This window comes from Streptomyces sp. NPDC048481 (assembly GCF_043200075.1).
Taxonomy (GTDB): domain Bacteria; phylum Actinomycetota; class Actinomycetes; order Streptomycetales; family Streptomycetaceae; genus Streptomyces.
This window is the reverse complement of sequence record NZ_JBICXC010000010.1, coordinates 170,048-283,772: the sequence shown is the minus strand read 5'-3', so window position 1 is coordinate 283,772 and position 113,725 is coordinate 170,048. Positions and strand designations below refer to the sequence as shown.

Sequence of the window (113,725 nt, the reverse complement as noted above, 5' to 3'; positions counted from 1 at the left end):
AGGCCAGGCCGAGCTCCCTGGCGACGGCGCGCAGCGAGAGCGCTGCGGCGCCGCTCTCGGCGAGCTGTCTGCGGGCGACCGCCTTGATCTCCGCGGTGAACTCGATCCGGGCGCGTTCCCGTGCGGTGCGGGGCTTGTCGGGGGCGGACATGCGTCCATCCTGACACGGAACGATGGAATCGAGAACACCGGACGCAAGCGAGAACACCGTTCTTGACAACGTCCCCGACGCTGCGTCAGTCTCTCGGCATCGACCGAAACGAGAACACTGTTCTCTGGCGCATCGGAGGAAACCGTGGGCAAGCACCTGATCGTCGGGATGGGCCCTGTCGGCTCGGCCGCCGCCCGGCACCTCGCCGCGCGGGGCGAGGAGGTCGTGCTGGTCAGCCGCTCCGGAGCCACACCCGCCACTGCCGGCCTGACCGGCCTGCCGGGCGTGCGGACCGTGCGCCTGGACGCAACCGACGCCGCCGCGCTCGGCGAACTGGCCACCGGCGCGGCCGTGCTCTACAACTGCGCCAACCCGGCCTACCACCGCTGGGCCACGGACTGGCCCCCGCTCGCGGCCGCCCTGCTGGCCGCCGCCGAACGCTCCGGCGCCGTCCTGGCCACGGTCGGCAACCTCTACGGCTACGGAACGGTCAGCGCCCCGATGACCGAGGACACCCCGCTCGACCCCAACTCCGTGAAGGGCCGGGTCCGGGCGCGGATGTGGGAGGACGCGCTCGCCCTGCACCGCGCCGGACGGGTCCGGGCCACCGAGATCCGCGGCTCCGACTACATCGGCCCCTACGCCGAGAGTCCGCTCGGGGCCCGGGTGGTGCCCCGCCTGCTGGCCGGCCGCGACGTTCAGGTGCTGCGCAGCGCCGACACCGCCCACACCTGGACCTACACCGAGGACGCCGCCCGGCTCCTGGTCACCGTCGGCGGCGAGGAACGGGCCTGGGGCCGGGCCTGGCACGTTCCCAGCAACCCGCCCCGCTCCCAGCGCGAGGCCGTCGCCGACCTCGCCGAGGCAGCGGGGGCCGAACCGGTCGGCGTCCGAGAGATCCCGGCGGTCGTGCTGGCGGCGCTGGGGCTCGTCAACCCGACCGTGCGGGCCCTGCGAGAGGTCTCCTACCAGTTCGAACGGCCCTTCGTGATGGACTCGGGTGCGGCGACCGCCGCCTTCGGCCTGGAGCCCACGCCCTGGACCGAGGTCCTCGGCGCCACCGCGGACTCCTACCGGACCCCGGCCGCCCGCCGTTGACCCGGCCGAAAGGCGCGTACGGCGTTCACGCGCCGCCGGCCAGGGCCCGCTCGACCTGGGCCGCGGGGAAGGGAGTGCGCTTGCTCCGTGAAAGCAGCCGGTGATGGAAGTCGTCCAGGACGAGCGCGTGCGGGGCGTGCCGGTCGATGAGGGCGGCGATGTCGGGCGCGATACCGGCGGGCCTGCGGCCGTCGAGCCAGTCGCGCAGGAAAGCCCCGTGCTCGGCGCCGCCACGAACGTCGTCCGGCAGGTGGTACCGCAGGAGGTGGCTCGGTGCGTAGGAGCGGTCGTACACGAGGTGATCGGCCAGGAATGCGCGTTCCTGCGCGGAGAGTTCGAAATCACGGCTCGACGCGAGTCCGAAGTCCGCGAAGTACACCCGCCGGCCGTCGGTGAGCAGATTGGCGAAGTGCGCGTCGAAGTGGACCAGTCCGCGCGAGCGCATGAACTCCGTCCCCCGCAGCAGCGCGTTCTCCACCCGGCGATAGGGCGACTCACATCCGGGCTCGGGCCGGAACGCACCCTTTCTGTCGCCGAGCCACTCGGCGAGCGTCTGCGGCACGTGCTCCAGGAAGAGCACCAGGCTGAAGGAGGACCTTCCGATGGCCTCCAGTCGACGGCGCACGGCCGACGAGCCCTCCCAGTGCGCGACGGCCCCCTCCACACCGCCGAGGCCGTCGACGAAGCCGGCAGGGGGGCCGTCGGGCAGCACCCGCCAGTGGTACAGCAGCGGGAAACCCGCGTACGCCTTCGTCAGCACCCACCCCGTTGTCATGATGTGCGTGGCCAGTTCACGCCAGGCGCCGAACCCCGCCGACCCCACCCCGTACTGGTAGAAGAGGGGAAGCCCGAACACGTTCGCGGTCGAGCGCACGTGTTCCGGCCGCAACTCGACGTCCGTCAGCGGGACCCGCTTGACGAAGACCCGCGTCCCCTCGACCTCCCACTCGGCCGACCTGCCCCCGATACCGGAGCCGAGAACCGGCGCGGCGGACACCGCGTCCGCGAGACGCCGGTCGCTCCACAGGGACAGCCGTGCTCCCACGCCCGCGTAAGCGGACACCCTCGCGGCATGGTCCGACTCGGTCATGTCCATCGACGGCTCCGTCCTGACAGCGGGACTGACTTCTGCTGATCATGTCAGGGCGTCGGGGGCGAGCCCCGAAGCCGTCGGCGAACGGCCCTTCGCCGGACGCTGTTTCGTCGGTGGCCGGCGGCTGTCCGCCGGCCGTGCGGGGCTCACCGTAGGATCCTTCCGGACTTGGGAGGTCATGCGACCGTAACCCTTGGGCTCTTCCACGGGCAGGCAGCACCCGTGGTGGTGGCTGTGACAAGGACTGCGCGGGCGACGGTCAAGCGGCCAGCGCCGCAAGCTCCGCGTCGGCGCGCTCGGTGACCAGGGCGAGGACGCGGCCGGCCGCGGCCAGATCCTCGGCCGGGATCGTGCCCCAGATGCGGTCCGAGACAGGGGCGGTCTCCGCTTGGACGGCAGCCAGCAGCTCGCGCCCCGCGTCAGTCGCGCGAAGGCGCGCACCGTCCTCGACGAGCAGCTGTCCGGCCAGGAGCTCGTCGACAGTGGCGCCGACAGCGCCAGGGTCGGCCTTGAGGGAGTCCCGGACCTGGGCGATGAACTCGTCCCGTGTCTGCGGGGTCTCGGCGGTGACTGCGGCACGCAGGGCGATCTGCTGCTGGAACGTCATGCCGTGGCGCGCCAGGACGTGTTCCAGGACCGCGCGAGCGGCGTAGTGGGCCAGGCCGAGGGCCCGCGCGTTGGCGACGGGTGCGGGGGCGGGCGCCGCCGCGGTGGCGGACGCTGACGTGGTGGAGGTCGTGGTGGAGGTCGTGGTGGAAGACGCTGTGGTCATGGTGTGCTCCCCTGAGGTGTCGGGTCGTCCGGTACGGAAGGGGCGAGGGGCGCTTCGAGCAGGGTCCTCAGCTCGTCGGTGAGCATGCGCGTCCGAGGGGCGTCGGGGCCGCCGAGTGGTTCCAGCAACCGCTGATGCAGTTCCTGGACCACCGCAATGGCCTCCCGTGTGACGTCCTGGCCCGTCTCGGTGAGGGCGAGCTGCATGGCCCGCGGGTCACGGGGATCTCGGGTGCGCTCGACCAGGCCGGCCGATTCCAGGGCGCGTGCGAGCTTCGACACGTACAGGGCCTCCAGGCCGGTGTGCTCGGCGAGCCGGCGCTGGCTGGGCCGCTCGCCGGCTCGCTGCATGCCGTGCAGTGACGCGACGAGCGAGTACTGGGCGTGGGTGAGGCCCAGGGGGGCCACGGCGCGATCGACCGCCACGCGCCACTTGTTGGCGAGCCGCCACACCAGGAAGCCGGGGGTGGGGCCCGGTGAGCCGTTGTCCATGCAGTTAGAGTACATGGCTACTATGTACATGGCTACTGTTTGGGCTGTGTGCTCCGCGCACGGCTGGGCGGATTCGTCTGGATCGGTCGGTCGTCGGTCCTGGTGTGCCGCTGACAGGATCTTCGTCGGAGAGTGGAACCCAAGTGGCTCTGTTGGGTGGGGAGTTGCCTGGCGCGACGCGGAGGGAGCGACGGGCCGGGACGGCGCGGCGGTTCACAGGGAGGGTGATTCAATGACCGCATGGTGAAGGACCGTACGCTCCTGGGACCGCTGGCATTGAGTGACGGCAGCTGGGGAGTCGGGGACGCCGCGAAACCGGATGCCCACTGGGTGGAGTTCCGCCCCGACGGGCTCTACCAGCACGAGCCGGGCTCCGAGGGACGGTCGGTCCCGTGGTCCAGGATCATGACCGGCGTCTGGATCACCTGGGGCGAACACTCCTGGAACATCAACAGCAGGGGCGCGTACACACCGAAGGGAACGGTCGCCACACGCGACGGCGGATGGATGCGCATGACGCTGCGTCAGCCGTACGAGGACTGCCTGCTGCGCTTCGACCAGCACACGCGCTCGTACCGGGCGGTGGACCCTCTCCGGCTGGAGTACCTGCTGCGGCAGCTCGTCGACGAGGAGAAGCCCCAACTCCTCGGCGACCCGGAATGGGTGGGCCGTGCCGTGGCGCACCTGGCCGGCGGAAGGAACCGCTGGGTCACCTCCCGAGCGCTGCGGCGGGCGGCGAGGGAGGCTCTGGCAGCGGCCGGCCCGAACTCCCCCTGACGCCACGGCCTCGCCCCTGCCCACCGACACCGGCCCGCGCGCCCGGGGCGCGGGCCCGCGGCGCGGGCCCCAGCCGCGTACTGATGGGCGCGCACGGTAGTGGAGCCCACCCAGACAACCCAGTTGAGCCCTCCTCGGCATCGGCCTGGGCTGTCAGGCGCTGCCGGACGCCCGCACCGCCAGTCGCCAGAGCGATGTGACCTCGGCCTTGCGTGCAGCGTGGAGGGGGTCGGTGGCGTCCCGGGAGCGAGGGTGCCGGGGCTTGACGTCGGCCTTGCCCACGATGCGGAGGCCCGACGCGTCGATGGCGGCGAGGAGCTGTCGACGTGTCCGGAGGCCGAGGTGTTCCGCCAGGTCGGACAGGATGAGCCAGCCTTCTCCGCCGGGCCGGAGGTGGGCGGACAGGCCGGTGAGGAAGGTGTGGAGCATGGCGCCGTCCGGATCGTAGACACCTTGCTCGACGGGGCTGGTCGGGCGGGCGGGAAGCCAGGGCGGGTTGCACACGATGAGGTCGGCGCGGCCTTCGGGGAACAGACCGGGGCCCGACACCTCGATGCGGTCGGCCAGTTCGAGTCGGTGGGCGTTCTCGCCGGCGCAGGCCAGGGCGCGCGGGTTGATGGCGGTGGCCACGACGCGGTCGATGCCACGGCGGGCCAGGAGGGCGGCGAGGACTCCGGTCCCGGTGCCCAGGTCGAATGCCGCACCGGTGGCGGGGCGGTGCCGGATGGCCGACGGCAGCGCGGTGTGCGCGACCAGGTCGACGTACTCGCCTCTGACCGGTGCGAAGACGCCGTAGTGAGGGTGGATGCGGGCGCCGAGCGCCGGCACGTCGATCCCTTTCGCGCGCCACTGCCGCGCACCCATCACGCCCAGCAGTTCTTTGAGGGATACCGTCGTAGGGCCTGTCGAGGGGCCGTAGGCGTCCAGGCATGCCTGACGGACGTCGGGAGCCCGGCGCAGCGCAAGGGTGTGGTCGTCGTCCAGCAGTACCAGGAGCCTGCCGAGTACGCGGGCGCGGTGGCGGATGCCGCGGCGGTGCAGGTGGAACGACTCGCTCGGGGAGGTGCCGAAGCCGGGTGTTCCGCGGTCGGCGCGGCGGTCGACGCGGCGGCCGATCGCCTGGAGCAGTTGTCGGGCGTTGTGAAAGTCGCCCCGCCAGAGCAGAGCCGTTCCTTCGCAGGTCAGACGGTAGGCGTCGTCGGCCTTCATCCGGTCGTCGGCGACGAGGGTTCGCCGGGGAGCGGGGGAGGCGTTCTCGGAATGCCAGGGGGCGGACCGGGGGGAGCTGTTTTCGGTCCAGCGGATGACGGACACGGCGTACTCCTCGTGGTCGAACGTACAGGGCACGAAGAGCACTTCGACGAGGAGCAGAGCGAACCCACGCCGGTCCGTCGGACGGGCGTGTGCGGGGGAGCAGAAAACCGCTACCGCTCTTGCGTCGAAGCGCCGGAGCGGACGTCCCATACGACCATGCCGAGCATCAGGGCCAGACCTTCCGGAGAGAGGAGGAAAGCCAGGCTCGCACAGGTTCCGTGCCTTCTCCAAACCCCCCGGTCGACCAGGAGGGCAGGGGACTTTTCGTCCAAGTCCCGGAGGGCGGGGTGTCGGTGGGGCGAGTGGCCGCGCTGAGGTCGCCTGGCGTCAGAGCTGTTGACGCCCTGGCCGGATTGCCCCCATCATCGGGGCCAACTCGGTGTCATCGCTGACATAAGTCAACGATGACACTCCCTGTCGTTCGCCGTGGAGTCGGTGCGGGCCTGGCAGGGCGTCACATCTCGTTCGCTTTTCGCGCCGGGGCAGCAGGCCCGCTGCGCGAACAGCCGCAGCACAGGAGGCGCTATGAGTTCTGGACGTGCATCCGGGCCTGCCCGGCTTGGCCGGCAGGCCCGGACACGGATGTTCGCGGCGGTGGCGACCCTCTGCGTTCTGTCCGCGGCTCCGCCGGCGCCTCGGGCCGCCGCTGCCGACGCTCCGCCGTACTCCGAAATCTACCGGCCCCAGTTCCACTTCACCCCGGAGAAGAACTGGATGAACGACCCGAACGGCCTGCTGTACTACAAGGGGGAGTATCACCTCTTCTACCAGTACAACCCCAACGGCAATGCGTGGGGCGACATGTCGTGGGGGCACGCCGTGAGCACGGACCTCGTGCACTGGAAGGAACTGCCGCTCGCCCTGTCGCACGACGACCGGGAGATGGTGTTCTCCGGCAGCGCGGTCGTGGACGCGGCCAACATCACCGGATTCGGCACGAAGAAGAACCCTCCGATGGTGGCGATCTACACCAGCGCCTACAAGGACGGCGGCGAACAGGCCCAGTCGCTCGCCTACAGCACCGACCGCGGCCGCACCTGGACCAAGTACCAGGGCAATCCCGTACTCGGCATCGGGTCCCGCGAATTCCGTGATCCCAAGGTCCAGTGGTACGCGCCGACCAAGAGCTGGCTGATGACGGTGTCGCTGTCCACCGAACACAAGGTGCGCTTCTACTCGTCCAGGAATCTCAAGGACTGGGAGCTGCTCAGCGAGTTCGGGCCGGCCGGTGCGACCGGCGGCGTGTGGGAATGCCCCGACCTGTTCCCCCTCGCCGTCGACGGCGATCCGGACCACGTCAAGTGGGTCCTCGTCGTCAACATCAACCCCGGTGGGATCGCCGGAGGTTCGGCGGCCCAGTACTTCATCGGCGACTTCGACGGCAAACGGTTCACGGCCGAGGACAAGGGCGTCTACACGCCGCCCGCCGGAACCGTCGTACAGGACTTCGAGGGCGCCGACTTCGGCACGTGGACGGCCACCGGCACGGCGTTCGGCGACGGGCCCGCGGCCGGGACGCTGGCCGGCCAGGGCGCCGTCGACGGGTTCGACGGCAAGGGCCTCGCCAACAGCTTCCACAGCGGTGACGGCGCCACCGGCACGCTCACCTCACCCGAGTTCACCGTCGACAGCCGCTATCTGAACTTCAAGATCGGAGGCGGACGGCACCCTCACGAGCCCGGGACCGTCCCGGAGCCGGGCCCGCTGCCCGCAGGCACGGTCCTCGCCGACTTCGAAGGCGGCAGCTATGGCGAGTGGACGACGACAGGCGAGGCCTTCGGCACCGCACCGGCCACCGGCACCCTCCCCGGCCAGCAGCAGCTTTCCGGCTGGCTGGGCGACGGCCTGGTCAACACCTTCCTGAACGGCGACTCCACCACCGGCACCCTCACCTCACCCGAATTCACCATCGACAAGAACCACATCAACTTCCTCATCGGCGGCGGCAACCACCCCGCGGACGCCGCCGACCCCACCGCTCTGGAACTCGTCGTCGACGGCCGGGTCGTGCGCAGCGCCACCGGAAGGGACACCGAGACACTCGCCCGGGCTTCCTGGGACGTCAGCGACCTCGCCGGCAAGAAGGCGCGGATCAGGATCGTCGACGACAACACCGGCGGCTGGGGACACCTCGACGTCGACCACATCATGCTCTCCGACACCGAGGTCCTGCCCGTCTCACAGGAGACGTCCGTCAACCTGCTCGTGGACGGCCGGACCGTCCGCAGCGCCACCGGCTCCGACAGCGAAACCCTCGACTGGGCCTCCTTCGACCTGCGCCCCTACGCCGGCAAGAAGGCGCGCATCCAGCTCGTCGACCGGAACACCGCAGGCTGGGGCCACATCCTCGCCGACCGGTTCACCGCCGCGGACGCGCCCGCCGAGTCCGTCCTTCAGCGCGCCGACTGGGCCGACTACGGCAAGGACTACTACGCGGCCGTGTCCTGGGAGAACGCCCCCGGCGGTAAGCGCCGCATGATCGGCTGGATGAACAACTGGGACTACGGCGGCGCCGTCCCGACCTCTCCCTGGCGCGGAGCGCAGAGCGTCCCACGCGAAATGGCCCTGCGCACCGTCGACGGCCGCATCCGGCTGACCAGCAAGCCGGTGAAGAGCCTGGAGTCCCTGCGCCAGGGGAGCCCGGCGACGGCGGGCGGCGTCACCGTCAAGAGCGCCACCAACCCCCTGATCGGCCCCGCGGCCCAGGGCAGGGCCCTCGACATCGAGGCGGCCTTCTCGCTCAAGGACGCCGAACGCTTCGGCCTGAAGGTGCGCACCGGCGCCGGGGGCGAGGAGACCGTCATCGGCTACGACACCACGACACAGGAGCTGTACGTCGACCGCACGCGCTCCGGAGCCGTGGACTTCAACAGTTCCTTTCCCGGCGTCCAGCGAGCACCACTGCGGGCTCAGAACGGCAAGGTGAAACTGCGGATCCTCGTCGACTGGTCGTCCGTGGAGGTCTTCGGCGGCAGCGGCGAGGCGGTCATCACGGACCAGATCTTCCCCGACCCCGCCGCCCACGGCGTGCAGGTCTTCGCCGAGAACGGCTCGGTGAAGCTGGACCAGGCCCGCGTCTGGCACCTCGCATCCTTCCGCGACTGAACCCTGCGCCGTGCCGCCGCGGGCCACGAAGGTCCCGCGCGGTGGACAAGGTGCCCTGCGGGCCCTCTCGTTCCAGCGACCGTAGGCCACGCGCCTCGTCCGCTCCCACGACCCATCGCGCAGCCCTAGACCATGGTCTGGAGGTGATCCGTCGGGGCGTAGTCGATCTTCCAGTCGGCATGGACGCCGGAGAATCCGTCTGCCGCGCCCCGTGCCCCGCTCTCCCCGACCCGTGCCCCACGAGCCGCGGTGCGGGCGCCCTCTTCGCCCGGGTCGGCGAGGCCGCCGCCGTGAGCAGGGCCTCCTCGGAATGTGGATGTGCTCCACACAGCCGAGCGGGCGACCGAGCCCGGTATGGGCAGCCGATCGCGGGGGACTCTTCCGCCATGAACGGCACGAACGGCAAGAACGGCAGCAACGGCAGCAACGGCAGCAACGGCATGGATCACGGCGGGCCCGATCGGGAGCACCGGCGGCCCGAAGGGGTCAGCGACGAGACGGTCGAAGCGCTGGGAGCCTTCTCCAAGGCCCTGGAAATGACCGAACGCGCGCGCGGGCATCTCTACGAGTTCCACCAGCTGACCGGAAGCGCGGATCTGGAACTCGACCGGGCCGCCGCCCTCTTGAGGAAGGCCGGTCACCCGGAATGGGCGGACCGCGTCGAGGGGGACATCATCGGACGGAACGTGATTCCGGGGCACTGGACCTTCCAGATCATCGAGGAGTACAACCGCACGTACTACGAGCCCTTCAAGGCGGCGGAACGCCAGGCGTTGGAGGAACTGGCGGACGGACGTGATCACCTCTACGAGGCGGAAATGAAGGAGGCCCGGCGCACGGCAGGGCATCCCGACCACACCGCTCGGTAGCGCCGACTCCCGTGGGAGTCGTCTGATCCTCCCGTGCCTTCCGGGGCGCGACTCCCGCTCACTCGGAGCCTCGCCCCGGCGTGGATCAGCCGTGCTCCGCCCCGGCGACCGGGCGTGCGGGCTCGGCCCGTCGCAGCCGCGGCAACCCGCGCGGTTCCTCGGCGGCCGGTTCAGAAGGACGCTCCAGGGCCTGCGCGCCGTGCTTCCGGGCCGCATGCCATGATCGTGAGGCGCCCACCACGGACGAGACGGCGACGACGGCAAAGCCCGCGGACGAGGAGACGACGACCGATGACTGATTCCGACGCGGGCGAGATCCTCGCCGACGTCCGACGGGGCGTCGGCCGCATCCTTGTGAACCGGCCCAAGGCGCTCAACGCCCTGACGACGGACATGGTCGTCGCCCTCGACCAGGTGCTCGCCGAGTGGGAACGCATCCCGCTGACGGCCGTGGTGCTCGCGAGCACCAGCGCCAAGGCGTTCTGCGCCGGCGGAGACATCCGCACGATCCGCGAACACAGTCTCAACGGGGATACCGAGGCCGCCGAGCGGTTCTTCGCGTCCGAGTACCGCCTCAACGCCCGGATCGCCGAATATCCCGTGCCGTTCGTGTCGCTCATCGACGGTTTGTGCATGGGCGGCGGACTCGGGCTGTCCGTCCACGGCAGCTTCCGCGTCGTCACCGAGCGGGCGGTGCTGGCGATGCCCGAGACCGGTATCGGATTCTTCCCGGACATCGGGGCCAGCTACTTTCTGCCGCGGCTGCCCGGTGCGATCGGCATGTACCTGGGACTCACCGGGAGCCGGCTCGACGCGGCCGACGCCCTCTACACGGGGCTCGGCACGCACTTCGTCCGCGCCGACGGGCTCGACGCGGTCGGGGATGCCTTGGCCGACGCACCCGGCGAACCGGCCGACGTGGTCCTGAACCGCCTCGCCGGCCGTTCCCCGGTGGGGGAGAGCGGGCTGGCCGCCGTACGCGGGGACCTGGACCGGACGTTCGGCGCGCCGACCCTCGGTGAGATCCATGAACGTCTGCGCCGCCTGGGCACCCCCTGGGCGACCACCGCCCTCGCCGCCCTCGAATCCGCCTCGCCGCAGAGCCTGGAGATCACGCACGCCCTGCTGGCCCGGGGCAGACAGCGCACGTTGCGCGAGTGCCTCGACGCCGAACTCGCCCTCACGCGGACGATCATCCGTACGCCGGACTTCCTTGAGGGCGTCCGTGCGGCCCTGGTCGACAAGGACCGCACTCCCGTCTGGCGACGTGCGTCGCTCGCCGGGCGGACGCAGTCGTCGTCCTGAGCGGCCTCGCGGCGCCTTTCCCGGCGAGCGCCACCGGCGCCAGGGCGCGCCCGGCGGTGCCTCGCCGCCAGCACGCTGCCCCCGGTGGAGGCCGGTGTCAGGTGAGGGCGGTGACCAGCAGGGTGAGGGCGCCGATGAGGACGGCGACGCGGACGTAGTGCCAGCGCTCCCAGCGGTTGAGCTGCTCTTTCCAGTCCGCGGGCCGGTTCTCGGGCGTCCACGTCTTGTTGCGGTTGTTGATCGGGACGAGCAGCAGTATCGACATCACCACGCTGAGGAGCAGCAACGCGGCGGCGCCCGCGACCAGGCCGGCGCCGTCGTGGTGCCGCCCGGCGATGGCCCAGACCGACGCGAGGGCGAGCGAGCCGATGTACCAGACGGGCATGACGGCGCCCAGCATCCGGCCGCCGTGAGCCTTGCCGAGCTGGCCGGCGTCCTCGGGGAGGGCGTTGAAGATCGGGGCCATGACGAAGGCGACGGCGAACTCCACCCCCACCATCACGCCGACGGCCACGGTGGTGAATACCTCAAGTGCGATGAGCATGACGGTCTCCCCTGATTCCTAGCGTCGCTAGCTGTTGAGCTGACGCTAGCTCTACTGCCGCTCCTTTGTCTAGCGGTGCTAGGATCGAATCATGTCGGTAAAGGAACGCAAGGAGCGCGAGCGGGCGGCCCGCGAAAGCCTGATCGTGGCCACGGCCCGTGAACTCGCGGAGCAGCAGGGCTGGGACGCGGTCACCACGCGACGGCTCGCCGAGCGCATCGAGTACAGCCAGCCCGTCCTCTACAGCCACTTCCGCGGCAAGCGCGAGATCATCGGCGCCGTCGCTCTCCAGGGCGCCGCCGAGCTCGCCGTCGCGCTGCGGGCCGCGACCTCCGCCGCGAACGGCCCCCGCGCCCGGGTCGCCGCCCTGGCGAGCGGCTACCTCGACTTCGCCGAGCGCAACCCGGCGGTCTACGACGCCCTGTTCCAGCTCGACGGAGGCCTGGCGTACGCCCAGGAGGACACCCCGGAACCGCTCAAGGACGCCTTCGCCGCCCTGCTGGAATGCCTCGGCGAGGTCGCCGGGGACGGAGTCCACCCAGGGGTGTTCACCGAGGTCTTCTGGGCGTCGCTGCACGGAATCGTGACCCTGACCCGGGCGGGACGTCTGCCGCCGGAGCTCGCCGCGCAGCGGGTCGACCTGCTCGTGGACCGCCTCGCCGTGCTCTGAAGCGCCGGCCCGGCGGGCACGCCGTCCGGCCGGGGTGCCGGCTCCGCGGGACGAGTGCGATTCAGGCCGCGCTCGGGTCCGGCTCCAGGCCGCTTCCCTAACGTGGGTGACCAGCGACGATCGCCCGCGTGACGCTCATGGCCGGGCGCGGCCTGCCCGTGGACCCGGGGGCACGCGGCCGGCCGGCCACGCCGTGAATGACCCGAGGAGTCCGATGTCCACCAGCGGTTACACGTACCTGTGTCGTTTCGAGGCACTGGAGGAGGGGGTCCCCCGGCGGTTCGAGGCGCACGGCGTGGCCGTCTCGTTGGTGCTGACCGGCGGCGAGGTCTTCGCGATCCACGACGTGTGCTCGCACGCGGCCGTCTCGCTGTCCGAGGGGGAGGTGGAGGGCTGCGCGATCGAGTGCTGGCTGCACGGTTCCCGCTTCGACCTGCGCAGCGGAAAGCCCCTGGACCCGCCGGCCACCCGGCCCGTCCCGGTGTATCCCGTACGAGTCGAGGACGGGTCCGTCTACGTCGACGTCTCCACACCCAACGACCGCTGACCGACGCCAAGACGGGCCGAGGGGAAGCGGCCGGGCGTCCCGGCCTTCCCGGACGTCCGCCGCATGACGGCCCTGTCCGCCCAGGCGTACATGCGAGCCGCTGCTCAGGCCCGTCCGCCCGCCGTCCTGCGCGCCGTCGCCGAGCGTTTCGCGGCCCGGTGACCGAACGGACCGCGGCGTGCCTTGCCCGCGGTCGCGGGCAAGGCACTGGTGTCGGCGAGGTGTGCCGTACCGGAACGCTCTGGGGCCGGTCCTGTGCTAGAAGGTCAGGTTCCAGGCGTCGATCTTGCCCGTGTCGGAGGCGGCGTTGTCGTTGACCCGCAGCTTCCAGGTGCCGTTCGCGACCTCCGAGGAGGCGTTCACGGTGTAGGTCTGGGCGATGTTGTCGGCGCTGCCGCCGGCGCGGTTGTGCAGCGTGTAGACGGTGCCGTCCGGCGCCACCAGGTCGACCTTCAGGTCACCGATGTAGGTGTGCTTGATGTCCACACCCACCTTGAGGGTGGCCGGGGCGTTGCCGGTCACGCCGGTGACGGTGATCGGGCTCTCCACGGTCGCGTTGTCGTTGACGGCGAAGTCCGTGAGGTTCTCGAAGTACTTGCCGGGCGGCGGGGTCGTCCCGACGGCCTTGAGGGCGTCGACCTGTCCTTCGCCGAAGAACGAGTTGTCGGCCGTCGTGCCCGTGCAGCGGTTGTCCGAGGGGCACGCGATGTCATTGGCCTGGGCGGCCAGTCTGGCGCGGATCTGCGCCGGGGTGACGCCCGGGTCGGCGCTGGCGATGAGCGCCGCCACGCCGACCACGTGCGGGGTGGCCATCGAGGTGCCGCTCTTGCTGCCGTAGCCGCCGCCGGGGACGGTGGAGTACACGTTGCTGCCCGGCGCCGCGACGTCGATGACGCCCTGGCCGTAGTTGGAGAACGAGGCCTTGGTGACGCCCGTGCCGTTGGCTGCGACCGTGACCACGCCCGGCAGCTCGGTCGGGATGTCGAGGCAGGCGTTGGTGATGGTACGGGTGACCGGCGTCGAGTCGTTCGGGCTCGCGGAGTCGGTCGTCTTGTGGGCGAGGTCGTAGTTCTCGTTGCCCGCGGCGGCGATCTGGAGGGAGCCCTTGCCCTCGGCGTACTCCTGGGCGCGCTTGACGCCTTCGATGATGGCGGCCTGGTCGACGTTGTCCGGGCAGTTGAACTGCCAAGGGTCCGTGTAATAACTGTTGTTGGTGACCTTGAAACCGTGGTCACCGGCCCAGACGAAGCCGCAGATCGTGTTCTCCGCGAAGAAGAAGGAGTTGCCCGGCTCGGCGACCCGGACCGCGGCGATCTTCACCCCCGGGGCCACGCCGACGACGCCCTTGCCGTTCTTTGCCGCGGCGATCGTGCCCGCCACGTGGGTGCCGTGCGTGTCGACGTCCCGCCAGGCTCCGGTACGGGTGTCGGGCTTGCCGTAGGCGCAGGAGACGGAGTCGGCGGCGTCGAAGTTGGGTGCCAGGTCCTGGTGCTGATCGTCCACACCGGTGTCCAGGATGCCGACCTTGACGGAGGCGGAGCCCGGGTTCACGGCCCAGGCCTGGTCGGCCTTGATCTGGCTCATGTCGGCCCGGACCGGTTCTCCGGCCGGGGTCGAGGCCTGGGCCGGGCTGGTCGGCAGCGCCGGGGAGTACGCGTCGGCCGGGACGTCCGAGGTGCGCGTCGCGCCGACCTGCTGCACGCCCGCGACGGTGCGCATGGTGGCGGCGAATCCGCTGGATGCCGAGTGGGCGACGATCACGCCGATGGCGTCGAAGTTCGAGAAGACGGTGCCGCCGTTGGCAGTGATCGCGGAGCGCACCGCGGCGTTGTCGCCGGGGGCGGTGATCACGAGGTAGGCACGCGTGCCGGCCACCCAGGCCGCACTCGCGGCAGCCGGCACGGCGGCCGGAGCGTGGGCCTTGGCGGCCGGCGCGGCGGAGGGGACGACGGGGAGCGTGCCCGCGAGGGCGCCGGGGGCGCCGAACGCGAGGGCGGCGCCGAGCGTGGCCGCCAGCAGCAGCGTGCGTCTGGAGCGGCTCGATATGTGGGGTATCAATGCGTCCTCCGGAGACGGCCCGGCCGTGCTTATGGCACTGGCCGGGCCGTACGAAACGAGTGGTGGACGCAAGATGTCAGACGCGTGCTCCTGTGCGGAAGTACCTTTTCGTGCCGGGACGTTGCAGGGGCATGGCTGAAAAGTGACCTACCCGAAAGGCCGTCCGGCGAGAGCGACCGCCGCACGGCGCGAAGGCCGGAGCGGACTTCGGCCGGTCTGCCCGACGACGGCGATCGCCGACGGAAGCGGCCCGCTGCGGCCGCCTACTTGAACCAGGTACCGGACGCCATGGTGGTACGAGCAGGTGCCCCGGGAGTGTCCACGCCATGCGGTCGCCGTCAGCAGGGTTGTCGTTACTCACTTTCGGGTGGTGCCTCTCGGGGCTACGGGGTGGCGTGGTGTGGCGTGGCTTCGGCCCTCGGCCGCTCCCACCAAGGGAAACCGAACCTGTTGCACCGTCAACTCCATGCCGCAAGACGTAGATGAGCGATGCAGGCGAGAGTCGCGGTTACGTGCGCGACAGGTAACCTCACGCGCGTTTCACTCCGTTTCTTCGCGCACATCGGCAGAGTGTGTGCGCGAACGACCCGGCGGCATCCATGTGCCGCACCGGGATCCCACGCGGCCGCGAAGGCCGGCTGCGGAGAATGCTCGCACCACGAGGGGGACCCTTGTCTGCTTCTGCTTCTGCTTCCGCTTCAGCCCTCACCCGTCGGCTCGCCGCCGCCGCGCTGGTGTCCGGCGTACTCGTCTCGGCGGCGGCGCTGCCGGCGACCGCGGCCGGCGACGTCCGTCCAGGGCGCCCGAAGGTGCAGATCTCAGCCGTCGTCCACGACTCACCCGGACGCGACGACCACTCCAACCGCTCGCTGAACAAGGAGCGGGTGCAACTGGTCAACCTCACCCGTCATGCGGTCAACCTCGACGGCTGGACCCTCGCCGGTGAGGACGGCACCACCTACACCTTCCACCACTACCGTCTGGCCGCCCGCACCACGGTCCGCGTCCACACCGGCAGGGGCCGCGACACCCGCGACGACCTCTACCAGAACCGCCGTGACTACGTGTGGGACAACGACTCCGGCACCGCCACCCTGCGCGACGGCCACGGCCGCCTCGTCGACGCCTCCTCCTGGGGCCACGCCCGCCATCGCCACGGACGCCACTGAGCCCCGCAACGCTTCGCGCGCCGGGCCCGCGGGTGAACCGGCGGAGCTGATCGACAGCAGACCGTCAGTGTGATGTGCGTCACAGTGGCGGGATCGAGAAGGGCTTCTTCTTCACGGTGGCGTCCCAACTCGTCGTCACTTTCCATTGGTTCGACGAGCCGGACGGGGGCTGGGCGGCGTCAGGCTTCGATTCGCCGAGATGGAGCGGCTCCACGGCCCGCATTTCGTGAACTGCCCGCATGCGGATCACATGCCGTGCGAGGCCCTGACGCACCTTTTCCGGCTCGCGATCACCACATGTTGAGAGCGCTCTTCCCTTTCGGTTCGCCGTATTGGCCGTGCATTTCCGTGCGCCATTCCTGCGAATTGAGCTCGGCGTTCCGAGGCCTGTTGCCCATGAGCGTCCTGGGGTTTCTGAGGCGACGTCAATGCGCGTTGTCTTCTTGTCAATTGGGCGCAACACTGGGCTTCACGCGGAGTCGATCGCCCAAACCTGGTTCACGGGGCGGGCGACGGCCGGGTGTGGAAAGGAGGTGGATTCACATGGGTATGAAGATGACAATGACCACCCGTTGCACGGTCGCCGTGAGCTGGCAGCACGTGCGAGTGGTCATCATCGTCGTCGTCATCGCGATCCTGAGTGTGCTGACTCGGGAACCCGGTGACCCGTCACTGCTCGACGCGCTTCTGCCGCGCGTCTGAGGGCTGTACTGGCCCTCTGAACCGGGGCGGTTGCCGGACACCGGCGACCGCCCTTCCTCATGCAGAGGTTAGCGCACTGGCGCGACCCCTTGAAGGGGAATGCGGCCCGTATCTGGTTCCGCGCCTTACAACTATCCGGTAGAACGCACATCACGGTGCCGGGAGGATTCGATTCGAACGTCCCGCGCGGTTATGAAGATCTCCTTCTCCTCTTTTCCCGCGATGTGAGCCCACCGGGGCCGGCTCAGAGTGAGAGGACGCGACGAAAGTCCGCCTCGTCGTACTCGCCCGCCGCCGTGACGCGAACCCCTTGCGCCTCCACCCATGCATGAAACCGGAACGGGTCGTCGGCGACGCCGATGCACCACACCGCACGCCTTCCGCGGAGGGCGAGCACGGCGAGAGTGGCCAGTGACTCCTCCAGGCACGCGGCCCGCCCCGGGTAGTACGCCGCCGCGGTGCGGACGGCGGCCAGGGCGGCCGCCGCCTCGTGCGGCGTGGCTTCCCGCCCGCACCGTCGTCGAACGCTCCGGTCCAGGACGCGGGCGAGAGCGCGGAACGGGATCCGGATGAGGAAAAGGGCGACCAGGAGCCCGGCCAGACCGGCGGCGGCCGCCGTCAGGCTGCGGCGTCCTCGTGCGGCGCGCTGTCCGAGCGGGGCGGCTGCCGTCATTCTCACCGCCGCCCTCGGTGAGCCCTGAGGTGAGGTCTCACCGAGCGCGGCGGACGTGCTCGGCGCCGACGGTCGCGATCGCGCTCCTGCGGGAAGGGGGTCCGGCCCGAACTGCGCTCTGTCCGCGGCGAGCAGACCACGGCCGATCAGGTCGTCCGCGAGTCGCCGGGCGTCCGCGCGGATCCGGTCGTGCTGCGGTGCGGGGTAGTGAGCCGTGAGTACGTCGACCCCGGAGTCGAAGTCCTCGCAACGACGCCATTCCCGCCACAGGGCGCGCGCCATGGGGTTCATCGCGAAGCAATGACCGGAACGCACGTCCAGAAGCACGCTTCCGCCGTGCGGCGCGACGCTCTCGTGCACATGACCGGGCACGTTCAGTCGGGTCACGTCGGCTCCTTTCCGCCGGCGCGCGACGCCAGCCACATGTCTTCGCCCAGCAGGCGGTTGAGCGCGGGGAAGGGGGCCGGGAGTCCGGCGACCGCACGGTCGAGGGAGGCGATGACCCGTGACGGCTCGATCACGCCCAGGTCGGCCAGCGGTGAAGCGGCGAGTCGCGCGCGGATGTCCTCCGCGGACAGGCGGGCGCCTCTGTAATTCTCGGCGGAGTACTCCCCCTTGGTTCTTCTGCGCAGCACGGCCCCGGGCACCAGGCCGGCCAATGCGGCCGCCAGCAGTGGCTTGACGGTGAAGGGGTCCGTCCTGTGCACCAGGGGCAGGCTCAGGCAGGCGCGGACGACGTCGCCGTCGAGAAAGGGCGCATGCGGCCAGATGCCCAGCGGGCGTGCTCTGTCGACGAGTTGGCGCTGCACCGCGGCCGAGTTGCGCACCTCTTGGAGGACGGCTCGGGAAGCCGGCGTCGTCGCGAGGGCCGGGTCGGGGTGGGCGGACCGGGCGCAGTCGCGTGCGAGTTCGGCCAGTCGGCGGCGCATGCGGGTGGTCAGCCAGGCCGCCTCCGGGCCGGGCGGGGGCCACCAGGCGACCGCGTCCAGCCAGTTCGCTTCGTGCCGCGCCGGTTGTTCCAGCTGGAGGGCCAGGTTGTCGAAGGCCTGCGGCTTCGACGTGCGGGCGAGGCGCAGCGCTCGTAAGACCGTGTGAGCAGGGGAGATCTTGCGCATGCGGGCCAGAGCGCGACCGTCACGCACGAGTCGGCGCAGGCCGTCGGCGGCCGGCAGGTCGGCGAGCCAGGAGGGCGGTGCCGTGAGGAGAGCGTCGCCGCCTTCACCGGTCAGGTGAATGGCGCGGCCGCCGTCAGCGATGTGGTCCAGGCGCAGACGCAGCCGTGCGCCGATCACCGCTGCCGGGTCGGGCTGGTCCGTCGGCCCTTCGGCGTCCATTGCGCCGTAGGGCAGTGACGTCCGGTTGCCGCGGGTCACGTGCAGCCGGATACCCGGCGTCGTCGCGGCGTGGGCGAGGGCGTGTTCGAGGTCGCCGGCCGGGGCTTCGGGATGGTGGTAGACGAAGGCGTCCAGTGGCTGGTGCGAGGCGCGTGCGGCGAGGACGGCCAGTGACGTCGAGTCCAGACCGCCGCTGAAGTCGGCGGTCAGACGGGTGGAACCGGTGGTGCGCAGTGAGACGGAGTCGGTCAGTGCCGACCTGAGCCGTTCGGCGGTCTCCGCGAATCCTTTGCCGCCGTGGCCGGAGTCCAGGCATGCGTAGGTGCCGCGGTGCAAGCTGCCCGAGGGGTCGATGCGCAGTGCCTGCCCGCCGCCGAGGTGCCGGACGCCGGCCAACGTGGTGTGGCCTTCGGTGAGTTCGGGAACCGTGGGGCACACGATGTGTGCGGCAAGGGTGGTCGGGTCGGCGGTGTCGGCGGTGCCCGCCAGGAGCGCCGCGGTCGTGGCACGTGTGGACAGCACCGTGCGGTTTCCGCGCTGCGCGTAGTAGAGGGGGAACTGTCCCGCCGGGTCGGTGTAGGCGGTGAGCCGTCCCTGGTCGTGCATGACGATGAGCAGGTACGCGCCGGGCCACCGCGTCAGCCGTTCCCAGTGGCCGTCCGCCGCTGAGCGCTCCAAATCCCGTCGCATGGTCGCCGCGTCGGCGAGGCACTGGCCCACGGCGACCAGGCGAGCGCGCGCGCACGCAGCGGTACGCAACTCGCGCGGGTGCCACGGCCCCCACGACCACAAGGGGCCTTCTGCGGGCCACACCCTGACTGCTCCCAGCGCTGCCGTGCCGGGCGGAGGCAGGGGGGAGCCGGTGGACGGGAACACGCCTGCGACGGCGGGGTCGCGTGGCAGGCGCGGGCCGGGGACGGGCTCTCGGCTCTCCGTCGCGGGGAGGGATGCATCGGACGTGAACATGACGGCAATCCGCGGTCGTGACGCGACTACCAGTAATACTGGGCGTTGGCGTCCGCATTGCCGTTGGGTGAACTGCCGAGCGTCACCTCGCGGATGTGACCGAGGTCGACGAGCACCGGGGATTCGTACTCCGCAGGCCGGCACGGTGACGCCACTTCACCGGTCCGCACCGCGTGCTCCGCGCTGACGGATTCCGCGCACGCCCGTGCGTGCCACGATGCAGCGACAGGTTTGTGGGTCATGGTGTCCGCCTAGGGTCAAGGGCGGGAAACGCCCCGGGAAAGACATGTGCGTGAGTGGCCTGAGTGATTCCACTGTTGGTGGGAGTGTAGCCATCCCCACGCCGCACCATGTGCCGAAATGGACGGCGAGGCCCCGGTCCGTGGCCTGCTGATTTACGCGGGATCCTCGTGCCGGCCGCAGGCTTGGAGAGCCTCGGAGGCGGACGGGAGATTGCGTCGGATTCCGTTCGACGGGCGGCTTTCGCTTATTCGAAGAGACGTTGCGTACCTCGGCGTGCTCTCGCGTCACATTGAAGTGCGCAATGGCGCTTTGGCGGGCTTTGAGCATCGCGCGCCGGGGTGCGCATGCCCGAAGGACGAGCGTTTCGCCCGCTCCGGAAGACGGCAGACAGCGGCGTACGGTTACGCCGACGGCGCCGGGCGTTGTGCCGGGGCGCTTCCCGCGTTCTCCTGGCCGCGCAGTCCCAGGACGAGGGCCCCTTGTGATTCGGCACGGGTGCCGAGTTCGCTCAGCGCGAGTGTGAAGGCGCCGCCGTCGGCGACGGCGCCGGGCAACGCGAAGCGGTGCAGGGACTCGTTGCAGCCGTCCAGCAGCAGCCGGCTCTCGGCGAGCTTCCCGCCGACGACGACGAGGTCGGGATTGAGCATGTTGCACAGCTGGGCGAGCGAATGGCCCAGGCGGCGGCCGGCGTCGTGGATCACCCGCATGCAGACCGCGTCCCGCTCGTCGGCCGCTTTGATGACCTGCTCCAGCGTCTCGGGGCCCGAGGCGCTGTTGCGGGTGTGTGCGGCACGGACCTGGGCGATCAGGGCGTCGGCTCCCATCACCGTCTCCAGGCAGCCTCTCCCGCCGCACTGGCACACCGTTCCGTCCGGATCCACCGTGAGATGGCCGATCTCCCCGGCCATGCCCCGGTGGCCGCGCAGCACGCTGTTGTGCACGATGATGCCGGCCCCGACCCCGGTCGACGCCTTCACGTAGACGACCGTCTCGGCGTTCTCCCGGGTGCCGTACGTCTGTTCCGCGAGTGCGCCGAGGTTGGCGTCGTTGTCGATGACGGCGCGCACGCCCAGCCAGGCGCCCAGGTCGCCGGCCGGGTCGTCGCCCGGCCGCCACGGAGGCAGGACCGGCGGGGTTAACGCGCCGGTGCGCGGATCGATCATTCGCGGTACGGCGATGCCGAGGGACAGCACGTCGGCCGGTTCCCGGCCCGTCCCCTCGATGGCTTCCTCGATCATCTCCTTGACCTCGGGCAACGCCCTGTGCCAGCCCTTGCTGACGCCTTGCGAGCTGACCCGGACGCTCACCTGGTCGAATTCCCTGTCGAGCCTGCGGGCGACCACCGTGGTGTGGTTGAACCCGACGTGCACGCCCACGCCGACGTCGTCGACCGGCACCAGGGAGACTTTTCCGCCGCGGCCTTTCCCTTCCTTCTTGGCATCGGGCACGAGCCCGGCGGTGGCCAGTTCGCGCACCGCGACCGACACGGTGGCCGGCGAAAGCATCGTGCGCCGCGCGATGTCGACCTGGGTGCCCGCCTTGATCGCGACAGCGAGCAGCACTTTTCTGCGGTTGGTGCTCCTCGTCGGGGTGACGGACTCCGGGAGTCGGCCTAAAAGATCACGCAGCTTCCCCACGGACGCCCCCCAGCCGATGTCGGCGCTTCAACTTCGCGGTTCCGAAGGGGAAATAATACCAGCGTGATCTTCGATTCGAACGCGGTCGTGCTTCGAACCACGCGCTGGCGAAGGGGGAAATGGGGTGTCCACTATACGAACTCGATCAATACCGGATCGCTGAATTGGCTGAAAATAGCGACGATACGTCAAGAGGAAACGCATTCATACAGCAAATGGTCGACGTCCGAATGGAGCCGAGCATGCCCGTGAGTCCGCCCGAGGGCGTCGCGAAGCAGCTGCGTCGCTGTGTGGAGGGGCGGCAGGGTCGCTGGACGTAGATCCGCCGGTCCGGTCTCACCGCACGTCGGCGGTATCCGGGCGTCAGGTCGGGACGGTGGGGGAGAGGGGAGGGGATGGGGGCGGCTCCGGACCGACGTGCGGGTTCGGCGTCACGGTGCGGGGTCGGCTTCACGCTGCCGCGGGTGAGTGACTTCTGGCCGCTCCCCTTGTCGCCCCAGGCCCGCGATCGCGGCCGCTGGAGGCGGCCGAGGCGGCGGACGCGGAATGTGACAGGCGTTCCAGGGGTCGCTCGTTCCAGGGGTCGCTCGGTCCCGAGGGTGGTCCCGCCCAGGGATGCGATACGGGGTGATTCGTGGTGTTCTTGCGGAATGAGTGTCACCCGGACAGGTGAATCCTCGGCCGACACCGCACCCGATCCCCGCCGCTGGTGGGGCCTGGTGATCATCGCCCTCGCTCAGCTCATGGTCGTCCTGGACGCGACGATCGTGAACATCGCGCTGCCCTCCGCGCAGGAGGACCTGGGCATCTCCGACGGCGACCGCCAGTGGGTGATCACCGCCTACACCCTGGCCTTCGGCGGGCTGCTGCTGCTCGGCGGGCGCATCGCCGACCTGGTGGGCCGCAAGCGCACCTTCGTGATCGGGCTGGTCGGCTTCGCGGCGGCCTCCGCGCTGGGCGGGGCGGCCACCGGATCGGGCATGCTGTTCGGCGCCCGCGCCCTCCAGGGCGTCTTCGCGGCCGTCCTCGCCCCCTCCGCGCTCAGCCTCCTGACCACGACGTTCACCGACCCCAGGGAACGCGGCAAGGCCTTCGGCATCTACGGCGCGCTCGCCGGCAGCGGGGCGGCGATCGGCTTCATCGTCGGCGGGCTGCTCACCGAGTACCTCGACTGGCGCTGGTGCCTGTACGTCAACGTGCCGATCGCCGTCATCGCCGTGGTCGGCGGCATCGTCCTGCTCCACGACCGCCCCGGTCACGCGGACGTCCGGCTCGACGTGCCCGGCGCGGTGCTGGGCTGCGGCGGCCTGGTCGCGATCGTCTACGGCTTCAGCGAGGCCGAGCCGCGCGGCTGGACCGACCCCCTGGTGCTGGGGCTCTTCGCGGGCGGGATCGTCCTGCTCACGGTGTTCGTGTGGTGGCAGACGAAGGCGCGGGTACCGCTGCTGCCCTTGCACATCATCAAGGACCGCAACCGCGCGGGCTGCTTCCTGACCATGGGCCTGGCCGTCATCGGGATGTTCGGCCTGTTCCTGTTCATGACCTACTACCTCCAGGTCATCCTCGGCTATTCCCCCGTGAAGACGGGCCTCGCCTTCCTCCCGCTCACCGTGGCGATCATCATCGGGTCCACCCAGATCTCCGCCCGGCTGATGAACCGCGTGGCGCCGCGCATGCTGATGGTCCCCGGCATGATCCTCGCCGCCGGCGGCATGGTCATCCTCACTCGCATGACCGTGCACTCCTCCTACAGCAGTGAGATCCTCCCCGCGCTGCTGCTGATGGGCCTCGGCATGGGTCTGACCTTCATGCCGGTCTTCGCCACGGCCACTTCGGGCGTCGCTCCGCAGGACGCGGGCGTCACCTCCGCCACCGTCAACACCTCACAGCAGGTGGGCGGGTCCATCGGCACAGCCCTGCTCAACACGATCGCCACCACCAGCAGCGCCGCCTACCTCTCGGCCCATCTGACCGGCCCCGCGCGCCGGGCGCAGGTCGCGGCCGAGGGCACCGTGCACGGCTACACCGTCGCCATCTGGTGGGCCGCCGGGATCATGCTGCTGGCCGGCCTGGTGGCGGGCCTGATGGTCACCACCGGCCCCCCGAGACGTGCCCCGGCAGAATCAGCGGTTCCGGAGTCGGTGGGCTGACGGAAGCCTCCGCGTCCACTGGCGGGATCCGGACGCCGTCGGCGAGATCAGAGGCCGCTTGGACGCATCGGTCGCCGAAACCGCCTCAGCCGGGGGCTCGGGCGCGCGGGACTTGGGGGCGTGGACGTGTCGGTGGGCTGCTGGACCGCCGCTTTCCGTTCCCCGAGATCAGAGTTCGGTCGTCCAGATCCCGACGGGATGGTCGCTCGGACGCAGCCACAACCGAGGCTGTGACTCGCGATATTTCCGGTCGGCCTGCTCCTCCCAGAGGAAACGCCCCTCGGCGTCCGGCCACGCGACCTGCAGCACAGGAAGCGGCGGCCGTCGGTAGAACCCGAGCGCCTGCCCGAAGAAAGTCCGGTACCAGCCGCTGGCAATGCCCCTGAGCACGACCGGATACCCACGGACGACGTCCGGATGGCTCTGGCCGTCGGTCAGCGCTTCCCCCGCGGCGCACTTCTCTCCGAGCGTGTTGAGTATGCGGTGCATGACGTCGACGTCCAGTCCGAACGTGGCGAGTTCGGGCCCGCCGTGCGTGTGCGCGAGGCCGACCGTGTAAGCGAACCCGGGACCGACCTCGTCTTCGGGAACCATCACGACGTGCCATCCGTGCCGCTGCACATGCTCGATGACTGTCAGGTCCATGCGGTCCGCTTCGTCGCGGTCGCCGTAGTCGTGGCAGAGGACACAGCGGCACCGGAACGGATCGTCAGTCATGTGCGGAGGTTACGAGGTGAGCGTTCACGTCGAGCGACCGGGCTCGGCGGACATCTGGAGGGACCCCAGCCGGCGAACGGCTGGGGTCCCTTTGTGTGGTGGTGCGTACCGGTCGGCCGGCGAAGCCGCCGTGCCGTGCCTCGTTCATCTGCGCGCCGAGGGGCGGCACCGGTACGCGATCACCCGCGAACCGGCAGGGTCAGCGCCGCAGGGTGAGGACGCCCGGCCGCCAGGGCAGCTGGTCGTAGGGGGTGTCGGGCGGCGTGTTGGGCGACTTGCCCTGGTAGAGGAGTTGCAGGTTGCAGGGGTCGATGGTCATGGTCTGGTCGGGGTTGTCGCGGACCAGGTCACCGTGGCTGATGTCATTGGTCCAGGTGGCGCCGCTGTTGGCCTTGCCCGCGAAGGGGTTGCTCTCGGTGGCGGCCTGCGGAGTCCATGAACCGCTCAGGCTGGAGGCCGTGAACGAGCGGAAGTAGCGCGCCTCGTTCGCCCCTCTCGCCTCGACGAGCATCAGGTACTGGTTCTGGCCCTTGACCTTGTAGACCTGAGGCGCCTCGAACAGGTTCTTCACCGTGTCGCTCATGACGGTCGTGTACGAGGAGCCGAAGTTGCCGGGGAAGTTCCCGATGGGCATGCTCGCCCGGTAGATCTTGCCGTTGTCGCCGGCGAAGAACAGGTACATGTTCTGACCGTCGGCGATCAGGGTCTGGTCGATCGGGGCGGCGCCGGAGATGCTGCCCGTGAAGAGCGGCTGCGGCGCGGACCAGCCGTTGGGGTTGGTGGGGTCGCTGGACGTGCGGTAGATGAAGGGCCAGGCACCCCACTGGTAGGCCAGCACCCAGACGTTCTTGGGCGCGAAGTAGAAGAGCGTGGGCGCCACCGTGGACTGACTCATGCCGGTCTGGCCCGCCGACGCCATGTCCGACCAGTTGGTGAAGGGCTTGAAAGCCATCGAACCGTACTTGGAGCCCGACACGTTCGACGCGTAGACCAGGTGCTTGCCGTTGTACGTCACGGTGGTGAAGTCCTTCAGCGCGGTCCACCCGTTCGCCGGCTGCGCCAGCGCGCCCGTCGAATTCCACCGGTAGGTCGAGGGGAGCGAGCACGAGCCGTCCGGCGGGGTCGTCCCGGACAGGCCGGTCCACTTCTGGTTGCTGGCACCGTTGCAGGTCCAGATCTCCACCGCCGTGCCGTTGGCCGTGCCGTGCCCCGTGACGTCCAGGCACAGCCCGGACTCCACTCCGACGATCGTGCCGTCGGAGTTCACCCGCCACTGCTGGTTGGCCCCGCCGCTGCAGGACCAGATCTGCACCCGGGTTCCGGCCGTGGTGGCGTGGCCGGGAACGTCCAGGCACTTGTTGCCGTACACGGTCAGCTGACTGCTGTCCGTCGCCGTCCACTGCTGGTTGGCCGCGCCGGAACAGTCGTAGATCTGCAGGCTCGCGCCGTCCGCCTGACTGGAGCCCGCCACGTCGAGGCACCGGCCGGAACCGACGCCGCGCAGGGCGCCGCTGGACGCCGCCTGGGCCGGGTTGGCGACCAGCGCGGCGGCCAGTGCGATCAGGACCGTGACCGCGGCGGCGAGCACCGCGGACAGACGCCTGCGGCTGGAACTTCGTCTGCGCATGGGGCGCATGGGGACCTCGTCATCCTTGAGTACGCGGTTCCGGCCGGCTCCGTCGGAAACCTTCCGGACTGTCGATGGGGTGCGCTGCACAGCGGTCGTGAGCGCCGTGCCGACCCGTGAGGGCTGCCCGGTGTCGCGGAGCAACCCCCGTGTGGTCCGCGGGCCGTTCGAGCTTTCGAGCTCGGATCGCCGTCCGGGCTTGCACGGGACGGCGCGCAGCGAAGCGTTCGCGACATCCCCCGAGCGAGCGGAATTCGAGGAATCGAACGGCTCAACGGCATGTCGTGCTCCGCCCGCGGAGGGCAAGGGCGTGGAGCGCGGCAACGCCTGTGTATTGATGGGGCCATGACATTTGCATCGGCGGCATGCTCCTTGAGGCTTCGGCCGTCTGCCTGTGCGTGACTCGGAGGTGCTCTGCTGTGCGAATGGTGCGGCTCTGCGCGTGCGAAATATCGAACAAGGATCGGATCGTCGATCAATCTGGATGATAGGGAACCGGTGGGCGGGGTCAATACCTCTCGCATGATTCGCGAACGACTTCGAAACATTCGTGGGATCTTATGGAAGAAATGCCGCGGATCGGCCGGTTGAACTACGTCCCCCGAGAGTGAGGCGACGTGAGGCGATGTGGGGCCAGGAGTGAGGCGGCGGAGGTCAGTTGGGGGGTTCGGGCGCCTCGGAAGCCCTGCGCCTCGTCCCCGTTTCCGGTCATGCCTCGCGGCGGGGGTCGGACGGCTGCCGTGTCCCCGCCGAGTGGTGGGTGCCGCCCCGCCGTGTGGCTGGGGCTGCCGCTCGCAGGGCCGTAGGGGCTCCACGTGGCCTTATGGTCGAGTCGGCATGGGCCGGACGTTGTGGACGAAGGTAAGGCGGAGCGCGTGATCCGGGTAGTGGTGGTCGACGACGAGGCACTGGTCCGGTCGGGCTTCGAACTGATTCTGGGCGCGTCCGAGGACATCGAGGTCGTCGCGACCGCGAGCGGCGGCGACGCGGTGGAGACCGTCCGGCGACAGCACCCGGACGTGGTGCTGCTGGACATCCGGATGCCCGACGTCGACGGGCTCACCGTCCTGCGGGAGCTGCGGAAGATGCCCGCTCCGCCGGTGGTGGCGATGCTGACCACGTTCGACGCCGACGAGTACATCCTGACCGCGCTGAACTCCGGTGCGGCCGGTTTCCTGCTCAAGGACACGGAGCCGGAACAGCTCGCCCACCTGGTGCGGACGCTCGACGCGGGCGGTGTGGTGTTGTCGCCCAAGGCGTCGCGGACGCTGCTGAACGGTCACCCCGGCACCGAAACGGCGGTCGACGAGGAGGCCGCGCGGGTCCGGCTGCTCACGCCACGGGAGCGTGACGTCCTCGTCCTGGTGGCGGACGGATTGTCGAACGCGGACATCGGGGTGCGCGTCCACCTGGGGGCGGGCACGGTGAAGGGCCACGTCAGCGCGATCCTGGCGAAGCTTCGCGTGACCAGCCGGGTGCAGGCGGCGCTGCTTGCGCAGCGGGCCGGACTGCTCGACGAGCGCCCACGCCCGGCGGCCGACCGGTGAGCCGTGCGGGCGCCGTCCGGCAGCGCGTTCCCGCGCCCGTCGTCGACATCGCTCTGGCGGTGGTGGCCGCCCTGGACGTTCGGGTGGCGAGCGCGTGGGAACACACACCGATCGAGGTGGCGCCGGCCGCGGTGGGCTGCGCCGCCCTGGCGTTCCGGCGCCGGTTCCCGCTCGCCGTGTTCCTGCTCACCCTGCCGGTCGCACTGATGCAGGAGGTCGCCGTCGCCGTGCTCGTGGCGCTGTTCACGCTGGCCGAACGCTCCCGCGACCGCCGTCTCCTCGCGGTCTGCGTCGTCCTGGCCGCCGTCGCGAGCAGCACTCCGTGGCCCCTGGCCGCGGCGGACCGGACCATGACGCTGGTCTTCTTCGTGTACGGGCTGGCGACCAGCGTCGCCCCGGTCCTGTTCGGACAGCTGCTCCAGGCGCGACGCGACCTGGCGCGACGGCTGGCCGAGATCGAGGAGGCCAGGGAGCACGAGCGCACTCTGCACGCCCAGGCCGTGCTCGCCCGCGAACGCGCCCAGCTGGCCCGCGAGATGCACGACGTGGTCTCCCACCAGGTCAGCCTCATCGCCGTACGGGCCGGGGCGTTGCAGGTCGCCGCCAAGGACGCGGATGCCAAGGAAGCCGCCCGCACGATCCGTTCGCTGAGCGTCACCACCCTCGACGAGCTACGCACCATGGTCACGCTGCTGCGCGCCTCCGGCGGCAGAGCCACCGAGCTGACTCCGCAGCCCACCCTGGCCGACCTGCGCGGACTGGTGGCGTCCAGCGGCACTCATACGGAGCTGACGGGTGAACTGCCGCCCACCGTGGGCACCCCCGTCCAGCGCGCCCTCTACCGCACGGTCCAGGAGGCGCTGACCAACGTCCGCAAGCACGCCCCCGGCGCCGACGCCCGCGTCGAGCTGTGGCAGGACGGGGACGACATCGGAGTGACCGTCACCAACACCCCTCCCACGCGCCCCTCCCTCGCCCTGCCCGGCTCGCAGCAGGGCCTGATCGGCCTGCGCGAACGGGCCGAGATCCTGCACGGCAGCCTGGACGCGGGCCCGACCGCCCAAGGGGGGTACCAGGTCCGGCTGCGGGTTCCGCTCAGCGCGGAGTGACAGGCCGCTCCGTCGCCGTGCGGCCCCCTGGACCTGCCCGTGGGCCTGCGCGGCGGCCAGGCGTGTCATGCCCCAGCCTCCGAGTCCGGCCGCCACGCGCCCATCGGGCAACCGCCGGGTCCACCCCCTCCGAATGGCTGGAAGACACCGCCCGCCCGGTCACACCGGACCGGGCGTCAGGACGGGACCTCGCCGGTCGGCAGGGCGGAACCCGCCGACCGGCGGGGGAGAGCCCGAAGCCTGCCGGATGGTCCGCCCCCGGACATCCACGCGAAGTTCTCCGTATGACACAGACACAGCCGCCGCGGGAGACGTCCCCTCCGCAGGAGAACTCGCCTCCGCCGCCCCGGACCTCCCCCGATTCCGTCGGACCGGCCGCGCCCGGCCCTTCGATCGGACGCCTCGTCGGGGTGGACCTGGCCCGCGCGCTGGCGGTGTTCGGCATGTACGTCGTGCACATCGGCCCCCCGCTGTCCGCCACGACCGGTGTCGCCAGCTGGATCCGGTACATGGCGGACGGTCACTCGTCGGTTCTGTTCGCCACCCTCGCCGGGTTCTCCCTGATGCTGCTCGCCGGCCGCCGCGAGCCCAAGACCGGCCTGGCCGGCCGGCAGGCGAAAGCCCGCATCGCGATCCGCGCCGTGATCCTGCTGGCCCTGGGCACCGCGATGGCGACGGAGTACGGGGGAGTGATCATCCTCGGCTTCTACGGGGTCTACTTCCTCCTCGCGCTGCCCCTGGTGCGACTGCGCGCCAGGACCCTCGCCATCATCGCGGCCGCATGCGCCCTCATCACACCGCAGCTGGCATTCGCCCTCACCTCACTGCTGACCCCGTCGGTCCAGCAGAGCATCAACGCCTACGATCCGCTCCGCCACCTCAGCGAGGTCGGCGTCCTCGACCTCCTGCTCACCGGCTTCTACCCGGCGCTCACCTGGATGTCGTTCGTGATCGCGGGCATGGCGCTGGGCCGCCTCGACCTCTCCTCCGGCACAGTCCGCAAGCGCCTCGCCGCGCTCGGCGCCGGCCTCGCCGTGACCGCCTACGGCATGTCGTTGCTGCTCGCCGGCAAGGACGCCTTGCGCAGCCTCGCGGAGGACGGGTCGTCGTCCGGCGGTTCCGGGCCGATGCCCAGCGGCAGCGGAGCGATGCCCCCCGACGGCGGGGCGATCCCCGACCTGCCCTCGTCACTCCTCCTGAAGGCCGGTCCGCACAGCGGCACCACGTTCGACATCATCGGCAGCGTGGGAGTCGCGATCCTCGTGATCGTGGGCGCGACGGTGGCCATGGACCGCCTGCCGCGGCTGCGCCGGGCCGCCAAGCCGGTCATCGCCGTGGGCACCATGTCGCTGACCGCCTACGTCGGCCACTTCCTCGCACAGTCCGCCCTGTCCACAGCCGCCGGAACAGGCACCCAGCAATCCTGGCTGCCCCTGATCACGTACGTCCTCGGGGCCATCCTGTTCGCCGCGATCTGGTCCCGCTTCTTCCGCCGTGGCCCCCTGGAATACCTCCTCAACGCCGCCACCAAGCCGGCGAAGCGCATCCGATGACCGCCGGCCGAGGTGGACCACCTCCACTTCGGCCGGACCGCTTGTGGCCCAGCCTCCGCCGCCGCCTGCCCCAGCACACCACCCCTCACGCAGGGTGTGTGCAGGGGCAGGTCCTGAACCACCCGCACCGGAAGACGGGAAGCCATCGAGGAGCCGCGCCCTCGCGCAGCCGCGCCATCGCATCGGCGGGTGCGCGTCATAGACGTCATCGAGCGGGTAGCAGTGGAAGAGTCGAGTCAGACGTGTGGTCGACCGCCCGCTCGGGTCTCGCCGCCTGAAGCGCATTCACCTGCCTTCAGCCACGCCCTCCTCGATGCTTCCGACGGAACAGGAGCACGCTCATGCGTCTTTACGCCCAGAACCCGAGGCGTCGCAGCCGTCAGGTACTCGCGGACCTGATCGCCGTGGCCCTGATCGCGCTCGCGGTGAAGTTCGCGCTGGCCGTGCACGACGCGATCACCCTGCTGGCCGAGCCGGGAAAGAAGACGCAGAGCGCGGGCGAGGGCCTCGCCGCCGGTCTCGACGACGCCGGCGACGCGGCCTCGAAAGTGCCCTTCGTCGGCGACGCCCTGAAGAAGCCGCTCCGGTCCGCCGCGGAAGCGGGCAACAGTCTCTCCGACGCCGGACAGTCTCTACAGGACACCGTGGGCCGCGCGGCGACCCTGACCGCGGTGGCCCTGATCGTCCTCGCGACCGCCTTCGTCCTGGCGCTGTGGCTGCCCCCGCGCCTGCGCTGGATCCGCCGCGCCGCCACCACCCGACGCCTCCTCGACGACCCCGGTGGCGCCGACCTGCTCGCGCTGCGCGCCCTCACCGGCCCCCAGCGCTACCTCGCCGCGGTCCCCGTCCCGCCGGGCGGCCTCGCCGACGCCTGGCGCCGGGCGGACCGACAGGTCATCGCCGACCTGTCCGAGGCCGCCCTCGCGCGGGAGGGCCTGCGGCCCTGACGGGCAGGACGGCAGTCGTTCGACGCCTGGAACGCTCTGCTTCCTGCCACATTGCTGTTTTTTGCCGCTTCACCGCCGCCTACTGGTAAGCCTGGTTCAACTCCCAGATCGCCCAGACGATGACGGCCAGCGTCAGCGCGACCGCCGTCGTTCCGAGTGCGACTCCCGTTCGCGCCCGTGAGAGGTCGGCCGCCTCCTGGCCCAGCGCCCTGCGCAGCGCGACGAGACCGGAGACGATCGCACCGATCCCCACGGGCACGATGAAGTACACGGGAACGAAGCGGACCCCGTTCGGCATCCAGGAAGGCAGAAACGGGCACGTCATCATGACGACGGCGGCAGCGCCCAGCACGAGCGACGTCGTCCCCTGCGGCTGTCGCCTCACGGCCGGCTGTGCACTCGGCGCTGCTGTCCGCTCCACAAAACCCATGCCCCGGAGCCTAGACAGCGGATGGCGTGCTCCGCCTGGGCGCGAGTACCTAGACCTTCCTGAGTAGGCCGCGTCGTCTGTGGGATGCAGCGCTCGTGGGGACCTGGTTGACGGGTAGCGGACCGGCCTTCGGCCCTAATCGATGATCTGGTTGAAGAACAGCACGGCCGGTGCCACAACCCCGCCGCCGACGCTCACCGCGATGGGCCACCCGTTGCCGGCCAGCACCGACAGCGCGGTGGCAGCGATGCCGACCAGCGCTGCCAGCAGGAAGACGACGGCGGCGCGCTGGGTGAGGAGCGGCCCGTCCCGGCCGGACCGCCGGCGGTTGGCCTGTGCCACCTCGATGCTCCTTACCTGACCGTGAGAACGGGCTCGTGCAGGGGTACGTCCCACGGATCCTGCGCGGGACGCAGCAGTTCGAAGGCGACTCCGCCGTCACCGCCGTCACCACTCGTGCGAACCCCGTACACGGCCGGTTCGGGCAGGCTGTTGTAGTGGAACGGCGTCGAGAAGTAGTAGGCGCCCGTGTCCGGGACGGCGACGATGTCCCCGGGCTCCAGCAGCGGCAGCGCCCGGTCGCGCGCCAGCAGGTCACCGGCGAAGCAGGCGGGCCCCGCGATGTCCTGACGCACCGGACCGCCCCGTTTCGCCGTGCCGCCGCCGTCATACGCCTCGATCCGCAGGGGCCAGGCGTCGGGGTTGAACACGGTCCGGGTGGCCACCTGGACGCCCGCGTGGGTGACCGCGATCGACCGGCCGCCCATGTTCTTGGTGTACTCGACGTACGCGGCGGTGAACCCGTTCTTGGCGAGGACGGAACGCCCGAACTCGGTGACGATCTCGTACCCACCGCGGACCCCGACCCCTCCGGAGACTCCGGACGGGTCGGGCTCGGCGAACAACGCGGGTGCATGGGCGCGCAGTTGTTCCACGTACGTGGCGAAGGTCGGTGTGGTCTCGTCGTCGGCGAAGTTGACGGGCAGCCCGCCGCCGATGTCGATGCCGACCACTTGACGCCGCCCTAGGGACGCGTTGACCTCCTCGGCGAACTCCACGGCCTGCGCGACCCCGCGCGCCATGAGGTCGAGCGGACAGCCCTGGGAACCGGCGTGCGTGTGCACCCAGGTCAGCCATGGCCGGTCGCGGTAGGCGCGCAGCAACTCCTGCCGACTGCCCGGGTCCGCCAGCGGAACGCCGAACTTGGAGGTGCTGGTGGCCGTGCTCATCGCGGCGATGGCGCCGCCGCCGAGCTGGGAGTTGACGCGGACACCGATCCGTGACGTCGGGACGCGGCCGCCGAGCGCACGGTCGATCCTGGCGAGCTCCTGGTAGTTGTCCGCGTTGACCGTCACACCCAGGTCCAGGGCGCGCCGGAGTTCGGCCTCCGTCTTGGCCGGGGAGTCGAAGACGATCCGCTCCGGCGCGAAGCCGGCGGCCAGGGCGCGGGCCAGCTCGCCCGCGGTGGCGACCTCGCAGCCCATGCCGAGATCTCGCAGCTCCGCCAGCACCGGCACCAGACTGTTCGCCTTGGCGGCGAACGCGTGCAGCACGGGCGCGGCGGAGGGGGCAGAGGCGAAAGCGCGGTGCAGGGACTCGACCGTCGTGGCGACGCCGTCCAGGTCGACGAAGGCGGCCAGCAGGTGTCGCTCGGGGTCCAACAGACCCTGCTGTACCGCTTCCCGCAGGATCCGCTCGCGCCGCTCGGCGGCGGGGGTCAGTCCGGTCATGGTGAGCCTTCCGGGGTGGTCTGCGCAGCACCCGGGGCTTTCCCGGGCTGGACCACCAGCGTGCTGTCCGCGCGGGAAGGGCGTCTTCGTCGAGTCGTGAGAGCCGAGGGCCCGCCTCATGACGGCCAGGAGCAACCAACCGCCCCGCCAGGCCGGGCTGTTGTGCGCTGCGACGAAGAAGCGGCCTCGTGATGGTGGGGGCCGACGAGCGGCGGCCGGGGGCCGGTCAGCCGCGTTGTCCGCCGACCTCGTCGCTCAGACGCAACTGCAACTGGGCCAGCAGACGGGCGTCGGGGTCCGCCAGGTCCAGTCCCGACACCTGGGCGATGCGCCGCAGCCGGTAGCGCAGGCTGTTGGAGTGCACACTCAGCGCGCGGGAGGCGGCGGACACGTCACCGAAGTGGTCGAGATAGGCGCGCAGCGTCTCCACCAGGCAACTGCCGCTGTGCTCGGCGTCGAACGCCCGCAGCCGGGCCACCGAGGTCTGCGGCGACAGATCCACCCCGCGCAGGGCGCCGACGACGTGCAGGATGCCGACCGCGTCCGCGACGTCCCCGGTCCTGGCGACCGTTCGCGACCCCGCGGCCTCCGTCAGCGCCCTGAGGGCCAGCTCGGCCGCCCGGCGCGACTCCGGCGCCCGGGCCAGCCCGGGGGCCACATCGCCGAGTCCGACCTTCAGCGGCCCGCCCAGGGTGGCCGACAACTGGTGCGCCAGCGTTTCCCCCAACCGGGTCATCTGGCCCTCGGCCCGGCCGAGATCACGGTCCAGGGCGCCCACCAGCACCAGGATCCTGCCGCCCGCCGGGACGACCACCGCACGGTGCCCGTACGCGGCGCAGTGCAGGGTCAGCAGCCCGTACAGTCCCGACGGATCGCCGTCCCCCTGATCCGCGGCCCCGGTGCCGACGGCCAGGACGGCACAGGGTTCACGTAACGGCAGCGAGGCCCGTTCCGCGAGCACCTCGACGGATCCGCGCTCCTCCAACAGCGCACGGGCCGCGTCCTCGACGAGACGGTCGTCCGAACTGTGGGTGCGATGGTGCAGCAGGTGGGCGGCGGCTGCCCGGGCCGCGGCGCGCAGGGCCTCGGAGGCATTGGGCGCCAGCGGCCGGCCGGCCACGGCGGCCACCCAGATCGACCCGAGCGCCTCCCCGCCCGCCCGCACGGCGCCCACCAGACGTTCCGGGTTCTGTCCGTGCGCCGGCCGGTGCAGTACGTCGTCGCCCGCCCACAGCGCCTGGAAGAACCCCGCCTCGCGCATGGCCGCCACCCGCCACGGCGGGACCCGGCGGCCGAGGATCGTCAGCCTGCGCTGCTCGTCCACGTTCTCCTCGGTGGAGGAGTACGCCAGCACACGGGACTCCGTGTCCTCGATGGTCACCGCGCCCCCGACCAGGGCCGCCACCGCGTCGGCCAGCGAGTTGAGATCCCCAAGGCGCGGCCCGCCGAGCCCGGCCATCGGCGGCACACCCGCCGAGGCCAGCCCCGCCCGCAGCACCCCCACCAGCTGGGCCCACGTGCACCAGGCGGTACGGAACAATAACGCCGTACCGCCCTCCTCGGCGGCCGACTGCAGCGCTCCCGCGGTGGGTTCGGGCCGGCCCGGACCGAACACCACGCCCGCCGCATCCGACTCACCCGCCCGGCGCACGACGTCGACCGCCAGGGCCGAGCCCGGATCGACGCCCACGGCCAGCAGCAGTTCGCGCGGTCTGACCACGGGTTCCCGAAGGTCGAGCACGTTCACCCCGGTGACCGCGGCCCCCAGGCCCTTGGGCGCCGAGTGCAGCTCCACGGCGCCCACCCCCACGACGGACAGCAGCCGCTCCAACGTCACCCGTGACTCGTCGGCCGTGTCCCAACCGGCCGCCACCGCAAGGTCCGTCATGTCGCCCCCGTCTCGCGCTCCCACCCGACCCCGCGCCGAGCCGGTGCGTACACGCGCCACCACGCTCGGTGGCCGATCGGGAAAACGTACGACATCACCCTCGCGTCCCGCAGCAGATGCGGGTGAAACGAGTCGCCGCCGCGCCGGTCACTCCGTGCGGAAGCCGACGGCAAGACGAGCAGTGCCGACGCGGCTCTGTGGCCGTAGACGATCAGCAGTCCGGCGACGGCTGCCCCGAGGGCACGGCAGGCTCGTGACCGGAGAACGACGTGGGGCTGATCCTCTCCCGGGAGACGGTGACACCAGCAGTCCGACGTCGGATGGTCTTACGGCGCCTTCACCCCGTTCCGGCGGCAGTTGACGCAGGCCGACGGCATGGGCCTCCATCTCCATGGCGCTGGAACTCGCAGCGCGCTCCCGTGTCCCGCCCTGAACTGCGGTCTGGGCAAGCCGAAATCCCGTGGAGCCCGCATACGCGGCGTGGAATGCTCGTGGGCGACTACTGACGGAAAGAAGGCAAGAGCGTGTACGTACCGTCGTCTGCGCGACCTCTCGATGCGGACGAGCGTGAGCTCGTGGAGCTGGCACGCCGCACCATAGACGCGCATACCGACGCCGGGCCCGACGAAGACGGGATCCACACGATGGGTGCCGCGGTCATGGCCGCCGACCACCGGATGTTCGCCGGCGTGAACCTCTACCACTTCACCGGCGGTCCGTGCGCCGAACTCGTGGCCCTGGGAGCCGCACGAGCCCAGGGGGCCCGCCAGATGCGCTGCATCGTCGCCGTGGGAAACCACGGGCGCGGGATCATCGGCCCGTGTGGACGCGATCGGCAGGTCTTCGTGGACTACCACCCCACCATGCGTGTCATCGTGCCCACGCCCGCGGGGCCCAGGTCCGTTCTCGCCGCCGATCTCATGCCGCTGACTCAGCGATGGACCCCGGAAGGCATGAACGGTCTCGACCCCTCCCTCTACCAAGACCCCGAGACGGCCGGACCCCCGATCATCCGCTTCAACCCTCGCTACCTCGAGGACGTCCGCTCCGGCGCGAAGACCAGGACCACCCGCTTCCGGGATCCGGCCCGGCCGGGAGCGGCACGGCTGCTGTTCGAGAGCGACCCGGAAGTCGTGCTGCATGCAGAGGTGACCGACATCAGGCAGTGCCTGGTCGGCGACCTCACCCATCAGGACGCGCAAGCCGAGGGACTGACGACCGCAAGCGAACTCCGAGAGACCCTCAAGGGCCATTACCCGGATCTGGTGGGCACCGACGAAGTCGACGTGATCACGTTCCGGATCCACGACGAGACGGGCGCCTCCTGAGACCCCGGCCGCAGACGTGGTCTCGATGGTGAGGGGACCGAAAGGACGGTGGTCAGTGTCGATCATCTGGACGATCGACCTCCGCCATCGACGGTGTCCGTTCCTTCTCCGCCTACCCGACTACTCAAGTCCACCGAGACGGAGGGCGTCCCTCAGTTCGCTGAGCCTCTCGGTCATCGCCGGGGTGCGCTCTCTCGGCTGTCCGGCGAGTCGGAGTGCATCCTCGATCTCGTCGAGTTTCGCGCTGGGCAGGGCGCCCGCCCGCTCGATCAGGTCGTCCCGGGACACAGTGGTCAGCCACGTGCAAGGGGTGAAGCCGGGGCATGGGAACGCGAACCGCAGCACGCCGTCAAAGGGCAGCCCTTCCGTGGTGCCCACGACCACTTCGACGCCCAGACCGCTGATGTCGACTCCCGCCGGGGCCACGACCTGCATCACCCGGATCCCGGACGCGTCACCTTCCGACAGCAGTACGACCGGCCGCCGCTCGTCGAACTCGGCCCACCAGACTTCACCACGTCGCACATGTCCTCCTGACACAAGGCCGCTTGCGTAGGCCGCGCGACCACCACAGCTCGGCTGCATCTGAGGAAGAAGCCTCCGCCGTGGCTGGCAGCCTCGGACTGCGGCGGCCGGAGCCGACGACCCGATGACCTCGGATGCCGCGGTCGCTGAGAGACCCCGCGAAGGTCACAGAGCCTACGTGAGTTCCTTTCGCATCAACGTGCACATCGTCTCGTAGCGGCGCAACGACCCGTCAGGGGCTTGCTCGTCCCACGAGTCAGGCTGCCGGTCGTACGCGACATAACCCAGCCTTTCGTAGAGGGCACGTGCCCGCGGGTTGCTTTCCTCCACACCGAGTTCGGCCTGCCGCAGACCGCGGCTCCTGATCCGCAGTTCTGCGGCTTCGACGAGGAAGGTGCCGATCCCGCACGACTGCAACGCGGGGTGGACTGCCAGCTGCCACAGGGTGCCGACCCCGTTCTTGACCTGGTAGTCGACGCCGCCTTTCGCCACAGGAATGTCCGTTGCAGGGCAGACCGCAAGGTAGTCGACCTCGCCGGTCCGGACACGGTCCAACTGCTTGGCGACGCCGGTCAGGTGGAGGTCAGACCCTGCCCATCCGCAGGACGCCAGGTCCGCATGCACCAGATCACGGACCGACAGCTTCAACACAACATTGATCATCTTCCGTACCTCCGGCGGCCCAGCATCCCACCGCGGTCCTCGGCCGGTCGAGGTCAAGGCACCCCAGCAGCGCCGGAAACGGGAGCCGACGCGGCAGCCGGAATTCGCGCTCGCGCGGTCCCCGCCCGTCGCCCGTGGCGATCCCAGGGCCGTTCCGGGACTTCGTTGACAACCGTGCCCATCCACCTCCATCATCATTCCACTAATCAAGTAGTGGAATGATGGTGGAGGGGAGTGGTGGCCGTGGAGTACCGCATCGACAGGCGGAGCGGGGTCCCCGCTTTCCAGCAGATCGTGCAGCAGACCAAGCAGGCCCTGCGGCTGGGCGTACTGGTGCCGGGTGACCGGCTGCCCACCGCCAAGGACGTCGCCGAGACGAGCGCGGTCAATCCGAACACCACCCTCAAGGCGTACCGCGAACTGGAGCGCGAGGGCCTGGTCGAACCGCGACCGGGCCTGGGCACCTTCGTGCGGCGCACGCTGGGCCGTCCCGAGACGGGCACCGACTCGCCCCTGTACGGAGAGCTGGTGGCGTGGATGGCGAAGGCGGCCGAGGCCGGTCTGGAGCAGGAGGACGTGGCCGCGCTGGTCGCGTCGGCGCTGGAGAAGCAGTACGCCACCGGGGCCACGGCGGTCCCGGGGGGCACGACAACGAGGAGCACAGGTGAGTGACGTCATGTACACGGGGGAGCCGGCGCTCGAGGCGCACGGGCTGGGAATGCGCTACCGCCGGGGCTGGGCGCTGCGGGACTGCACCTTCCGGCTTCCGGCGGGCAGGATCTGCGGGCTGGTGGGCCCCAACGGCGCGGGCAAGACCACGCTGCTGAACCTCGCGGCCCACGTCCTGAAGCCGACGCAGGGCACGCTCAGTCTGTTCGGCGAGGCGCCGGGCTCGGTGGAGTCCGGTCGGCGTACGGCCTTCCTCGCGCAGGAGAAGCCGCTGTTCCGCCGCTTCACCGTGGCGGAGACCCTGCGGCTGGGCCGCGAGCTGAATCCCGGCTGGGACCAGCGCGCCGCGGAGGACATCGTCCGAGCGGGCAATGTGCCCTTCCACGCGAAGATCGGCACCCTCTCCGGCGGGCAGCGCACCCGCGTCGCGGTCGCCCTCGCCTTCGGCAAGCGCCCCGACCTGCTGCTGCTCGACGAGCCGATGTCGGACCTCGACCCGGTCGTGCGCCACGAACTCATGGGCACCCTCCTCGCCGAGGCCGGCGAGCGCGGCACCACCGTGCTGATGTCCACCCACGTCCTCGCCGAACTGGACAACGTGTGCGACTTCCTCGTCGTCGTCTCCGGCGGGGGAGTGCGCCTTGCCGGTGACGTGGACGACCTGATGACCGTCCACACCGTGGTCACCGGGGCCAAGGAGGGTGAGGGTCTGCCCGCAGCCCTCGGGTACCACACCCTGGTCGAGGCACGGACCAGCGGACGGCAGTTCACCGCGCTCATCCGCCCGGAGGGCCCGGTCACCGGCCCTTGGGAGATGTCCGCCCCGAGCATGGAGGAACTCCTGCTCGCCTACCTCCGCTCCCCCGACGCGCCCCCGCTGATCACCCCCACCGCCCAGGTCCGGGACCAGCGGTCGAGCACCGCGAGGACCGCTGCATGAGCACCTTCACCAGCCCCTCCACCGACGACGAGAACAGGACGACGGCCCGGACGATGAACGGCACAATGAACGCAACCATGAACGGGCCCAGGCACGGGGCCATGAACGCGACCAGCACACAGGCCGCCCGGCGCCCCCGCCTGAGCGGGATGACGTGGCTGGTCTGGCGTCAGCACCGGGCCGCGTTCTGGACCATGCTCGCCGCCACCGTGCTCGCCGCGGCCTGGATGATCTACCAGCGCGCCCAGCTGATGGACTTCCTCGCCGGGTACGGCTTCCCCGCCAAGAACCTCGACGATGTGGGGAAGCGGTTCGACCCGTACACCGGCGCGTTCAAGTCCGCCACCACCGGTCTCACGGCGATACCCGTCATGCTCGGTGTGCTCCTCGGCGCCCCCCTGCTCGCGGGCGACCTGGAGAGCGGCACGGCCAAGCTGATCGCCGCACAGTCCATGAGCCGCAACCGCTGGCTCGCCACGAAGCTGGCGCTGGCCGGGCTGGTGGCGACGGTGACCACGGTCACGCTCTCGGCTGTGTTCGCCTGGTGGTGGAGCCCCATCAAGCTCCACTACACGGACATCGACTGGACCTCCAGGGAGTTCTTCAACACCACGGGCCCGGCGCCCGTCGCCCTCTCCCTCCTCTCCGTGTTCGGCGGGGTGCTGATCGGTGTGCTCCTGCGCCGCACGCTGGCGGCCATGGTGGTGACCCTCGGTTTCACCGTCGCCCTCCAGATGGCCTGGGGCCACTTCAAGCTGTCGCTCGGCGACGTCCTCACAGCCACCACCAAGCCGGTCGCCCCCGGCACCTCGGTCGCCTTTCCGGAGGTGCCCCGCAGCGCGCACGTGCTCGACTGGTCGTATGTCAACGGCAGCGGGAAACCGTTCGACATCTCGGTGTGCGCGGACAAGGCGACGCTGGAGGGGACTGAGTCGTGCATGAAGAAGGCGGACATCGTCGGCGCGTCGACCGACTACCTCCCCATCTCGCAGATGAGCGATATGCAGTGGCTCGGCGCCTCGGTCCTGTTCGCCCTCACGGCCGGCATCGTGGTGTTCCTCTTCGCCTGGGGTCGTAAGCGGCTCGTCTGAGCAGCCGTTCACCTGCCGGCCGACCGCGCGGTGATGTCCAGGAAGGCACCCGCTCCCGCACCCCCGCCCTCGGCTCGCGGACGACTGCGACGCCTCCCTCGGGGACGGCTCGACACCCCACAGGCCGAGGCCGGCACGCGGCCGGCGGCGGCGCCCCGGCTCCGGGCTACGGGCTCCGGGCATCGGCTTCCGGTTGAGTCGCGGCGCTGGGAGCCGTGCGCACCGCCAGGGTTGGGCAGCCCCCGCCAGGGGGAGCCTGTGTCCTGCGGACCGCTGGCCGGAGCGAAACCCCTGTGGTGCAGCGGCCGTTGTCCGAGTGCCGGAATGGCTTCAGGGATGGAGTTGATGCACGGTGGAACGACGCTTGCCGGTGGCGACGCACTGGGGCAGTTTCGTGGCCGTGGTCGATTCCGGCCGGCTGCTGCGCATCGAGCCCCGGGGTGACGACCCCGCGCCCTCGCCGATCGGCCCGGGCATGGTGGCGGCGGCCGAGGACCGTGCGCGCGTGCTGCGTCCCGCGGTGCGCAAAGGGTGGCTCGACGGCTCACCGCGCGTCGATGACACCGCCCGAGGGGCGGACGCCTTCGTGGAGGTCAGCTGGGACGAAGCGCTCACCCTGATCAGCGAGGAATTGCGCCGAGTACGCGAACAGCACGGGCACGGCGCGGTGTTCGGCGGCTCGTACGGCTGGGCCAGCGCGGGCGGGTTCCACAACGCCCAGGGTCAGCTCCAGCGGTTCCTGGCCTTGGGCGGGGGCTACACCGACTCGCGCAACACCTACAGCACCGCCGCTCTCGAGGTCATCCTTCCGCACGTGATCGGCGGGGCCCCGTGGAGCTACCAGTCCCGGATGCCGATGTGGGACGAGATCGCCGAGAGCTGTGAGCTCGTGGTGGCCTTCGGGGGACTGGCGTTGAAGAACAGCCAGATCAACCCCGGCGGGCTGGCCCGCCACCAGACGCGCGACCTGCAGCGCAAGTGCCGTGAGGCCGGGGTGCGGTTCGTTAACGTCAGCCCGATCCGCAGTGACACCGCCGGCTTCCTCGACGCCGAGTGGCTCCCGGTCGTCCCCAACACCGACACCGCCCTGATGCTCGGCATCGCGCACACGATGCTGGTCAACGACTGGCACGACGAGGACTTCCTCACCCGCTGCTGCGAGGGTTTCGACCGCTTCGCCTCCTACCTCACCGGTGACGTGGACGGCGTCGTCAAGGACGCCGACTGGGCCGGCAGGATCACGGGCATCGGTCGCGACACGATCACCGATCTCGCCCGCCGCCTGTCCGCACAGCGTTCCCTCATCATGGTCAACTACGCCGTACAGCGGGCGGACCACGGTGAGCAGCCGATCTGGATGTCGGTCGTGCTGGCGGCCATGGCGGGTTCGCTGGGACGCCCCGGCTGCGGATGGGGCGCGGGCTACGCGACGATGGACGCGACCGGTGTCGCCCCGGGCCGCCCGTCCGTGGCGTCGATGCCGCGGGTGGCGAACCCCGTAGCGGAGTTCATCCCGGTCGCCCGGATCGCCGACACCCTGCTGGAACCCGGCTCGACCATCGACTACGACGGTCAGCGCCTGACCCTGCCGGACCTGCGCCTGATCTACTGGTGCGGAGGAAACCCCTTCCACCACCACCAGGACCTCCACCGCCTCACCCGAGCCTGGCAGCGCCCGGACACGGTGGTGGTCCACGAAGCCTGGTGGAACACCACGGCGAAGTACGCCGACATCGTGCTTCCCGTCGCGACCAGCCTCGAGCGTGACGACTTCGCCGCGGGGTTCTCCGACCCGCACCTCACCCCGATGCCGAAGGTCCGTGAGCCGGCCGGCGAGGCACGCACCGACCACCAGATCTTCGCCGCTCTGGCCGCCCGGCTCGGCTACGAGCGCGAGTTCACCCAAGGCCGCTCCGAGATCGAATGGGTCCGGCACCTCTACACGCAGACACGTGCGAACCTCGGCGACGACGCGGCCCTGCCGGACTTCGACGACTTCTGGCAACGCTCCTCCGGTGTCGAACTGCCCGCGCTCCGCGGGCCTTTCCCCGGCAGCTTCGAAGCACTGCGCTCCGATCCGCGGCGCTTCCCCCTGACGACGCCGTCGGGGCGGATCGAGATCTTCTCCGAGGAGATCGACTCGTTCGGCTACGACGACTGCGCCGGACATCCGACGTGGTTCGAACCCGTGGAGTGGCTTCGCGCCGACCTGGCGGACCGCTTCCCGCTGCACCTGATCTCGAATCAGCCCGCCTCACGCCTGCACAGCCAGTACGACAACGGTGACCACAGCCTCAAGTCGAAGATCCACGGCCGCGAGCCGGTGACGATCAACCCGCGAGACGCGGCGTCACGCGGTATCGAGAACGGCATGATCGTGCGCGTGTTCAACGACCGGGGCGGCTGCCTGGCGGGCGCGATCCTGTCGGACGCCGTCATGCCCGGCGTCATCCAGCTGTCCACCGGAGCGTGGTGGGACCCGGCCCAGCCGGGCCGGAGCGGAACCCTGGACCGCCACGGCAACCCCAACACCCTTACCCGGGACCGCGGGTGCTCCCGTCTGTCGCAGGGGCCGAGTGCGCACAGTGCGCTCGTCGACGTCGAGGTCCACGACGGGCCGGTCGAGGAGGTGCTCGCCTTCGTACCACCACACCTCGAACACTGAAACGAAGCCACCCCGACGACGGACGAGTTTGCCGTGTTCACCGTCGCCGGCCACCCGGCCGGCGGGCCCGACCGGCCCCCGTTCTCCCCGGACGGGGTTTGCTTCACCGTAATCACCTGAATACGGTGCGCAGCCATGAGCGCACTCCAAGATCTCAAGTACGGCCAGTGGTTCCGGGGCGCCGACGTCGACGGCGACGGGTTCATCACCCAGCGCGACGTCCGCATGATGAGCGAGCGCTACATCAGCGCCCGCCCGACCACCCCCGATCCGGAAACCGTCCGCCGGCTCACCGAGGGGATGGACCAGTTCTGGTCGAACGTCATCGCCCCGATGGACCAGGACGGTGACGGGAAGGTCGACGTGCGGGAGATGACCGCCGGCTTCAAGAGCGTCCTGACCGACCGCGCGCTCTACCCGCAGCAGATCGAGCCGGTCACCGACTGTTTCTTCGACCTGGTCGACCTCGACGGAGACGGCAAGATCGATCAGGCCGAGTTCCAGCAGATGTTCGACTCGGTCGCCGCCGTCCCCGGCGAGGACTGCGCAGCCGTCTTCGCCGCCCTGGACCTCGACGGCTCCGGCGGACTGGACCGTGACGAGTTCCACCGGGCGGTCGAGGAGTTCTTCTACGGCAACGACCCCGACGCCCCCGCCAACCACATCTTCGGCAAGGTCCACGCCTGACGGTCCCCGGATACGCCGCCGTCCCGCGCTTCTGCCTGGGTCTGCCTTCCTGGCCACCGGCCGCGTGGAGGCGTGGGGCGCGTATCGCCTATGAGCGTCATGGGCGGGGTGGGCCGGCAGTATGTGCATGGCGACGGCCGGTTGCGGCAGTGCACGGTGCAGTCGCCGACCGCCACTTGTTCATGCTCGGCCATGGGGGAGCAGTGCCGTTCCGTGGGTGACCGCCCGAGTGATCAGATGGTGTGACGTCGGAAAACGTACCCGCGTTCCGAGATGCAGCACGCATCCCGAGGTGGCAGTCTGAGGGTGAGGGTCCGTCACACCGTGGCCCGGCGCGATCGGCCCGAAGGCCGCGAGGCAGCGCACGAATCACGCATCCCATGTCACCGGCAGGCCTCTTCGAGGTCTGCGGCAACGTGATCCGACCCCCTGGACGCATGGGGGCCCGCTGCGACGAGGGCGGGCACGGCGGCCGACGGACTCCGGTCACCGGAAGGGCGGTGGGAACAATGGCTGCATCGATGCTGCGCCGGATGGCGATAGTGCTCTCCTCCTGCGCCGTTGCCGCAGGAGGAGTGATCGTGCCCACGGTCACCGATGCCGCTGCGCAGGGGTGCTACAGGGACGCGTATCCGCCTGATGGCGGCACGAACATCGGCGGCTCTCCGAACAGGTACAAATGGAACAACTCCCCTTACATAGGGGCGCGTTACGACCGGTGCAACGGGTACGTCTACGTCATCTACGGCGGGTACCGGGCGACCCACTACAACGTCCGCTGGGCCGCTCCGGGCGGCCCCTGGGAGCAGGGCGAACTCTCTGCAAGCAAGGGACTGTGGTCGTGGCCTGCCCGGCACGGCGACTACAACATCATGATCCAGGCGTGCAACCGCGGATTCCTCTCGAGCTCGAAATGCACCGCCTGGTCTCCGCAGCTGTACCTCAACACGCGGTGACGGCCGCTTCCCGGCGGACGTGACCACAGGTCTGCGTGAGGGACCGGCCTTGCCCGGCCCGTGTCGTGGTCAGTGTGCCGTTGCGTGCTGTTCACCATTCGCGGGCCGTGCAGCTGACCGGGGATGACGCAGGGGTGACGTCGTGCTGACGGCGCGTCCGTAGCGTCGGACCAGGACGGCGCGAACCTGTGCCGGTCGCAGCCACTCTTTTCGACGGTGGCGACCGGCACGGTGTGACGGGGCTCAGCCGTGGCGCAGGGCGGCGAGGGTGGTGTCGAGGGCGGCCCGGTCCGTGCGGCTGTAGGGCAGCTTGCCGAGCAGGGTGGCCATGGCGCAGGTGTTCGAGAGGGCCGAGTGGACGAGGCCCGCGACGGCGGCGGAGAGCAGCACGAAGGCGACGTGGGCCGGCGCGCCCAGAATCAGGCCGAGAAGGATGATGCTGCCCGCGGTGAGGCGGGCCTGGCGGTCCATGGCCCAGCGGGGTGCCGATGAGCAGCGAACCGCCGGTGAGCGCCACCGCGGCTACGCCGTCCTCCTCGAGGACGTAGGCCGTGTGGTGCGGAGTGTGCCCCGGCGTGGCGACGGCCCGCAGGCGCAGTCCGGAGTCGATGTCCATGGCGTCACCGTCGTGGACCGGGACGCGGGCGAACGACACCCGTGCGTCGGAAGGCACCAGTGGCAGGGGGCCGATCATGCGGGCCAGCTCCAGCCCGCCGGTCACGTGGTGATTGTGCAGGTGCGTCTCCACCATGTACCTGATCCGCACGCCACGCCATGCCGCGCGGTAGCGGCGATCACCTGGTCGATCTACCCAGCTCGCCGCCCCAGCCGCGCCCTGGACCGGGCAGGCGTCAAGATCATCGCTCACCGGCCCCGCCGCGACAAGAAGCACGGGAGCCCGAGGCGGCCTGAGCACACCCTCACCCTCCGATGTACTCGCCGATCGGATCGGCGTGCCGTTCGTCAGTCGTCGTCCGCCGCCCGGTCCGCCTGCTGCGGCCGCCAGGACAGTTCGATCTCCAGGTCGATCTCGCCGTCCTCCAGCTCGACCTCGATCTCCGTCCGCAGCTCCTCCGGAATCCGCACCGTCAGCCGGCCGGGGCCGAGGTCCAGCTCCGCCTGGCCGCCGCGTCGGAGCGCTGCTGCCAGGGCCTCCAGCTGGTCCGCAGCCTCGACACGCGACAGTGTCCGCTTCTGTTCGAACTCGAGATCACTCACGCAAGCCTCCCGGAACAGCAGACGTTTCTCAGGCCACTCCCCGGTCTCATTGTCACGCCGCTCTCCGGCGTCGGCCTGGCGAGGCGGCACCCTCGTGTTCTTGCGGGTGCGGCTGGCGGGACGTCGGCCCACCGCGAAGGTCCCGTGGGGGCGTCGGGCACGACTACCGCGGGTCCGACCTTGGACAGCAACCTGATCCGAGGCAGACCACCTGGCTCGCCCGGACCGGCCTCGGGTCGTAGCGGTCAGGTCGTCGTCTCCAGCCATGCCAGGTACCGGTCCCGGAAGTCCGGTCCCGGTGTCAGGCCACCCCAGTCAGGATCGTCGATCCAGACCTGGCCGGCGTTCCTCCCCGTGACGACCAGCCGGTGGAAGGTGCCGCAGCCGCACTCACCGATGACCAGACTGCCTTCGACCGAGTAGTCGGCATCACCGTCCTTGCCCGGCCCGGGCCACGCGGTGGTGTGCGGAAACGGCGTGGCCAGGAAACCCGCGCGTCGGCCCTCTTCCCGGAGATCGTGCAGGGCCTCTTCGTCGTCCACTTCCTCTGTGAGGCCCAGGAGCCCGTAGTCCGGTCCCGCTCCTCCCTCGGCCACATCCTTGAGGAAGCCGCGGTAGGAAGCGGGGAGCCGGACACCATGCTGCTGCTCGAACAGCCGGATCGTGTCCTCTGCCAGAGGAGGCCGAAGCCGGTATCCATGGTGTGAGGACCCGAAACGCTGACGCCCAGGGTCTCCCTGAGCCATGGCGGCCACACGGGCATGGACCGCGGCGTCGTCCCAGAGCCCGCGGTGGCGGGCCTCGTCATTGGTCACAGCAGCACGGTACTGGCGTCCTGACGCATCACCGCGGCTGGGCAAGCGGTTCGGAGCCACGCCGAGCGGCAGGCCCACCCCGCGTCAGGCGACGGTCCATATCCCCGGTCATCGCCCGATGGATACGGTCTTTGAGTGAGCCGGGTTGCTCTCGCAGTCGGGATCGATTTGCGTCACCTCTGGTCCCGAGTCATCTTCTGCGTCCCCACGATGCGCTCCACGGCGGCGGTCACGAGCTGTTCACGTTCTGCCTCCGTGAAGACGTCCGGCAACGTGAGCTGCTCGACGATCAGCCAGTTCAGCGTCAGTATGAGCAGCTTGACGGCCGTGGCGTCGCCAGGGAGGCCGGAAGCCTCGTGATAGGCGACATTGGCGTCGACGTCGGCTCGGACTCGGTCAGTGAGGACCTTGCGCAGTTCGGGGCGCCGGGTGGCCTCCAGGCGAAGTTCCAGCAGCGCGAGATAACCGGTGCGGAAGGCGGCGACGCGGCCGACGAGCTCGCGCATCAGTTCGGCGTAGGTCTCCGGGTCGCGGTCGGCCGCCTGCTGGCGGGCGATCGTGGCCTCGTCGGGCTGGAGCCGCTCGTAGACCCGGGCGCCGGTCTGAGTGAACAGGTCGTCGCGGCTGGCGAAGTAGTTGGACGCCGTGCCGGTGGGAACACCGGCCTCGGCATCCACGGCCCGGAAAGTCAGGCCGCGTGCTCCTTCTCGTGCCAGTACCTCGATCGCCGCGTCGACCAGGGCGGCGCGCCGCTGGTCGTTCCGTCTCACCATTGACACCACTCCGGTTGTAGTACTACGTTCAGACCACTACAATCAGAGTACTACACGTGGGGATCATCATGCGAAAGCTTGTGTACTACGTCGGCGTCTCGCTCGACGGCCGCATCGCCGGCCCCGGCGGCGAATTCACCTTCTTCCCGCAGGGAGACGAGCAGCAGGGCGCCGCCTACACCACCTGGATGAGCACGCTGTACCCGGAGACCGTCCCGACCGCTTACCGCGCGGCCGTCGGCGTCGCCGACGCGCCCAACCGGCGTTTCGACACCGTGGTCATGGGCCTCGGCACCTACCGCCCCGCCCTCGGCAACGGGATCACCAGCCCCTACGCGCACCTGCGCCAGTACGTCGTGTCCAGCACCCTCAAGCCGGACACCGACCCGGCTGTCGTCGTGGTGCCGAGCGACCCCCTCGGGCTTGTCCGCGAGCTCAAGGGCGAGGTGGGCGCCGGACTGGACATCTGGCTCTGCGGGGGCGGCCGGCTCGCGGGCACCCTGCTGCCCGAGATCGACGAGCTGCTGATCAAGACCTATCCGGTCGTAGCCGGCACAGGAATCTCGGTGGTCGACGGTGCCTTCGACCCCACCGTGTTCGACGTCGCCGAGCGCACCGCCTTCCCCAACGGGGTCACTTTCACCCGCCTCACCCGCCGCTGACCCGTGGGACGGCGCCACTGCCTCCGCGAGCCTCTCCGTCGCGACGGCACGGCGATTCGAAGACGGGCCGGAGCTGCTGTCGGTCGCGCGGCGTCGACACCTTGCCGACAGGTTCACGGGGCGCACTTCCAGGGCCGGCACCCATCGCACCCCAGGACCGCGCCGGATGGACTCGGCCCCCCGACACGAACGGCATTGAGGAGGTGAGCTGGTGAGGCTTCGAGCCTCGGCTGCTTACCGCCGCCGCCCTCACTGCGGCCCCGACGCCCGACAACGACCTCTGCTCCCTGCCACGTCACAGGGTTACAGGTCGCCTCGCAGAAACTCCTGCCCGGGGAGACGGCCTCGCGGGCTCACAGGGGGAAGGGAGCATTCTTCGGGCCACAGGTCTCATCGGTTGTCCCGAATCTTCTCGCCGCGCGCACTTGACCTGGAGCGCGCTCCAGATCTGAGGATGGGGGGCATGGATTCCAACCCCACTGCCTCCCAGATCGTCCTCGGCACGATGGACTTCGGCACCCGCGTCGGCCGGGACGAAGCCTTCGCGATCCTCGACTCCTTCGTCGACGGAGGTGGTGTCTGGCTCGACACCGCGAACTGCTACTCCTTCTGGGCCGATCCGAGCGGCCTCGGCGGTGCCAGCGAGCAGGTCATAGGCGCGTGGCTTCGATCCCGCCCCGGCGCGCGGGACGCGGTGCGGATCGCGACGAAGGTCCGGCAGAATCCGCTCGTTCCGCACTCCTGGCCACAGAGCGCAGAAGGACTCTCCGCCCCCGCCGTGCGCATCGGCGTCGAGGGCAGCCTGGGGCGTCTCGGAGTCGAACACGTCGATCTCCTCTGGGCTCACGCCGAGGATCGCACTGTGCCGCTGGAGGAGACCGTCGCTGCCTTCGGCGAGCTGGTCACGAAGGGAACGGCTCTGCGGGTGGGGGCGGCGAATCATGCTGCCTGGCGCGTGGAGCGCGCCCGCTCGCTCGCCCGGGAGCAGGGCGTGGAACCGTGGACGGCCCTGCAACTGCGCCACTCACTCGTCCAGCCGCGCCCGCTCACCCCGCTCGCTGAGGGAGGGCACCGCCTCATGGCCGAAGAGGACCTGGACTACGCGCAGTCGGAAGGGCTCACCCTGTGGTCCTACAGCTCGCTGATGTGGGGCTCCTACGTGCGCACAGACAAGCCGCTTCCGCCCACCTATGATCACCCTGGCACCACCCGCGTGCTGTCGGTTCTGGACGGCGTGGCCGGCGAGTTGGCGGCCACGAGGAACCAGGTCGTCCTCGCATGGCTGATGCGACAGGGCATCGACCCCATCGTCGGCGTGAGCCGGGTGGAGCAGATCGAAGAGGCACTCGACGCACGTCAAGTGCGGCTGGACGACGAGCACCTGGCGCGCTTCGCCGAGGCGCGATAGCAGCGCAGGCCCGACAGCAGCGGTCGGACAAGGAGCCTTGTGACCACCCTCATCACCCCCGCGGCGGCGGCCGACCGCACCGGCGTCTCCCTCGACACACTGCGCTACTACGAGCGCGAAGGGCTGATCGGACCGATCCGGCGCTCTCCTGGTGGGCGCAGGGAGTACACCGAGGACGACCTCTTCTGGATCGGCCTGGTCACGTGCTTTCGTGACGCCGGCCTCGGCATCGCGGACCTGCGAGAGTTCGTCGCCATCCTGCGCGCCGAGCACTCTGCGCAGGAACGGGTCACCTTCCTCCGCGAGCGCCGTGCCGCCCTGGAACAGCGGGTGACGGCGCTGCGCCGAGCCCTGGAGGTCCTCGACGACAAGATCGCCTACTACAGCTGAGCGCCACGGCCCCGCGCTCAACTCACCTATGTGAAACGGTCCTTACGTTGCCAGACCGTGCCCGCAATTCCCTCACCAAGGCGCGCACGCCGGCGGATCCGGCCAGTTCGGAGATGGTGACGTAGCCGACCTGGCGTGTCGGGCGCTCGACGCCGAGATCAGTGATCGCGACCGAGTCCGCCGCTCCGACCAAGGAGAGCGCCGGCATGATCGCCATTCCATGACCTGCGCTCACCAAGGAGAGCACCGCTCCGTCATCGTCGGCCTCGACGGTCGCCTCCGGGATCCAGTCCTGTGCCGCCCACCAGTCGCGGGTGTACGAGCCACAATTCTCGGCCCAGTCGACCAGCGGCAGCGAGCGCGGGGCGGTGTGACCCGTCGGGTGTACCAGGGCATACGGCTCTTCAAGGAGCCCGCTCGCGACCAGACCCGGTGGAAGCGGCACGGAGCCCCCGAGTGTCGCGATCGCGATGTCGGCTTTTCCGTCGGCCACTTCGCCCGCGGTGCCGCGCCCCACCTCGCGTACGATCCGCACCCGGGGCTCGATCCCGGGATGCCGGGCCCGTAGCCGCTGAAGGACGGGCGGCAGCAGGTGAAGAGCCGCGCTGCGGAAGGCCGCGATGCGCAGCGGCCCCTCCGCCGCGTCACGCAGGGCTGCACCGCGCGCCTCGGCGTTCAGGACGTCCAGCAGGCGCAGGACGCGGCGAGCGTACGCCACGGCCTTGTCTCCGGCGGGGGTGGTACGGGCGCCGGTACGGCCGCGGTCGAAGAGCACGGCACCGATCTTGCGCTCGCTGCCGCGTACCGAGTGGGAGACCGCGGACTGAGTCAGACCGAGTGTCCTGGCCGCGGCCGAGAACCCGCCGGTGTCCGCGACCGCGACCACGACGCGCAGTTCGTGCGGGGCGAGATCGGAGTCGGTTGTGCGTGCCACGGGGCGCTCACCTCAAGATATGAGAACTGCTCATGGAACGGTCCGCCGCATGAGCCCAACCGGCTGCCCGGGTGGGGCATTCCCGCCCTACGGTCCGGTCATGAACGAGACCGCGCTCACCGTGCATCAGATCGCCCGCGTCCACGGCTTTCCCACCGTCGAGCACTTCGCCTTCGTCGAGTCCCCGCTTCCCGAGCCCGCGGCAGGCGGCGCGCTCGTGCAGAACCTCTACTGGTCCGTCGACCCGTATCACCGCGAGATGATGGACGACGTGCCCGGCGGCTTCGCGCTCGACGCACCGCTGGAGGGCCGCACCATCGGAAAGGTCATCGCCTCACGCACGCCTCGGCTGACCGAGGGCGAGATCGTGTTCCACCGGCAGGGCTGGCGCACGCATGCGGTGGTCACGCCCGAGGAGATCCGGAAGCTGCCCCGCATTGAAGGGGTGCCCCTCACCGCGTACTTGAGCACCCTGGGTGGCACCGGCCTGACCGCCTATGTGGGCCTCACCCGGATCGCTCGGCTCCAGGAGGGCGAGGATCTGTTCGTGTCGGCAGCGGCGGGCGGGGTCGGCACGGCGACCGGACGGTTCGCCAGACTGCTCGGCGCCGGACGGCTCGTGGGCAGCGCGGGCTCGGCAGCGAAGGCCGCCCACCTCACGCGGGAGGTGGGCTCCGACGCCGTCTTCGACTACCACGACTGGCCCGCCGCCGACCTGCTCGGCAAGGCGGCGCCAGGCGGCATCGACGTGTTCGTCGACAACGTCGGCGGCGAGCAGCTGGCCGCGGCGGTGGGAGCGCTGCGCGCCTTCGGGCGCATCGTCCGCGTCGGCACGATCAGCCAGTACAACACCCCCGGCGCGCCGTCGCCGTGCTTCAACTACGCAGACATCGTGGAGAAGAGCCTCCGCATGGAGGGCTTCTTGGTCAGCAACTACCGGGCACTGCAGGAGGAGTTGCACGCGTTCGCGGTGCCGCATCTGCAGAGCGGCCGGCTCGCGCTGGACGAGACGGTGGTTGACGGTTTCGACCGTATCGTGGAGGCGTTCCTGGGCATGCTGCGCGGCGAGAATACCGGCAAAATGATCGTGCGAGACCGCACGGAAGCCCCGTCCGCGACCCACCATGCTGGAGCGGACGGACAGCGGCACACCTGAGTACAGCTACTCAAATGGAGTGGCCGTCAAGTGGGAGCACCCCAACGTGGCCGTCACAAAGGCCAGGGCTCGAGCCGGTGCCCAGCACCTGTCGGGCCGGGCGGCGCCGGCATGCGCTGAGCATCGGTCGCCCGCTCGGGCATGAGCTGCGCGAGATCATGAACGCGATCTTGCATGTGGACCGCATCGGCGCGCGGCAGCGCTGCCTTTCAGCAGCGGCGCAGCAGGTTGAACAGGTCGTAGTACTGGATGCTGGTGAGGTTGACGGCGCTCACCCACACGTTCTTGTTGCCGCTGTCGTCGTCGGTCAGGAGCCAGATGGGGCTGCTGTGGCCGTTGTTTGCGTACTGCGCGCCCTCGGTCCAGCAGTAGAAGTAGTTGCTCCCGATGTAGAGAGTTCCGGCGTGGCTGTGGGTCGAGGGCTCCGGAGCGAAGTGCGTCCACTGGGTGACCACGGTGCTCAGCCAGACCTTCTTGAGGCCGGCGAGCGACGCCTGCGGCTCCACGGCGGTGTGCCCGGTGGCAGCCTGCGGCGAGGACGCGACCTCGGTGGTCCGTGCCTGGGCGGTGGCGGCCGCTGTGCCTCCTGCCGCGATGCCGACTGCGGCCAGCAGCCCCACGAGCGTTCGACGAATGAGGCGATACGACATCGACGTTCCCCCTGTTGGTTCGGTCTTCGGCCCCTCAGGTGTCTCCTCGGAGCAGTCGTGAACGTAGCCCTCGGAGCACACGAACAGGCATCCCTTTCGGTGCTCTTCGAATTGAGTGACACCCCGGTCGCCGTGTGCTAGGGCGGCGACGCCACGCATCGGCACGCGCGTGCGGGTCCGCGAGCGGCCTGTCCGGCGCGGCGCTCGCGGCGTCGTGACTGCTCGGTCGTCGTGTCGTGGTCGGGTGGGCTGCCGACGGCACGTGAGGCAGATCCTTGCCGCCGTCCTCGCGGCCGTGACGCCGTTGACGTCATCGCTGGACCGTGGCGGTGGATGTTTCGTCGTCAGGGCTCACCAGCGCGCCGTCGTATCGCTCAAGAAGGGGGTCGAAGGGCCGAACGAGTCGCTGATCACGCGTCCGCACAGACCACGAAGGCCGTCGCAACGGTGTGCCGGCGACCGCGCACGGGCATGGCGGGACCTCCGGTCGGTGGTACTCGTTGCGGGTGACCGAGTTCCCAGGGTGGTCCGGGCGACGCACGGAGCCCGCGGACAGGTCGCACGCGCGGCGGACACCACCTCGCATCGCGGGACGTCGCCCTCCGCGCGCTGTCGCCACTGTCGTCCACGTGAGGCATGGCGCCGGCCGGGAGACCGCGGGCGCGCGGCCGGATCCGGACGGAAGCGCGGCGGCCGGGACCTCGCCGTGAACGAGGCTCCGACCGGGCCCTCCCCCGACGGGCGCAATCGCGGCAGCACGTGGGCCGACCGGCCGGGAAGCTTCGCATTTCCGCAGCCCAGAGGGGTACCCGGGGCTGGCTCGCGAGAGAGTCTCGGGGGCCGGGAGGAGGCTTCGTGCCCGAAGACAGAAGGGCGGCAGCCGCTGACCGTCACCGTCGCGTACAGAAGACGCGCACCGAAGAAGCGGGCGAAGCAAGCGGCGGACGGGCCGGGCAAGCCATGATCCGTCACGCGCACACAGTGCTGGACCGGAGGACGGACGGACATGAGCGGCTCGCGGAGCTGCGCCGGGTGGCCCGGGAACGCTTCGGCTTCGACGACCTGGGCCCCGAACAGATCGAGGCGATGGGCACGCTGCTCGAACGACGTGACGTGCTGGTCGTCATGCCCACCGGGTCCGGCAAATCGGCGATCTACCAGGTGGCGACCGTCGTGCTCGGCGGACCTGCCGTCGTGGTGTCGCCACTGATCGCGCTGCAACGGGACCAGGTCACGGGACTGCGCGAGAGCGCGGCGCCGAACGCCGTGGCGGTGAACTCCGCCCAGTCCGAGGCGGCTGTGGACAAGGGCTGGCGAGCAGTCCGGGAAGGCGATGCCGAGTACCTGCTCCTCTCGCCGGAGCAGCTCGCCAAGGACGACGTGGTGGCGCGGTTGCGTGAGCTGAAGCCCTCGCTGTTCGTCGTCGACGAGGCCCACTGCGTCTCCACATGGGGCCACGACTTCCGCCCGGACTACCTGAACCTGGGTGAGGCAGCCGAACGCCTGGGCCGCCCGCCGGTGCTCGCCCTGACGGCCACGGCCGCCACCCCGGTCCGGGCCGACATCGTCGAGCACCTGCACATGCGTGACGCCCACATGGTGACGGCCGGGACCGACCGGCCCAACATCAGCCTCGCCGTCCGCACCTTCACCGACGATGCGGCCAAACGCGAGGCGGTCTCGCGGTGGACGGCCGAAGCGGGCGCTCCGGGCATCCTGTACACGGCCACCCGCAAGGACGCCGAAGCCTACGCGCAGCGACTGCGGCAGGACGGCGTGGACGCCGAGGCCTACCACGCGGGGATGAAGGCGGCGGACCGTAGCCGGATCCACGACGGCTTCATGGCCGGTGCCCCCGCCGTGGTCGTGGCCACCTCCGCCTTCGGGATGGGCATCGACAAACCCGACGTCCGGTTCGTCGCCCACGCGTCCGTCCCGAAGGCGCTGGACTCCTACTACCAGGAGATCGGGCGCGCCGGCCGGGACGGAGAACCCGCCCGCGCGATGTTGTTCTACCGCCCCGAGGATCTGGGACTGCAGAAGTTCCTCACCGCCCGTGGCCTCGACAGCGACGCGCTGCAGCGGATCATGACCGCCCTGGCCGGCCAGGAGGTCCCGCAGAGCCGCAGCCGCGTAGCGCAGCTGGCCGGGCTGTCGCGCCGCAAGACCACCGATCTGCTGAGCCTTCTGGAAGAGGCCGGAGCGGTGACCGTGGAGGGCGGGCGTCGCGCCGTGCGGGCTGTTCCCGGCCGTACGGCACGCGAGCCCGTCGAACGGGCGCAGGAGGTGTTCGAGCGGGCGCGCCGCATGGACCGGTCGCGTATCGAGATGATGCGGGGCTACGCGGAGACGCCGTCCTGCCGTCGGCAATACCTCCTGGGGTACTTCGGCGAACAGCTGGACGGGCCGTGCGGTCACTGCGACGTGTGCGACCGAGGCGCGGGGACCGGCCACGATGAACCGGCGACCGCACCGGGGTCGTGTGCGCCGTACGAGCCCAATGACCGGGTCCGGCACGCGGAATGGGGCGAGGGCACGGTCATGCGGGTGGACGATGACCGCCTCGTCGTCCTGTTCGAGCAGGTCGGCTACAAGACTCTGTCCCTGCCGGCCGTCGAGGAGAGCGACCTGCTGGCTGATGCGTGATGAGTGATGCGCTCGGCCGGCGAGTCACGGGTCGCACAGCCCTCTCAGGTCCCCGCTCGGGGACCTGCAACGCCCTGCGGTCGTCCGGCCCCGTGGGTCGTCGGGGCGGGGGAGTGGACCTTGTATCCCGCTGATCGCTGATCGCTGATCGCTGATCGCTGAATCGCTGAGCGCAGCGAGGTACGCGCCGGGCACCGCTGACGCTCCCACCACTCACGCACGCCCGGCACGGGCACTGACCGCAACGCGACGGGGCGCCCGGCAAGCCCGGACGCCCCGTCTCCCGTGAAGTACTCACACCTGACGGCGTACCAGGTGCAGCAAGTCCTTGATCGAGCTCCGTCGCACCCAGGCGATCAGGACGAGCGGCACGATGAGGATCAGCGGTGTCGCCGCGTTCTCGCCGTCGAAGACGACCATCTGAACGACGAACGCGCCGACCATCAGCGCACTCAGCGCGACCGCGGCCGCCGACTGCAGCACCGGGATCAACAGGGCGATGCCCCCGGCGAGTTCGAGCGCCCCGATGACGTACATGCCGGTGGCGCCCCAGCCGATCCGCTCGAAGGAGTCGACGGCGTAGGAGTTCGCGATCAGCTTCGGCAGGGCGCTGGCGATGCCGTAGAAGAGGGCGAGCAGCACCTGCACGGTGCGCAGCGCGATCCGCGCACGACGACCGCGAGCGGCGGGGGCGACAGAGGTGACGGGGGCGGTGGTCTCGGACATCGGGATCTCCTGTGCTCGCGGGTCGATGAGCGGTACGTGCCGCAGTCACAGGGATAGACCAGGTGTCGCGACGAAACTCATCGGTCCGACAGCGCGAACTGCCCGTGCCCCAGGTACCAGCCCCGCCTCCCCCTACCGGACGGTCCCTCGCTACCCCGACCGCACCCCACCGCCTTGATGAGCAGATCAACGCGCGCGAAGATGCTACGGACGCCGACGCCAGGGGGAGAGCAGTGAGTCTGGGAACTGTAGCGGTGACAGGGGCGGCGGGTGCCATCGGTTCAGTGGCGCGTGAGGCGCTGCGACACGAGGCGGCACGCCTGGTCCTGCTCGACCGCCTACCGCTCCGCCCGGACGCCGAGAACGAAGACGTGCACACGGTGGACCTGCGAGACGCCGACGCAGTGGCAGCAGCCCTCGCGGGGATCGACCGCGTGCTGCACTTGGGCGGTGTGCCGGACGAGGCTCCTCTGCCGGACCTGCTCGAAGCCAATGTGCTGGGCACACACCACGTCCTGGAGGCCGCGCGGCGTACGGGAATCAAGCGGGTGGTGCTGGCGAGCAGCAACCGTGTGACCGGCTTCTACCCCGTCGGACATCTCACCGGCCCACAGGAGCCGGTACGCCCCGACGGTCTCTACGGGGTGAGCAAGGTGGCCGTCGAGGCGCTCGGGCAGTTGTACGCCGACAAGTTCGGTCTGTCGGTGATCTGCCTGCGCATCGGCAGCTTTGAGCACAAGCCCACCGAATCACGCCACTTGGCGACCTGGCTGAGTCCGCGCGACGCCGTCGGCTACATCCGGGCGGCGTTGGCCGCACCGCCCTCCACTCGTTTCGCCACGGCGTATGCCGTCTCCGCCAACGCCCGCCGCTTCTGGGAACTGCCTGACGTGTCGGAACTGGCTTACGTCCCCGTCGACAACGCGGAAGATCACGCCGCGGACATCCCCGGGGACTTTCCGGCCGATCCGGCAGCGGCCCAGGCCGGCATGTATGCCGAGCCCGAGTTCACCCTCGAACACCTCGGGCCCTGACGCGTACAGCCGCCGCACGCGAACTTCCGCACGCAGCAGGTTCGTGACCCGTGTTCCTGTGCGCGCCTACCAGTTCTTCGGCGACGCCGGCGACGGACTGCTCGACGTGCTACCCCCGGTCGTGACTCTCAGGTGCTTGCCGCGAGCGCGGTGCTCGACTGGTCATGCGCCTTCGGTGTCCAGTCGCTCCGCGGACCGGAGCAGGTACTCGGGCAGTTTCGAACTGGCCGCGAGCACCTCGATGCCGATAAGACGGCCACCCTCGTCGAAGTCGAGGTTGATCATGCCGTCGACGTCCACTGGATCGCAGGGGTACATGCGCGCGGACCTCACGCGGGCCTGCGGCTCCGTGAGGTATACGTACGCTGCGTCCGCGGTCTCGTCGTAGGTGACTCTGAGGTCTGTCACAGTGAGTGGGCTCCGTTGCTGTCGTTGATCGCGGCGCCGTCCTCGTCCCTGCATCCGACCGCAAACGCCCTCAGGCCGGTGCTGCCGTGGGAGGTGCAAGACGAGGACTGCTTTGACGACTTGCGGCGAAGTGCCGTGGCCGCCAGAACCTTGGCGCCCCTTCAGGGAGGGTTCCCTTCAGGGAGGGTTCCCTTAGGGACGGAAAGTGCGGCGGTAGGTATCGGGCGGGACGCCGACACTGCGGTGGAAGTGGCGGCGCAGGGTGGTGGCGGTGCCCATGCCGGTGGCCGCGGCGATGGCGTCCACCGTGGAGTCGGTCGTCTCCAGCAGTTCCTGGGCGTGGCGAATGCGCTGCGTGTGGAGCCATTGCAAGGGCGTGGTGCCGGTGAGGTGCCTGAAATGGCGGCCGAGGTGACGGGAGCTCATGCGGGCCTGGCGGGCCAGGTCCTCCACGGTCAGTGGCTGGTCCAGCCGCTGAAGGGCCCACGGGAAGAGGTCGGCCAAGGGGTGGTTGCCCGGGGCGGGGAGGGGAGTGGCGATGAACTGCGCCTGGCCGCCGTCGCGGTGCGGTGGGACGACCAGTCGTCGCGCGATCGTGTTGGCGCGGGCCGAGCCGTGGTCGAGGCGGACCAGGTGCAGGCACAGGTCCATCGCGGCGGCCTTGCCCGCGGACGTGAGGACGTCGCCGTTGTCGACGTAGAGGACGTCCGGATCGACTGTGGCCGCCGGGTGGCGCCGGGCCAGTTCTCGCGTATGACCCCAGTGCGTGGTGGCACGCCTGCCGTCGAGCAGCCCTGCCGCACCCAGGATGAAGGCGCCCGTGCACAGAGAGGCCACGCGGGCACCGGCCGCGTGGGCCGCGCGCACCGCCTCGACCAGCTCCGCGGGCGGATCGCGGTCGACGTCGGCCCAGCCGGGGACGATCACCGTGTCCGCGCGGGCGAGGTGGTCGAGCCCGTGGTCGGGGTCCAGGCGGAATCGGCCGACGTGCACGGGACCGTCTCCGCAGAGGGAGAAGTCGTACCAGGGATCCACGATGTGGGTCAGGTCGGACCCGAAGACCTCGACCGCTACGGACAGTTCGTAGTGCAGCATTCCGTCGGTGACGGCCATGGCGACAACAGGCATGTCCGAAACTGTACGCGGCACGTCGTTTCCGACGCTCGTGCGGGGTGCCGCCGCAGGGACAGGATGCTCATGTACCGCAGCGGATCAACCGCGGAGCGGGCGTTCGAGTACACGGGAGAGTCTCATGAGGTCTGGTCAGCTGGTGACGGTGTTCGGCGCCTACGGTCACACCGGGCGGTTCGTGGTCGCGGAGCTGGTCGCGCGGGGGTTCGTCCCGGTGCTGTCCGGGCGCAACGCACAGACCTTGGAGGAGATGGCGCACGAACACGGACTGGAGGCCCGGGCGGCGTCGGTCGACGACCCGGCCTCGCTGGACCGGGCCCTGGCGGGCACAGCGGCGGTCATCAACTGCGCCGGCCCCTTTGCGTCGACCACCGGCCCCGTCATCGAGGCCGCGCTCCGCGCGAAGATCCCCTACTTGGACGTGGCCGCCGAACTCGAGGCCAACCTCGACACCTTCGCCCAGTACCGCGAACGGGCCCGGAAAGCGCAGGCGGTGATCGTCCCGGCCATGGCCTTCTTCGGCGGACTCGGCGACCTGCTCGTCACCGCTGCCATGGACGACTGGACTCAGGCCGACGAGGCACACATCGCCTACGCGCTCAGCAACTGGCATCCCACCGCCGGCACCAGGCTCTCCGGCGCCGTCTCCCGCGAGCGCCGCGGCGACCACCGCCTGCGCTACCGCGGCGGACAGTGGGAGCACCGCACCGACGCCGCTCCCACCTCGGAGTGGATTTTCCCCGAACCGATGGGACCGAGGCCGGTGATGGGGGAGTTCACGATGGCGGACTGCGTCACCGTCGCGCAGCACCTCTCCATCCCCGACGTGACCACCTACATGAGCGCCGAGGCGGCCCGAGACGTCACCGCCCTCGACACGCCGGCCCCGACCGCCGCCGACGAGAGCGGACGCTCGAACCAGACCTTCCTCGTCGACGTCGTCGTCCGCTCCGGCGGAACCGAACGCCGGGCCACGGCCGGCGGCCAGGACATCTACGCCGTCACCGCACCGCTCGTGACCGAGGCCCTCGAGCGCGTCCTGACCGGCCGCACCAAGACCGTCGGCGTCGCTTCCGCCGGCGAGATCTTCGACGCCCCCGACTTCCTGCGCGCGCTCGCCCCGCACATCACGCTCGACCTGCACCCGCAGAATCAGAACGCCTGACCCGAGCGTCCAACCGGGGCGGACTCAGGCCCGTGTTCGAGAGCGGCAGGGACAGCGGCTCGCAGGCAGCGGCGATGCTGGGCGGCGGCCGTTCGGCCGCCTCGCTCACGTTGCGCCGGAGGCGCCACCGGTCCGCGACCTGGACGGCCTGCGGGGCACCGACGGAAGCGCCTTCGGCGAACAACGTCGCACGGTCTCGGCAGACGGCCTCCAGGCCCGGCCGTTCGCCGAGCCAGGCCGCGAGACTGGACGGCGAGCGTTTGACCGTTCGTCGAGGAAGAGCTGCGTATGACTGAGAACCTGTCTGTGCCCGGGCCGCGCCGGGACCTGACCATGCACAACGACTGGTGGGCTTCGGGCTGGGACCACGTCCTGCCCCGCCAGGGATTCCCCCTGCCGATGCTGATCGGGACCGCGAGCCAGACGCTACGCACCGGCCCGCTCGTCGACGGGCTCATCAACCATCTGGCCGACGACCTGAGCGAGCCGCAAGAGACCCTCACCTCCCTGGACCGCCTGGCGGCCGCCACGAGCCGGCATGCCGGAGACGTCCGTGTCGCCCTCGCAGAACTCGTGCGGTCCGGGGACGCCCGCGAGCAGCGGGGCCAGGAGCCGGCCGACGCGGAACGTCAGGAGGCGCATCAGCGCTTCCGCCTGCTCATGAAGCGGGACCACCTCCACGGAAACCGGCTGCAGCTGAGCATCATGGACGACGGCGCGTGACGGACAGCCTGACGGGCACGGTGGGATCGGAAGACACTCGATTGATCGTGATCCGGGGCAACAGCGCCTCGGGTAAGTCGTCCGTCGCGGCCGGGCTGCGCGAGAAGTTCGGCCGCAACCTCGCGATCGTCGGCCAGGACAACCTGCGCCGCATCGTGCTGCGTGAACGCGACCGCCCCGGCGGCGCCAACATCGGCCTCATCGACCTGACCGCCCGTTACGCGCTGAACAACGGTTTCCATGTGGTCGTGGAGGGCCTCCTGTACGCCGACCGCTACGGCACCATGCTGACGAACCTGATGCGCGCCCACCGAGGCGTCTCACGCTGCTACTACCTCGACGTGCCCTACACGCAGACGCTGCTGCGGCACGCGACGAAACCCGATGCCGAATACCTCAAGCACGTCACCGAAGTCCACCTGCGCGACTGGTACAGGGAGAAGGACCTGCTGTCCGGCGGCCTGGAGACAGTGATCGACGCGGACAGCACCATGGACGAGAGCGTTCAGCAGATCCTGCGCGAGAGCGGCCTGGACCAGGTGCGCCCGATAGACCGCTGACGCCCCCAGGCCATCTCGCACACCAGAGGGGGTGCGGCCTGGCATCCCAGCGCCACGCGCACTCCGGGGGCGGGGCAGCGGCCGAAGCCACCGCAAGACGGTCAGGGGCGTGCTGCCGGTACCGGCTGTCCAGGGGGGCGGGCGGTTGGGCGTGTGGGAGCGGGCGGTCAGGTGTCAGGATCGACTTCGGGGTGCGTGAACCGCACGGGCTTGCTCAGCGACCGGGCGTAGGCGACTTCGGCTCGAGTACTGTCTCCGATGTAGTCGCCGACCACGAGCACCTCATCGGCGAGCCGGATCTTCGCCCGATGCAGATCGTCGAGTCGAACCTTCAGCGCCTCGGCCTCGACAGGGTCAGACCAGAGTTCGTGCGGCGACTTCATGTCACAGCCCGGTTTGACGACAATCCTTCCCGCTTTGGTTTCCCGCATATCGGCCTCGGTCATCTCGGTCATGAAGCGGGTGGAGCCGCAGATCGCGACAATATGGGGGAGGCTGAGCTCCTTCTTCGCGGCGGCGAGCTTCTCCTCGGGCGTGAACAGTGGCGGGTAGGGCACTGGTTCCTCCTCGTGGGGTTGGTCCAAGGGTGCCTGCGGAGACGAGAACGAGGGTGTCCATGAGCGTTTTGTGACGAACGACGTGGACGCCTTCGGGGCAGCAGCCCCGACGGCTGGTGCAGCCGGGGACAAGAGCTGGCAACTGTGTTGGAGTTCGGAAGCGGCCCACGTTCCAGGCTACGGCGTAGAAGCTGCGGCCGACCTTGATGTGGATGTCAGGGCCCACGGTGGCCGTCGGCCAGCGGGGCCGAGTGGACGGAGTGACTCTCGCCGGTCTACCAACGCGTCCTAGGGGGTGGTGAGTTCGGCATGCGCCTTGGTGATGTGCGTCGTAGAGGCCGGGCCTGTCGACGCCGGTCTTCAGGTAGTCGGGCACCAGTCGGCGCGGGACTCTTCAAGAGTCCACACAACCCTTGGTCATCTTGCGGTGGCGCGATCAACTGCCGTAGCACTGACCGTCGTCACCCTGCCCGAGCCCTCAAGAGCCTGGCATGTTCGCACCCACCGTCGTGGCCATCAACGCGTGGCCGTGATCAGTACGTCTGACTAGCAGGACAGCGTCGATGCACAGCGCCTGCTGGCTCGCCCGGGTGCGAAACGGGTCACCACCGGGCGCGCGGTACGCCGTCGGTGTCCGGGAGAGCAGCACAGAGCAGCGGGTGGCGTTCGGCGAGGGACAGAGGCAGCGCGCAGGCGGCTCGGGCATCGACCACGTGGGCGCTGAGTTCCTCGCAGTCGGTGTCGTCGACGATCGCGTGGCTGATCGTGCCGTCCTGCGCCTCCCAGACGAACTCGATGGATTCCTCCTGGGGCAATGCGGCGAGGACGGCGCCGACGTCGGGGGTCAGGTCGGGCCAGACGGTCAGCAAGGCGCGCGGGCCGAGACCAGCGCGCACTGTGTCGAGGTTCTCCGGCGTGATTCGGTGCCAGCGTGCGGCGTTGCGAACGTAGCCTTCCTCGAGAAGCAACGCATGCCGTGAAGCCAGCGCGGTGTGCACGCGTATCCAGAAGCGCTCGTCGGCTGGCTCCGTCACTTCCGCTTCGTCGGCCTGGGCCGCATAGGGCGAGGCCGCAAGCGGTTCCGGGAAGAGGCCGAGTTCCCGCGTACGGGCCACGGCGTCCGCACAGGGCCGGTCGCTGCCCACGTACACGTACTGGTCCCACCCGACATGCACGGTGAACAAATCCCCCACCTCCAGTCGGCACCAGGCGCCCTGATCGCGCAGCATCGCACGGACCAGTTCCAGGGCGACCGGAAGAGAGACCTCGGCTCCGTCGTGGTAGCCGGTGAGGTCGGGCGGGAAGAGTCCGCTGAGGCCGTGCCCCGCAACCGAGGGGTCCCCGCCGAAGTGGACGAACCCCGTGACCTCAGGGTCGCAGATCTCCAACCGGTCGATGTCCGACGCCTCCGCGAACGCGGCGATCGCCGCCAGGTATGCCGCTTCGACAGGTCCGTGATCGCTGATCGTGTCTTCGGTCCCGGTGTAGCGGCCGTGCTCGTCGCGGTCGGCGGGATCGTATTTGGTGATCCGGTGGACGAAGGCCGGCGGCATGATGCTCCTCGGACGATGCTGAAGGAGTGCTCAGCGTAGATCCGGGCAACGATCCCGCGACCGGGGAGTCACAGTGTCACAGTCCCCGCACCGACGGGTTGGAGGCCCGACGATGACCGACCATCTCCTGGACACGAACACAATCCCAGACGGTCGAAGGCCGAACGACCTGAGGCGGGCAGCGTCCCGGCCCGTTTTCGGCCGTCCTCATCAGGTCGACGTCTACAACCGACGCACGAGCGCCTTGTCGCCGTGACGCCGGGCGCCGCCCCCTCGTGCGGGGGAGCGGCGTCCGGTGTGGTTCACGCCGAGTGGACCTCCAGGGCGGCGCGCACGGCGGACTCCAGCGCTCCCTCGATCCACGCCGGTTTCACGGAGGTGTGGTCGCCCGCGAAGTGCAGCGGCCCCTCGGGGGCCGGGATGGACGTGAGCAGCTCGGTGTGCTGGCCGGGCAGCAGCACGGACGCCTCGCCGTAGGCGTACGGGTCGCGCATCCAGCTCTGGGTGCGGCCCGCGCCGGTGTAGAAGACCTCGATCCGCTGGCCGTACACCTCCTGGAGCCCGCACAGGGCGTGCGGGTAGCGTGCCTCGTCGTCCAGGGAGTCCCAGCGCAGGGCGTCGTCCGCCCAGCTGTAGGACGCCAGGACCACCCCGCCGGCGCTGCCGGGCACCGGGTGGGACGGCTGGTACATGAACCGGTTGGCGTTGTCCGAGACCGAGCCGCCACCGACGGCGTCGACCGCGGCCGGCTGGTCGCGGGTGACGGCGCGGTTCGCGGCGTAGTGGGTGCGCTGGCCGGCGGTGATGTGGCCGGACGGGACGGACGGGTGGGCGCCGAGCAGGTGGCCGTCGTCCCGGGTCCGTCCGGCGCGGTAGGCGTCGTACAAGCCGGGGTCGATGCGGCCCAGCTCCCGCTTCCAGTCGGCCTCGTCGAACTCCCACCAGCGGCGGCTGAACTCCAACAGCACCTTGGTCGCGCAGTCGTAGTGCAGCTCGGTGACCGCCCGGCGCTTGGTGTACGACATCGGCGGGCTGACCTGCACGTGCCGCAGGCCGGAGAAGGGCACGGTCACCACCGCCGCGTCCGCCGTGAACTGCTCGCGCACGACCGGGCCGCCCCGTCCCTCGGAGACGGTGTCCACCCACACACGGGGGCCCCGGGCGCGTACGTGGCGGGTGTCGCCGCCGGCCCTGCCGGGGGCGGGGTCGTAGTACTCGATCCGGGTCACCCGCCGGTCGAACCGCACGGTGTCGCGGACCTTGGCGAGCAGGGCGTCGGGCAGGACGGCCGTGCCGCCCTCCAGCTCCCAGAACGCGGTGTCCGGGCTGATCAGGGAGGACCCGATGAAGCTGTGCACGAAGGCCAGCGGCAGCCGTGACGTGAGGTTCTCCACCGTGCCGATCAGGTCGACCGTGCGCTCGTCCAGGCCCGCGTGCTCGGTCAGGAAGCGGAACATCGACCAGTCGCCGAAGCGCTGGACCACCCTGGCCCAGCCCTGGATGCGTTCGGGCAGTGGCTTGTCGGTGCGCTTCCCGTCCGGTCCGAGCGTGCTGAACTCGTCGCGCACCGGGTCGAGGACCGAGCGCAGGATGGCCGCGGCCGGCGTGTCCCAGTGGGCGCGCGGAACGCCGAAGGAGCGGTTGATGCGCCGGGGGGCGCGTGCGTAGTCGGCGCGGCGCATGCGCACGCCGTTGACGTGGATCCAGGTGTGCGCGGCGGGTCGTCCGTGACCGTCCACGTCGACGTAGTAGAACGGCCGCTTCTTCAGGCCCAGTTGGCCGATGAGGTCCATCACCAGCGGGTGGCTGCCTGGCAGCCGCATCGCGCCGGCCTCGGCGTACTGGCGCGGGTCGGCGAAGGGCTGCGCCGACTTCTCGTGGCCGCCGCGGCGGAACGTCTTGATGCGCCCGCCGACCCGGTTGCCGTTGGCCTCCAGGACGGTCACGTGGTGTCCGGCGCGCCGGAGCAGCCACGCCGTGACGAGGCCTGCCGGGCCCGCCCCGATGACGAGGACCTTCTTGGCCCTGGCCGTCCGGGTGCGGGGCAGGCCGTCCTTGAGCACGCGCCGGTAGCCGGGGACGAGGGGGCGGCCGTCGCCGTCGACGACGAGCAGGGCCCGGGCGACGGCGAGGCAGCGGTCGAAGTCCGCGCCGCGCGCGGCGGACGGAGCCGCCGCCGGGGCGGGATTGTGCGGCGGCGACTGTGCGGGCAGGGCAGCCGCGCTGCCGGGGCTGAGGAAGGCGGCCACGGCGGTCGTGCCCGCGGCCGTCGTGAGGGTGCGTCGGGTCAGGCCGCCGTGGTCGGCGTCAGCCTGGTGATGCTCGGTCATGGCTCAACTTCTACGGGCCCGCCGGAACGGTTCGCTCCGGGTTGTGGTGAATTGCCACGGACGAGGGAAAGCCCTTGCTCAAACCGGTGCGGACCGGGTGCGCGGGGGCACGCGGGGGCGGGCGCCTGCCCCCGATTACGGCGAAGGGATGAATCGCGCCCCCGTGCCGCCCGGCGCACGAGGCCGGGTCAGGACACTGCCCCCTACAGACCTGCGCGCGGAGGGGGAACACAGTGGAACAGCGGCCCGGGGCGGGTGCCCGAGCGCGGTACTGGTTCGACACGACCATGGCGCGCGGCACCTCGGCCCTGGTGGGCTGGCTGGTGCTGGCCTGCCTGGCCGTCGTCGTCCCCGCGAGCGCGGCGCTGGTGTGGACGAGCGGGCACGCCCCCGCCACCCTCTCCGGGAAGGTGGCGGCGATCTGGCGCCTGACCGGGGAGACGATGCGGCTGGGCGGCACCACGGGCAGTCCCGCCCGGGTGGCCCTGTCGGTGCTGCTGGCCCTGGTCGCCCTGGTGTACGTCTCGACCCTCGTCGGTCTCATCACGACCGGGCTCACCGAGCGGCTCATCGCCCTGCGGCGCGGCCGCTCCAAGCTTCTGGAGCGCGGCCACGTGGTGGTCCTGGGCTGGTCGGAGCAGGTCTTCACGGTGGTGAGCGAACTGGTCGCGGCGGGCGCAAACCAGCGGCGGTCGGCCGTGGCGATCCTGGCCGACCGGGACAAGACGGCCATGGAGGAGTCCCTGCAGAGCAAGGTCGGCCCGACCGGCCGGACCCGGCTGATCTGCCGCAGCGGTCCGCCGGCCGACCCGGCCGTGCTGGCGCTGGCCAGTCCGGCCACCGCCGACTCGGTGATCGTGCTGCCGCCCGACGCGTCCCGCGGCGACGCGGACGTCGTCAAGGCGCTGCTGGCCCTGCGGGCGACGGCGCGCGGGGGCGATGTCGCCGTGCCCGTCGTGGCGGCGGTCCGCGACACCGGTTACCTGCTCGCGGCCCGCCTGGCCGCCGGGCCCCGGGGCGTCGTCCTGGAGAGCGACACCGTCACCGCCCGGCTGATCGCGCAGGCGGCGCGCCGCCCGGGACTGTCCCTGGTCCACCGCGACCTGCTCGACTTCGCCGGGGACGAGTTCTACCCGGCCGCCCACCCGTCCCTGGCCGGCCGGGAGTTCGGCGACACGCTGCTCTCCTACGGCAACGCCAGCGCCGTCGGGCTGATCCGCGGCGGAGTGCCCTGGCTGAACCCGCCCGCGCGGACGGTGCTCGAACCCGACGACCAGCTCCTCGTCATCGCCGCCGACGACGACACCGCCGAACTCGCCGACTGCGCGCCGCTGGTCGACGAGCGGTCCGTGGCGGGCCCCCGGCCGTCGGACACCCGGCCGGAGCGGCTGCTGGTGCTGGGCTGGAACCGCCGCGCACCCCTCGTCCTGCGGGAGTGGGGCCGCAACGCACCCCCGGGTTCGGTGGCCGACGTGGTGGCGGACGAGGACGAAGCCGTGGTGCGGGCCGCCTGCGACGACGACAGTGACGTCGGAGACGGCGACGGTGCCGGTGACGTCGGTGACGGTAACGGCGAGGGCTCCGGCTGGACCTGTGTGGCCCTCAGGGGCGACACCACCCGGCCCGAGACCCTGGCCGGTCTGGATCTCGGCTCCTACGGCAGCGTCATCGTGCTCGGCCAGGAGCCACCGGCCGGTGAGCCCCCCGAGGAGCCGGACACCCGCACGCTCGTCACCCTCCTCGTCCTGCGTCACCTCGAACGGCGCACCGGCCGGGAGCTGCCGGTGGTCACCGAGCTCACCGACGACGCCAACCGGCCCCTCGCACCGCTCGGCCCCGGTGCGGACGTGATCATCAGCGGCAAACTCATCGGGCTGCTGATGGCGCAGATCTCCCAGAACCACCACCTGGCGGACGTGTTCGACGAACTGTTCTCGGCCGGCGGCACGCAGATCCACCTGCGGCCGGCCGCCGACTACGTCGTCACCGGCCACGAGACGTCCTTCGCCACGGTCGTCGCGGCGGCGCGCGCCCGGGGCGAGTGCGCCGTCGGCTACCGCAGCCACGCCGACGCCCACCGGGCCCCCGGGTACGGGCTGCGCCTCAATCCGCCCAAGGCGGACCGACGGCGTTGGTCCGAGGGCGACGAGGTGGTCGTCATCGCCGGGGAGGGACGGCGGGGCGCCGTCAGGAGCGGCGGGCTCCCGCTTCCTCGCCGCACCACCCGAGGGTGATCACGTCGGACACAGTGCCGCGAACGTGGTGCTTGAGCTTGTTGAAGCACGGCCCGACGACGTTGCGGCGTCGGTGGACGGCCCGGTCGAGTCGGGAGAGGCTCCTGCCTCGGCGGCGACGGCCGTCGATCAGGTCGATCGGTTCGGGGATGACGGGAGTCGTTGACGTTTCCGGCGTGATCGTCGCACTTTGCGGCGATCGAGGATCGAGACCATGCGGTGCTACGCCACTTCCGCAGGCCCCCGCCGCTGCGCGCAGCACCGGGCGCAGGAACCGGCGCCACTGGCCACCACCGCGACCACGAGCCGGTGCCACACCCCGGACATGGGCCGGGCACACTGCGCCGTCGGGATGAGAGCCACAGCCGACAGGCCTGTCGCCCTGGGCAGGTATGTATGCGGCTTGTAGCCTCGCCCCGCGTAGTCCCGGCTCTCAGGTGTCCTCCACGTCTCGCAGGCCACCAGGGCCTCGTGCGGAGGTGACCAGTGGGAGACCCGACACCGATCCTCGTTCCGCAAGCGCCGGCACCGGGCGAACAGTGGGATCAGAACCAGGTGCTCGTCTCACGGATTCATGTGTCCGTGGGAGACCCGGTCCAGCACGGCCAGGCGGTCGCAGACCTGGAGACGAACAAGGTCTCGCTGGAGCTGGACTCTCCGGTCCAAGGCGTGGTGAGCGACGTCAGAGTCAGGCCGGACGAGACAGTGCCTCTCGGGACCACCCTGATGATCATCGACGCCGGGGCGCCTGCCCCTCCACTGGACCAAGGGAAGGCCTTGCGGGTCCCGGACGCACCCGGCCCCGGAGCCGCGTGGGGGCAGGACCGGGTGACGGTCTCCGCCGTACACGTGTCCGCGGGTGGGCATGCAGAACGCGGTCAGCCTCTGGTGGAGATCGGTACCTCGACCGCGGTGCAGGGCGGAACCGTCTCCGTCAAGCTGGAGATGACCTCCCCCGTACGGGGCACCATCGTCCGCATCAGTGCCCAAGTCGGTTCGACCGTGCCGGTGGGCTCGGCTCTGCTCTTCATCGAACCCGATCTGACACCGCTCCCGGCGGAGCGTCCGACACCTGTGCTGGTTCCGCAGACACCGGCGCCGGGCGAGCAATGGGACCAGGACCAACTGCTGGTCTCTCGGATCCGTGTGACCGTGGGGGACCGGGTGGAGAGCGGTCAGGCGGTGGCGGACGTGGAGACGAGCAAGATTTCGCTGGGGCTGGACTCTCCGGTCCCCGGCGTGGTGAGCGAGTTGCGGGTCGCAGCGGGAGACACGGTGCCGGCCGGAGCCGTCCTCATGGTCATCGACGCCGACGCATGACCCACCACCCCGCACCGCCTGCCGTCATTCACGAGAAGGACCCCCGGTGGAGACCACCGCCCCGCCCGTGGGCGGTGCACTCGCCGCACGCCTGACGCATTTCCGAAGGCGGTGCGCAGTTCCGAACCCTGTGGCACTGTGGGGTGCCGGGCCCGTCGCCTTCCCCCGTGGTGACGGGCCCGGCCCGGCGTCAAGGCATGATGTGACCGCGGACCCGAGCATGGCCTCGCGCTCGTCCGGCTTGGGATTTGCCAGCGCCCACAGCTCCTGCTGACGGGGCAGTTCCCGCAACAGGAAGCGACGCCCCCGGCGTCACATCCCGAAGGTGAAGAGCAGCGAGGTGCGGAGGGGGAATAGGGAATCGCGAATCAGCGTTGTTCCGGCATGGGCCACGTATCCCAGCAGGGCCATGACGAGTCCGGTCCGTCCCCCTCTTCGACCGCCCGCGCACGCCTCGCGGCCGACCGCGCGGACACCCTGGCTCGGGCGGCTGCACTGGGCCGCGACTTCGATGGGATCGTCGCGTCGAACGCCTTGGTCGCGGTAGACGACGAGCACGACCCCGAAGGTGGCACCACCGCCTTCGAGCGAGCTCACGTGGTCGCCCTGATGGCACAGGCGCGCCAGCACCTGGAAGAACTGGACCGGGCATTGGAACGACTCGAACGGGGCGAGTACGGGCAGTGCGAAGTCTGCGGCAAGACGATCCCGCCGGAACGCCTCGAGATCCGTCCGGCAGCGACCACCTGTGTCCGCTGCGCCCGGTCCGATTCACGCCGCGCTTGACGCCAGCCGGCTCACCGGCACCCCCACGGTCGCGCACCAACTGATGACACGGGAATGCAAGGGCTTCCCGCGCCGCGACCCGGTGGTTACGTGGGCCCCCGCTCCACTGGCAAGGGTTGAGCCGAACAGTATCCGGACCGCCGGGCAACGGTTCAACTGTTCGCGTGAAGCGGGCCCGACCGCCAGATGATCGGCGGACCCGCCTCGACGCTCCGCATGTCTCGGCTAAGGCGCTGGCAGCCGCCGCAGCGCGGCAACTGCGCCACCCCAGCAGGCTGGGGTGGCGCAGCGCAGTGACGTCGGCCCGCAGCGGGTCAGGAACCTCGTCTCAGCGCAGGGTCGTAGCCCACGCCGTGGGACCCAGGTCCACGCCGGGCGGAATCGTCCGGGCCGGCCCCGTCACGGAGCGGTTGCCGGGCGCAGGGGACCACGTGCCCGCCGGGCACAGGGCGCGGACGACCTGCTCGCTGAGGGCGTCGTCGATCGGGCTCGGTTCGAAGCCGGAGCCGTCGGAGGTGAGACGTTGGTACTTCATGAGGTTCCAGCCCATGGCGACCTGGTGTTTGCCGTCGGGGCTGGACAGGGCGATGGTGCCGGCGCCGAAGACGGCACCGTCGTGTCCCCAGAAACGGCCGCAACCGGGGATGTCGATGGTATAGATCCCCAGGCCGTAGTCCATGGCGCCGGCTGGGACCGTCCGCTGCATCTCCCGCAACGCGGCCGGGCCGATCAGCTTGCCGCCGAGCAGGGAGCGGTAGAAGCGGTTGAGGTCGTCGGTGGTGGAGACGATCGCACCGGCGGTGTACGCCCAGGACATGTTGTAGTCGCTGTAGTCGCGCGGCGGGTCGATCAGGCCGTAGAACGACTCGTACATACGGGGATGTGAGCCCCGGATGTAGGGGGAGCGCGGGAACGACGTGTGGTGCAGTCCGGCCCGGGCAATGACGTGGCGGGTGATGTACGCCTCGGCGTCCTGGCCGGTGACCTTCTCCAGGAGCAGCCCGGCGATGACGTAGTTGGTGTTGGAGTACGACCACTTTTCGCCGGGCTCACCGGTGGCCGTGGCCGCCAGCCCGAGGCGGACCAGTTCCTCCGGGGGTATGGAGCGGAAGCGCTCCTCGTCGAGGCTGGAAGTCGAGCCGTGGGCGAGGGAGGGGAAGGCGCCGATGATGTAGTCGCCGATGCCGCTCGTGTGGTTCAAGAGCATGCGGACGGTGATCTCACGGCCACGCTCGCCCGGGACCAGGTCGGGGAGGTAGTCGCCGATGGGCGCGTCGAGTCGGACGTGGTCCTGCTCCACTTGCTGGAGAAGGGCGACGGAGGTGAAGGCCTTGCTGACGCTGCCCACTCGGTGGAGCATGCCCGGCCGGACCGGGCGCCGGGTGTCCACGTCCGCGACGCCGGCCGCGCCGGTCCACCACTGGGCGCCGTCGCGCACTGAGGAGTAGACGCCGTACATGCCCGCGTCGTGAACGGCGCGGAGGCCGGCGCCGAGGGCCTCGGGGTCCAATGTCCCGTTGCTTAAGGGGGAATCGGACGCTTTCGCGGTCGGTCTGGCGTCCGCCTGTGCGACCGGTGCCGTGGCGGTCAGCAGAAGGGTGGTGCCCACGACGGTTCCGACGATTTGGAGGATGCGCAAAGGGTGTCCCTTTCCTCGTGTACGGACTTCGTCCCGTCATCGTCATCGATCGTGGATGCGCCTTACATCCTTCGTGCGGATGATCACAGGCCGCGCACAGCACGACCAAGGAAGGGGCCCCATACCGGCGTTGAATCCCACGTGCCACCCTCTCGAGCGACCGTACTCTGCTCGACGCCGCCGCCTCGTCAAACGCCCCTGGCCCGACAAGACGCTCTTTGACTCTCGCTGCCATCGACACCGAACCGAGAGCTCGCACCTTGATTTCTCACGCCTCGTCAAAGGCCTCGAGCAAGCGCTCGTAGGCCGGCTTCGGCCGCAAGGCCGCGTCCCACGGCAGGGAATCGGCCGTGCGCGGAGGATAGATCTTGGTGTCGGCGGTGGAACCGTACCGGTCGGTGAACCCCCATGTGGAGAACGATGTGCAGTTCGGCTCCTCCAGACAGACCCGCAGCTTGCCCGCCATCTCGTCAGCCTGGGTGCGCTGCCCGTCCTCCTCGTCCTCACCCACGGGGACGTCCATCTCCGACACCCGCGCCTGAACCCCGAGTTCCGCCAGATCCCGCACATGGCTGCGGAAGGTCTCCGGGTCGATGCGGTCGCCGGGTGCGTACTCATGGTTCTGGAAACCCACGCCGTCGATCGGTACGCCGCGTTCCTTGAGCCGCTTGACCAGATCGTAAAGGGCGTCCCACCGCTTGCCTTCCTCCTCGACCCCGTACTCGTTGAGGAACAGTTGTGCCTTCGGATCGGCCCTGTGCGCGGCCCTGAACGCCTCGTCGATGTACTCCTCGCCCATGGCCTCGAACCACGGGCTCTGCTCGGAGCGCAGACCACGATCGCCGTCGGTGTAGCTCTTCGCGTCGTCGGACATGGGCTCGTTGACCACATCCCATTCCGCGACCCTTCCCTTGAAGTGCCCGGCGACCATGGCGATGTGCCGGAGCATGGTCCGGCGCACCTCCTCGGGGTCGTCGTTCTCCCGCATCCAATTGGGCAGAGCCTCGTGCCAGACGAGGGTGTGCGCGTGCACCTTCATGTCGTTGGCGCGGGCGAAGCGCATGAGCAGGTCCGCGTCGCGGAAGTCGTAGACGTCCGGGCGTGGGTGGAGGAACTGTGGCTTGAACGCGTTCTCCGGAGTGAGCATGGAGAACTGGCTTCCCGCGAGCGCCCGGTAGCGTGAGTCGGTGAGCAGCGGGTTCTCGGCCAGGGCGGTGCCGACGTCGAACGGCCGCCCCACGTCCGCGGCCCGCGCACGCAGCGAGTCGTCGGACTGCTCCTGGCGTAGCTGCGGCGCCTTGATCACGTGGAGCGAGTCACCGCTCTCTGCCCGCGCGGTCAGCTGCGTCAGACGCCAGCCCTCGCGGCGATCGTCTTCGCCCGCGTCAGCCTCCAGGCCGAACCAGACAGTGCCCTCGGCGAACACCCCCGGGTCCCGCACGGTTCCCAGCCGCCGCCCGTCGGCTTTCATGCGGAAGGTGTCACCGATGCTCGACACGGCGAGCGTCACCGTCCCGGAGCAGCCGCAGTCGAAATCCTCGGAGGTGGCAGGCTCATCGCCCTCGCCGTCCCATACCTGTACCTTCACTTGCCCGTCAGCGGTCACGCCGACGCGGAGTGAGGGCCGCTCCTGCCGCCACTCGTCGTAGATGACCGGTACACGTCCGTACAGCCGCAGCCAAGAGCCGCCGTCATCGTCACCCACACCGGACATGCGCGCGGTGACGGTGAAGTCGCCGTCAGACTCAAGATGCGGGCCGGCCAGGTTCAGCGGGGGGTTGGGCTGGCCGCCGGAGGAGTCCTGCTCCACGATGTGCCGGTCCAATGCGCTGACCCGCAGGACGTCGTTCCGCGCGGTGGTGCCCGGCATCTGCGTCCAGTCGTGGTTCCGCAGCAGGTCTTCGTCCTTTCCGCCGCCCGCGCCTTGGCCCTGCCCCGTACACCCGGCCGCCACCGTCATGACGAGCACCACGGCGGCCAGCCGCTGCCACGTCCCCCCACCGAGGCCCACGGTCCCTCCCACTCTCTTGTTCGAGACAAGATCAACGCCTCGAAACCGGGCCACAGTTCATCACACGTGAGGTACGGCGGCCTTGCGTGGCACGTCCCAGCTCGTGTGGCGGAGCCGGGCCCGGATCGTTGCGGCCTGCGGGACGACCATGGGGTCACCACTCCCTGCCGGCACCGCGAGAGCCCGCTCGCCGGCCGCCCTGGACGTGCGTCAGCGGGCTGGAACGACCGAGGACGAAGTGACGGACCAACCGACGCTCGGCCGACCGACGTCGAGCCGCAGCCGAGCGGGATGGCCGGCGGTTGTGGGCCGAAATCCGGGAGGCGGATGTGGCTTGCGGGCGGGTTCTCGAGCCGCCGGACGGCGCTCTAGGCTGCGACCGCTCCGAGCTGGCGATCTTCTGAAGGGCGTGCAGGATGAACCGAGCAGTCATGACCGCATCGTTGGCAGCCGCTCTGGTCGTGTCCGCGGGCAGCACCACCGCCTCCGCCGACGACGGCCCGCCGCGAACCACGCACGGCCCCTGCCAGTACACCCAGACCCCCGACGAGCCGCCGGCGCGGCCGGTTTCCCTGCCTCCCGACCCGCGGCGCACCCCCAGCCACGGCACGGTCGCCATGACGGTGCGGACCAGCCAGGGCCCGCTCCCGCTGCTCCTGGACCGGGCGAAGGCGCCGTGCACGGTCCAGAGCTTCATGCACCTGGCGCGGCATCGGTTCTACGACCGGACCGTGTGCCATCGGCTGACGGCGTATCCGACGCTGAAGGTCCTGCAGTGCGGCGACCCGACCGGTACCGGCGAGGGTGGGCCCGGGTATGCGTACAAGGACGAGCTGCCGGTGGACCTGCCGCCGGCGCCGACCGATCCGACCGGCGTCCGTCGCCTGTACGCGCGCGGTGTCCTCGCGATGGCCAACGCCGGTCCGAACACGAACGGTTCGCAGTTCTTCGTCGTCTACGGCGATTCGGCGCTGCGACCCGACTACACGGTGTTCGGCACCGTCGGTCCCGCCGGGCTGAAGACGCTCGACAAGATCGCTGCCGGTGGCATCGAGCCCACCTCGCAGGACCCGGCGCCCGTCGACGGTACGCCCGCGGTGCGGTCCGAGCTGCTCAGCGTCCGCCCGTCGTGTCGGTCCCGATGACCGTGGCGGGGGCGCCGCGGGTGCAGCCGTGCCTTCGTATGGACTCGTGAAGGCCTTCCGGCACCGTCGCGGCCACCGCCTCCGCTGTGGCCGCTCCCGGCGGGCGCCGGCACCATGCCCGGCCTCGCCCGGCGCCGCCCTCCACGCGTGATCAAGACCTCCGCACGCCCGGTGGGGCTCCGATGTGGCTCTGCTGCCCGGCCTGGCATCGGGAGCCCGTTCGCGTCCTCTCGATCCGCGTGCGCCATCGGGGTGGGATCGGCGGCCGAAGCGGGAGCGGCCTCGCGTGTCGGGCCGCCGCTCACGTGGCTGTGCATTTCGCTGGCCACTGCGTTTTGGCGTCGTCCGCGAGGTCTTCCCGCCGACCAGGGGCGGTGCGCGTGGGCATCGAGGCAGGAGGATCGTGGTGGCAGGGAGTGGCGAGGAGAGCGGTACGCCGTCGGTCGCACGGCTGTTGCGGGGGCAGAAGGCCCTGGTGACCGGTGCGAACTCGGGTATCGGCAAGGCGACCGCCATCGCGCTCGGCCGGGCCGGGGCGGACGTCGTGGTCAACTACGTCGTCGGAGCCGACGAGGCCGAGAAGGTCGTGGAGCAGATCAAGGGCTTCGGGGTCGCCGCCTACGCCCATCAGGCCGACGTGTCCGACGAGGACCAGGTCGTCGAGATGGTCGCGCGGATCGTGCGGGAGTTCGGGACCATCGACATCATGGTGGCCAACGCCGGCCTCCAGCGGGATTCCTCGCTCGTGGACATGTCGCTGGCCCAGTGGCGGAAGGTCATCGACGTCAATCTGACAGGGCAGTTCCTGTGCGCGCGGGAGGCCGCCAAGGAGTTCATGCGGCGCGGTGTCGTGCCGGAGGTGTCCCGCTCGGCGGGCAAGATCATCTGTATGAGCTCGGTCCACCAGATCATCCCGTGGTCGGGCCACGTGAACTACGCCTCCTCCAAGGGCGGCGTCGGCATGCTGATGCAGACCCTGGCCCAGGAGCTCGCACCGCACCGCATCCGCGTGAACGCGGTCGCGCCGGGCGCCGTCCGCACCCCGATCAACACGGCTGCCTGGGACACGCCCGAGGCCGAGGCCGATCTCCTCAAGCTCATCCCGTACGACCGGGTCGGCGACCCCGAGGACATCGCCGACGCCGTCGTCGCGATGTCCTCCGACCTGCTCGACTACGTGGTCGGCACGACCCTGTACGTCGACGGCGGGATGACCCTCTTCCCCGGCTTCGCCACCGGCGGCTGACGCCCGGTGGAAGACCATGTGACGCCCCGGCGGGTGGTGATCGTCGGGGGCGGCTTCGCCGGGCCGTTCGCGGCGCGGGCCCTGCGCCGGTCGCCGGTCGCGGTGACGCTGATCGACCGCCGGGCGCATCACCTCTTCCAGCCGCTGCGGTGCCAGTGCGCGGCCGGGATCCTGTCGGAGGGCCAGATCGCGCAGCTCTCGCGTGCGGTCCTGCGCCGTAACGCCAAGGTGCGCTGCCTGCCGGCCGACGCCGACGAGGTGGTGGACGTGAAGGGGCGCGTCGTCCACGCGCAGCGGCCGGAAGGCGGCAGCGTCGTCGTTCCCTACGACGACCTGATCGTCGCCGCCGGCACGCGTCAGTCGCATTTCGGCCATGACGAGTTCGCAGCTCACGCGCCGGGCGATCCCGGTGGGCAGCTCCACCCGGGCACGCGGGTCGTCGACCTCGACGAGCACGGGCTGACGGTGCAGGACCGGGACGGCGCCGACCGTGCGGCCTCCGGCGCGCACCGTGCTGTGGACGGCCGAGGTCGAGGCGCCGCCCATCGCCGCGGCCCTGGTGCGGGCCACCGGTGCGCAGCAGGGCCGCGCCGGCCGTATCGCCGTCGAACCCGATCTGACCCTTCCCGGCCACCCGGTGATCCGGGTGGCCGGCGACATGATGGGCTGGCCCTGGACCACCTGCCCGGCCTGGCCGAGATCGCCCTGCAGTCGGGTGCGTATGCGGGGCGATCCGTGCGTCGTGCGGTGGAAGGCCGGGCGAAGCAGCCGAAGCCCTTCAGGTACGTGGAGCCGGGCAGTGCGGCCTGCATCGCGCGCGGACGGGCCGTCGTCGAGGCCGGGCCCGTGCACCTGTCAGGTGTCGCCGGCCGGCTGACGTGGCTGTTCACTCACATCGCCTTCCTCACAGAGTTCCGCAGCAGGCTCGGCGCGCTGCTGAGCTGGTCCGTCGTCTTCGCGTCCGGCGCACGGCGGGAGCGGGCCTTCACGCTGCCCGGCGCCGTCCCCGCTGAGCGGCACCGGGTCGCCGCGGCGCCGCGCGAGCCCTGATCCGGGTGGTGAACCGCCGGCCTGGTCCTGTCCCTGCGTTCCCCGCCGAAGCGGGTGAAGATCACCGAGGCACCTATGCTCAGCACAGCAGTGCACCTGGCCGCCGGCACACCGGCCCAGCTCCTGCCCTCCCGCGAACTGATGGCCTTCACGCTGGCCTCGCACATCCTGCTCGTCCCCTTCGGGGTCGCCCTGCCCTTCATCACGCTGGTCATGCACTACCGGGGCCTGCGCCGCGACGACCCGGTGGCGATGAAGCTCGCCCGGCGCTGGTCGGCGGTGATGGCGGTGCAGTTCGCCATCGGTGTCGTCACCGGCACCGTGCTGTCCTTCGAGTTCGGCGTGCTGTGGCCGGGCATGATGGGGCGCTGGGGTGACGTGTTCGGCCTGGGCTTCGGCGTGGAGGCATGGGCGTTCTTCCTCGAGGCCGTCATGATCGCCATCTACCTCTACGGCTGGCGCCGCCTCAAGCCGTGGACCCATTTCTGGCTGGCCGTGCCGCTGCCGCTGGCCGCTCTGATGGGGGCGTTCGGCATCATCGCCGCCAACTCCTGGATGAACACCCCGCAAGGGTTCAGGGTCGACGCCCAGGGCCGTCCGACCGACGTCGACGTGCGGCAGGCCGTCTTCACCCCGATGTTCGGTCCCGAGTACTGGCACTTCGTGGTGGCGATGTTCCTGACGGCCGGCTACGTCGTCGCGGGCGTGTACGCCGTCGGCTGGCTGCGCGGCCGCCGCGACCGCTACCACAAACTGGGCTTCACCGTGCCGTTCACGGTCGCGGCGATCCTCACGCCGATCCAGTTCTTCCTCGGTGACTCCGCGGCCCGTTCGGTGTTCCACAAGCAGCCGGTGAAGTTCGCTGCCATGGAGATCGTCTGGAAGACGGACACGCACGTGCCCGAGTACGTCTTCGGCCGGCTGAACTCCGACGGGTCCATCTCCGGCGGCATCAGGATCCCGCAACTGGACTCCATCCTGGCCGGTTTCAGACCCGACACCAAGGTGACCGGACTGACCTCGGTGCCGGCCGGGAACCGGCCGACCGCGGCCCAGGCGACGCTCGTGCACTTCTGCTTCGACATCATGGCGACCATCGGCAGCGTGCTGATCGTGCTGGCCCTGTGGTACGCGTGGCTCTGGTGGCGACACCGGGACCTGCCCGCCAACCGCTGGTTCTTCCGCTGCGCGTCGCTGGCGGGCGCGGCCTGCCTGGTGACCGTCGAGTGCGGCTGGATCGCCACGGAAGTCGGCCGGCAGCCCTGGATCGTCTACAACCACATGCGCGTGTCCGAGGCCGTCACCCCGACCGGGGCCGGGGGGATCTGGGCCGTGCTCGGGGTCGTGATCGTCGTCTACGTCGCGGTCTTCGGGTCGTTCCTGGCGATTCTGCTCAAGATGCGGTCCCGATGGCGCGTGGCCGACGAGGCCGCGGCGTCGTCGGCCACGGTTCTCGAGCCCGAAGCCGACACCCCCTACGGGCCGCGGCACGCGGCCGACGCCGTGACCACCGGGGCCCCGCCCGGCGCCGGCCCGGGGACCGGATCCTCCAAGGGTCCCGCCGGAGGTGACCGATGATGGCCGACGTCATCGCCTGGGTGCTCGTCGTGGTGATCGCCGCCTACGCCTGCGGCGGGGGCACCGACTACGGAGCGGGTTTCTGGGACCTGCTGGCGGGCGGTGCGGAGCGGGGCAAGCGGCCACGCTGGCTGATCGACCACGCCATGGCTCCCGTGTGGGAGGTCAACAACGTCTGGCTGATCTTCGTCCTCGTCCTCATGTGGACCGGCTTCCCGACGATGTTCCAGGCCGTGTTCACCGCTCTGTGGCTGCCGCTGGTCCTCGCGGCCGTCGGGACGGTCCTGCGCGGTGCCGGCTTCGCCCTGCGCAAACCGAGCAGGCGCCTGGCCCGACGGCGCGTCTACGGCTCGGTGTTCGCGGTGGCCTCGCTCATCACGCCGTACTTCCTCGGCTCCGTGCTCGGCGGCATCGCCTCGGGCCGGGTCGAGGTGGGCACGCCCGCCACCGCGCATGTCTGGGCCAACCCCACGTCGATCCTGGCAGGTCTGCTCGCCATCGCGGCCGCCGCGTTCCTCGGCGCGGTCTTCCTGGTCTCGGACGCCCGCCGGTTCGGCGCGGACGACCTCGTCGGCTACTTCCGGCTTCGCGCACTGTCGGCGTTCGGCGCGGTGGTGGTCCTGGCGGTGATCGCCCTGCCCGTCACCCACCACGACGCCTCCTACGTCTGGCACGGCATGACGCGGGGCCCGGGCCTGCTGATGGTGATCCTGGCGGCCTGCTCCGGCGCGCTGACGGTGGTGCTCCTGCTGAGGCGGGTGCACGGGTGGCCGCGGTACACATCGGTGGCCACGGTCGCGCTGGCTGTCGTGGCCTGGGGATTCGCCCAGCGGCCCTATCTGCTGCCCACGACGCTGACGGTGGCCGACGGGGCCGGCGCCGCGCACACGCTGCGCTGGCTGGGCATCGTCACGCTCATCGCGGTCGTGCTGGTGGGCCCGGGGCTGGTGCTGGTGTACCGGCTCGACACCCAGGGACGGCTGGAGCCGCTCACCGACGCGGACACACGGGCCGCGGGGCTTCCCGGGGACGACGGATGAGACGGGCCGGCCCGTGCCGCCGCGCACCGGTGCCCCCTGGCACGGGCCGGCCCGTCTCCGCTCAACCGAGCCGTTCGATCAGGTGGTCGCCCACCCGCAGGGCGTTGGCGATGGCGGTCAGCGAGGGGTTGACCGCGCCGATGCTGGGGAAGAACGACGTGTCCACGACGTAGAGGTTGTCCAGATCGTGGGCCTTGCAGTCGGTGTCCAGGGCCGAACTCTCCGGGTCCGTTCCGAAGCGCACCGTACCGGCCTGATGCGCCGTCGCCCCGATCGGCATCCCCTTGTGCAGATAGATACTGTGGGACAGCAGACGGTGGGGGTGCATCCCCAAGTGGCCCAGCAGCCCTTCCAACTTGTGCTGGAGGCGCTTCAGGCCCGCGATGTTGTTCTTCTCGTCCAGGGCGAGGTGGATGCCGCCGTCCTGGTCGAGGGTGACCCGGCTCTCGGCCAGGGGAAGGTCCTCGCCGCACAGCCAGAAGTCGACGGCGTGATGGGCGAGGACCTCGAACGGCATGTCGGGAGATACCTTGCCGGCCCAGCGCGGGGCCTCGCCGTGGATCTGGTCGGCGTCCGACTTGCCGAGCATCTGGATGCCGCCGAGCGGGTACTCCCAGTCGTCGGCGCCCGAGTACCAGTCGTTGAGGGCCATGGTCTTCTGGAACCTGGTGGGGTTCGGCTCCTTCGACACGGCCATCAGGGCCAGGTTGTTGTGGCGCATGTAGTGACGGCCCACGACGCCCGAGCTGTTGGCCAGGCCCGCCGGGTGCCGGTCGCCGGCCGAACGCAGCAGCAGGGCAGCGGAGTTCACCGCGCCGCACGCGACGACCACGATGTCGGCGCCGAACGTCTCGGTGGTGCCGTCCTCGAGGTCCGCCACCACGCCGGTCACCGTCCGGCCGGACGCGTCGGTCTCCAGCCTGCGGACGTCGGCATGGGTCACCATGGTGACGTTGGGGTGTTCGAGCGCCGGGTCGACGCAGAGCACCTGCGCGTCGGACTTCGCGCCCAGCAGACACGGGAACCCGTCGACCCGGTCGCAGCGGATGCAGGCACTGGCGTGTGTGGCGCGTCCGTTCTCGTCCTGCGTGAGGTTCACGCCGATCGGCAGGTGGAAGGGGTGCAGGCCCTGCTTCTCCAGATCGTCGCTGAGCTGCTGGATCCGCGGCTCGTGCTCGACCGGCGGGTAGGCGTACTGACCGCTGACCGGGCCCTCCGTGAAGTCCTCGCCGTGCCGGCCGTGCACGAGGTAGAGGTGTTCGGCCTGCGTGTAGTACGGCTCCAGATCCTCGTAGTCGATCGGCCAGGCCGGTGACAAGCCGTCGTGATGGCGTATCTCGCCGAAGTCCTCGGGGCGCAGCCGGAACAGCGCGGCCCCGTAGAACTTGGTGTTGCCGCCGACGTAGTAGTTCACCTCCGGCGGGAACTCGTCGCCGTTCTTGTCGTACCAGAACTCCGGTGCGCGGTAACGGCCCTGGACGAAGACGGCGGTGGAGTCCCAGTTGTCCCGCTCTCTGGGCAGGTATCCGCCGCGTTCGAGGATCAGGACGCGTTTGCCGCTGGGCGCCAGGCGATGTGCGAGGGTGCCGCCGCCCGCTCCGGTGCCGATGACGATGACGTCGTAGTGCTGGTCGCCGGTCATGAGACGCTCCGTCCGTGGAGTCGCTGGCTTTCGCTGTCCGGATCTCGAAACCCCCCACGGCGGGACCACCCACAAGCTGCACCGCGTACGGATCCGATCCTATCCGGGGGCTTTGTGCCCGGCACTCCGGCGAAGCGGCGCCGGACACGGCCCCGCCCGAGTCCTCAAGGGTGTTCTCCGGTCGCCCGTCCGAGGCCGCGCAGAGCGGCTTCCGCCCGGTCGACGATCGTCTGAAGGGAGGCGTCGGCGTCGAGGGTCAGGCCCGGCTCGTCCGGGCGCAGCGGCTCCAGCACGGCGTACTGGGAGTCCACCAGAGCGGCGGGCATGAAATGGGCCGTGCGCCCGGCGACTCTGCGCCGCGCCGTCGCCTCGTCGAGTGCGAGGTGCAGCAGCCAGACACCGGGCCCTGCCCGGCGGAACATCTGGCGGTACCGGTACCTGAGCGCCGAGCAGGCCACGACGCCGCCGGACCGGGAGGCCCACGCCTGCTCGATCCACGCGCTCACGGCCTCCAGCCAGGGCAACCGGTCCTCCTCGGTGAGCGGTCGGCCGGCGGCCATCTTGGCGCGGTTGACCGCCGGGTGGAGATCGTCCCCCTCCAGGAACGGCACCCCCAGCCGCTCGGCCAGCAGGATCCCTGCCGAGGACTTTCCGCTCCCCGACACTCCCATGACCAGGACGATCGCGGGCGTCTGGGAAGGACCGCCCATGCTGCCTCCTCACAGAACGGCGATCGGGTTGACGGGTGATCCGGTCGCGGCCGGCAGCCGCAGCGGGCCCACGATGCAGAAGAAGGACCAGCGTCCCTCCGCCGCGCAGACCGGCGCCAGATTCTCGAACTGCAGATAGTCCAGCAGGTGCACGCCCATCGCGTGCATCGCCAGCACATGCACCGGAAAGCCGACGCCGTCGACCGCACTGGGCGCGGTGTCGTTGTTGCCGTCGCCGCCGAGGACCGCGACGCGGCGCTGCGCGAGGAATTCCAGCGCGTCCGGGTGCAGGCCGGCCCGGGCCGTCGCCGTGTGCCAGGGACCCTCCTCCACCCGGCGTTTTCTGTGCCCCACTCGAACGAACAGCAGATCGCCCTCGCCGACCCGGGTGCCCTGGGAGGTCTCGGCGGCTTCGAGGTCCTCGGCCCGCACATGCTCGCCGGGCTCGAGCCAGGGAACCCCGTGCAGCCGGGGGACGTCCAGCAGCACGCCCCGGCCGACGATTCCGTCGGCGAGCGCCCCGACCGTCAGTGCCGTCGCGCCGTCCGACGTGACACTGCTCGCGGCCACCCCGCCGTGCAGGGTGCCCCGGTAGATCACATGGCACAGGGCGTCGAGGTGGCTGTCGGTGTCTCCGTGCACGTTCATGGCGAAGCTGTCCCGCGCGAAGTGCAGTCCCTGATCGTCGGGCGCCCCGGACCAGGCGCGCATGGTGTGCCGGGCGGGCTCCGGGCTGTCGGGACCCGTCGACGTCTCCACCGGCGCGGCCAGGGTGACCGTCCTGCCGGTCCGTATCTCAGCCGCGGCCGCGCTCACGCGATCCGGTGTCAACGCGGCCAGCGCTCCCCGTGCGCCGGCCGCCCAGGAGGCGCCGGACTCGAGCCGCCGGTACAGAGCGTCGAACTCGGCCGTGCTCAGCCGGAGCGTCCGCTCGCGAGAATGACGGGAGGCCACGCCTCAGCGTCCGTGTTCCGCGTCGGGAGCCTCATCAAGGGTTCCCGCGGCCCTGAAGAGTGCCGGGTGGGTGAACGCCTGCGGCAAGTCGCCCAGTTGCTCGCCGCTCGGACCGATCTCCTCCGAGAACAGGCCTACATGATCGGCGTAGGTCTGCATCTTCTCGAAGGTGTAGCGGGCCTGCTCCAGCCGCCCCGCCCGCGCCTCCGGGGAGACGGCGGGGTCGTAGCGGTGGACGAGGCTGCCGGAGACCGGCCCTCCGCCGTCGTGGTCCAACAGGGCGGCGAAGATGACGGGCGAGTCGAAGCGTGGTGCCGCGGACCGGTCGACCACTCCCTGAGAGGAGACGGGCGCAGCGGGCTGCAGATCGCCGACGAGGCCGTGGTCGGCGACGGGAGGGCAGCGGTCCATCGGGTCACTCCACTGTCTCCCCGAGCACCCACCATTGCGCTTCCTTCCGGCTTCCACTATCCGTCTGCGGAAGCGCCGCCGCCACACGCCGCTCCGACGGTGAATCGGCGGACGTCGCTGCTACCTTCTGTGCTCGATCCATCACCACGAGCGCATGCCGGCCATGGTCCTCAGCACCCCTGCCCCGCAGCCGGCCAAGTTGGGAGACCGGCCTTGGACTTGATCCACGTTCGACTCGTGAGCCCGCCCGACCTCACACCTCGAACCGTCGAGCTGCTGTCCGACGACCGCTGCGTGTTCAACCTCGTGCTCTCGGGAGAGGCCCGCAATCCGGTGGGCGACGCCATCCAGTGCGACGTACTGGCCGGGGAGGCGAGCGCGGTACTGCGCGGACTGCGCGCCCTGGAGATCGACTCTCGCGGATCCATCGTCATCGAACCCGTCGACACGGCGTTCTCCGACAAGGCGGCCGAGGCCGAGCAGCGCAGACTGGGGCCGCTGGCCCACACACCGGTGTGGGAAGAGGTCGAAGCGCGCATCCGCGCCGAGGGCACGTACGTTCCCAGCTTCTATCTCTACCTCGCCATCGCCGGCGTGATCGGGGCGGTCGGGATCCTGTCCAATTCGCAGATCCTGATCGTCGCGGCCATGGTCGTGGGGCCCGAGTACGGCGCCATCACCAGCGTGGCGCTGGGCATCGACCGCCGCAACGGAGCCAGAGTGAGGCAAGGACTGCTCGCCCTGACCGCCGGCTTCACGCTGGCGGTCCTGGTGACCTTCCTGTTCTCCTGGGGGGTCAGGGGCGCGGGCCTCACTCCGAAACTGTTCGACCTGGGGATCAGGCCGGTCACCACACTGATCGACACCCCGGGCTTCTTCTCCGCGGTCGTCGCGGCTCTGGCCGGAATCGTCGGAATCGTCTCGCTGACGCAGGCCAGGACGAGCGCCCTGATCGGGGTCTTCATCTCGGTCACCACGATCCCGGCCGCCGCCGACGTGGGAGTCGCCCTCGCCTACTCCAGCTGGAGCGAAGCACGCGGCTCGTTCCTCCAACTCCTGCTCAACATCGGGCTGCTGATCGCCGTCGGGGTGTCCACGCTCAAGTTCCAGCGCGCCGTCTGGAGGCGGATCGGGCTGCGCAACCGGTCCTCGGCCGCTTGACACGCCCCCGACCCACAGCCGTCCGGGAAACTGTCCGGCCAGTGTGCATTGCGAACGCCACGGGCGGCGGCATGCGCCGCCTTTCGGCGCCTGCCGGCAGGGCTGGCGTCGGGAGGCCGCTCGAAGCTGCGCTCGGAACGCGCCTCACGGTGTCCGTCAGGCGCCGAAGGTGATCTCCCGCTTGAGGATCTTGCCGGTGGCGCCCTTCGGCAGTGCCTCCATCAGCTTGATCGCGCGCGGGTACTTGTACGGCGCCACCCGCTCTCGGACGAAGTCCCGCAGCTCGTCGGCCGTCACGTCCGCCCCGGGGCGCGGCGCGACGGCGGCTGCGACCTCCTCGCCGAGGGTCGGATGGGGCAGACCGACGACCGCCGCCTCGGCGACGGCGGGGTGTTCGTACAGCACCTCCTCCACCTCGCGCGGGTAGACGTTGAATCCGCCGCGGATGATGAGGTCCTTCTTCCGGTCGACGATGTAGTAGTAGCCGTCCTCGTCGACGCGGGCGAGGTCGCCGGTCGCCAGCCAGCCGTCCTTGAACGCCTCCCGCGTCGCCCCCGGGCGCCCGAAGTAGCCCTTCATGACGTTGTGGCCGCGCACGCACAGTTCGCCGACACCGTCGCGCACGTCGGTCAGGCGCAGCTCGACGCCTTCGATCGGGGTGCCCACCGAGCCGGGCTTGCGCGGGCGGTCGAGGTGGTTGAAGCAGGCGACGGGCGACGTTTCGGACATCCCGAAGCCTTCCAGGACGGGCACGCCGAAGGCCTTCTCGACACCGAGCAGGACCTCGACGGGCAGGGCCGCGCCACCGGACAGGCAGAGGCGCAGGGTGGCGGCGTCGTACGACTCGGGTTGCGCGGTACGGGCCGCGAGGAGTGCGGCGTACATCGTGGGTACTCCGGCGAAGACGGTGACGCCCTGGTCCTGGAGCGTTCGCAGCGCGTCGGCCGGATCGAAGCGGGCCATCAGGGTCAGCCGCGCGCCCACCGCGACGGCGACGTTCATGGCGCAGGTCTGGCCGAAGGTGTGGAACAGCGGCAGGCACCCGAGGATCACGTCCTCGGGGGTGAGGCGGATGAGCGACCGCGCGGAGATCTCGGCGTTGCGCATCAAGTTGGCGTGGGTGAGTTCGGCGCCCTTCGGGGCGCCGGTGGTGCCGGACGTGTAGAGCAGTACAGCGGTGTCGTCTTCCGCGCGGGGGTGCGGAGCAGCCGGCACCGTATGCCCGGCGAGCAGTTCGGTGAGCGTGTCCGTGGCGAGCGGGACCACGGTCGTCGCGGTGCCCTCCGCTCCTCTTACCGCCTCGGCGGAGCACGCCTGGTGGGCGAACAGCAGCACCGCTCCGGAGTCACCCACATAGTGGGCGATCTCGCGGGACTTCAGCAGCGGGTTCATGGGGACGGCGACGGCGCCGGCGCGCAGGATGCCGTAGTACAGGACCGGGAAGTCGAGTCCGTTGGGCAGCATGACGCCCACGCGGTCGCCGGGGGCGACGCCGCGGTGGGTGAGCAGCGCTGCGACGCGGCCGGCCGCGGTGTCGAGTTCGGCGTACGTGAGGGCGTTGCCGCCCAGCTCGACGGCGATGCGGTGGCCGTGTTCGGCGGCGGTGCGGGTCAGTCTCGCGGCGAGGTTCATGGGTGGCTTTCGGGTCGGTCCGAGGGGTGGTCGGGGCGTGCGGGCGTGGGCGGGTGCGGCGTTGCCGGCGGGTGCGGCGGGTACTGTGGGGGCAGCGGGGTCAGCCGCGCAGGGCCGACGCGAAAAGGCCCGGAAGCTTGGCGACGGAGGGTGCCGCCGTGAAGCGGGTCAGCCGCTCGACGGTCGTCAGGGCGGTGCGGTTGGTCACGAAGTACGGAGGCCGCGGCGCCAGCGACGGCGAACCGGTGAACAGGCCGCGGGGAGCGGGGGCGAACGGTGATCGGATCACCGACTTCTCGACGTCCTCCAGCAGGTACGCGTTGTGCACGAACCCGATGCCGCTGCCGATCTCCTGCCGGGTGTGGCCGGGGTAGGCGCCCCAGGGCGTGTAGCCGAGCAGGAAGCCGATCGCACACCAGACGTTGACGCCGACGGTGCCGTAGCGCAGAGCCTCGACCGCCGAGTCCACGGCGACGCGGTGGGCGCGCTCGGTCTCGGGGTCGACGATGAGCGTGACGCCCAGGGTGCCGGGCAGCTTGTCGTTGGCGAAGTCCACGGCCTCGCGGAGGAACGCCTCCGCGTCGGATCCCGGAAGCCGGACGACGCCGAGCGCGCTGCCGAAGACCTCGTCGCAGAGCAGTACGTCGTCCTCGACGGTGATATCGGGGACGAGCACCCGGCACGCCCCGTCACCGAGCACCTCGGCCTCCGGATGGGCGGCCAGGACCGCGTCCAGCCTGCCCGCCGCGCCCGGGTAGTAGTCGGCGCGCGGCGGAAGTTCGCGCAGCACCCGGCGGATCTCGCCGAGCAGCCGGTCGCTGCCGTCCCAGTCGCGGGGCAGGATCAGGATCTGGCTCGCGACGCAATTGTGCCCGGAGTTGTTCATCTTGCTGGTGACGATGTGCTCGGCCTGGTAGCGGAAGGCGGCGGCGCTCCAGTCGCCCGGCGCGACGATGCACGGGGTCACCCCGCCCAGTTCGCTGCTGAAGGGCTTGTCGTTGCGGGGGGTGTCGGTACGGCGTCGCTCGGCGGCCCGCTCGTCCGTACCCCATACGATCGCGTCGTGCGTCCGCTCGCTGCCGGTGACATGGATGACGTCGACATGCTCGTGCCCGGCGAGATGGGCGCCCACGTCGGCGCCTCCGTCGACGAAGCGCACCCAGCCCCGGTCGACGAACTCGCTGAACACCTGCTCGAAATGCGGCCGGAGGTAGTCGTTGACCGGGTTCATCTTGGCGATGACCGTCTGTCCCTCGGCGTAGAGCTTGTACAGGATGTCGAGCGGGGTGATGGCCGCGACGTTCCCGGCGCCGAGGACCAGCGCGACGGCGGGGCGGCCGGCACGTCCCCGGTACTCCCCGGCAGCCCGGTCGAGGACCTGCCGCGCGGTGGTGCCGGGCGTCGTCCACACCTGCGCCGTGGTCCCGTTCTGGAGCAGCGCGTCCCACCCGGTGGCGGGGAAGACGTCCACGACGGCCCGCCCGCCGCGCTCGCGCACGGCGCCCGGATCGACGGGGGGCTTGCCCGCGGCGATCCGTCGCAGTACGTGCCGGTGGGCGCTGACTCCCTGGACGAGGGCCCAGGGAGCGCCGATCCAGTCCTCGGCGGCCCACGGGGAGTCGGGGACGTATCCCTTGGCGACGGCGGCGTCCGCGGCCATCCGCGCGGCGCGCGCGACGATCCGCGGCAGCATCCGCTCCAGCAGCGCGATCCGTTCGGCGAGTGGCGTGGCCGTCCAGGTCTCGGCGCCCGCGCGCAGATCGGCGACGGCGCGGTCCAAGAGCGCGGAGTCGAGGGCGGCGGGAACAGAGGCGGGGGCGTGGGGCATCGTCAGTCAGCTCCTGGTCGGGGGCGGGACATGGGGAGTACGGATCAGGCGCGCAGCCGGGCCCGGTCGCGGGCCGGGTCGACGAGCGTGGCGGAGAGCAGCCCACCGACGAGCAGCATCGCGCCGGTCACGATCACGGCGTTCTGATAGCCGCCCGGACCCTGCTGGTCGACCATCACACCGACGATGGCCGGCGCGACCAGCCCGGCCGTGGTGACCACGGCGTTCATGACGCCGAGGGCCCCGCCTGCCCGGGCGGGAGGGGCCAGTTCGGAGACGGTGGTGGTCGCGACGGCGGCATACGAACCGGCCAGGCCCATCCCGACCGCCAGCAGCGCGGTCTTCGTGCCGGTGCCGTCCACCAGGGGCACGCCGAGGCAGGCGAGCGCGCCCAGGCCGAGCGCAGCGCCGCCGACCGCGCCGCGCGCCCATCGGGTGCTGACGCCGCGCCGCATCAGCCGTCCGGTGACTCCGGCCTGCGTCAGCAGGACGACCGCGCCCATCACCCACGGGAGGACCACCAGGCGGCCGGCCGCGGAGGAGGAGTAGCCGAGTCCGTTGCGCAGGTAGGAGGGCAGCCACACCAGCATCAGCGCCACGGCCCAGTAGGAGGTGAAGTACGCGGCGGTGACGGCGAGCCAGGTGGGAGTGGCGAAGATGCGCCGGTACGCGACCCGCTCGCCGGCCGTTTCGAGTGCGGTGGTTCCGGTGCGGACCGCGGCGGCGTCGCCGCGGTCGGGTGCGTCAGCGGTCCGGTGCGTTCCGGTTTCGCCGAGGAAGTGCCAGACCGCCGCCCACACCAGGCCGACGGCGGCGAGCGCCCACAGTGCGGTGCGCCAGTGGTGGTTGTCGATGATCCACGTGAGACCGGGGGCCGCCGTGATCACGCCGAGGGTGATGCCGAGGGTGACCAGGGCGCCGGGCAGATTCCGCAGGTGGTCGGGGAACCAGCTGAACGTGGTGTGCTGGGCGACAGGAAAGGCGGGACCCTCCGCGGCGCCGAGCACGATCCGGGAGCCGACCAGCACCGCGAGCCCGCCGCCGATGGCGGGCGGCACCTGTGCCACCGACCAGAGCAGGGCCATGATCAGGAGCACCGTGGTGGGCCGCACCTTGTCGGCGAACACGCCCACCACGACGGCGGAGAGCGAGAAGAGCAGGAAGAAGGCGCTGTTGGCGAGGCCGAACTCGGTTGCGCTGAGTTCCAGATCGGCGCGGATCTCGTCGGCCGCCAGGCCCAGCACGGACTTGTCCGCAAAGTTGATCATCATGAAGACGACGAGCAGGCCGGTGACGGTCCAGGCGCGGGACCTGGTGCTGCGGTCTGCCGAGGTGGGATCGCCGAGCGGCCTCGACGTGGTGTCAGCGGCGGTCACGGATCCTCCGGATGGGTGCGGCCGGCGTCATTGCCGGGCGGGGAGGGCGGGAAGGGCGGGGGAAAGAAGAGTGACGAGGACGAAGAGGAAGGGATGCCAGGGCCTGACCGGGCCTGGGTCAGAACCAGGGTCAGGCCCGGGAACGCCGGGTTTCAGGAAAGAGGGACGCCCGCGATCGCGACGCGCTCCATGACCCGCCGCCGCGGGTAGTAGTCGTTGATCGCGTAGTGCTGGGTGGCGATGTTGTCCCAGATGGCGATCGAGTCGGCCTCCCAGTGGAAGCGGACCTGGTATTCGGGGATACGGGCCTGAAGCACCAGCTCGTCCACCAGCTCGCGGCTCTCGGCGTCCGACAGACCGACGATGCGGGTGGTGAAGGGCTCGTTGACGTAGAGCGTCCTGCGGCCGCTGCGCGGGTGGCGCACGGCGACCGGGTGTTCGACCTGTGGCCAGTTCTTGCGGAAGGCCGCCTTCTGCGCGTCGTTCATCAGCGCGCCCCAGCTGGGCTCCCAGTCGTGGACCGCGGTGAGGCCCTCGATCCGCTCCTTCAGCTTCTCGGGCAGGTTGTCGTACGCGGCGCCCATGTCGGCCCACATCGTGTCGCCGCCCGCGGCGGGCACCTCGACGGCGCGGAGCACCGAGCCGAGGGCCGGGTTGACCATGAAGGAGTGGTCACTGTGCCAGATGTTCTTGTTGCCCTGGGCCTGGGCGTCCTTGGCGAGCCGGGAGACGCCGACGCGCTCGGTGCCGGGGAAGAAGGGGTTGGGCTCGGGCGGCCCCCAGAGCCCGGCCAGCGCGAGCTGGTGTTCGGCGGTGAAGCCCGTCTGACCGCGGAAGAAGACGACCTTCCACTCCAGGAGTGCCTGCCGCAGCTCCTCGGCGAGGTCGTCCCCGATCGCCTGGGTGAGGTCGACGCCACCGAGGACGGCGCCGAAGTGCGGGGTGAGGGGAGTGATGTCGAGGAGCTCGTACCCGGTCTCCGGAGTCCCCGGCGATGTGCGGTCGAGGACTCGTACCCCGTAGTGCATCAAGGGCTTGTCGAGGACGGGCTTGGGGTTGGCGACGGTGGCGTTCATGGTCCCTCCGAACGGCGTGAAGAATCGTTACCGGGAGTATCGATATATGGAGACGCCATGGCAAGGGTGTACGGCCATAAATTCAAAACTGCCGGTAACGAATACCCGTCCTGAGTGGATGCCGCCGACGAACGCGGAGGGCCGTAGGCGTGGGGAGAACCCTTGCGCGCGTGGGAAGCCCCGTCAGCCCGGAGCGCCGACGGCGCGGCCGATGAGGTCGACCACCGAGTCGACCAGCCGCTCGTCGGGCATACGCTGCTCGGCGACCATCCGGAAGACCAGCGAGGCCGCCACCAGCGTCACCGCCGCGTCGACGTCGATCCCGGATCGCAGCTCGCCACGCGCGATTCCGCGCTCGACGATGTGCCGCATCTCCCCGGTGACGCGTGCGGTGTACTCCCCGTAGGCGCCACGCTCGGAGCCCGGGTCGGCCGCGGCCGCCATCACGCCCGCGAGCAGCCTGTCGACCCCCGGCTGCCGGTACGCCTCCATACGCGCCATGAGGACCGCCCGCAGTTCGGCGCGGAAGTCCCCCATGTCCGGGACGGCCAGCGGACCGACCCTCGACTCGGCGGCGGCGATGACGAGGTCCTGCTTGGTGGGCCAACGTCGGTACATCGAGGGCTTGCTGACCCCGGCGCGGGTGGCCACGGCGTCCATGGTGACCGCGCCCATGCCCTGCTCGGCCACCAGCGCGACCACGGCGTCCAGGACCGCGCGGGTCACCCGCTCTTCGCGCGGCCGCCCAGGACCGCGCCCGTTGCCCTGCCCCGCCTGCTCGTCGACCATGCACCGACCCTACGGGGCGACGACGGCCATGCGACACCGTCCGTGCCCGGGAGCCGACGACGACTCCGGCCCGCGCATCGCGTCGGCGTCCCGTCTCCGGCGTGGGCCCGAGCGTCCGCCGGGCACCTCCCGACCGCCGGCGAGGCCCTGGACCGGCTGACAATTCTGCGGGCGCACTTCGGGGCCGCCGGTGGCCGGATCATGCCGCGCACCCACCACAAGATCGTCCAGGACCCGGAAGGCCTCGCGGTGGCTGTTCAGACCTGCTGTTCGAATGTCAGGGCCTCATATCGGCGCGTGGCGAGGTCCTCGCGGGTGCCGACAACGAGGGTCTGCGTGTAGACGTCGAGGTCGATCGACTGTCCGTGGATCTGTGCAAGGAGGACGAGGCCGCCCGCATCCGGTGGTGACTGCCAGGGGGTGGAGTGACCGCCGAGCTGGACGGCGACCGCGTGGGAGGCGCCGCCTGCTGCCGCACTGCGCACGGCGTCCTCGAAGTCGTCCAGGATGTCGTCGCGGTCCGCTCGACTGTCGAGGAACGCGCTGGTGGCCGGGGCGTCACGCCAGTCGGGTGAGAAAGACCGTCCCGGCAGCGGATACAGATCATCCGGTTGGTAGACCCTGACCTGCTCCGGTTCCCCGTTGAGCTCGTACGCCGCCGAGCGTTGTGTGGTCCGCGCGCCGGCGGGAACGTGGAGTACCACCGACGACTCCGGTTCGTACTCGATCGCGGTGAAGAACAACAGGCTCCCGTCGGACGGCAGCTCGATGTCCAGGGCTGCGCGAGGGAGCGCTGCGCAATCGACGGTCAGCACCAGGGGGTTGCGCCCATCGGGCCAGTCGACACCGTCCGGCAAGCAAGGGAGGCCCCCCGTGCGCGCGGCGGGACGAGCCTCGTGCTGCTGGGCGGGCGTCAGGCTGTCGAAGGGGACCAGGTAGAGGCACGGCCGGGAACCGGCGAGCAGCTCCTGCGCCACCGGGCCGGGAACGCCGTGCGTCTCGGCCGTCCTCAGAACGAGCTCTTCCACGATCGGAGTGGACATGACCTCGATCATGCCAGGACCCACTGACACCGGCCGACTCCAGTTCCCTTCGCAAACGGGAGGCCCCCACCCGGGCCGGGTCGGCCGTCCCGGGCTGTCCACGCCCGCGGAGCGTTTCTCCGCACTTGCGGACCGATCCGCCCACCCCCCTTCCGTCGTTGCGAGCCCCGGCTCGTGGTCCGCAAGGGGCCGTCGTGACCGACCCGGCCGGCCCGCGCGTCACTTCGACCGGGTCAACTCCGCCTGCACGCCGTAGTGGTCGGACAGGTAGGCCCGGCGGCCGTCGCCCAGGGTCACCTCGTCCTGGAAGACGAAGTCGGCGCTGCCGGTCAGTGTCTCCCCGGCTGCGGGTCGGATCAGTACGTGGTCGAGGGCCGGCGGTGACGGCCACCGAGGGGTGGGCCGGTAGGTCGGACGCCTGTCGCCGGCGAGGACGTCGCTCAGCCCGGCAGCGGCGATGAAGTCGATGAGCGCCGCTGAGTCGCGCGGGAGGTTCAGGTCACCGACCATGGTGACGGGCAGGGATGGGTCGATGGCCTTGATCAGCGTGGCGAGCCGGGCCAGTTCGCCGGCCGCGATGCGGGTGTACCGGTTCGTGGGCGACCAGTCGTCGTCGCGGTTGGCCGACAAGTGGGTGTTCACGACAGCCAGTTCGCCCACTGGAGTGGCGACGGACGCCACCTGGGCGCCCTTGCGCATGAGGAGTTCGCCGCGTACCGGACCTGTCGTCGGGTAGCGCACGAAACGGTATCGGCTGATCGGCCACCGGGACAGCAGCACCAAGCCGCCTTGGAGCAGGACCGTGCCCGAGCAGGCGACGTACCGGTAGCCGGGAGCGGCGCGGCGGAGCAGCCGGACGTGGCGGCGGTACATGACCTCCTGCAGGCAGACGATGTCGTAGGCGGACCGATCGAGGGCCGCTCCGAGCGCACGTAGCCGGGCCGGGACATCGCCGGTGTAGAGGGTGTTCAAGGTCAGCAGTCGTATGGCCTTCACAACGTGTCGCTTTCTGTCCGGCGCCCGCCGAGCCGCGGGGAGCGGCTCACCGGCAGGTGGCAGGTGGCAGGTGAATGACGAATTCTGAACCGGGGTTTCGCGCTTTGGCGGCGCCCCCTCGGACTTCCCGGCGGGCGTCCGTGCCGCCCTGGTCGACAAGGCCCGCATTCCCACTTGGCGAGGTGCGTCGCTCGGCGGAGCTCAGCTGGCGTGCTGAGCATGTCCGCAGTGAGCAGGACATCGGCTTCCCCGCGGAGACCAGGAGGGTCGCGCGTCAAGGAAAGGGGAACGCACGGCTCGTGCAGACCGCTTTGGCGCTGCCGGGAGACATCCGGCCGTAATTGATGCATGCGTGCCTGACGCGTCCGTGCGGACTCGGGATCTCATCAGCCACGGCGACAGCACGACACCATTGGCGCGGTCGCGCGCGTTCTGGACCAAGTGGTGGCGGGGAACGACCTTGACCAGGCCGGAACGGAGGGGCTGTTGCCGGGCGCGTGTCAGTAGCTGCCGGGCGCCATGGAGACCACGACCTTGCCGGCCTTGGTGTGGCCCTGCTCGACGTGCGCCATCGCCTCGAGGGTCTGGTCGAAGGGGAAGGTGCTGTCGATGACCGGGCGTAGCTTCCCGCTGTCGTAGAGGGCAGCGAGTTTGCGCAGCTGTGAGCCGTTGGCCTGCATGAAGAGGAACTGGTAGCGCACGCCCAGCGCCTTGGCCCGCTTGCGGATCTTGCGGCTGAGGGTGTTCATGACCAGTCCGAGGACGGATGGGGCGCCGAGCTGCTTGGCCAACCCGGCGTCCGGCGGGCCGACGACGCTGATGGCCAGGCCGCCGGGCTTCAGCACGGTCAGCGACTTCTCCAGGTTCGCCCCGCCCAGGGAGTCCAGCACCAGGTCGTAGCCGGAGAGCACCTTTGAGAAGTCTTCCTTGGTGTAGTCGACGACGACGTCGGCCCCAAGGCTCCTGACCAACTCCTCGGACCTGGTGTTCGCGGTCGTCGCCACCGTGGCGCCGAGGTGCTTGGCGAGCTGGACGACCGTCGACCCGAGGCCGCCGGCCCCGGCGTGGACGAGCACTTTCTGCCCCGGCTTCACGTGCGCGCGTTCGACGAGTATCTGCCAGGCGGTCAGGGCCACCAGGGGCACCGCGGCCGCTTCCTCCAGGGAGAGTGAGGCCGGCTTGGGGGCGGCATCGTCCGCGTCGATCGCGATGAACTCCGCGAAGCCTCCCACCCGCAGGTCGCGCGGACGGGCGTAGACCTCGTCGCCGACCTCGAAGCCGCGTACGGCGGTACCGACCCGCGTCACGACGCCCGAAACGTCGTGGCCGAGCACGAACGGACGCTTGTACTTCAGGAGCCGCTTGAAATCTCCGTCGCGGACCATCTTGTCCAGCGGGTTGATGCTGGCGGCGCTCACCCTGACCAGGACGTCGCGGTCCCCGACGGTGGGCTCGGGTACCTCTGCGGCGCGGACCCCGTCCTTGCCGTACTTCTCGACGACGAATGCCTTCATGCCGGCCGCCTCTCTGCGCGGGTGTTTCGGTGGCTGATGCGATTCCTCGGGCGTGTGTGTCCCTCTGCGCGCCGTTTCTCGCGTGCGGCCGAGTTGCTGTGCTGGTCACGACGCTACTGGCTGAGTATAAGAAAGTAAACTCAAGTGAGGTTAGAATCACCTCCATGGATGCGACGAGCGAACCTCCGCAGGACGCCGGGGTGGACCCCCGTCTCGACCGGGACACATCGAACTGCTCGATCGCCCGGACCCTTGAGGTCGTGGGCGAGAAGTGGACGATCCTGATCCTGCGCGAGGTCTGGTACGGCTCGTCCCGCTTCAGTGAGTTCGAACGCGTCCTCGGCTGTCCTCGCAACCTCCTCGCGGCGCGACTCCGGATGCTTGTAGAGGAAGGGATCCTGGCCACCGAGACTTACAAGGAGCCGGGCTCGCGGAGCCGGCTGAAGTACGTGATCACGCCCAAGGGTGGGGATCTGGTCCCGGCCGTGATGGGGCTCCTTCAGTGGGGCGACCGCTACCGCGCCGACCCGGAGGGCCCGGCCATGCTGTCCCGGCACCGTGGTTGCGGCGCGCACGTCGACGCCCAGGTCCGCTGCGACCGGGGTCACGCCGTGCAGCCGGAAGACATTGAGAGCATCCCCGGCCCCGCTTTTCGTCTGAGGCCCGCAGACTGAACTGAGCGCGGGCGCGCCGCTCGTCGACGGGTCAGTACCCGGCCCCCTGTACGCCACCCCAGCCGGTCCATGGATCCCCTTCGTGAAGCCGGCATGAGGGTCGGCCGGAATGGCTGCCCAGTCGTAGGAGGTAGGGGTCTGCCGGGCCGAGCTAGGGCTGTGACCGGACACATTCACCGGGTTGTTCGTCGTTACTGACTTCGGCTCGTCAGGGTGCGCGCCGCTTCACGATCGGAGGCCTGGCTGCGCCGGGAGCTGCCGCTGTTTGTGCGCTGGGCGGCGCTCGCGCCCCGCCTGCTCGCCGGCGTCGCCCCGCCACGCGGCGGTTCGGCGCCGGGGCGCGGTGCGGGCCGTCAGTGTGATCCGCCGAGAGAATGTGCGCGGGGATGTCGATCCATGCAGGCTCTGTACGACGCAGGAGTGAGGCGACGACATCTGCACGAGAGGTGAAGAGCATGCCCAGGGTCCGCGTACACAATGTCACGATCTCCCTCGACGGCTTCGCGGCCGGCACGAATCAGCGACTGGACGCCCCGTTCGGCGACCGCGTCGGCTGGGGTGACGACCTGCACAGCTGGTTCGTCTCCGCGGCGGAGGACTCCGCCGCGGGGAAGGCCGGAATCGATGCGGACTACTTCGCCCGCGGCGAGCGGAACATCGGTGCCACGATCATGGGGCGGAACATGTTCGGCCCGCAGCGCGGGCCGTGGCAGGACGAGTCCTGGAAGGGCTGGTGGGGCGACAACCCGCCCTACCACCACAACGTCTTCGTCCACACCCACCATCCCCGCCCGACGCTGGAAATGGCCGGCGCAACGACCTTCCACTTCACCGACGAGCCGCTGGAGGCGGTGCTCCAGCGCGCGTTCGACGCCGCGGGCGGCAAAGACGTCCGGATCGGCGGCGGCGCGGCGATCATCCGGCAGTATCTGCGCGCCGGGCTGATCGACGAGCTCCACCTGGCCATCGCGCCCTTGCTCATCGGGCGCGGGGAGCGGCTGCTCGACGATCTGGGTGACGGGATCGACGGCTACCGGGTGTCCGAGCTGGTCAGCTCGCCGACCGTCACCCACGCGGTTCTGGTCCGCCGCTGACGTGCGGGACCGGGTTTCACCGGGGTGGGTGTGCTGCCGCGCCCGCCTCGGTGGTTCGACGTCGTGGTCCTGACCCTCGTCACTGTTCGGCGGGCAATCGGCCGGCATCGTCGGGGTACAGGCTCAGTCGGTGTGCGGCGGCTGGTACCCGTCGGTGCAACCGTCGGCGGCTCCCTGCGCGAGCACGTTTTGAAAGGCGCCGCCATCCGGAAGATCTTGCTGCAACCAGGCAGTCTCGTTTGGATCTTGCGAGGCTTGTCATACTTCCCGAGTGGAGATGCAAGCCGAGGAGGCAGCGCGGTGTTGGCTGGCTGATCAGGGTGTCAGCCAGGTGCGCGACGGGTGGGTGAGCCGAGAAGCCGGACGTGTTGCTCACCGCCAACCAGGTAGCGCACTCCTGGGCCGGTGATGTGTTCGCCGAAGACCTGGATGCAGCCGACCAGGTGAGGTTGGCTTTCGGACTGCTGGACCTCCTCGACGACTACTGGGTCACGTGCGAGATCCGGTTCGCGAACGAAGGTGCGGAGGGTCCGCTGCCGGCCGACGTGCTGTGGGACCGCTACCGTCAACGGCTGGAGGCGGACCGGGAGGCCGAGGCCGTCACCTACTCGCTGTGGGTGGACTGGTTCGAGGACCACGCCACGTCCGCGACGGCCTTCGCCGAGGTTCTCGGTAACGACATCGACCGGGCGGTGACCGAAGCAGTCGGAAGCCCTGCTCCGCCGAGCCCGTCGTGTTCTGGAGTGTTCGGGACCGGTGCGCTGGACCGTGAAGGAGCTGACCTACCGCACCGCCATGCGTCTTCCTGCCCTGCACTCAGCCCTCTTCCGCGGCCTCCTGGCGAGTTTCCACGACGTCTACGGCGACCTGGAGCCTGCTGCCGCACTGACCTTCCTCGGCTCGCTGGATCTCCCCGCGGACACCCAGTACCTTGCCGAACTGCGCCGCGTACTTGCTGCCGGGCACAAGAACCACTACCGCAGCCCTGGCGCCTGGGACGAGGCGCTTCGCTCCTGCTCCTGATCCGTTGGCCTTGCAGGCGGACCAGAGGAAGCTGCCAGCGACGTAGAGTCCGGCCAGGCAGATGGCTGCGGTCTCCTCGTTGCGGGTGGCGACGCCTCGCCCCTGCTTCAGGCGGTCGATGCAGGGCTCGACGGTGTTGTGCTGCTCGTACGTCTCGCGGTCGAAGGTGGGTGGCCCACCGCCCTGGCGGCTGCGCCGCAGCCTGTGGCCGCGTTGACTGGCCGGAACGGGGATGACCGCCGGGATTCCGCGCTTGCGCAGGTGCTCGCGGATCGCGCGCGAAGCGTACGACTTGTCGGCCAGGACCACGTCCGGCCTGGTACGGGGACGTCCTGGCCGCCGAGGGACACGGATGCGGGCCGTGACGCGAGCGAAGACGGGCGCGTCACCGGCCTGTCCGGCGGTGCGCACGAAGGCCGGCGGCCGACAGGGGGCATCAGAGAAGAGGGCCGCGATGGTTTTCACCCGTAAAAGTAGCGTCGTGCATACTTTTGCAGGCGAGGTACGGCGTTTGGGCTGGGCCGCACTGACCAGGGGACTGCAGACATGGGCACCGGTACACCGGCCACCGGGACTTTCGGCGCGCTTCTTCATGCTCTGCGGACGAGTGCCGGGCTGAGCCAGGAAGGGCTGGCGCACGCTGCGGGAGTGAGCGTGCGGGCGCTTTCGGACATGGAGCGTGGACGCTCCCGGGGGCCGCAACGCCGCACCGTGGAGGCGTTGTCCGCAGCCTTGGGCCTGGACGCGGCTGGTGCCCGGGAGTTGGAGCACACCGCGAGCCTGGGTCGTACCCGCCGGGCCCCCGTGACGGACGTTGCGTCACCTGCGGCCGTGCCGGATGCCGTTGCGCGGACCGGAGCGCCCGATCTGCTGCCGCGCGCGCCGCGTGGTTTTCACGGGCGGGCGGCGGAGCTCGCGGTTCTGTCCCGGACCGCTGCGGGCGAGGCGCCCGTCTGCCTGGTCATCGGGCCCGCCGGGGTGGGGAAGACGGCCCTCGTGCTGCATTGGGCCCACCACGGCCGTGCCGGATTTCCGGGCGGGCAGCTCTACGCCGACCTGCGCGGCTTCGCAGAAACGGACGAGCCGGCCCTCATCGAGGTGCTGCGCGAGTTCCTGCTGGCACTCGGCGTGCCGCACGGTCGGATACCGGAGTCCGTGAACGCCGCGGCGGCGCTGTTCCGTTCGCTCGCCGCCGACCGCCGGCTCCTTGTCGTCCTCGACAACGCGCGGGACTCCGAGCAGGTCAGGCCGCTCCTGCCGGGGGGTCGGCGCTGCGTCACCGTCGTCACGAGCAGACACCGGCTGTCCGGGTTGATCGTCACCGACACGGCCAGGCCCATTGCGGTGGACGTGCTCGGGCCGCACGACGGCACGATGCTCCTCGCCGGTGTACTGGGCGCGCAACGGATACGCGCGGAGCCGGTGGCCGCCCGACGGCTGGCCGAGCTGTGCGGCGGACTGCCCCTGGCGCTGCGGGTGACAGCTGCCCGGCTGGCGCAACGGCCCGGCTGGTCGCTGGCCGCGATGGCCGCCGAACTGTCGGACGAGACGCGCCGGCTGAGCCTGCTGGACGTGGAGGACACCGGCGTACGAGCGGCACTGCGTGTGACGCTGCAACAGCTCCCGGAGGACGTCTCCCGACTGTTCGCCCATCTCGGCTGTCACCCCGGTACGCACGTCGACCGGTATGCGGCGGCGGCCCTGGCGGCCACGGACCCGGCATCCGCCGAGACCGCCCTGGAGCGGCTGGCCGTCGCGCACCTCGTCACGGAGACGGCGTCCGGACGATGGACGATGCACGATCTCGTGCAGCTCTACGCGCGCAGCCTGGACCCCGGGCCGGATGCACTCAAGCGTGTGCTCGACCACTACGTCGCCACGGCGCTCGCGGCCGTGGCGGCGGCCGAGCCCGGCAACGAGGACTGCTTCCCGCTGCCGGACGACTACCAGCCGCCCTCCGCCGTGCGGGAGTTCGGCGACCGGTCCGCCGCCGTTGCCTGGTACGCAGCCGAAAGGGACGACCTCACGCGGGCGGTGGCCGCAGCACACGCCGCCGGACTGCACGGCAGGACCTGGCGGATCGTCCTGGCGATGTGGCCGCTGATCGTGTGGCGTGTGCGTGACGGCTGGGTCCCGCTACTGGAGACCGCGCTCGTGGCGGCAGAGGCCGACGACGATCAGCACGGCGAGTCACGGGTGCTGAACGTGCTCGGCTGGGTGCTGATCGAGGAAGGGCGCATCACGGAGGCACTGACCCGTTTGCGGGTGGCCTCCACGCTTGCCTCCCGGGCAGATGACGCGGTGGCCGAGGCGAACGCCCTGATCGTTCTCGCCGTGGCACAAGCGGCGCTCGGCGGCCTGGACGAGGCCGCGCAGGGGTGTGAGCGGGCGGTGGAGCTGGCGCGCAAGGCCTGTGACCGGACCATGGAGAGACTGGCCATGCAGCACCTCGCCCGCCATTGGACCGACGCGGGGAAGTGGCGCAGGGCCCTCGACACGGCGAACGAGGCCTTGGCCTTCGACGACCGATCGGGCACGGCCGACGTACCCCGGATTCTGCTTCTCATGGTGAGGGGCGAGGCGCTGCTGGGGCTCGGGAACGAGGCCGAGGGCATTGGACAACTCGACCTGGCGGCCAGGGAAGCGGAGTCGTCTGGCTACGACGACGGCGCGGTACGGGCGCTCGGCGCGCTGCTGCGGATCTCGGCAGATGAAGGGCTCCGATCACGATACGACGCGGCGGTCGCGCGACTCACGACGCGGACGTGAAGCCGAGGCGCAGGGCGAAGAAGGGAGAGGTGAACGCAGACCTCTCTGAACCAAGGTCCGGTCTCTGAGTGAGGGACCGACCCTCGCACTCCGTTCATGGCGAGGGGCCCATTGCGCTTGCGCTTCTGGGGCTGTCCGCTGTCAGCCTCTCTTGTTATCGTCCCCGCCGTGACTTCAGCCGATCATGTGCTCGACCTGATCCGGAGCGACCCGGGTGTTTCCAACCTTCTTGAACGCGCCTTCGACTTCGACATCTCGCGCGGTGATCACGGGGGGGACATCCGCCTGTCCTCGGGCGTTCCGATGACGGGTTTCGCTGGCGATGCCGCTGGTGGGACGTACTTCCTGTGCGGCGAGCCCGGCGGCCGGCAGTCCGTGGTGTATGCCGGCTCCGAGGGGCAGGCCGGCCTGATGGCTGACGACCTGACAGCGGCCTTGGAGATCATCATTGGTCTTGCCTGCTGGCACGACTGTCTGAAGTTCTCGGGTGGCGGCGATGTTGAGGCCATGCAGATTGCGGCAGGGCACCTCGAACGGGACCTTGCGGAGTACGAGCCCGACATTGATGAGCATCGCGCCCGTCTGGCCGACGCCTTGTCTCTCGACTTGACGTCCACGGCAGAACTGGTCTCAAAGCTCCGGGAAGCAGTGGTGAGAACCGCGCCCGATCATGTGCTGCTCGGCGACGAAGGAGAGGACGACGCCTACGAGTCACTGTTCGGAACCTTCCTGCCGAACGACAATCCGGGCTGGCGCTGACCCGCAACGTCATGCATCGCCTCAGCCCTGCTCAGTCGTCTGCGCCTGCCCCGGACGAGCGGCCGCGTCGCTGTAAGGAGGCTTGCTGACGATCAACAAGCCGACCAGAGAGGGCAGCGTCTCGAGCCGCTCGGGCCTCACGTCGTCGGGGATCCGGCGCGCAGGACGCCGAGGCGGTCGGTGCCGTCGAGGACCGGAGTCCGGTCGCCTTTGCAGTACGGCGAAACCACTCCGGGCGATCCTCCATCCCACGAAAACCAGGAGGCTCTGCGGCCGTCCGTGTTCCGCCGGTCCGCCGGCGCGCGCGGGCGCGCGGACGGACCAGGGCCGCCGGGGAGCCCCACGGCCAGAGCGGTCGCGACTGGCACGGGACCTTCCGTCGTGCCGGCAGCGGGCATCGCCGGCCGGTACCGCGGACCGGGCGCTCACGGGGCGGTGGACTCAGCGCAGCCGGCGCGCGCGCAGTACCAGATCGTCGGTGTGGTGCGCCCCGGCCCCGCCGTCGGGTACCACCCGTGGGCGTTGTTCGTCCACCTCCACCTCCCAGTCGTCGTCGAGCAGGTCGCTGACCATCGCAGGCCAGACATAGTCCGCCGGGTCGAAGCCGCTGTCGTGAGGCTGCCGGGCGTCCATCCCCGCGTGGTGGACGAGCAGCAGCGTGCCGCCGGGCGCGACGGCGCCGAGCAGCGCCCGCTCCGCCGCTGCGTCGGGGGTCCGCAGCAGAGCCGGATACTGTGCGGAGACGAGGTCGAACGAGGCCGGCGGCAGCTCCGCCGCGGTGAGTGCGGCGTGGATCCAACGCACGGTGAGGCAGGCGTCGCGCGCGTGCCCCGCCGCCCGCTCCAGTGCCACGCCCGATACCTCGAGCCCGGTCACGTCCCAGCCGCCGCGCGCGAGCCATAGGGCGTCCGCCCCCTCCCCGCATCCGACGTCGAGCGCCCGTCCGGGCCTGAGCCCGGCGACCTCGGCCACGAGCGCGCCGTTGGGGCGGCCGCTCCACAACTGATGCCGGTCGGCGTAGCGGTTGTCCCACTCGGTGCGTACCTCCGGGTCTCCGAGGTATCCGTCGGCCGGCGGGGATGCTTCGGAAGCGGGCGGTCCCGCTGCAATGTCGTCGGTCACGGATCCACCGTCGCCCACGAGGCGTGGCAGTGCCACACTTGTTGCCGATCCGGCAAAAGCAACGGGCCGGCCACCGGCGCGTGGCACGGAGGCGGCTCCCGGCGTATCGCGGCCATGCGCTCCGGCAGCATCGGGATGCGGCGCCGGTCGTGCTGCTGGGCGCCGCGCGCGGGGGGCCCTTGTCGATCACCGCGCTCAGGCGCGGGCGATCAGGCGGTCGGCGAGGCCGTGCGCACGCTCGCGGAGATGTTCGTCAATGGTGTGCTCGGGCGTCGGAGTCTGCCGTGAGGGGGTGGAGCGGGAGCCGGACGGAGCCGTGCGACGTCACCTGCGCCGGTGGGCTGGGGCTGGGGGAGGGGTCAGGCGTTCAGGGCCTGCTCGACGCTGGGGTGACAGGTGATGAGCGCGTCGATGCCGACCATGCGCAGGACGCGCAGGACGGACTCCTGCGGGGCGGCGATGCGCAGCCACCCCTGGGCGCCGGAGATGCTCTGGTGGGCGGCGACGAAGACGTTGATGCCGCTGGAGTCCATGAAGGTCACGCCGCTGAGGTCGGCCACGGTGCGCGGCGGCCGGACGGCGCCGGCCTCGGGCAGCAGCGCCTGAGTGAGCACGTCCCTGACGTCGTGGTCGATCTCGCCGCGCACGGTCACTACACGCACGTCACCGATGACGCGGTGTTCGACGGACAACCGGTTCGACCGGTCCGCGTTCTCGATGTCGGTCACCGTCTCCTCCCCTGCGCTTTAGGCTTGCCCCGGTTCCGGGGGTGTTCGTGGACGATTCTGCCCCACCATCTCGAGCAGAAGCACTCGGGTGGCTGTGTGGATGAACATGGCTGTGCCATGTATGGGCACACCGGGGGAGGGACGCGAGTCATGAGGGCGAGGCCAGTGGGATCCGACGTCGACGGTGAGGGCTGGACCGGGCCGGACCGCTATCTGCTGCGCGCCGGTTACGCGCTGGGCGGAGACGACGGCTGCATCGCCGACGCCCGCCGCCACGCCGTGGACTTCCTTGCGACGGCCGGCGACGGCCATCACGTGTCCGTGTCCGCGCGTGCGAGGGATCTCACCCAGTTGGTGGTCAGCGAGCTGGTCACCAACGCTCGCAAGTACGCCCCCGGGCCGGTCCTGATGGAACTGCGCATCACCGCGGGCAGTGTGGACGTCGTGGTGTGGGACAGCGACCCCACCGTTCCCGCGGCCCGGCCCGTCGATCCCGGCAGGATCGGCCAGCACGGTCTGGAGATCGTCAAGGCCATCGCCGAGGACCTGGTCATCGAGCCACAGCCGGTCGGCAAGCGCATCACCGCGCGCATCGCCCTGTCCGACGCACCCGTCGCTCGCGAATCGCGCCCACCTGCGCAGACGTGGCATCAGGTGCACGGTTCCTGAGCCGGTCGATCAGGTCCGCAACCGTCGGCGGCGCGGACGTGGGGGTGACCGTCAGCCCTTCTCCGACCGCGAGGGCTACAAAGCTCGGCACGCGGGCGAAGGCGGGATCAGCCGTCTCAAGCAGCACCGGGCCGCGGCGACCCGGTTCGACGAACTTGCGGTTCGGTTCAGGCGACCGTCCAGGTCGCGGTGACTCATCAGTAGTTGTAAACCCTCAGCCTGCCGTCGTGCGGATGCCGCAGCAGGAAAGCGCGAGCCTGCGGTCATTGCGGAGGAAGGGCGCGTTTCCTGGCATCGGCATTGGCATCGGCATTGGCATCGGCGCGGGGCAGGGCGGGGCGGGGTGTATGGGATTTGCACCTTCCGCAGCGGCATGTGGTCCGGTGGACTTACGTCTCGGTCCCTTGAGGAAAGGTCCCTGTTGATGCCTTCGTCGTTCATGCCACCCCGCCAGGTCAAGATCGGTGACGCGGCTGCCTTCGCCGGCACCACGCCGCGGGCCATTCGCCACTACCACGAGATCGGCCTGCTCCCCGAGCCTGAGCGGGGCGGCGATGACCGCCGCCGCTACGGGTACGAGGACATGATCCGCCTGCTGTGGATTCGCAAGACGGCCGACGCCGGGATCGCCCTGGACGACATCCGAGACGCCTTCACCACCGGCATCGCTTCCGCCGGTGCGGACAGCGGAGACGGTATCGCGGGCATTCTGGAGCGGTTGGAGAAAACCCTCGCCGGGCAGGAGGTGGAATTGCGGCGGCAACGGACCGCCGTGCAGCGGATGCGCACCGAAGGCAGCCGGATGGGCCTGCTCTCCGACTTCGTCACCGAACGCCTCAAGAGCCTGCCGGAGGGCTCCCTGCGTCAGGCGGACCTGGACAGCCTGCTGGTCACTGAGCGGATCTTCGGCGCGCTCGGCGCGGCCGTCCAGGCCACCCGCTTCATCGTTCTGGCCACGCATCCCACTCTGCGGGCGGATGGTGACCGCATCGATGACGCCGAGGAAGCACTCGACGACAGCGTCGCCGTCGACGATCCACGGGTCTCTCAAGTGGCCGCCGAGCGCCACGCCTTCGAATGCGCCCTGCACGCCGTCATCGAGGAATCCGGCCTGGACAAGGACGACGATGCCCTCTTCGACGCCTGGGACAACTTGCACCCCGAGGACGGCGAGAACGAGGCCGGCCTCAGCTCCGGCAGGCGGGAGGCTGACTCCATGAGCGCGTTCGAAGCCATCGGCAGGATGCCCCACGACTTCTCCCCGGCCCGCCTGCGCTGTATGGAACTGGCCGCAGAACTATCCGCCCAAGGCTCACCCGTTACTCAAAACACGGCATAGCCGGGGTTCTGCTGGTCGCCGCCGGGCCCGGGTCGCCGTCCGATCACCCTCGTCGATCGGGTGCCGCGCGCAGCCATCGCCCGCACCGCCGCATCCGCAGGCCCATGAGGTCGGCACCCACAACGGCTCACTCCTCAACGCCTCATGTCTACAGGGGAGATGGCCGCTTCGTGGTTCTGCGCTCCACGCCTCAGGGCGTGTTGGGAAGGTGGGTGGTGGGGCACAAGAGAGACGCGGAATGTCGCGGACGCTGCGGAAGTTGATCACAGCATGACTCAAGGACCAGCGCCTCGCTCCCTGTCCGACGAAGCTCTCTCCCACCTGCTTGCCAAGCAGCAGTTCGGGACCCTCGCCACGGTCAAGCAAAGTGGCCACCCGCACCTGACCACGATGCTTTACAGCTGGGACCCCGACGCCCGCATCGTGAGGCTGTCCACCACGGCCGACCGCATCAAGGTCAAGCACCTGCAGCGCAATCCGCGCGCTGCGCTGCATGTGCAGGGTGGTGACGTCTGGTCGTTCGCCGTCGCGGAGGGCGCGGCGGAGACTTCCGAGATCACGACGGTTCCCGGCGACGCGGTCGGGCGGGAACTGCTCGCGATGATCCCGACGGCCGCGCGGCCTGAAGACGAGGACGCGTTCCTCGAACAGCTGGTCGCCGAGCGCAGGATTGTCATTCGGCTGAGGGTGGAGCGCCTGTACGGGACCGCCTTGGATATCAACGGTTGAGCGGCGACGGTAGGGGTCATGGCCCTCGTGACGGCTGCAACCAGCAGGGTCGCGCGATTGAGGACGGCGCACTTGTCGTACCTCGTGGGAACCGCACGGTGGGCCCTGCCTGCCGGCCCGGCCGCGCGCTCCATTGAGGGCCCTACCCGGACCGGGACCTCCGACCTGAGCCGCTGCTCGCGCCGCGGAACCCGACACCGAACACGAAGACCAGGAGCCGAGGGCCGGACGCCGGGGGCACCATCGAGCCGGCGGCCGCCGCGGGCCATGGGGAGAGTCCCGCACGGCCGTGCATTCACGCCGGTCCCGCGGCCGACCTGCTGCGCCGCCTCCAGGACGCGTTCACGGGCCGGCCGACGCCCCCGCCCGGCGTCCGCACCGACCCGTCGAATGGCCCGTCACGGCGCTGCGGGCCATCACCCGCAGCAGCGCGACGGAGTAGGCGGTTTACGCCAATCTACGGATGCCCCGTGCCGCCCTCAGCGGCACCATGGCGGGCATGACCACGCCGGAAGTGCAGCCCCCGGGTCTCAGCTGGGTGACGGCCGAAAGGGCCGCAGCGCTCTGGACGGTCAGACGGAAGTACGTGCCCCAGGTGGCCTCCGCCCACGGGGTGGGGACCGAACAGCAGAAGAGCTACGGAACCTTGGGCGCGAGCACCGTCACGATGTACTCCTACGCGGACATCCAGCGGCTGGCGGTGGCGATCGAGTCCGGTGAGGTGGTCCTCGACCCGTCGTGGCGGGCGGACACCGAGGAGGGAGCCAGGGGAGCCCGGCGCGACGCGCTGACCACCTGCGGCTGCTTGGCGCTGATGCTCGCGGTGGTCATAGCCGTCGCCATGCTGTCGAGCTGAGCGCGGACGCCGCGCGCACCCGTGGGCCGGCCGGATGCCACCGTCCTGCCCGAGCCGCCCCATGGGAGACGTCCGTCGGCGTGGGCGACGCCGATCACCGTGCCCTGACGCCTGCGGTCGCCGGATTCGACGCCCCATCGAGCGCCCGATCCAACGCCGTCGGCCGCGAGGCGGGGCCCTCGTCGGCGGCCCGCGTTGGCCGGTCTCAGGCCGGCTTGCGCCACACGGAGACGTGCTTCGCGGAGTCCTGGGTGAACGGCGACCCGTCCCAGTCCGCGACGCGACGCTCCAGCTCGAGGCCGGCGATCCGTGCCATCAGGTCGAGCTCTGCCGGCCAGGCGTACCGGTGCCGCGAGGCGTCGCGGCGGTAGCGGCCCTCGTCGCCGTCGAGGGTGAGGTGGTGCGAGACGAGGATCTGCTCGACCAGGTCGAAGGTGTCGAAGCCGAGATGCTGCTCGGAGACGTCGAACGGCACCGCGACCTGGCCGGGCGGCAGGAACCGCAGCGGCGGTACACCCAGCTCGATGACGAACCGGCCGCCGGGCTCCAGATGCCGAGCGGCGTTGCGGAAGCACTCGACCTGCTCGTCCTGAGTGAGCAGGTTCGTGATGGTGTTGTAGACGAGATAGACCAGGGTGAACGCGCCGGGAGCGGCGGTGGCGGCCATGTCCCCGATGACCACCGGGAGCGCGTCCTCGTCGATCTTGCGGCGCAGCACCGCTGCCATGTGCTCGGACAGTTCGATGCCCACCACCGGCACGCCGCGTTCCCGGAGCGGGACTCCCACTCGGCCGGTTCCGATGGCGAACTCCAGAGCCCGGCCGTCTCCGGCCAGCTCCGCGAGAAAGGCGAGAGTCGGTCCGAGCACGGCAGGCGAGGACAGTTCGGTCTCCTCGGCGTCATAGCGGTCGGCGTGCGCACGGGTCCACAGTTCACTGCTCGTCACGGAAGGCCACTTTGCCGGTGCCGAAGGGAGCTGTCGACGCATTTACGGTGAGTGCGGTCCGGCAGACGGGCGGCGAGCCGGCCGGTCGCCAGGGTCCGGCAGGTAGGCCAGGCCGATGGACGTTGCGCCCTGCGCCGGGGCGGGCGGATCCGGACCGCACCCCGCTGCGCCGACCTGATCGGCTGGAGCGTCTTGGGTTCTGTCGTTGCTCCACGGCGTGGCCGACGAGTTTGTGGCTCCCGGCCGGTCCAAGCTCGTGACACCTCGGGAAAGGACGCGGTCATGTCGGAGCTTCTCGTCGATTTCATCACCTCCCTCGACGGCCATGCCTCAGGAGAGGGGTGGCCCGGATTCTGGGGGTTGGAGGGCCCGGAGTATCTCGCGTGGCTCGGCGATCAGCCCCAGGCCACCTACTTGATGGGAGCCAACACCTACCGTCTGATGTCGGGCTTCGCCGCGGGCGAGGTCCCGAAGGGCCAAGAAGAGTTCAGGCCGGAGGAAGAGGCGTCCGTCGACGAACTCACGCAAGCGTCCAAGGTGGTGTTCTCCTCCACCCTGGAGGAGCCACTGACATGGGCGAACTCCACGCTCGTGCGCGACGACGCCGTTGCGGCCGTCCGCGCCATGAAGTCGAGTGGCTCGGGACTGCTGAGCACGATCGGCAGTCTCCGGCTGTGCCGGTCGCTGCTGCGAGCCGGGCTCGTCGACCGCTTCCGGGTCGTGATGTTCCCGGTGATCACCGGGGCCACGGGCGAAGAACGCATCTACGACGGCTATCCGGACGTCGCCCTCGAAATGCTCGAGCACCGCACTTTCGACGGCCGCATCCAGCTGGTCGAGTACAAGCCCCGCGTGCTCGAGCACCCGCCGCTTCGCGTCCCCGCGTGAAGTCGTCCAGGTCCGCCGGTTTGCACGGCTGCTCAGGGCACCACGCGCCGATCGCGCCCCTCCTCGGCATTGCGGACACGACCTCTAGGTGAGCCGTATGCCGTCGCCGTGGGCGTCCAGCACCACGCCCGCGGCGGTCACCGAGACGTCCGTCGGTTCGAGGCCTGCGGGCAGCTTCGGCAGGGTCCGGTCCTGCCCGGCGAACGCGTCGTGGATGCGCGGGCCGGCCGGGTCCAGGGAACGCCCGGCGAGCGAAGCCGTCACCGGAACTATTCTGACCGTGCGGCCGGACAGCCGCAGCTCCGCCGTGACGGTCAGCGGCAGACCGAAGACCTGCCGTTCGATGCGAAGCCTGCCGTGGCCGTCGTCGGACAGTGACGTGTCCGGGCCGAGCCGAGCACCGAACGAGCCGAAGGGCGCGGTGAACCGGGCGTCCGCCGACGCGGCGCGGTACGAGCCGGCCCGGTCCGACACATGGTCCAACTCGACCGAGGCATGCACGGGTCGGCCCTGCCCGGTGACGGCGTCCGCCCGCACGGTCACCCGGGAAAAGCTCCCCTCGGCCGCGCTCAACAGGAACGGGAACGCGTCGATGCTCACCTGTGGGGTGCCCAGCAGAGCGGTCTGCCGCGCGGCGATGTGGTCGGCCAACCGGTGCTCGGCGGACAGGGCGGCGAACCGGTCGGCAGAGGTCAGGAGTGTGATCAGCACCCCTGTCGACACTGTGGCCCAGAGCAGCCGTTTGCGGACCCGGGCAGGGGGGCGGCTCACGAAGACCTCCGGGTGACGGTGACGGGAGCGCTGTCCGGTGCGTCGGGCCCGTCCGTACCGCCCGCCTTGTCGGTGCTGTCGGTGCTGTCGGTGTCGTCGTCATCGGTGTCGGTACGGGGCCGCACGTGGTCGTGACCGTCGTCCTCGACGTCCAGGTGCGGCAGCAGCCGGTCCAGCCACGCGGGCAGCCACCAGTTCGCCCGGCCGAGCAGGACCATCGTGGACGGCACGAGGATGCCGCGGACGACGGTCGCGTCCAAAGCGACGGCCGCGGCCAGACCCAGCCCGAACATCTTCACCACCGGGTCGTCGGACAGCAGGTAGCTGAGGAAGACGCTGACCATGATCAGCGCGGCGGAGGTGATGATGCGGCCCGTGCCGGTGAGACCGCTGATCACGGCCTGCCGGTTGTCACCCCCGCTCAGGTACGCGGCCCGGACGGCGCTGAGCAGGAACACCTCGTAGTCCATCGACAGGCCGAACAGCACGGCGAACATCAGCAGCGGCACGTAACCGGGGATCGGCACCGGACCGCCGAGCGCGATCAGGTCCGCGCCCCAGCCCCATGCGAAGACCGCGGTCAGGACGCCGTACGCGGCGGCCACCGAGACGAGGTTCATCAGCGCGGCTTTCACCGCGACGACCGGTGAGCGGAAGGCGAGCAGCAGCAACAGCGCCGCGACGGTGAGCACGAAGCCGACGATCACCGGCATCCGACGGGCGAGACGCTCGTTGAGGTCGTCCTGGGCCGCTGTCACCCCGCCCACGTGCGTCACCTGGTCGGTGCCGGCAGTGGCGCTCGGCAGCACGTCATCTCGCAGGTCGCCTACGAGTGTGGCGGTGGTCGGATCCCCGGGCGCCGTGGCGGGGGTGACCTGCCACCGCACCTGTCGGCCGTTGCTGCTGAGCTGTGCCGGGGCGACGGAGGCCACGCCGTGCGCGACGCGCAGGGCGTCGGAGACCGCCGTGATGCGGCCGTCGGCCGGGCCGGCGGCCGGTCGGGTCAGCTCCCCGGTGACCTGGAGCGGGCCGTTGACGCCCGGGCCGAAAGCGTCCGCCAGCCGGTCGTAGGCGATGCGGCTCGACGTTCCGGCGGCCTTGTCGCCGGCGTCGAGCTGGCCGAACGTCAACTGGGAGGCCGGCAAGCCCAGTACGCCTGTCACCAGGAGGCCTGCCAGCAGAGAGCGCCACGGCCGGGCGGCGACGAACTCCGCCACCCGGCCCCAGCCTCGCGGGCGTCCATGCGTTGCCTGCGCTTGCTCGGGCGACGCCTGCCGCGGGCGGACTTTGGGGGTGAGCCGCTTCCCCAGCAGGGAAAGCAGGGCAGGCAGCAGCGTGAGGGTGAGCGCCATGGCGACAAGGACGGCGATCGCCGGTGCGAGGGCCAGCGCGTGCAGCAGGGGCAGTCCGCCCAGCGCCAGACCCGCCAGCGCGGTGATGACGGCGCAGCCCGCGAAGGCCACGGCCTTGCCCGATCCGGCCATGGTGCGCGCCGCCGCGTCCTCGACTCCCATTCCGGCCGCGCGCAGTTCTCGGTAGCGGGTCAGGCAGAACAGGGTGTAGTCGATGCCCACTCCGAGACCGATCATGGCGGCGATGGTGGTGCCCGAGGACGGCATGTCCATCAGATGACCGACGAGGCCGATCACGGACAGCGAGACGGCGAGGCCGAGAGCGCCGTTGAGAAGCGGGACCCCGGCCGCGACCAGGCTGCCGAACCCCACGGCGAGCACGACGAACGCGGCCGCGAGGCCGATGGTCTCGCTGTGGCCGGTCGAGCCCTTGTCCGCGGCGGCGGCCAGGTCGCCGCCTGCCGTGACCTCGAGTCCGGCCCCGGTGGCGGGGGCGGCCGCGTCCACGATGCTCCGGGTGGTGTGGGCGGCTATATCGCGTCCGCTGAGGTCGAGTTCGACCGTCAGGTACCCGGTGCGACCGTCCGCGCTCAGTGCACTGCTTCCTGCCGGGTCGTAGGGGCTGGTGACGGCCACGACGTGGGGCACCTTCGCGACGGCCCGCGCCGCCGCCTCGACTGCCCGTTTCGTTCCCGGGTCGGTCAGGCTCGCTGTGCCCGGCGGCGCGTACAGGACAACGGGCTGCCGGCCCGACGCCGAGTCGTGGAACGCCGTCCCGGCCTCGCGCGCGGCCTGGCTGTCGCTACCGGGGATGGTGACGGCCTCGGTGGTGACCTTGCCGAAGACCGCCACGGTGACGGCGGACACGGCGAGCAGCAGCAGCCAGGCCGCCAGCGTCCTCTTGGGTCTGCGAGCGCACCAGCGCCCGACGGACAGGAACATCAGGAAGTCGTCCTCCCGTACGGCGGGGGCGCCCAACGGGATGTCGACCGGCGGCCCCTCGATGAACTTATTGCACTGAGCGTGCAATGGAACAGTTGCATCGGAAGTGCAAGAATGTCAACGAGACTCTTGGAGGACCGAGGTGAAGCAGCCGACCCGACCAGCGCCCGACCGGGTCCCCGACGGCCGTACGGAGCGTGGACGGCAGACCCGCGAGAGGATCGCCGACGCGATGCTGTCCCTGCTCGACGAAGGGGAATCGCACTTTCCCGCGGACCGGGTCGCCGAGCGCGCGGGAGTGTCCCGGCGCCTGGTCTTCCACCACTTCGCCGACATGTCCCAGCTCGCGGACACTGCCATCGCCCGGCGACTGGACCAGCTGGCCGCCCAGATCCGGCCACTCCCGGTGGAGGGCCCGCGGGCGGAACGCGTGGCGGCGCTCGTCGAACAGCGCGCACGGATCCTGGAGTGGATCACCCCGGCCCGGCTGGCCATGGTGCGCCTGGAAAGTCCGTCGGAGCGCGTCGGCGAAGCGACCCGGCACGTGCTCGCCTTCGCCCGGAGGCGACTCGAGGAGCTCTTCGCGAAGGAACTCGCGCGGCTCCAGGAGGAACGAAGAGCCGACCTGCTCAACGGGCTGGACGCCGTGACCACTTGGGGCGCCTGGTACCACTGGCGCAGCAGCGGCCTCGACGTCGAGGCCGCCGCCCGCGCCATGGAGACCAGCGTCCACGCCCTGCTCGCCGTGACGGACCGGCCGGAGGCCATGCCGGGCGCCTAGGGCATGTCGTTTCGGTCGTACGGGGCGGTAAGGTTGAGCCGTCAACTGTCGACGAAGGTGCGTCGGTTCATCGTTCCTGCCTTATGTGCGAGAACTGTCGCTCCGCCCGGCTGTCGGCGCAGCTGATCTCCGCGCATCGCCTCTAGATGCGCGCAATTCCCCTTGTTCTTCCCCCCCGTTCAGCACACCTCGCCGAAAGCCTCCCGTACGTGGCCCTCACTGTGCACGAGGACCGGCAGCCTGCCGGTCGACATGCCGCCATTCCGCCCGGCGGACTGTTCCGGCGGATCTATGGTCCGCGTGCCGGTGATGCGCTGGCATTTTCCATGTCGACGTACGCGATGCCGCTTCTCGTCCTGACGATCACCGACTCCGCCTCTTTGACGGGTCTCGCGTTCGCGTTGGAGTGGACGCCCCGGATCGCGGCGTTCGTCCTGGCGGGCAACGTCGTGGACCGTCGCGGGGCGGCCATCGTGGGCTTCCTGGCGTCCCTGGGCCGGGCCACCGTGGTGGCGGGTTGCGCGCTCGCTCTGATGCTGCTTCCGCGGGGTGCGACGCAGACGGCGGTCCTTCTGGCGCTGGTGGCCTTGACCGGCGTCCTGTCCCAGTTCGGGTTCGTCGCCAACGAGGCTGTCGGCGCGGTCGTCGTCCGGCGAGGGGAAGCACGGCCGCACGGGGTACAGGCGGTCCTGGTCGGCATCGATCAGACGGCCACTGTCATCGGTCCGCTGCTCGCCGGATTCCTCCTCCTGGCCGGGCCGGGATGGATGCTGGGATGTCTGGGCGTGGTGTCCTTGTCCGCTGCCGTGCTCGCACTTCAGACCCCGCCGACCCCGCTGCGTGCCGCACCCAAGGAGGGCGCGGAAGGGGCCGGCGGACTGCGCACCGGCCTGCGCACGCTGGTGAGACTGCCCGCGCTGTGGTGGCTCGTCGGGGGACTGGCCTGCTCGAATCTCGCCCTCGGTCTGCTGCAGTCCGCCAGTCCGGTCATCGCCGTGGAGACCTTCGGCCGTTCGCCCGCCAGCGTCGGCACCATGTGGTCCGCCGCTGCGGTGGCGACCCTGCTGGCGATCACGTGCTGCCGCCTTGTGCTGAGTAGGTTCGACCTGTGGGCGGTGGGGGCCGTGTCCGCGATACTCGCCTCGGCAGCGTGTCTGGGCGTACCGCAGGCGTCGTCCTTCCTCTCGTACACGATCCTGGTCGCGCTCTTCATGGCGGGTGACGGCGGCCTCACGGTCGTCCTGCGCACCGTGCGCTCGACGGTCATCCCGTCGACGGCGCTCGGGGCCACGCTGTCGCTGACCATGCTCATCCTGCTGCTGCCCTTCCCCGCCGCCGGCATCCTCGTCGCGCTCGTTCCGGCCGCGCATCTGGGCAGAGCGGTGCTGGGCTGCGCCGTCGTCCAGGCTGTGGCCCTGGCTGTCACCTTCATCAGGCTTCGCCATGAGCCGGCCCTGCGCGTGGTCGCCGAGCAGCCGTGAACACCACCTACTGAGGCCGACGTTGCCCTTCTCAGCCCCCAC

100 protein-coding genes and 5 pseudogenes (1 of these 105 only partly in view) are annotated in these 113,725 nt (G+C 70.4%); 52 read left to right on the top strand and 53 right to left on the bottom strand.

Annotated features, from left to right (window positions below):
- Positions 1-151, bottom strand: the beginning of a protein-coding gene (locus ACGFSH_RS27580) for a TetR/AcrR family transcriptional regulator (protein ID WP_393353255.1). 650 nt of this gene lie to the left of the window's left edge; the window shows 151 of its 801 coding nt (coding positions 1-151); the start codon lies at positions 149-151; its stop codon lies off the left edge, out of view.
- A gap of 144 nt (positions 152-295) precedes the next feature.
- Here ACGFSH_RS27580 and ACGFSH_RS27575 point away from each other — a divergent pair, with 144 nt between their 5' ends.
- Entirely contained in the window at positions 296-1,249 is a 954-nt protein-coding gene (locus tag ACGFSH_RS27575; RefSeq protein ID WP_393353254.1) for an NAD-dependent epimerase/dehydratase family protein, read from the top strand.
- 25 nt (positions 1,250-1,274) lie between these two features.
- Here ACGFSH_RS27575 and ACGFSH_RS27570 read toward each other — a convergent pair whose 3' ends face one another.
- The 3 genes from ACGFSH_RS27570 to ACGFSH_RS27560 all read right to left on the bottom strand — a co-directional run bounded on the left by ACGFSH_RS27570 (position 1,275) and on the right by ACGFSH_RS27560 (position 3,605).
- Positions 1,275-2,345 (bottom strand): protein kinase family protein, encoded by a 1,071-nt coding sequence (locus ACGFSH_RS27570; protein ID WP_393353253.1) that lies wholly within the window; start codon positions 2,343-2,345, stop codon positions 1,275-1,277.
- Positions 2,346-2,601: 256 nt separating this feature from the next.
- Positions 2,602-3,114: a MarR family transcriptional regulator gene (locus tag ACGFSH_RS27565; RefSeq protein WP_393353251.1), complete on the bottom strand. Its 513-nt coding sequence runs from the start codon at positions 3,112-3,114 to the stop codon at positions 2,602-2,604.
- Entirely contained in the window at positions 3,111-3,605 is a 495-nt protein-coding gene (locus ACGFSH_RS27560; RefSeq protein WP_393353249.1) for a MarR family winged helix-turn-helix transcriptional regulator, read from the bottom strand. Before ACGFSH_RS27560 ends, ACGFSH_RS27565 begins: the two co-directional genes overlap by 4 nt.
- Positions 3,606-3,845: 240 nt before the next feature.
- Between ACGFSH_RS27560 and ACGFSH_RS27555 the strand changes: the two genes are divergently transcribed.
- Entirely contained in the window at positions 3,846-4,382 is a 537-nt protein-coding gene (locus ACGFSH_RS27555) for a hypothetical protein (RefSeq protein ID WP_393353248.1), read from the top strand.
- 153 nt (positions 4,383-4,535) lie between these two features.
- On the opposite strand, the gene ACGFSH_RS27550 is transcribed toward ACGFSH_RS27555, so the two are convergent.
- The gene (locus tag ACGFSH_RS27550) at positions 4,536-5,696 is read right to left on the bottom strand and encodes a methyltransferase (RefSeq protein ID WP_393353294.1); all 1,161 of its coding nucleotides are present in this window, start codon (positions 5,694-5,696) and stop codon (positions 4,536-4,538) included.
- Positions 5,697-6,278: 582 nt separating this feature from the next.
- Between ACGFSH_RS27550 and ACGFSH_RS27545 the strand changes: the two genes are divergently transcribed.
- The 3 genes from ACGFSH_RS27545 to ACGFSH_RS27535 all read left to right on the top strand — a co-directional run bounded on the left by ACGFSH_RS27545 (position 6,279) and on the right by ACGFSH_RS27535 (position 10,975).
- On the top strand, positions 6,279-8,801 hold the full coding sequence (locus ACGFSH_RS27545) for a GH32 C-terminal domain-containing protein (RefSeq protein WP_393353293.1): 2,523 nt from the start codon (positions 6,279-6,281) through the stop codon (positions 8,799-8,801).
- Between the two features lie 440 nt (positions 8,802-9,241).
- Positions 9,242-9,670, top strand: a complete 429-nt coding sequence (locus ACGFSH_RS27540; protein ID WP_393353292.1) for a hypothetical protein — start codon at positions 9,242-9,244, stop codon at positions 9,668-9,670.
- A 291-nt stretch (positions 9,671-9,961) separates the two neighbouring features.
- Complete coding sequence (locus ACGFSH_RS27535) at positions 9,962-10,975, top strand: enoyl-CoA hydratase/isomerase family protein (protein ID WP_393353246.1); 1,014 nt, start codon at positions 9,962-9,964, stop codon at positions 10,973-10,975.
- Positions 10,976-11,072: 97 nt separating this feature from the next.
- Here ACGFSH_RS27535 and ACGFSH_RS27530 read toward each other — a convergent pair whose 3' ends face one another.
- Positions 11,073-11,519 (bottom strand): anthrone oxygenase family protein, encoded by a 447-nt coding sequence (locus ACGFSH_RS27530; RefSeq protein ID WP_393353245.1) that lies wholly within the window; start codon positions 11,517-11,519, stop codon positions 11,073-11,075.
- 91 nt (positions 11,520-11,610) lie between these two features.
- Between ACGFSH_RS27530 and ACGFSH_RS27525 the strand changes: the two genes are divergently transcribed.
- Together ACGFSH_RS27525 and ACGFSH_RS27520 are read left to right on the top strand one after the other, a co-directional pair.
- A complete protein-coding gene (locus ACGFSH_RS27525) occupies positions 11,611-12,189 on the top strand; it encodes a TetR/AcrR family transcriptional regulator (protein WP_393353243.1) in 579 nt (192 codons plus the stop codon).
- A gap of 214 nt (positions 12,190-12,403) precedes the next feature.
- The gene (locus tag ACGFSH_RS27520) at positions 12,404-12,736 is read left to right on the top strand and encodes a non-heme iron oxygenase ferredoxin subunit (protein ID WP_393353241.1); all 333 of its coding nucleotides are present in this window, start codon (positions 12,404-12,406) and stop codon (positions 12,734-12,736) included.
- Between the two features lie 258 nt (positions 12,737-12,994).
- On the opposite strand, the gene ACGFSH_RS27515 is transcribed toward ACGFSH_RS27520, so the two are convergent.
- Positions 12,995-14,755: a S8 family serine peptidase gene (locus tag ACGFSH_RS27515; protein WP_393353291.1), complete on the bottom strand. Its 1,761-nt coding sequence runs from the start codon at positions 14,753-14,755 to the stop codon at positions 12,995-12,997.
- Positions 14,756-15,603: 848 nt separating this feature from the next.
- Between ACGFSH_RS27515 and ACGFSH_RS27510 the strand changes: the two genes are divergently transcribed.
- Positions 15,604-15,963, top strand: coding sequence for a lamin tail domain-containing protein (locus tag ACGFSH_RS27510; protein WP_393353239.1), 360 nt, complete (start codon positions 15,604-15,606; stop codon positions 15,961-15,963).
- A gap of 543 nt (positions 15,964-16,506) precedes the next feature.
- On the top strand, positions 16,507-16,665 hold the full coding sequence (locus ACGFSH_RS27505; RefSeq protein ID WP_393353237.1) for a hypothetical protein: 159 nt from the start codon (positions 16,507-16,509) through the stop codon (positions 16,663-16,665).
- A 244-nt stretch (positions 16,666-16,909) separates the two neighbouring features.
- Here the strand turns inward: ACGFSH_RS27505 and ACGFSH_RS27500 are convergent, their stop codons facing one another.
- The 4 genes from ACGFSH_RS27500 to ACGFSH_RS27485 form a co-directional block, all read right to left on the bottom strand.
- Positions 16,910-17,725, bottom strand: a complete 816-nt coding sequence (locus ACGFSH_RS27500; protein ID WP_393353236.1) for a lasso peptide biosynthesis B2 protein — start codon at positions 17,723-17,725, stop codon at positions 16,910-16,912.
- The gene (locus ACGFSH_RS27495) at positions 17,722-19,638 is read right to left on the bottom strand and encodes an albusnodin/ikarugamycin family macrolactam cyclase (RefSeq protein ID WP_393353234.1); all 1,917 of its coding nucleotides are present in this window, start codon (positions 19,636-19,638) and stop codon (positions 17,722-17,724) included. Before ACGFSH_RS27495 ends, ACGFSH_RS27500 begins: the two co-directional genes overlap by 4 nt.
- A 26-nt stretch (positions 19,639-19,664) precedes the next feature.
- Entirely contained in the window at positions 19,665-19,880 is a 216-nt protein-coding gene (locus ACGFSH_RS27490; RefSeq protein WP_393353232.1) for a lasso RiPP family leader peptide-containing protein, read from the bottom strand.
- Between the two features lie 402 nt (positions 19,881-20,282).
- A complete protein-coding gene (locus ACGFSH_RS27485; protein WP_393353230.1) occupies positions 20,283-21,443 on the bottom strand; it encodes an ROK family transcriptional regulator in 1,161 nt (386 codons plus the stop codon).
- A 725-nt stretch (positions 21,444-22,168) separates the two neighbouring features.
- Here ACGFSH_RS27485 and ACGFSH_RS27480 point away from each other — a divergent pair.
- A complete protein-coding gene (locus ACGFSH_RS27480; RefSeq protein WP_393353228.1) occupies positions 22,169-23,668 on the top strand; it encodes an MFS transporter in 1,500 nt (499 codons plus the stop codon).
- 168 nt (positions 23,669-23,836) lie between these two features.
- On the opposite strand, the gene ACGFSH_RS27475 is transcribed toward ACGFSH_RS27480, so the two are convergent.
- The gene (locus ACGFSH_RS27475; RefSeq protein WP_393353227.1) at positions 23,837-24,385 is read right to left on the bottom strand and encodes a DUF4262 domain-containing protein; all 549 of its coding nucleotides are present in this window, start codon (positions 24,383-24,385) and stop codon (positions 23,837-23,839) included.
- 199 nt (positions 24,386-24,584) lie between these two features.
- Positions 24,585-26,012: a non-reducing end alpha-L-arabinofuranosidase family hydrolase gene (locus tag ACGFSH_RS27470; protein ID WP_393353225.1), complete on the bottom strand. Its 1,428-nt coding sequence runs from the start codon at positions 26,010-26,012 to the stop codon at positions 24,585-24,587.
- An 851-nt stretch (positions 26,013-26,863) separates the two neighbouring features.
- Between ACGFSH_RS27470 and ACGFSH_RS27465 the strand changes: the two genes are divergently transcribed.
- The 4 genes from ACGFSH_RS27465 to ACGFSH_RS27450 all read left to right on the top strand — a co-directional run bounded on the left by ACGFSH_RS27465 (position 26,864) and on the right by ACGFSH_RS27450 (position 31,168).
- A complete protein-coding gene (locus tag ACGFSH_RS27465) occupies positions 26,864-27,559 on the top strand; it encodes a response regulator (protein ID WP_393353224.1) in 696 nt (231 codons plus the stop codon).
- Entirely contained in the window at positions 27,556-28,668 is a 1,113-nt protein-coding gene (locus ACGFSH_RS27460) for a sensor histidine kinase (protein ID WP_393353223.1), read from the top strand. Before ACGFSH_RS27465 ends, ACGFSH_RS27460 begins: the two co-directional genes overlap by 4 nt.
- Before the next feature lie 284 nt (positions 28,669-28,952).
- Entirely contained in the window at positions 28,953-30,221 is a 1,269-nt protein-coding gene (locus tag ACGFSH_RS27455; protein WP_393353222.1) for a DUF418 domain-containing protein, read from the top strand.
- Between the two features lie 341 nt (positions 30,222-30,562).
- The gene (locus ACGFSH_RS27450; protein ID WP_393353221.1) at positions 30,563-31,168 is read left to right on the top strand and encodes a hypothetical protein; all 606 of its coding nucleotides are present in this window, start codon (positions 30,563-30,565) and stop codon (positions 31,166-31,168) included.
- Positions 31,169-31,247: 79 nt separating this feature from the next.
- Here the strand turns inward: ACGFSH_RS27450 and ACGFSH_RS27445 are convergent, their stop codons facing one another.
- The 4 genes from ACGFSH_RS27445 to ACGFSH_RS27430 form a co-directional block, all read right to left on the bottom strand.
- On the bottom strand, positions 31,248-31,466 hold the full coding sequence (locus tag ACGFSH_RS27445; RefSeq protein WP_393353220.1) for a hypothetical protein: 219 nt from the start codon (positions 31,464-31,466) through the stop codon (positions 31,248-31,250).
- A gap of 267 nt (positions 31,467-31,733) precedes the next feature.
- On the bottom strand, positions 31,734-31,940 hold the full coding sequence (locus ACGFSH_RS27440) for a hypothetical protein (RefSeq protein WP_393353219.1): 207 nt from the start codon (positions 31,938-31,940) through the stop codon (positions 31,734-31,736).
- A gap of 11 nt (positions 31,941-31,951) precedes the next feature.
- Positions 31,952-33,328, bottom strand: a complete 1,377-nt coding sequence (locus ACGFSH_RS27435; RefSeq protein WP_393353218.1) for a diaminopimelate decarboxylase — start codon at positions 33,326-33,328, stop codon at positions 31,952-31,954.
- A 226-nt stretch (positions 33,329-33,554) separates the two neighbouring features.
- Complete coding sequence (locus ACGFSH_RS27430) at positions 33,555-35,216, bottom strand: helix-turn-helix domain-containing protein (RefSeq protein ID WP_393353217.1); 1,662 nt, start codon at positions 35,214-35,216, stop codon at positions 33,555-33,557.
- Between the two features lie 644 nt (positions 35,217-35,860).
- Between ACGFSH_RS27430 and ACGFSH_RS27425 the strand changes: the two genes are divergently transcribed.
- On the top strand, positions 35,861-36,544 hold the full coding sequence (locus tag ACGFSH_RS27425; protein ID WP_393353216.1) for an ASCH domain-containing protein: 684 nt from the start codon (positions 35,861-35,863) through the stop codon (positions 36,542-36,544).
- 120 nt (positions 36,545-36,664) lie between these two features.
- Here ACGFSH_RS27425 and ACGFSH_RS27420 read toward each other — a convergent pair whose 3' ends face one another.
- The gene (locus ACGFSH_RS27420) at positions 36,665-37,069 is read right to left on the bottom strand and encodes a type II toxin-antitoxin system PemK/MazF family toxin (protein WP_393353214.1); all 405 of its coding nucleotides are present in this window, start codon (positions 37,067-37,069) and stop codon (positions 36,665-36,667) included.
- 174 nt (positions 37,070-37,243) lie between these two features.
- Positions 37,244-37,732: a GNAT family N-acetyltransferase gene (locus ACGFSH_RS27415; protein ID WP_393353213.1), complete on the bottom strand. Its 489-nt coding sequence runs from the start codon at positions 37,730-37,732 to the stop codon at positions 37,244-37,246.
- A gap of 234 nt (positions 37,733-37,966) precedes the next feature.
- Between ACGFSH_RS27415 and ACGFSH_RS27410 the strand changes: the two genes are divergently transcribed.
- From ACGFSH_RS27410 to ACGFSH_RS27385, 6 genes are all read left to right on the top strand, one after another.
- Positions 37,967-38,404 carry a GntR family transcriptional regulator gene (locus tag ACGFSH_RS27410; protein WP_393353212.1) on the top strand — a complete coding sequence of 146 codons (438 nt, stop codon included), beginning with the start codon at positions 37,967-37,969 and terminating at the stop codon, positions 38,402-38,404.
- 4 nt (positions 38,405-38,408) lie between these two features.
- A complete protein-coding gene (locus tag ACGFSH_RS27405; RefSeq protein WP_393353290.1) occupies positions 38,409-39,341 on the top strand; it encodes an ABC transporter ATP-binding protein in 933 nt (310 codons plus the stop codon).
- Positions 39,338-40,432, top strand: coding sequence for an ABC transporter (locus ACGFSH_RS27400; RefSeq protein WP_393353211.1), 1,095 nt, complete (start codon positions 39,338-39,340; stop codon positions 40,430-40,432). The genes ACGFSH_RS27405 and ACGFSH_RS27400 overlap by 4 nt, the downstream gene beginning before the upstream one ends.
- A gap of 352 nt (positions 40,433-40,784) precedes the next feature.
- Complete coding sequence (locus tag ACGFSH_RS27395) at positions 40,785-43,097, top strand: molybdopterin-dependent oxidoreductase (protein ID WP_393353210.1); 2,313 nt, start codon at positions 40,785-40,787, stop codon at positions 43,095-43,097.
- Positions 43,098-43,232: 135 nt separating this feature from the next.
- Positions 43,233-43,784 (top strand): EF-hand domain-containing protein, encoded by a 552-nt coding sequence (locus ACGFSH_RS27390; protein WP_393353209.1) that lies wholly within the window; start codon positions 43,233-43,235, stop codon positions 43,782-43,784.
- Between the two features lie 533 nt (positions 43,785-44,317).
- Positions 44,318-44,740, top strand: a complete 423-nt coding sequence (locus ACGFSH_RS27385; protein WP_393353207.1) for a hypothetical protein — start codon at positions 44,318-44,320, stop codon at positions 44,738-44,740.
- A gap of 243 nt (positions 44,741-44,983) precedes the next feature.
- Here the strand turns inward: ACGFSH_RS27385 and ACGFSH_RS27380 are convergent, their stop codons facing one another.
- The 5 genes and pseudogenes from ACGFSH_RS27380 to ACGFSH_RS27360 all read right to left on the bottom strand — a co-directional run bounded on the left by ACGFSH_RS27380 (position 44,984) and on the right by ACGFSH_RS27360 (position 47,546).
- Positions 44,984-45,211: a YgaP-like transmembrane domain gene (locus ACGFSH_RS27380; protein ID WP_393353206.1), complete on the bottom strand. Its 228-nt coding sequence runs from the start codon at positions 45,209-45,211 to the stop codon at positions 44,984-44,986.
- A gap of 10 nt (positions 45,212-45,221) precedes the next feature.
- A pseudogene (locus tag ACGFSH_RS27375) lies at positions 45,222-45,632 on the bottom strand (MBL fold metallo-hydrolase); the annotation flags it as partial.
- Positions 45,633-45,703: 71 nt separating this feature from the next.
- Positions 45,704-45,958 (bottom strand): amphi-Trp domain-containing protein, encoded by a 255-nt coding sequence (locus ACGFSH_RS27370; RefSeq protein WP_393353204.1) that lies wholly within the window; start codon positions 45,956-45,958, stop codon positions 45,704-45,706.
- 245 nt (positions 45,959-46,203) lie between these two features.
- On the bottom strand, positions 46,204-46,773 hold the full coding sequence (locus tag ACGFSH_RS27365) for an SMI1/KNR4 family protein (protein ID WP_393353203.1): 570 nt from the start codon (positions 46,771-46,773) through the stop codon (positions 46,204-46,206).
- 173 nt (positions 46,774-46,946) lie between these two features.
- A complete protein-coding gene (locus ACGFSH_RS27360; RefSeq protein ID WP_393353201.1) occupies positions 46,947-47,546 on the bottom strand; it encodes a TetR/AcrR family transcriptional regulator in 600 nt (199 codons plus the stop codon).
- A 68-nt stretch (positions 47,547-47,614) separates the two neighbouring features.
- On the opposite strand from ACGFSH_RS27360, the gene ACGFSH_RS27355 reads away from it, so the two are divergent.
- From ACGFSH_RS27355 to ACGFSH_RS27345, 3 genes are all read left to right on the top strand, one after another.
- Positions 47,615-48,208 carry a dihydrofolate reductase family protein gene (locus ACGFSH_RS27355; RefSeq protein WP_393353199.1) on the top strand — a complete coding sequence of 198 codons (594 nt, stop codon included), beginning with the start codon at positions 47,615-47,617 and terminating at the stop codon, positions 48,206-48,208.
- Positions 48,209-48,662: 454 nt separating this feature from the next.
- Positions 48,663-49,616 (top strand): aldo/keto reductase, encoded by a 954-nt coding sequence (locus ACGFSH_RS27350; RefSeq protein WP_393353197.1) that lies wholly within the window; start codon positions 48,663-48,665, stop codon positions 49,614-49,616.
- Positions 49,617-49,655: 39 nt separating this feature from the next.
- Entirely contained in the window at positions 49,656-50,006 is a 351-nt protein-coding gene (locus tag ACGFSH_RS27345; protein WP_393353196.1) for a MerR family transcriptional regulator, read from the top strand.
- 22 nt (positions 50,007-50,028) lie between these two features.
- Here ACGFSH_RS27345 and ACGFSH_RS27340 read toward each other — a convergent pair whose 3' ends face one another.
- Positions 50,029-50,940, bottom strand: coding sequence for a LysR family transcriptional regulator (locus ACGFSH_RS27340; protein WP_393353195.1), 912 nt, complete (start codon positions 50,938-50,940; stop codon positions 50,029-50,031).
- 100 nt (positions 50,941-51,040) lie between these two features.
- On the opposite strand from ACGFSH_RS27340, the gene ACGFSH_RS27335 reads away from it, so the two are divergent.
- Positions 51,041-52,096, top strand: coding sequence for a zinc-binding dehydrogenase (locus tag ACGFSH_RS27335; RefSeq protein ID WP_393353193.1), 1,056 nt, complete (start codon positions 51,041-51,043; stop codon positions 52,094-52,096).
- A gap of 209 nt (positions 52,097-52,305) precedes the next feature.
- Here ACGFSH_RS27335 and ACGFSH_RS27330 read toward each other — a convergent pair whose 3' ends face one another.
- Positions 52,306-52,746 (bottom strand): hypothetical protein, encoded by a 441-nt coding sequence (locus tag ACGFSH_RS27330; protein ID WP_393353191.1) that lies wholly within the window; start codon positions 52,744-52,746, stop codon positions 52,306-52,308.
- A gap of 960 nt (positions 52,747-53,706) precedes the next feature.
- Between ACGFSH_RS27330 and ACGFSH_RS27325 the strand changes: the two genes are divergently transcribed.
- The gene (locus tag ACGFSH_RS27325) at positions 53,707-55,392 is read left to right on the top strand and encodes a RecQ family ATP-dependent DNA helicase (RefSeq protein ID WP_393353189.1); all 1,686 of its coding nucleotides are present in this window, start codon (positions 53,707-53,709) and stop codon (positions 55,390-55,392) included.
- A 294-nt stretch (positions 55,393-55,686) separates the two neighbouring features.
- Here the strand turns inward: ACGFSH_RS27325 and ACGFSH_RS27320 are convergent, their stop codons facing one another.
- Positions 55,687-56,118: a DoxX family protein gene (locus ACGFSH_RS27320; RefSeq protein WP_393353187.1), complete on the bottom strand. Its 432-nt coding sequence runs from the start codon at positions 56,116-56,118 to the stop codon at positions 55,687-55,689.
- 284 nt (positions 56,119-56,402) lie between these two features.
- Between ACGFSH_RS27320 and ACGFSH_RS27315 the strand changes: the two genes are divergently transcribed.
- Complete coding sequence (locus tag ACGFSH_RS27315; RefSeq protein WP_393353186.1) at positions 56,403-57,152, top strand: NAD-dependent epimerase/dehydratase family protein; 750 nt, start codon at positions 56,403-56,405, stop codon at positions 57,150-57,152.
- 162 nt (positions 57,153-57,314) lie between these two features.
- Here ACGFSH_RS27315 and ACGFSH_RS27310 read toward each other — a convergent pair whose 3' ends face one another.
- The gene (locus ACGFSH_RS27310; protein ID WP_393353185.1) at positions 57,315-57,560 is read right to left on the bottom strand and encodes a DUF2283 domain-containing protein; all 246 of its coding nucleotides are present in this window, start codon (positions 57,558-57,560) and stop codon (positions 57,315-57,317) included.
- A gap of 192 nt (positions 57,561-57,752) precedes the next feature.
- Entirely contained in the window at positions 57,753-58,688 is a 936-nt protein-coding gene (locus ACGFSH_RS27305) for a helix-turn-helix domain-containing protein (protein ID WP_393353184.1), read from the bottom strand.
- 124 nt (positions 58,689-58,812) lie between these two features.
- On the opposite strand from ACGFSH_RS27305, the gene ACGFSH_RS27300 reads away from it, so the two are divergent.
- The 3 genes from ACGFSH_RS27300 (at position 58,813) to ACGFSH_RS27290 (ending at position 61,139) form a co-directional block, all read left to right on the top strand.
- On the top strand, positions 58,813-59,856 hold the full coding sequence (locus ACGFSH_RS27300; RefSeq protein ID WP_393353183.1) for a saccharopine dehydrogenase family protein: 1,044 nt from the start codon (positions 58,813-58,815) through the stop codon (positions 59,854-59,856).
- A 288-nt stretch (positions 59,857-60,144) separates the two neighbouring features.
- Positions 60,145-60,579 carry a DUF6042 family protein gene (locus ACGFSH_RS27295; protein ID WP_393353181.1) on the top strand — a complete coding sequence of 145 codons (435 nt, stop codon included), beginning with the start codon at positions 60,145-60,147 and terminating at the stop codon, positions 60,577-60,579.
- Positions 60,580-60,599: 20 nt separating this feature from the next.
- Entirely contained in the window at positions 60,600-61,139 is a 540-nt protein-coding gene (locus tag ACGFSH_RS27290) for an AAA family ATPase (RefSeq protein WP_393353288.1), read from the top strand.
- Positions 61,140-61,306: 167 nt separating this feature from the next.
- Here ACGFSH_RS27290 and ACGFSH_RS27285 read toward each other — a convergent pair whose 3' ends face one another.
- The 3 genes from ACGFSH_RS27285 to ACGFSH_RS27275 form a co-directional block, all read right to left on the bottom strand.
- Positions 61,307-61,696, bottom strand: a complete 390-nt coding sequence (locus ACGFSH_RS27285; RefSeq protein WP_393353180.1) for a hypothetical protein — start codon at positions 61,694-61,696, stop codon at positions 61,307-61,309.
- A gap of 602 nt (positions 61,697-62,298) precedes the next feature.
- Entirely contained in the window at positions 62,299-63,249 is a 951-nt protein-coding gene (locus ACGFSH_RS27280; protein WP_393353178.1) for an RNA-binding protein, read from the bottom strand.
- A 302-nt stretch (positions 63,250-63,551) separates the two neighbouring features.
- Positions 63,552-65,579, bottom strand: coding sequence for a flavin monoamine oxidase family protein (locus ACGFSH_RS27275; protein WP_393353176.1), 2,028 nt, complete (start codon positions 65,577-65,579; stop codon positions 63,552-63,554).
- A 287-nt stretch (positions 65,580-65,866) separates the two neighbouring features.
- On the opposite strand from ACGFSH_RS27275, the gene ACGFSH_RS27270 reads away from it, so the two are divergent.
- Complete coding sequence (locus tag ACGFSH_RS27270) at positions 65,867-67,813, top strand: NAD-binding lipoprotein (protein ID WP_393353287.1); 1,947 nt, start codon at positions 65,867-65,869, stop codon at positions 67,811-67,813.
- Positions 67,814-67,838: 25 nt separating this feature from the next.
- Here the strand turns inward: ACGFSH_RS27270 and ACGFSH_RS27265 are convergent.
- A pseudogene (locus ACGFSH_RS27265) lies at positions 67,839-67,964 on the bottom strand (IS5/IS1182 family transposase); the annotation flags it as partial.
- Positions 67,965-68,299: 335 nt separating this feature from the next.
- On the opposite strand from ACGFSH_RS27265, the gene ACGFSH_RS27260 reads away from it, so the two are divergent.
- Positions 68,300-69,133, top strand: coding sequence for a biotin/lipoyl-containing protein (locus ACGFSH_RS27260; protein ID WP_393353174.1), 834 nt, complete (start codon positions 68,300-68,302; stop codon positions 69,131-69,133).
- A 384-nt stretch (positions 69,134-69,517) separates the two neighbouring features.
- Positions 69,518-69,919, top strand: coding sequence for a TraR/DksA family transcriptional regulator (locus ACGFSH_RS27255; RefSeq protein ID WP_393353173.1), 402 nt, complete (start codon positions 69,518-69,520; stop codon positions 69,917-69,919).
- Between the two features lie 328 nt (positions 69,920-70,247).
- Here ACGFSH_RS27255 and ACGFSH_RS27250 read toward each other — a convergent pair whose 3' ends face one another.
- A complete protein-coding gene (locus ACGFSH_RS27250; protein ID WP_393353172.1) occupies positions 70,248-71,558 on the bottom strand; it encodes a serine hydrolase domain-containing protein in 1,311 nt (436 codons plus the stop codon).
- Between the two features lie 268 nt (positions 71,559-71,826).
- The gene (locus tag ACGFSH_RS27245) at positions 71,827-73,569 is read right to left on the bottom strand and encodes an endo-1,4-beta-xylanase (protein ID WP_393353171.1); all 1,743 of its coding nucleotides are present in this window, start codon (positions 73,567-73,569) and stop codon (positions 71,827-71,829) included.
- 431 nt (positions 73,570-74,000) lie between these two features.
- Here ACGFSH_RS27245 and ACGFSH_RS27240 point away from each other — a divergent pair, with 431 nt between their 5' ends.
- From ACGFSH_RS27240 to ACGFSH_RS27220, 5 genes are all read left to right on the top strand, one after another.
- Entirely contained in the window at positions 74,001-74,714 is a 714-nt protein-coding gene (locus ACGFSH_RS27240; protein ID WP_393353170.1) for a peptidylprolyl isomerase, read from the top strand.
- A 406-nt stretch (positions 74,715-75,120) separates the two neighbouring features.
- Entirely contained in the window at positions 75,121-75,960 is an 840-nt protein-coding gene (locus ACGFSH_RS27235; protein WP_393353169.1) for an SDR family oxidoreductase, read from the top strand.
- Positions 75,961-75,966: 6 nt separating this feature from the next.
- Positions 75,967-77,010 carry an FAD-dependent oxidoreductase gene (locus tag ACGFSH_RS27230; RefSeq protein ID WP_393353168.1) on the top strand — a complete coding sequence of 348 codons (1,044 nt, stop codon included), beginning with the start codon at positions 75,967-75,969 and terminating at the stop codon, positions 77,008-77,010.
- A 75-nt stretch (positions 77,011-77,085) separates the two neighbouring features.
- The gene (locus ACGFSH_RS27225; RefSeq protein ID WP_393353167.1) at positions 77,086-78,588 is read left to right on the top strand and encodes a cytochrome ubiquinol oxidase subunit I; all 1,503 of its coding nucleotides are present in this window, start codon (positions 77,086-77,088) and stop codon (positions 78,586-78,588) included.
- Positions 78,585-79,628 carry a cytochrome d ubiquinol oxidase subunit II gene (locus ACGFSH_RS27220; RefSeq protein ID WP_393353165.1) on the top strand — a complete coding sequence of 348 codons (1,044 nt, stop codon included), beginning with the start codon at positions 78,585-78,587 and terminating at the stop codon, positions 79,626-79,628. The genes ACGFSH_RS27225 and ACGFSH_RS27220 overlap by 4 nt, the downstream gene beginning before the upstream one ends.
- A gap of 61 nt (positions 79,629-79,689) precedes the next feature.
- On the opposite strand, the gene ACGFSH_RS27215 is transcribed toward ACGFSH_RS27220, so the two are convergent.
- The 4 genes and pseudogenes from ACGFSH_RS27215 to ACGFSH_RS27200 form a co-directional block, all read right to left on the bottom strand.
- The gene (locus ACGFSH_RS27215; RefSeq protein WP_393353163.1) at positions 79,690-81,270 is read right to left on the bottom strand and encodes a GMC oxidoreductase; all 1,581 of its coding nucleotides are present in this window, start codon (positions 81,268-81,270) and stop codon (positions 79,690-79,692) included.
- Positions 81,271-81,434: 164 nt separating this feature from the next.
- Positions 81,435-81,980 carry a gluconokinase gene (locus ACGFSH_RS27210; protein ID WP_393353161.1) on the bottom strand — a complete coding sequence of 182 codons (546 nt, stop codon included), beginning with the start codon at positions 81,978-81,980 and terminating at the stop codon, positions 81,435-81,437.
- Between the two features lie 9 nt (positions 81,981-81,989).
- Positions 81,990-82,934, bottom strand: coding sequence for a cyclase family protein (locus ACGFSH_RS27205; RefSeq protein ID WP_393353159.1), 945 nt, complete (start codon positions 82,932-82,934; stop codon positions 81,990-81,992).
- Positions 82,935-82,937: 3 nt separating this feature from the next.
- Positions 82,938-83,186 (bottom strand): annotated as a pseudogene (locus ACGFSH_RS27200) (glycoside hydrolase family 15 protein); the annotation flags it as partial.
- Between the two features lie 372 nt (positions 83,187-83,558).
- On the opposite strand from ACGFSH_RS27200, the gene ACGFSH_RS27195 reads away from it, so the two are divergent.
- Positions 83,559-84,506 carry a DUF389 domain-containing protein gene (locus tag ACGFSH_RS27195; RefSeq protein WP_393353157.1) on the top strand — a complete coding sequence of 316 codons (948 nt, stop codon included), beginning with the start codon at positions 83,559-83,561 and terminating at the stop codon, positions 84,504-84,506.
- Positions 84,507-84,662: 156 nt separating this feature from the next.
- On the opposite strand, the gene ACGFSH_RS27190 is transcribed toward ACGFSH_RS27195, so the two are convergent.
- The 8 genes from ACGFSH_RS27190 to ACGFSH_RS27155 all read right to left on the bottom strand — a co-directional run bounded on the left by ACGFSH_RS27190 (position 84,663) and on the right by ACGFSH_RS27155 (position 94,760).
- Positions 84,663-86,138, bottom strand: a complete 1,476-nt coding sequence (locus tag ACGFSH_RS27190; RefSeq protein WP_393353155.1) for a long-chain fatty acid--CoA ligase — start codon at positions 86,136-86,138, stop codon at positions 84,663-84,665.
- A gap of 100 nt (positions 86,139-86,238) precedes the next feature.
- Positions 86,239-87,966 carry an aldehyde dehydrogenase family protein gene (locus ACGFSH_RS27185; protein WP_393353153.1) on the bottom strand — a complete coding sequence of 576 codons (1,728 nt, stop codon included), beginning with the start codon at positions 87,964-87,966 and terminating at the stop codon, positions 86,239-86,241.
- A gap of 44 nt (positions 87,967-88,010) precedes the next feature.
- Positions 88,011-89,342, bottom strand: coding sequence for an MFS transporter (locus ACGFSH_RS27180; RefSeq protein ID WP_393353151.1), 1,332 nt, complete (start codon positions 89,340-89,342; stop codon positions 88,011-88,013).
- Between the two features lie 152 nt (positions 89,343-89,494).
- Entirely contained in the window at positions 89,495-90,418 is a 924-nt protein-coding gene (locus tag ACGFSH_RS27175; protein WP_393353149.1) for a TauD/TfdA dioxygenase family protein, read from the bottom strand.
- Between the two features lie 183 nt (positions 90,419-90,601).
- Positions 90,602-91,207, bottom strand: a complete 606-nt coding sequence (locus tag ACGFSH_RS27170; RefSeq protein ID WP_393353147.1) for a TetR/AcrR family transcriptional regulator — start codon at positions 91,205-91,207, stop codon at positions 90,602-90,604.
- 257 nt (positions 91,208-91,464) lie between these two features.
- On the bottom strand, positions 91,465-92,250 hold the full coding sequence (locus ACGFSH_RS27165) for a DUF1963 domain-containing protein (protein ID WP_393353145.1): 786 nt from the start codon (positions 92,248-92,250) through the stop codon (positions 91,465-91,467).
- Positions 92,251-92,469: 219 nt separating this feature from the next.
- Complete coding sequence (locus tag ACGFSH_RS27160) at positions 92,470-93,246, bottom strand: endonuclease/exonuclease/phosphatase family protein (RefSeq protein ID WP_393353143.1); 777 nt, start codon at positions 93,244-93,246, stop codon at positions 92,470-92,472.
- Positions 93,247-93,746: 500 nt separating this feature from the next.
- The gene (locus tag ACGFSH_RS27155; RefSeq protein ID WP_393353141.1) at positions 93,747-94,760 is read right to left on the bottom strand and encodes an NADP-dependent oxidoreductase; all 1,014 of its coding nucleotides are present in this window, start codon (positions 94,758-94,760) and stop codon (positions 93,747-93,749) included.
- 200 nt (positions 94,761-94,960) lie between these two features.
- On the opposite strand from ACGFSH_RS27155, the gene ACGFSH_RS27150 reads away from it, so the two are divergent.
- The 3 genes from ACGFSH_RS27150 to ACGFSH_RS27140 all read left to right on the top strand — a co-directional run bounded on the left by ACGFSH_RS27150 (position 94,961) and on the right by ACGFSH_RS27140 (position 97,551).
- The gene (locus ACGFSH_RS27150; RefSeq protein ID WP_393353286.1) at positions 94,961-95,434 is read left to right on the top strand and encodes a winged helix-turn-helix transcriptional regulator; all 474 of its coding nucleotides are present in this window, start codon (positions 94,961-94,963) and stop codon (positions 95,432-95,434) included.
- 455 nt (positions 95,435-95,889) lie between these two features.
- Positions 95,890-96,528 (top strand): dihydrofolate reductase family protein, encoded by a 639-nt coding sequence (locus ACGFSH_RS27145; RefSeq protein WP_393353140.1) that lies wholly within the window; start codon positions 95,890-95,892, stop codon positions 96,526-96,528.
- A 756-nt stretch (positions 96,529-97,284) separates the two neighbouring features.
- Positions 97,285-97,551, top strand: a complete 267-nt coding sequence (locus ACGFSH_RS27140; RefSeq protein WP_393353298.1) for a hypothetical protein — start codon at positions 97,285-97,287, stop codon at positions 97,549-97,551.
- Between the two features lie 80 nt (positions 97,552-97,631).
- Here the strand turns inward: ACGFSH_RS27140 and ACGFSH_RS27135 are convergent.
- Positions 97,632-97,983, bottom strand: a pseudogene (locus ACGFSH_RS27135) (transposase); the annotation flags it as partial.
- 114 nt (positions 97,984-98,097) lie between these two features.
- Between ACGFSH_RS27135 and ACGFSH_RS27130 the strand changes: the two are divergent.
- From ACGFSH_RS27130 to ACGFSH_RS27120, 3 genes and pseudogenes are all read left to right on the top strand, one after another.
- A pseudogene (locus ACGFSH_RS27130) lies at positions 98,098-98,256 on the top strand (helix-turn-helix domain-containing protein); the annotation flags it as partial.
- Between the two features lie 126 nt (positions 98,257-98,382).
- Positions 98,383-100,320, top strand: coding sequence for an NB-ARC domain-containing protein (locus tag ACGFSH_RS27125; protein ID WP_393353285.1), 1,938 nt, complete (start codon positions 98,383-98,385; stop codon positions 100,318-100,320).
- Positions 100,321-100,488: 168 nt separating this feature from the next.
- Positions 100,489-101,079 (top strand): hypothetical protein, encoded by a 591-nt coding sequence (locus ACGFSH_RS27120; protein WP_393353139.1) that lies wholly within the window; start codon positions 100,489-100,491, stop codon positions 101,077-101,079.
- Positions 101,080-101,520: 441 nt separating this feature from the next.
- On the opposite strand, the gene ACGFSH_RS27115 is transcribed toward ACGFSH_RS27120, so the two are convergent.
- Both ACGFSH_RS27115 and ACGFSH_RS27110 read right to left on the bottom strand, forming a co-directional pair.
- Positions 101,521-102,201 (bottom strand): class I SAM-dependent methyltransferase, encoded by a 681-nt coding sequence (locus ACGFSH_RS27115; RefSeq protein WP_393353138.1) that lies wholly within the window; start codon positions 102,199-102,201, stop codon positions 101,521-101,523.
- 359 nt (positions 102,202-102,560) lie between these two features.
- Complete coding sequence (locus tag ACGFSH_RS27110) at positions 102,561-102,929, bottom strand: STAS domain-containing protein (RefSeq protein WP_393353137.1); 369 nt, start codon at positions 102,927-102,929, stop codon at positions 102,561-102,563.
- 150 nt (positions 102,930-103,079) lie between these two features.
- Between ACGFSH_RS27110 and ACGFSH_RS27105 the strand changes: the two genes are divergently transcribed.
- From ACGFSH_RS27105 to ACGFSH_RS27090, 4 genes are all read left to right on the top strand, one after another.
- Entirely contained in the window at positions 103,080-103,598 is a 519-nt protein-coding gene (locus ACGFSH_RS27105) for an ATP-binding protein (protein ID WP_393353136.1), read from the top strand.
- A gap of 424 nt (positions 103,599-104,022) precedes the next feature.
- A complete protein-coding gene (locus ACGFSH_RS27100) occupies positions 104,023-104,937 on the top strand; it encodes a MerR family transcriptional regulator (RefSeq protein WP_393353135.1) in 915 nt (304 codons plus the stop codon).
- Between the two features lie 270 nt (positions 104,938-105,207).
- Entirely contained in the window at positions 105,208-105,666 is a 459-nt protein-coding gene (locus tag ACGFSH_RS27095; RefSeq protein WP_393353134.1) for a TIGR03618 family F420-dependent PPOX class oxidoreductase, read from the top strand.
- Between the two features lie 499 nt (positions 105,667-106,165).
- Positions 106,166-106,522: a hypothetical protein gene (locus ACGFSH_RS27090; protein WP_393353133.1), complete on the top strand. Its 357-nt coding sequence runs from the start codon at positions 106,166-106,168 to the stop codon at positions 106,520-106,522.
- A 205-nt stretch (positions 106,523-106,727) separates the two neighbouring features.
- Here ACGFSH_RS27090 and ACGFSH_RS27085 read toward each other — a convergent pair whose 3' ends face one another.
- Positions 106,728-107,468 carry a class I SAM-dependent DNA methyltransferase gene (locus ACGFSH_RS27085; protein WP_393353131.1) on the bottom strand — a complete coding sequence of 247 codons (741 nt, stop codon included), beginning with the start codon at positions 107,466-107,468 and terminating at the stop codon, positions 106,728-106,730.
- 282 nt (positions 107,469-107,750) lie between these two features.
- Here ACGFSH_RS27085 and ACGFSH_RS27080 point away from each other — a divergent pair, with 282 nt between their 5' ends.
- Positions 107,751-108,356 carry a dihydrofolate reductase family protein gene (locus tag ACGFSH_RS27080; RefSeq protein WP_393353129.1) on the top strand — a complete coding sequence of 202 codons (606 nt, stop codon included), beginning with the start codon at positions 107,751-107,753 and terminating at the stop codon, positions 108,354-108,356.
- An 84-nt stretch (positions 108,357-108,440) separates the two neighbouring features.
- Here ACGFSH_RS27080 and ACGFSH_RS27075 read toward each other — a convergent pair whose 3' ends face one another.
- Positions 108,441-109,067, bottom strand: a complete 627-nt coding sequence (locus tag ACGFSH_RS27075) for a DUF2993 domain-containing protein (protein ID WP_393353127.1) — start codon at positions 109,065-109,067, stop codon at positions 108,441-108,443.
- Positions 109,068-109,123: 56 nt separating this feature from the next.
- Complete coding sequence (locus tag ACGFSH_RS27070) at positions 109,124-111,508, bottom strand: MMPL family transporter (protein ID WP_393353126.1); 2,385 nt, start codon at positions 111,506-111,508, stop codon at positions 109,124-109,126.
- A 55-nt stretch (positions 111,509-111,563) separates the two neighbouring features.
- Here ACGFSH_RS27070 and ACGFSH_RS27065 point away from each other — a divergent pair, with 55 nt between their 5' ends.
- Positions 111,564-112,202, top strand: coding sequence for a TetR/AcrR family transcriptional regulator (locus tag ACGFSH_RS27065; protein WP_393353124.1), 639 nt, complete (start codon positions 111,564-111,566; stop codon positions 112,200-112,202).
- A 209-nt stretch (positions 112,203-112,411) separates the two neighbouring features.
- Positions 112,412-113,683, top strand: coding sequence for an MFS transporter (locus ACGFSH_RS27060; protein ID WP_393353122.1), 1,272 nt, complete (start codon positions 112,412-112,414; stop codon positions 113,681-113,683).
- Positions 113,684-113,725 lie beyond the last annotated feature (42 nt).

Bases quoted from the DNA above. Each gene is read 5' to 3' on its own strand.
- ACGFSH_RS27570 (WP_393353253.1), bottom strand. From the start codon at position 2,345: ATGGACATGACCGAGTCGGACCATGCCGCGAGGGTGTCCGCTTACGCG.
- ACGFSH_RS27565 (WP_393353251.1), bottom strand. From the start codon at position 3,114: ATGACCACAGCGTCTTCCACCACGACCTCCACCACGACCTCCACCACG.
- ACGFSH_RS27560 (WP_393353249.1), bottom strand. From the start codon at position 3,605: ATGGACAACGGCTCACCGGGCCCCACCCCCGGCTTCCTGGTGTGGCGG.
- ACGFSH_RS27555 (WP_393353248.1), top strand. From the start codon at position 3,846: ATGGTGAAGGACCGTACGCTCCTGGGACCGCTGGCATTGAGTGACGGC.
- ACGFSH_RS27545 (WP_393353293.1), top strand. From the start codon at position 6,279: ATGTTCGCGGCGGTGGCGACCCTCTGCGTTCTGTCCGCGGCTCCGCCG.
- ACGFSH_RS27540 (WP_393353292.1), top strand. From the start codon at position 9,242: ATGGATCACGGCGGGCCCGATCGGGAGCACCGGCGGCCCGAAGGGGTC.
- ACGFSH_RS27535 (WP_393353246.1), top strand. From the start codon at position 9,962: ATGACTGATTCCGACGCGGGCGAGATCCTCGCCGACGTCCGACGGGGC.
- ACGFSH_RS27530 (WP_393353245.1), bottom strand. From the start codon at position 11,519: ATGCTCATCGCACTTGAGGTATTCACCACCGTGGCCGTCGGCGTGATG.
- ACGFSH_RS27525 (WP_393353243.1), top strand. From the start codon at position 11,611: ATGTCGGTAAAGGAACGCAAGGAGCGCGAGCGGGCGGCCCGCGAAAGC.
- ACGFSH_RS27520 (WP_393353241.1), top strand. From the start codon at position 12,404: ATGTCCACCAGCGGTTACACGTACCTGTGTCGTTTCGAGGCACTGGAG.
- ACGFSH_RS27505 (WP_393353237.1), top strand. From the start codon at position 16,507: ATGGGTATGAAGATGACAATGACCACCCGTTGCACGGTCGCCGTGAGC.
- ACGFSH_RS27495 (WP_393353234.1), bottom strand. From the start codon at position 19,638: ATGTTCACGTCCGATGCATCCCTCCCCGCGACGGAGAGCCGAGAGCCC.
- ACGFSH_RS27490 (WP_393353232.1), bottom strand. From the start codon at position 19,880: ATGACCCACAAACCTGTCGCTGCATCGTGGCACGCACGGGCGTGCGCG.
- ACGFSH_RS27480 (WP_393353228.1), top strand. From the start codon at position 22,169: ATGAGTGTCACCCGGACAGGTGAATCCTCGGCCGACACCGCACCCGAT.
- ACGFSH_RS27475 (WP_393353227.1), bottom strand. From the start codon at position 24,385: ATGACTGACGATCCGTTCCGGTGCCGCTGTGTCCTCTGCCACGACTAC.
- ACGFSH_RS27470 (WP_393353225.1), bottom strand. From the start codon at position 26,012: ATGCGCAGACGAAGTTCCAGCCGCAGGCGTCTGTCCGCGGTGCTCGCC.
- ACGFSH_RS27455 (WP_393353222.1), top strand. From the start codon at position 28,953: ATGACACAGACACAGCCGCCGCGGGAGACGTCCCCTCCGCAGGAGAAC.
- ACGFSH_RS27450 (WP_393353221.1), top strand. From the start codon at position 30,563: ATGCGTCTTTACGCCCAGAACCCGAGGCGTCGCAGCCGTCAGGTACTC.
- ACGFSH_RS27445 (WP_393353220.1), bottom strand. From the start codon at position 31,466: ATGCCGAACGGGGTCCGCTTCGTTCCCGTGTACTTCATCGTGCCCGTG.
- ACGFSH_RS27435 (WP_393353218.1), bottom strand. From the start codon at position 33,328: ATGACCGGACTGACCCCCGCCGCCGAGCGGCGCGAGCGGATCCTGCGG.
- ACGFSH_RS27430 (WP_393353217.1), bottom strand. From the start codon at position 35,216: ATGACGGACCTTGCGGTGGCGGCCGGTTGGGACACGGCCGACGAGTCA.
- ACGFSH_RS27425 (WP_393353216.1), top strand. From the start codon at position 35,861: ATGGGTGCCGCGGTCATGGCCGCCGACCACCGGATGTTCGCCGGCGTG.
- ACGFSH_RS27415 (WP_393353213.1), bottom strand. From the start codon at position 37,732: ATGATCAATGTTGTGTTGAAGCTGTCGGTCCGTGATCTGGTGCATGCG.
- ACGFSH_RS27405 (WP_393353290.1), top strand. From the start codon at position 38,409: ATGTACACGGGGGAGCCGGCGCTCGAGGCGCACGGGCTGGGAATGCGC.
- ACGFSH_RS27400 (WP_393353211.1), top strand. From the start codon at position 39,338: ATGAGCACCTTCACCAGCCCCTCCACCGACGACGAGAACAGGACGACG.
- ACGFSH_RS27390 (WP_393353209.1), top strand. From the start codon at position 43,233: ATGAGCGCACTCCAAGATCTCAAGTACGGCCAGTGGTTCCGGGGCGCC.
- ACGFSH_RS27385 (WP_393353207.1), top strand. From the start codon at position 44,318: ATGGCGATAGTGCTCTCCTCCTGCGCCGTTGCCGCAGGAGGAGTGATC.
- ACGFSH_RS27380 (WP_393353206.1), bottom strand. From the start codon at position 45,211: ATGGACCGCCAGGCCCGCCTCACCGCGGGCAGCATCATCCTTCTCGGC.
- ACGFSH_RS27360 (WP_393353201.1), bottom strand. From the start codon at position 47,546: ATGGTGAGACGGAACGACCAGCGGCGCGCCGCCCTGGTCGACGCGGCG.
- ACGFSH_RS27355 (WP_393353199.1), top strand. From the start codon at position 47,615: ATGCGAAAGCTTGTGTACTACGTCGGCGTCTCGCTCGACGGCCGCATC.
- ACGFSH_RS27350 (WP_393353197.1), top strand. From the start codon at position 48,663: ATGGGGGGCATGGATTCCAACCCCACTGCCTCCCAGATCGTCCTCGGC.
- ACGFSH_RS27335 (WP_393353193.1), top strand. From the start codon at position 51,041: ATGAACGAGACCGCGCTCACCGTGCATCAGATCGCCCGCGTCCACGGC.
- ACGFSH_RS27330 (WP_393353191.1), bottom strand. From the start codon at position 52,746: ATGTCGTATCGCCTCATTCGTCGAACGCTCGTGGGGCTGCTGGCCGCA.
- ACGFSH_RS27325 (WP_393353189.1), top strand. From the start codon at position 53,707: ATGATCCGTCACGCGCACACAGTGCTGGACCGGAGGACGGACGGACAT.
- ACGFSH_RS27320 (WP_393353187.1), bottom strand. From the start codon at position 56,118: ATGTCCGAGACCACCGCCCCCGTCACCTCTGTCGCCCCCGCCGCTCGC.
- ACGFSH_RS27305 (WP_393353184.1), bottom strand. From the start codon at position 58,688: ATGCCTGTTGTCGCCATGGCCGTCACCGACGGAATGCTGCACTACGAA.
- ACGFSH_RS27300 (WP_393353183.1), top strand. From the start codon at position 58,813: ATGAGGTCTGGTCAGCTGGTGACGGTGTTCGGCGCCTACGGTCACACC.
- ACGFSH_RS27295 (WP_393353181.1), top strand. From the start codon at position 60,145: ATGACTGAGAACCTGTCTGTGCCCGGGCCGCGCCGGGACCTGACCATG.
- ACGFSH_RS27280 (WP_393353178.1), bottom strand. From the start codon at position 63,249: ATGCCGCCGGCCTTCGTCCACCGGATCACCAAATACGATCCCGCCGAC.
- ACGFSH_RS27275 (WP_393353176.1), bottom strand. From the start codon at position 65,579: ATGACCGAGCATCACCAGGCTGACGCCGACCACGGCGGCCTGACCCGA.
- ACGFSH_RS27270 (WP_393353287.1), top strand. From the start codon at position 65,867: ATGGCGCGCGGCACCTCGGCCCTGGTGGGCTGGCTGGTGCTGGCCTGC.
- ACGFSH_RS27255 (WP_393353173.1), top strand. From the start codon at position 69,518: ATGGGCCACGTATCCCAGCAGGGCCATGACGAGTCCGGTCCGTCCCCC.
- ACGFSH_RS27240 (WP_393353170.1), top strand. From the start codon at position 74,001: ATGACCGCATCGTTGGCAGCCGCTCTGGTCGTGTCCGCGGGCAGCACC.
- ACGFSH_RS27225 (WP_393353167.1), top strand. From the start codon at position 77,086: ATGCTCAGCACAGCAGTGCACCTGGCCGCCGGCACACCGGCCCAGCTC.
- ACGFSH_RS27220 (WP_393353165.1), top strand. From the start codon at position 78,585: ATGATGGCCGACGTCATCGCCTGGGTGCTCGTCGTGGTGATCGCCGCC.
- ACGFSH_RS27215 (WP_393353163.1), bottom strand. From the start codon at position 81,270: ATGACCGGCGACCAGCACTACGACGTCATCGTCATCGGCACCGGAGCG.
- ACGFSH_RS27210 (WP_393353161.1), bottom strand. From the start codon at position 81,980: ATGGGCGGTCCTTCCCAGACGCCCGCGATCGTCCTGGTCATGGGAGTG.
- ACGFSH_RS27190 (WP_393353155.1), bottom strand. From the start codon at position 86,138: ATGAACCTCGCCGCGAGACTGACCCGCACCGCCGCCGAACACGGCCAC.
- ACGFSH_RS27185 (WP_393353153.1), bottom strand. From the start codon at position 87,966: ATGCCCCACGCCCCCGCCTCTGTTCCCGCCGCCCTCGACTCCGCGCTC.
- ACGFSH_RS27175 (WP_393353149.1), bottom strand. From the start codon at position 90,418: ATGAACGCCACCGTCGCCAACCCCAAGCCCGTCCTCGACAAGCCCTTG.
- ACGFSH_RS27170 (WP_393353147.1), bottom strand. From the start codon at position 91,207: ATGGTCGACGAGCAGGCGGGGCAGGGCAACGGGCGCGGTCCTGGGCGG.
- ACGFSH_RS27165 (WP_393353145.1), bottom strand. From the start codon at position 92,250: ATGTCCACTCCGATCGTGGAAGAGCTCGTTCTGAGGACGGCCGAGACG.
- ACGFSH_RS27155 (WP_393353141.1), bottom strand. From the start codon at position 94,760: ATGAAGGCATTCGTCGTCGAGAAGTACGGCAAGGACGGGGTCCGCGCC.
- ACGFSH_RS27145 (WP_393353140.1), top strand. From the start codon at position 95,890: ATGCCCAGGGTCCGCGTACACAATGTCACGATCTCCCTCGACGGCTTC.
- ACGFSH_RS27105 (WP_393353136.1), top strand. From the start codon at position 103,080: ATGAGGGCGAGGCCAGTGGGATCCGACGTCGACGGTGAGGGCTGGACC.
- ACGFSH_RS27100 (WP_393353135.1), top strand. From the start codon at position 104,023: ATGCCTTCGTCGTTCATGCCACCCCGCCAGGTCAAGATCGGTGACGCG.
- ACGFSH_RS27095 (WP_393353134.1), top strand. From the start codon at position 105,208: ATGACTCAAGGACCAGCGCCTCGCTCCCTGTCCGACGAAGCTCTCTCC.
- ACGFSH_RS27090 (WP_393353133.1), top strand. From the start codon at position 106,166: ATGACCACGCCGGAAGTGCAGCCCCCGGGTCTCAGCTGGGTGACGGCC.
- ACGFSH_RS27080 (WP_393353129.1), top strand. From the start codon at position 107,751: ATGTCGGAGCTTCTCGTCGATTTCATCACCTCCCTCGACGGCCATGCC.